The 113,292-nt window shown below is 72.2% G+C and carries 105 protein-coding genes and 1 pseudogene (1 of these 106 cut by a window edge); 82 read left to right on the forward strand and 24 right to left on the reverse strand.

From position 1 onward, the window contains the following. Both ACF089_RS11160 and ACF089_RS11165 read right to left on the reverse strand, forming a co-directional pair. On the reverse strand, positions 1-1,248 hold a 1,248-nt coding region (locus tag ACF089_RS11160), incomplete at its 3' end, for an RNA repair domain-containing protein (protein WP_392024892.1). Then, on the reverse strand, positions 1,235-2,974 hold the full coding sequence (locus ACF089_RS11165; protein ID WP_392024895.1) for an RNA ligase family protein: 1,740 nt from the start codon (positions 2,972-2,974) through the stop codon (positions 1,235-1,237). The genes ACF089_RS11160 and ACF089_RS11165, both read right to left, overlap by 14 nt. 218 nt (positions 2,975-3,192) lie before the next feature. Between ACF089_RS11165 and ACF089_RS11170 the strand changes: the two genes are divergently transcribed. From ACF089_RS11170 to ACF089_RS11185, 4 genes are all read left to right on the forward strand, one after another. After that, on the forward strand, positions 3,193-3,630 hold the full coding sequence (locus tag ACF089_RS11170) for a hypothetical protein (RefSeq protein ID WP_392024897.1): 438 nt from the start codon (positions 3,193-3,195) through the stop codon (positions 3,628-3,630). 61 nt (positions 3,631-3,691) lie between these two features. Further along, positions 3,692-5,131 carry a hypothetical protein gene (locus ACF089_RS11175; protein ID WP_392024900.1) on the forward strand — a complete coding sequence of 480 codons (1,440 nt, stop codon included), beginning with the start codon at positions 3,692-3,694 and terminating at the stop codon, positions 5,129-5,131. A gap of 5 nt (positions 5,132-5,136) precedes the next feature. Beyond that, positions 5,137-5,652, forward strand: a complete 516-nt coding sequence (locus ACF089_RS11180; RefSeq protein WP_392025699.1) for a hypothetical protein — start codon at positions 5,137-5,139, stop codon at positions 5,650-5,652. A 520-nt stretch (positions 5,653-6,172) separates the two neighbouring features. Continuing rightward, positions 6,173-6,577 carry a type II toxin-antitoxin system PemK/MazF family toxin gene (locus ACF089_RS11185; RefSeq protein ID WP_392024901.1) on the forward strand — a complete coding sequence of 135 codons (405 nt, stop codon included), beginning with the start codon at positions 6,173-6,175 and terminating at the stop codon, positions 6,575-6,577. Positions 6,578-6,658: 81 nt separating this feature from the next. Here ACF089_RS11185 and ACF089_RS11190 read toward each other — a convergent pair whose 3' ends face one another. Beyond that, the gene (locus ACF089_RS11190; protein ID WP_392024903.1) at positions 6,659-7,525 is read right to left on the reverse strand and encodes a helix-turn-helix domain-containing protein; all 867 of its coding nucleotides are present in this window, start codon (positions 7,523-7,525) and stop codon (positions 6,659-6,661) included. Between the two features lie 746 nt (positions 7,526-8,271). Between ACF089_RS11190 and ACF089_RS11195 the strand changes: the two genes are divergently transcribed. The 34 genes from ACF089_RS11195 (at position 8,272) to truA (ending at position 27,792) form a co-directional block, all read left to right on the forward strand. Continuing rightward, positions 8,272-8,562: an alpha/beta hydrolase gene (locus tag ACF089_RS11195; RefSeq protein WP_392025701.1), complete on the forward strand. Its 291-nt coding sequence runs from the start codon at positions 8,272-8,274 to the stop codon at positions 8,560-8,562. A gap of 67 nt (positions 8,563-8,629) precedes the next feature. After that, positions 8,630-9,088 carry a hypothetical protein gene (locus tag ACF089_RS11200; RefSeq protein ID WP_392024905.1) on the forward strand — a complete coding sequence of 153 codons (459 nt, stop codon included), beginning with the start codon at positions 8,630-8,632 and terminating at the stop codon, positions 9,086-9,088. A 101-nt stretch (positions 9,089-9,189) separates the two neighbouring features. Continuing rightward, entirely contained in the window at positions 9,190-9,720 is a 531-nt protein-coding gene (locus tag ACF089_RS11205; protein ID WP_392024907.1) for a hypothetical protein, read from the forward strand. Between the two features lie 509 nt (positions 9,721-10,229). Beyond that, positions 10,230-10,538 (forward strand): 30S ribosomal protein S10, encoded by a 309-nt coding sequence (gene rpsJ, locus ACF089_RS11210; RefSeq protein ID WP_003948644.1) that lies wholly within the window; start codon positions 10,230-10,232, stop codon positions 10,536-10,538. Positions 10,539-10,552: 14 nt separating this feature from the next. Further along, positions 10,553-11,197, forward strand: a complete 645-nt coding sequence (gene rplC / locus ACF089_RS11215; protein WP_351547860.1) for a 50S ribosomal protein L3 — start codon at positions 10,553-10,555, stop codon at positions 11,195-11,197. 5 nt (positions 11,198-11,202) lie between these two features. Next, on the forward strand, positions 11,203-11,853 hold the full coding sequence (gene rplD, locus ACF089_RS11220; protein WP_392024910.1) for a 50S ribosomal protein L4: 651 nt from the start codon (positions 11,203-11,205) through the stop codon (positions 11,851-11,853). Then, a complete protein-coding gene (gene rplW, locus ACF089_RS11225) occupies positions 11,853-12,173 on the forward strand; it encodes a 50S ribosomal protein L23 (protein ID WP_392024912.1) in 321 nt (106 codons plus the stop codon). Before rplD ends, rplW begins: the two co-directional genes overlap by 1 nt. 37 nt (positions 12,174-12,210) lie before the next feature. Then, positions 12,211-13,047: a 50S ribosomal protein L2 gene (gene rplB, locus ACF089_RS11230; RefSeq protein ID WP_392024914.1), complete on the forward strand. Its 837-nt coding sequence runs from the start codon at positions 12,211-12,213 to the stop codon at positions 13,045-13,047. A 12-nt stretch (positions 13,048-13,059) separates the two neighbouring features. After that, on the forward strand, positions 13,060-13,341 hold the full coding sequence (gene rpsS, locus ACF089_RS11235; RefSeq protein ID WP_030351437.1) for a 30S ribosomal protein S19: 282 nt from the start codon (positions 13,060-13,062) through the stop codon (positions 13,339-13,341). A 42-nt stretch (positions 13,342-13,383) separates the two neighbouring features. Next, positions 13,384-13,731 (forward strand): 50S ribosomal protein L22, encoded by a 348-nt coding sequence (gene rplV / locus ACF089_RS11240; RefSeq protein ID WP_351547911.1) that lies wholly within the window; start codon positions 13,384-13,386, stop codon positions 13,729-13,731. After that, the gene (gene rpsC, locus ACF089_RS11245; RefSeq protein ID WP_153486749.1) at positions 13,731-14,561 is read left to right on the forward strand and encodes a 30S ribosomal protein S3; all 831 of its coding nucleotides are present in this window, start codon (positions 13,731-13,733) and stop codon (positions 14,559-14,561) included. Before rplV ends, rpsC begins: the two co-directional genes overlap by 1 nt. A 5-nt stretch (positions 14,562-14,566) precedes the next feature. Continuing rightward, positions 14,567-14,986, forward strand: coding sequence for a 50S ribosomal protein L16 (gene rplP, locus ACF089_RS11250; protein ID WP_072485538.1), 420 nt, complete (start codon positions 14,567-14,569; stop codon positions 14,984-14,986). Beyond that, on the forward strand, positions 14,986-15,210 hold the full coding sequence (gene rpmC / locus ACF089_RS11255) for a 50S ribosomal protein L29 (RefSeq protein ID WP_323449566.1): 225 nt from the start codon (positions 14,986-14,988) through the stop codon (positions 15,208-15,210). The genes rplP and rpmC overlap by 1 nt, the downstream gene beginning before the upstream one ends. Then, complete coding sequence (rpsQ, locus tag ACF089_RS11260; RefSeq protein WP_392024919.1) at positions 15,210-15,497, forward strand: 30S ribosomal protein S17; 288 nt, start codon at positions 15,210-15,212, stop codon at positions 15,495-15,497. Before rpmC ends, rpsQ begins: the two co-directional genes overlap by 1 nt. 102 nt (positions 15,498-15,599) lie before the next feature. After that, entirely contained in the window at positions 15,600-15,968 is a 369-nt protein-coding gene (gene rplN / locus ACF089_RS11265; protein ID WP_003956455.1) for a 50S ribosomal protein L14, read from the forward strand. A gap of 2 nt (positions 15,969-15,970) precedes the next feature. Beyond that, a complete protein-coding gene (gene rplX / locus ACF089_RS11270; protein ID WP_392024922.1) occupies positions 15,971-16,294 on the forward strand; it encodes a 50S ribosomal protein L24 in 324 nt (107 codons plus the stop codon). After that, complete coding sequence (gene rplE, locus ACF089_RS11275) at positions 16,294-16,851, forward strand: 50S ribosomal protein L5 (protein WP_323449569.1); 558 nt, start codon at positions 16,294-16,296, stop codon at positions 16,849-16,851. Before rplX ends, rplE begins: the two co-directional genes overlap by 1 nt. Positions 16,852-16,854: 3 nt before the next feature. Next, positions 16,855-17,040, forward strand: coding sequence for a type Z 30S ribosomal protein S14 (locus ACF089_RS11280; RefSeq protein WP_003956452.1), 186 nt, complete (start codon positions 16,855-16,857; stop codon positions 17,038-17,040). A 261-nt stretch (positions 17,041-17,301) separates the two neighbouring features. After that, positions 17,302-17,700 carry a 30S ribosomal protein S8 gene (gene rpsH, locus ACF089_RS11285; protein WP_392024925.1) on the forward strand — a complete coding sequence of 133 codons (399 nt, stop codon included), beginning with the start codon at positions 17,302-17,304 and terminating at the stop codon, positions 17,698-17,700. A gap of 20 nt (positions 17,701-17,720) precedes the next feature. Next, positions 17,721-18,260, forward strand: coding sequence for a 50S ribosomal protein L6 (gene rplF, locus ACF089_RS11290; protein ID WP_392024927.1), 540 nt, complete (start codon positions 17,721-17,723; stop codon positions 18,258-18,260). 3 nt (positions 18,261-18,263) lie between these two features. Further along, the gene (rplR, locus tag ACF089_RS11295; protein WP_392024930.1) at positions 18,264-18,647 is read left to right on the forward strand and encodes a 50S ribosomal protein L18; all 384 of its coding nucleotides are present in this window, start codon (positions 18,264-18,266) and stop codon (positions 18,645-18,647) included. Positions 18,648-18,693: 46 nt separating this feature from the next. Next, entirely contained in the window at positions 18,694-19,299 is a 606-nt protein-coding gene (gene rpsE, locus ACF089_RS11300; protein ID WP_005313527.1) for a 30S ribosomal protein S5, read from the forward strand. Then, positions 19,299-19,481: a 50S ribosomal protein L30 gene (gene rpmD, locus ACF089_RS11305; protein WP_005313525.1), complete on the forward strand. Its 183-nt coding sequence runs from the start codon at positions 19,299-19,301 to the stop codon at positions 19,479-19,481. The genes rpsE and rpmD overlap by 1 nt, the downstream gene beginning before the upstream one ends. 1 nt (position 19,482) lies before the next feature. Beyond that, complete coding sequence (gene rplO, locus ACF089_RS11310; protein ID WP_392024932.1) at positions 19,483-19,938, forward strand: 50S ribosomal protein L15; 456 nt, start codon at positions 19,483-19,485, stop codon at positions 19,936-19,938. A gap of 257 nt (positions 19,939-20,195) precedes the next feature. Next, the gene (gene secY / locus ACF089_RS11315; RefSeq protein WP_392024934.1) at positions 20,196-21,515 is read left to right on the forward strand and encodes a preprotein translocase subunit SecY; all 1,320 of its coding nucleotides are present in this window, start codon (positions 20,196-20,198) and stop codon (positions 21,513-21,515) included. After that, entirely contained in the window at positions 21,515-22,174 is a 660-nt protein-coding gene (locus tag ACF089_RS11320; protein ID WP_392024936.1) for an adenylate kinase, read from the forward strand. The genes secY and ACF089_RS11320 overlap by 1 nt, the downstream gene beginning before the upstream one ends. Before the next feature lie 167 nt (positions 22,175-22,341). Next, on the forward strand, positions 22,342-23,178 hold the full coding sequence (gene map / locus ACF089_RS11325) for a type I methionyl aminopeptidase (RefSeq protein WP_392024939.1): 837 nt from the start codon (positions 22,342-22,344) through the stop codon (positions 23,176-23,178). 269 nt (positions 23,179-23,447) lie between these two features. Next, positions 23,448-23,669, forward strand: a complete 222-nt coding sequence (gene infA / locus ACF089_RS11330) for a translation initiation factor IF-1 (protein WP_003956442.1) — start codon at positions 23,448-23,450, stop codon at positions 23,667-23,669. A 63-nt stretch (positions 23,670-23,732) separates the two neighbouring features. Further along, positions 23,733-23,846, forward strand: coding sequence for a 50S ribosomal protein L36 (gene rpmJ / locus ACF089_RS11335; protein WP_003956441.1), 114 nt, complete (start codon positions 23,733-23,735; stop codon positions 23,844-23,846). Between the two features lie 195 nt (positions 23,847-24,041). Then, positions 24,042-24,422 carry a 30S ribosomal protein S13 gene (rpsM, locus tag ACF089_RS11340; RefSeq protein ID WP_190121688.1) on the forward strand — a complete coding sequence of 127 codons (381 nt, stop codon included), beginning with the start codon at positions 24,042-24,044 and terminating at the stop codon, positions 24,420-24,422. 100 nt (positions 24,423-24,522) lie between these two features. Further along, on the forward strand, positions 24,523-24,927 hold the full coding sequence (rpsK, locus tag ACF089_RS11345; RefSeq protein WP_003956432.1) for a 30S ribosomal protein S11: 405 nt from the start codon (positions 24,523-24,525) through the stop codon (positions 24,925-24,927). A 125-nt stretch (positions 24,928-25,052) separates the two neighbouring features. Then, positions 25,053-26,075: a DNA-directed RNA polymerase subunit alpha gene (locus tag ACF089_RS11350; protein WP_003956430.1), complete on the forward strand. Its 1,023-nt coding sequence runs from the start codon at positions 25,053-25,055 to the stop codon at positions 26,073-26,075. A 194-nt stretch (positions 26,076-26,269) separates the two neighbouring features. Further along, positions 26,270-26,773 (forward strand): 50S ribosomal protein L17, encoded by a 504-nt coding sequence (rplQ, locus tag ACF089_RS11355; RefSeq protein WP_392024944.1) that lies wholly within the window; start codon positions 26,270-26,272, stop codon positions 26,771-26,773. A 149-nt stretch (positions 26,774-26,922) separates the two neighbouring features. Then, positions 26,923-27,792, forward strand: coding sequence for a tRNA pseudouridine(38-40) synthase TruA (truA, locus tag ACF089_RS11360; protein WP_392024946.1), 870 nt, complete (start codon positions 26,923-26,925; stop codon positions 27,790-27,792). Here the strand turns inward: truA and ACF089_RS11365 are convergent. Continuing rightward, positions 27,763-28,785, reverse strand: a complete 1,023-nt coding sequence (locus tag ACF089_RS11365; protein ID WP_392024949.1) for a hypothetical protein — start codon at positions 28,783-28,785, stop codon at positions 27,763-27,765. The two genes, truA and ACF089_RS11365, sit on opposite strands and share 30 nt — an antisense overlap. Positions 28,786-28,840: 55 nt before the next feature. On the opposite strand from ACF089_RS11365, the gene ACF089_RS11370 reads away from it, so the two are divergent. From ACF089_RS11370 to glmM, 4 genes are all read left to right on the forward strand, one after another. Further along, positions 28,841-30,463, forward strand: coding sequence for an ABC-F family ATP-binding cassette domain-containing protein (locus ACF089_RS11370; protein ID WP_392024951.1), 1,623 nt, complete (start codon positions 28,841-28,843; stop codon positions 30,461-30,463). 312 nt (positions 30,464-30,775) lie between these two features. After that, entirely contained in the window at positions 30,776-31,219 is a 444-nt protein-coding gene (gene rplM, locus ACF089_RS11375; RefSeq protein WP_351547811.1) for a 50S ribosomal protein L13, read from the forward strand. 41 nt (positions 31,220-31,260) lie between these two features. Next, positions 31,261-31,788 (forward strand): 30S ribosomal protein S9, encoded by a 528-nt coding sequence (rpsI, locus tag ACF089_RS11380; RefSeq protein ID WP_392024953.1) that lies wholly within the window; start codon positions 31,261-31,263, stop codon positions 31,786-31,788. Positions 31,789-31,992: 204 nt separating this feature from the next. Then, positions 31,993-33,351 (forward strand): phosphoglucosamine mutase, encoded by a 1,359-nt coding sequence (glmM, locus tag ACF089_RS11385; protein ID WP_392024955.1) that lies wholly within the window; start codon positions 31,993-31,995, stop codon positions 33,349-33,351. A 655-nt stretch (positions 33,352-34,006) separates the two neighbouring features. Here the strand turns inward: glmM and ACF089_RS11390 are convergent. Then, positions 34,007-34,906, reverse strand: a pseudogene (locus ACF089_RS11390) (DUF389 domain-containing protein); the annotation flags it as partial. Between the two features lie 14 nt (positions 34,907-34,920). Further along, complete coding sequence (gene coaA, locus ACF089_RS11395; RefSeq protein WP_392024957.1) at positions 34,921-35,991, reverse strand: type I pantothenate kinase; 1,071 nt, start codon at positions 35,989-35,991, stop codon at positions 34,921-34,923. A gap of 71 nt (positions 35,992-36,062) precedes the next feature. Here coaA and glmS point away from each other — a divergent pair, with 71 nt between their 5' ends. Continuing rightward, a complete protein-coding gene (gene glmS, locus ACF089_RS11400) occupies positions 36,063-37,910 on the forward strand; it encodes a glutamine--fructose-6-phosphate transaminase (isomerizing) (protein ID WP_392024959.1) in 1,848 nt (615 codons plus the stop codon). Between the two features lie 4 nt (positions 37,911-37,914). Further along, positions 37,915-38,283, forward strand: coding sequence for a holo-ACP synthase (locus tag ACF089_RS11405; protein WP_392024962.1), 369 nt, complete (start codon positions 37,915-37,917; stop codon positions 38,281-38,283). Positions 38,284-39,087: 804 nt separating this feature from the next. Here the strand turns inward: ACF089_RS11405 and ACF089_RS11410 are convergent. Both ACF089_RS11410 and ACF089_RS11415 read right to left on the reverse strand, forming a co-directional pair. Next, positions 39,088-41,220 carry an endoglucanase gene (locus ACF089_RS11410; protein WP_392024964.1) on the reverse strand — a complete coding sequence of 711 codons (2,133 nt, stop codon included), beginning with the start codon at positions 41,218-41,220 and terminating at the stop codon, positions 39,088-39,090. A 45-nt stretch (positions 41,221-41,265) separates the two neighbouring features. Continuing rightward, positions 41,266-41,838 carry a hypothetical protein gene (locus tag ACF089_RS11415; protein ID WP_392024966.1) on the reverse strand — a complete coding sequence of 191 codons (573 nt, stop codon included), beginning with the start codon at positions 41,836-41,838 and terminating at the stop codon, positions 41,266-41,268. Positions 41,839-42,855: 1,017 nt separating this feature from the next. Here ACF089_RS11415 and ACF089_RS11420 point away from each other — a divergent pair. The 5 genes from ACF089_RS11420 (at position 42,856) to ACF089_RS11440 (ending at position 47,939) form a co-directional block, all read left to right on the forward strand. Continuing rightward, positions 42,856-44,298, forward strand: coding sequence for an NAD(P)H-hydrate dehydratase (locus ACF089_RS11420; protein WP_392024969.1), 1,443 nt, complete (start codon positions 42,856-42,858; stop codon positions 44,296-44,298). A gap of 127 nt (positions 44,299-44,425) precedes the next feature. Beyond that, positions 44,426-45,580, forward strand: coding sequence for an alanine racemase (gene alr / locus ACF089_RS11425; protein WP_392024971.1), 1,155 nt, complete (start codon positions 44,426-44,428; stop codon positions 45,578-45,580). A 57-nt stretch (positions 45,581-45,637) separates the two neighbouring features. Beyond that, positions 45,638-46,864 carry an alpha/beta fold hydrolase gene (locus ACF089_RS11430; protein ID WP_392024973.1) on the forward strand — a complete coding sequence of 409 codons (1,227 nt, stop codon included), beginning with the start codon at positions 45,638-45,640 and terminating at the stop codon, positions 46,862-46,864. Continuing rightward, positions 46,836-47,345, forward strand: coding sequence for a tRNA (adenosine(37)-N6)-threonylcarbamoyltransferase complex ATPase subunit type 1 TsaE (tsaE, locus tag ACF089_RS11435; RefSeq protein WP_392024977.1), 510 nt, complete (start codon positions 46,836-46,838; stop codon positions 47,343-47,345). The genes ACF089_RS11430 and tsaE overlap by 29 nt, the downstream gene beginning before the upstream one ends. A 246-nt stretch (positions 47,346-47,591) precedes the next feature. Then, entirely contained in the window at positions 47,592-47,939 is a 348-nt protein-coding gene (locus ACF089_RS11440; protein WP_392024979.1) for a hypothetical protein, read from the forward strand. 123 nt (positions 47,940-48,062) lie between these two features. On the opposite strand, the gene ACF089_RS11445 is transcribed toward ACF089_RS11440, so the two are convergent. Further along, positions 48,063-48,620, reverse strand: coding sequence for a hypothetical protein (locus tag ACF089_RS11445; protein ID WP_392024981.1), 558 nt, complete (start codon positions 48,618-48,620; stop codon positions 48,063-48,065). A 115-nt stretch (positions 48,621-48,735) separates the two neighbouring features. Between ACF089_RS11445 and tsaB the strand changes: the two genes are divergently transcribed. The 4 genes from tsaB to ACF089_RS11465 are packed head-to-tail and all read left to right on the forward strand — an operon-like array spanning position 48,736 to position 51,270. After that, positions 48,736-49,389 (forward strand): tRNA (adenosine(37)-N6)-threonylcarbamoyltransferase complex dimerization subunit type 1 TsaB, encoded by a 654-nt coding sequence (tsaB, locus tag ACF089_RS11450; protein WP_392024984.1) that lies wholly within the window; start codon positions 48,736-48,738, stop codon positions 49,387-49,389. A 29-nt stretch (positions 49,390-49,418) separates the two neighbouring features. Beyond that, on the forward strand, positions 49,419-49,871 hold the full coding sequence (rimI, locus tag ACF089_RS11455) for a ribosomal protein S18-alanine N-acetyltransferase (protein WP_392025703.1): 453 nt from the start codon (positions 49,419-49,421) through the stop codon (positions 49,869-49,871). Further along, the gene (gene tsaD, locus ACF089_RS11460) at positions 49,868-50,989 is read left to right on the forward strand and encodes a tRNA (adenosine(37)-N6)-threonylcarbamoyltransferase complex transferase subunit TsaD (protein ID WP_392025705.1); all 1,122 of its coding nucleotides are present in this window, start codon (positions 49,868-49,870) and stop codon (positions 50,987-50,989) included. Before rimI ends, tsaD begins: the two co-directional genes overlap by 4 nt. Further along, positions 50,986-51,270 carry a hypothetical protein gene (locus ACF089_RS11465; RefSeq protein ID WP_392024987.1) on the forward strand — a complete coding sequence of 95 codons (285 nt, stop codon included), beginning with the start codon at positions 50,986-50,988 and terminating at the stop codon, positions 51,268-51,270. Before tsaD ends, ACF089_RS11465 begins: the two co-directional genes overlap by 4 nt. 113 nt (positions 51,271-51,383) lie before the next feature. Here ACF089_RS11465 and ACF089_RS11470 read toward each other — a convergent pair whose 3' ends face one another. Continuing rightward, the gene (locus ACF089_RS11470) at positions 51,384-52,073 is read right to left on the reverse strand and encodes a TetR/AcrR family transcriptional regulator (RefSeq protein WP_392024988.1); all 690 of its coding nucleotides are present in this window, start codon (positions 52,071-52,073) and stop codon (positions 51,384-51,386) included. A gap of 122 nt (positions 52,074-52,195) precedes the next feature. Between ACF089_RS11470 and ACF089_RS11475 the strand changes: the two genes are divergently transcribed. From ACF089_RS11475 to ACF089_RS11485, 3 genes are read left to right on the forward strand one after another with little or no spacing between them, the layout of a single operon-like run. Then, complete coding sequence (locus ACF089_RS11475; RefSeq protein ID WP_392024990.1) at positions 52,196-53,674, forward strand: MFS transporter; 1,479 nt, start codon at positions 52,196-52,198, stop codon at positions 53,672-53,674. 49 nt (positions 53,675-53,723) lie between these two features. Beyond that, entirely contained in the window at positions 53,724-54,080 is a 357-nt protein-coding gene (locus ACF089_RS11480) for a YciI family protein (RefSeq protein WP_392024993.1), read from the forward strand. Positions 54,081-54,127: 47 nt separating this feature from the next. Continuing rightward, entirely contained in the window at positions 54,128-55,375 is a 1,248-nt protein-coding gene (locus ACF089_RS11485; protein ID WP_392024995.1) for an RNA polymerase sigma factor, read from the forward strand. Between the two features lie 106 nt (positions 55,376-55,481). On the opposite strand, the gene ACF089_RS11490 is transcribed toward ACF089_RS11485, so the two are convergent. Beyond that, on the reverse strand, positions 55,482-56,666 hold the full coding sequence (locus tag ACF089_RS11490) for a methyltransferase domain-containing protein (RefSeq protein WP_392024997.1): 1,185 nt from the start codon (positions 56,664-56,666) through the stop codon (positions 55,482-55,484). A gap of 140 nt (positions 56,667-56,806) precedes the next feature. On the opposite strand from ACF089_RS11490, the gene ACF089_RS11495 reads away from it, so the two are divergent. The 3 genes from ACF089_RS11495 (at position 56,807) to groL (ending at position 60,115) form a co-directional block, all read left to right on the forward strand. Next, on the forward strand, positions 56,807-57,739 hold the full coding sequence (locus ACF089_RS11495) for a polysaccharide deacetylase family protein (protein WP_392025001.1): 933 nt from the start codon (positions 56,807-56,809) through the stop codon (positions 57,737-57,739). A gap of 311 nt (positions 57,740-58,050) precedes the next feature. Further along, entirely contained in the window at positions 58,051-58,359 is a 309-nt protein-coding gene (gene groES / locus ACF089_RS11500) for a co-chaperone GroES (protein WP_323371856.1), read from the forward strand. A 133-nt stretch (positions 58,360-58,492) separates the two neighbouring features. Next, positions 58,493-60,115 (forward strand): chaperonin GroEL, encoded by a 1,623-nt coding sequence (groL, locus tag ACF089_RS11505; RefSeq protein ID WP_392025004.1) that lies wholly within the window; start codon positions 58,493-58,495, stop codon positions 60,113-60,115. A gap of 476 nt (positions 60,116-60,591) precedes the next feature. Here groL and ACF089_RS11510 read toward each other — a convergent pair whose 3' ends face one another. From ACF089_RS11510 to ACF089_RS11520, 3 genes are all read right to left on the reverse strand, one after another. Continuing rightward, complete coding sequence (locus ACF089_RS11510; RefSeq protein WP_392025707.1) at positions 60,592-61,578, reverse strand: hydroxyacid dehydrogenase; 987 nt, start codon at positions 61,576-61,578, stop codon at positions 60,592-60,594. A gap of 47 nt (positions 61,579-61,625) precedes the next feature. Next, on the reverse strand, positions 61,626-62,399 hold the full coding sequence (locus tag ACF089_RS11515; RefSeq protein ID WP_392025006.1) for an SDR family NAD(P)-dependent oxidoreductase: 774 nt from the start codon (positions 62,397-62,399) through the stop codon (positions 61,626-61,628). Positions 62,400-62,569: 170 nt separating this feature from the next. Continuing rightward, positions 62,570-63,232: an MOSC domain-containing protein gene (locus ACF089_RS11520; RefSeq protein WP_392025009.1), complete on the reverse strand. Its 663-nt coding sequence runs from the start codon at positions 63,230-63,232 to the stop codon at positions 62,570-62,572. Positions 63,233-63,312: 80 nt separating this feature from the next. Between ACF089_RS11520 and ACF089_RS11525 the strand changes: the two genes are divergently transcribed. Next, positions 63,313-64,212 carry a LysR family transcriptional regulator gene (locus ACF089_RS11525; protein ID WP_392025011.1) on the forward strand — a complete coding sequence of 300 codons (900 nt, stop codon included), beginning with the start codon at positions 63,313-63,315 and terminating at the stop codon, positions 64,210-64,212. Between the two features lie 267 nt (positions 64,213-64,479). On the opposite strand, the gene ACF089_RS11530 is transcribed toward ACF089_RS11525, so the two are convergent. Continuing rightward, complete coding sequence (locus ACF089_RS11530) at positions 64,480-64,803, reverse strand: WhiB family transcriptional regulator (RefSeq protein WP_392025012.1); 324 nt, start codon at positions 64,801-64,803, stop codon at positions 64,480-64,482. 435 nt (positions 64,804-65,238) lie between these two features. Between ACF089_RS11530 and ACF089_RS11535 the strand changes: the two genes are divergently transcribed. The 4 genes from ACF089_RS11535 (at position 65,239) to ACF089_RS11550 (ending at position 69,766) form a co-directional block, all read left to right on the forward strand. Further along, the gene (locus ACF089_RS11535) at positions 65,239-65,850 is read left to right on the forward strand and encodes a response regulator transcription factor (RefSeq protein ID WP_003948568.1); all 612 of its coding nucleotides are present in this window, start codon (positions 65,239-65,241) and stop codon (positions 65,848-65,850) included. Positions 65,851-66,103: 253 nt separating this feature from the next. Further along, positions 66,104-66,679 carry a sigma-70 family RNA polymerase sigma factor gene (locus ACF089_RS11540; protein WP_392025014.1) on the forward strand — a complete coding sequence of 192 codons (576 nt, stop codon included), beginning with the start codon at positions 66,104-66,106 and terminating at the stop codon, positions 66,677-66,679. A 343-nt stretch (positions 66,680-67,022) separates the two neighbouring features. Continuing rightward, positions 67,023-68,525, forward strand: a complete 1,503-nt coding sequence (gene guaB, locus ACF089_RS11545; RefSeq protein WP_392025016.1) for an IMP dehydrogenase — start codon at positions 67,023-67,025, stop codon at positions 68,523-68,525. A gap of 116 nt (positions 68,526-68,641) precedes the next feature. After that, positions 68,642-69,766, forward strand: a complete 1,125-nt coding sequence (locus ACF089_RS11550) for a GuaB3 family IMP dehydrogenase-related protein (RefSeq protein ID WP_392025018.1) — start codon at positions 68,642-68,644, stop codon at positions 69,764-69,766. A gap of 165 nt (positions 69,767-69,931) precedes the next feature. Here ACF089_RS11550 and ACF089_RS11555 read toward each other — a convergent pair whose 3' ends face one another. Continuing rightward, complete coding sequence (locus ACF089_RS11555; protein WP_392025020.1) at positions 69,932-71,173, reverse strand: nucleotide sugar dehydrogenase; 1,242 nt, start codon at positions 71,171-71,173, stop codon at positions 69,932-69,934. A gap of 303 nt (positions 71,174-71,476) precedes the next feature. Here ACF089_RS11555 and ACF089_RS11560 point away from each other — a divergent pair, with 303 nt between their 5' ends. The 7 genes from ACF089_RS11560 to ACF089_RS11590 all read left to right on the forward strand — a co-directional run bounded on the left by ACF089_RS11560 (position 71,477) and on the right by ACF089_RS11590 (position 86,771). Continuing rightward, positions 71,477-73,183 (forward strand): glycerol-3-phosphate dehydrogenase/oxidase, encoded by a 1,707-nt coding sequence (locus ACF089_RS11560; protein WP_392025022.1) that lies wholly within the window; start codon positions 71,477-71,479, stop codon positions 73,181-73,183. Between the two features lie 550 nt (positions 73,184-73,733). Beyond that, on the forward strand, positions 73,734-76,190 hold the full coding sequence (locus tag ACF089_RS11565; protein WP_392025024.1) for a protein kinase: 2,457 nt from the start codon (positions 73,734-73,736) through the stop codon (positions 76,188-76,190). A gap of 160 nt (positions 76,191-76,350) precedes the next feature. After that, positions 76,351-79,293 carry a protein kinase gene (locus ACF089_RS11570; protein ID WP_392025027.1) on the forward strand — a complete coding sequence of 981 codons (2,943 nt, stop codon included), beginning with the start codon at positions 76,351-76,353 and terminating at the stop codon, positions 79,291-79,293. Between the two features lie 207 nt (positions 79,294-79,500). Further along, complete coding sequence (locus tag ACF089_RS11575) at positions 79,501-81,192, forward strand: protein kinase (RefSeq protein ID WP_392025029.1); 1,692 nt, start codon at positions 79,501-79,503, stop codon at positions 81,190-81,192. Positions 81,193-81,274: 82 nt separating this feature from the next. Then, positions 81,275-83,092, forward strand: coding sequence for a serine/threonine-protein kinase (locus ACF089_RS11580; RefSeq protein ID WP_392025032.1), 1,818 nt, complete (start codon positions 81,275-81,277; stop codon positions 83,090-83,092). A gap of 141 nt (positions 83,093-83,233) precedes the next feature. Continuing rightward, entirely contained in the window at positions 83,234-84,856 is a 1,623-nt protein-coding gene (locus ACF089_RS11585) for a succinic semialdehyde dehydrogenase (RefSeq protein ID WP_392025035.1), read from the forward strand. Positions 84,857-84,899: 43 nt separating this feature from the next. Then, positions 84,900-86,771, forward strand: a complete 1,872-nt coding sequence (locus ACF089_RS11590; protein WP_392025037.1) for a GMC oxidoreductase — start codon at positions 84,900-84,902, stop codon at positions 86,769-86,771. Positions 86,772-86,913: 142 nt separating this feature from the next. Here the strand turns inward: ACF089_RS11590 and ACF089_RS11595 are convergent, their stop codons facing one another. Together ACF089_RS11595 and ACF089_RS11600 are read right to left on the reverse strand one after the other, a co-directional pair. Next, complete coding sequence (locus tag ACF089_RS11595; protein WP_392025039.1) at positions 86,914-88,005, reverse strand: LPXTG cell wall anchor domain-containing protein; 1,092 nt, start codon at positions 88,003-88,005, stop codon at positions 86,914-86,916. Between the two features lie 760 nt (positions 88,006-88,765). Next, on the reverse strand, positions 88,766-89,206 hold the full coding sequence (locus tag ACF089_RS11600) for a chorismate mutase (RefSeq protein ID WP_392025041.1): 441 nt from the start codon (positions 89,204-89,206) through the stop codon (positions 88,766-88,768). Positions 89,207-89,509: 303 nt separating this feature from the next. Here ACF089_RS11600 and guaA point away from each other — a divergent pair, with 303 nt between their 5' ends. Both guaA and ACF089_RS11610 read left to right on the forward strand, forming a co-directional pair. After that, complete coding sequence (guaA, locus tag ACF089_RS11605; RefSeq protein WP_392025044.1) at positions 89,510-91,096, forward strand: glutamine-hydrolyzing GMP synthase; 1,587 nt, start codon at positions 89,510-89,512, stop codon at positions 91,094-91,096. Positions 91,097-91,619: 523 nt separating this feature from the next. Continuing rightward, positions 91,620-92,147, forward strand: a complete 528-nt coding sequence (locus tag ACF089_RS11610; protein ID WP_392025047.1) for a DoxX family protein — start codon at positions 91,620-91,622, stop codon at positions 92,145-92,147. A 219-nt stretch (positions 92,148-92,366) separates the two neighbouring features. On the opposite strand, the gene ACF089_RS11615 is transcribed toward ACF089_RS11610, so the two are convergent. After that, positions 92,367-93,677, reverse strand: a complete 1,311-nt coding sequence (locus tag ACF089_RS11615; RefSeq protein WP_392025050.1) for a PspC domain-containing protein — start codon at positions 93,675-93,677, stop codon at positions 92,367-92,369. 153 nt (positions 93,678-93,830) lie between these two features. Here ACF089_RS11615 and ACF089_RS11620 point away from each other — a divergent pair, with 153 nt between their 5' ends. The 3 genes from ACF089_RS11620 to ACF089_RS11630 all read left to right on the forward strand — a co-directional run bounded on the left by ACF089_RS11620 (position 93,831) and on the right by ACF089_RS11630 (position 96,332). Continuing rightward, complete coding sequence (locus ACF089_RS11620) at positions 93,831-95,129, forward strand: PspC domain-containing protein (RefSeq protein WP_392025053.1); 1,299 nt, start codon at positions 93,831-93,833, stop codon at positions 95,127-95,129. Then, on the forward strand, positions 95,126-95,818 hold the full coding sequence (locus tag ACF089_RS11625; RefSeq protein ID WP_392025056.1) for a LuxR C-terminal-related transcriptional regulator: 693 nt from the start codon (positions 95,126-95,128) through the stop codon (positions 95,816-95,818). The genes ACF089_RS11620 and ACF089_RS11625 overlap by 4 nt, the downstream gene beginning before the upstream one ends. 265 nt (positions 95,819-96,083) lie before the next feature. Beyond that, positions 96,084-96,332, forward strand: a complete 249-nt coding sequence (locus ACF089_RS11630; protein WP_392025060.1) for a DUF397 domain-containing protein — start codon at positions 96,084-96,086, stop codon at positions 96,330-96,332. Positions 96,333-96,506: 174 nt separating this feature from the next. Here the strand turns inward: ACF089_RS11630 and ACF089_RS11635 are convergent, their stop codons facing one another. Further along, positions 96,507-97,544, reverse strand: a complete 1,038-nt coding sequence (locus tag ACF089_RS11635; protein WP_392025063.1) for an NlpC/P60 family protein — start codon at positions 97,542-97,544, stop codon at positions 96,507-96,509. A gap of 254 nt (positions 97,545-97,798) precedes the next feature. Between ACF089_RS11635 and ACF089_RS11640 the strand changes: the two genes are divergently transcribed. Together ACF089_RS11640 and pcrA are read left to right on the forward strand one after the other, a co-directional pair. Beyond that, positions 97,799-98,152 carry a hypothetical protein gene (locus tag ACF089_RS11640; RefSeq protein ID WP_392025066.1) on the forward strand — a complete coding sequence of 118 codons (354 nt, stop codon included), beginning with the start codon at positions 97,799-97,801 and terminating at the stop codon, positions 98,150-98,152. A 139-nt stretch (positions 98,153-98,291) separates the two neighbouring features. Continuing rightward, entirely contained in the window at positions 98,292-100,754 is a 2,463-nt protein-coding gene (gene pcrA / locus ACF089_RS11645; protein WP_392025068.1) for a DNA helicase PcrA, read from the forward strand. Between the two features lie 154 nt (positions 100,755-100,908). Here pcrA and ACF089_RS11650 read toward each other — a convergent pair whose 3' ends face one another. Both ACF089_RS11650 and ACF089_RS11655 read right to left on the reverse strand, forming a co-directional pair. Then, positions 100,909-102,492: a M23 family metallopeptidase gene (locus tag ACF089_RS11650; protein ID WP_392025071.1), complete on the reverse strand. Its 1,584-nt coding sequence runs from the start codon at positions 102,490-102,492 to the stop codon at positions 100,909-100,911. Positions 102,493-102,695: 203 nt separating this feature from the next. Then, the gene (locus tag ACF089_RS11655) at positions 102,696-103,703 is read right to left on the reverse strand and encodes an esterase/lipase family protein (protein ID WP_392025073.1); all 1,008 of its coding nucleotides are present in this window, start codon (positions 103,701-103,703) and stop codon (positions 102,696-102,698) included. A gap of 360 nt (positions 103,704-104,063) precedes the next feature. Here ACF089_RS11655 and ACF089_RS11660 point away from each other — a divergent pair, with 360 nt between their 5' ends. After that, positions 104,064-104,477 (forward strand): cobalamin B12-binding domain-containing protein, encoded by a 414-nt coding sequence (locus ACF089_RS11660; protein ID WP_392025076.1) that lies wholly within the window; start codon positions 104,064-104,066, stop codon positions 104,475-104,477. A 185-nt stretch (positions 104,478-104,662) separates the two neighbouring features. Here the strand turns inward: ACF089_RS11660 and ACF089_RS11665 are convergent, their stop codons facing one another. Together ACF089_RS11665 and ACF089_RS11670 are read right to left on the reverse strand one after the other, a co-directional pair. Then, positions 104,663-106,312 (reverse strand): DUF5691 domain-containing protein, encoded by a 1,650-nt coding sequence (locus tag ACF089_RS11665; RefSeq protein ID WP_392025079.1) that lies wholly within the window; start codon positions 106,310-106,312, stop codon positions 104,663-104,665. Positions 106,313-106,618: 306 nt separating this feature from the next. Continuing rightward, positions 106,619-107,998 carry an SWIM zinc finger family protein gene (locus ACF089_RS11670; RefSeq protein WP_392025082.1) on the reverse strand — a complete coding sequence of 460 codons (1,380 nt, stop codon included), beginning with the start codon at positions 107,996-107,998 and terminating at the stop codon, positions 106,619-106,621. Between the two features lie 118 nt (positions 107,999-108,116). Between ACF089_RS11670 and ACF089_RS11675 the strand changes: the two genes are divergently transcribed. The 3 genes in view from ACF089_RS11675 to ACF089_RS11685 are tightly spaced (each overlapping or abutting the next) and all read left to right on the forward strand, a layout consistent with a single transcriptional unit that may run on beyond the window. Further along, the gene (locus ACF089_RS11675; protein WP_392025084.1) at positions 108,117-109,232 is read left to right on the forward strand and encodes an AAA family ATPase; all 1,116 of its coding nucleotides are present in this window, start codon (positions 108,117-108,119) and stop codon (positions 109,230-109,232) included. Next, entirely contained in the window at positions 109,229-112,504 is a 3,276-nt protein-coding gene (locus tag ACF089_RS11680) for a DUF5682 family protein (RefSeq protein ID WP_392025086.1), read from the forward strand. The genes ACF089_RS11675 and ACF089_RS11680 overlap by 4 nt, the downstream gene beginning before the upstream one ends. Then, positions 112,501-113,292: the 5' portion of a vWA domain-containing protein gene (locus ACF089_RS11685; RefSeq protein WP_392025088.1), read on the forward strand. It continues 549 nt past the right edge of the window; only the first 792 of its 1,341 coding nucleotides appear in the window; its start codon is at positions 112,501-112,503; its stop codon lies off the right edge, out of view. The genes ACF089_RS11680 and ACF089_RS11685 overlap by 4 nt, the downstream gene beginning before the upstream one ends.

Consider the following 113,292-nt stretch of genomic DNA (forward strand, 5'->3'; position numbering starts at 1 on the left):
CTCCGCCCCGGTGTCCCGCGCGACCACCCGCGCGCCCTCCGCCCCGGTGTCCCGCGCGCCCGCCCCGGCGTCCCGAGCCCCGCCCGCCCGCGCGCCCTCCGCCCCGGTGTCCCGCGCGACCACCCGCGCGCCCTCCGCCCCGGTGTCCCGCGCGCCCGCCCCGGCGTCCCGAGCCCCGCCCGCCCGCGCGCCTCCCGCCCCGGCATCGGGCGCGCCCGTCAGCTCCACCTCCACCCCGTAGTGGTCCGAGATGAACTCGCCCTCGCCCCTCAGCACCGCCCGCAGGGCCACCGGCCCCCGCAGCAGCACCCGGTCGATCCGCCCCGGCTCCCCGGTCAGCGACCCCAACGCGGCGAGCGGATTGGCCGACGGGTCGAAGGTCGGCCGGTCGTCCCCGGGCCCATGGACGCGGATCCACGCGTCGTCGAGATCCAGCGTCCGCTGCGGACGGTCCGTCGCGTCGTTGAAGTCGCCCATCAGCACGACATCCCCCGGCACGCCCGCCAGCCCCTCCGTCAGCCGGGCCAGCTGCTTCTCGCGCGACGCGGGCCCCTCCGCCGAGTGATCGCTCGTCAGATGCGTCGTCGCGACCGTCAGCGGCCCGTGCCCGGTCTCCACCACCATCGCCAGCACGGCCTTGTGCGGACCGAACGCATGCCGCCCGACCTCCCGCACCGGCGCCCTGCTGAGCAGCAGGAGTCCGTACTCGGCCACCTCCCGGGTGCCCGGGGACAGCGTGTACGTGTCATGGATCCACGGCTGCGCCCGCACCATGGCGAGCAGCTCCGGCTCCACCTCCTGGAGGGCGATCACATCGGCGTCGGCCTCCCGCAGCGCCGCCAGCAGCAGGGGCCGGCGCCGGGCGGTGTCGATGTGCTCACTGCCGTACCGGTCCCACAGCGTGTTCCAGGTCAGCACCCGGATCGGGCCTCCGTCCGGCGTCCGTCCGGCCGGTCCGTCGAAGGCCAGCGGCTCGAAGAACGGAGCCCGCAGCCGGCGCGGATCCCGGGCCAGCCCGGCGCCGGTGGAGCCGATCAGATCGGCCCCCGACGCCCGGTCCCAGACCAGCTCGCCGTCCGCCTCGATGAACAGCACCCGGTGCCAGGGGATCTCCCCGCCCGGTACGAACGAGGTCAGCGGCATCCGCTTGACCCCGGCGCCGCGCCGGTTCACCCCCATCACGAACCGCGCCGGATCGAACCGCGCGTCCCACCGCACCCGGTGGAAGATCTCCTCACTCGTCCGCACTGTCCGCGCCCCCGCCCATTCCGTGCTCTGTCCCGGTCGCTGTCCCCGCGTCCGGGACTTCTGTCCCATGGTCCGTGTCCGGGTCCGTGTCCTCGACGGCCCCATCCGACCCGATGTACCAGGTCCGGTGCGCCTCACCGGGATACGGCGGGGAGAACCGGCCCAGCTGCGCGCGCAGCACCCGCTCCGGCACCGGGTGCGCCCGCCCCGCGTTGCGCCGTACCGCCTCGTCCTCGTCCACCAGCACCACCGCGTGCGTGATCAGCGCGTTCCGCCGCCGGGCCACGGCGTGCACCAGCGATCGCTGACGCCGGTTGAGCGAGGTCGCGTCCCACACCACCGTGCCGCCCCCGGCCGCCTCGGCCAGGGCCGCGTCCAGCCGGCCCAGCCCGGCCCGCAGAATCCCGCCGTTGTCGCGCTGGTCGCCGCGGTCCCCGGCCGCCGCCCTCAGCTCGTCCAGCGACACCTGCCGTGCCGCCGGGAGGGTCCGGGCGAAGGTGCTCTTCCCGCTGCCCGAGACCCCGACCAGCTGCACCAGCCGGGGGTACGCCCCCGAGCGCCACCGCCAGGTCGCCGCCCCGGCCTCGTCCGCGCCGCCGATCCGGCCCTCGGCGTACGCCTGCCGGGCCTCCGCCCGGCACCGGTCGGCCGCCTCCGGGTCCAGACCGCCGAACGGCAGCGGCCCCAGCGGCCGGATCTCCTCCGCGTGCAGCGCCGACCACTCGGTCCGCTCCCGCTCCTCGGCCGTGGCCGCCGAGGTCCGGGCGACGGCGTGCAGTACGTCCAGATCGGCCGCGTACGACATCCGTATCAGCCCGGCCCGCCGCTCCTCGTCCGGATAGGGCCCGTGCACCCCGTCCACCAGTCCCACCAGATCGGCGACTCGCCGCGCGAGCCGCATCCCCAGCGCCCCGCGCAGCCGGGCGGGCAGCGTGGACCGGCGCCGCCCGTGCAGCCCCGAGGCCAGTACGCCGGCGAGGCGCGCGTCCCCGAGCCGGCCGTCGCCCTCGTACCGCTCGGCGGCGGGGGACACGGTCAGCCCGAGCGCCGCCGACAGCTGTCCGGCGTCGGCCGCCGCCCCGGACCGTACGGCCCACAGCGCGGCCCGCGCCCCGAGCCTGTTCTCCACCACCGCCGAGTGCATCCAGTGCGTATCCGTCCGCACATGGCCGGCCCGCACCCACTTCGCGACCCGGTCGCCGAACTCCCGCTGCCCGAAACCGGCGGCCGTGCGGACCACGTACCCCTCCTGCCGGGCGAGGTCGAGCCTCAGCCGCCGCAGGGCCCGTTCGTCGTAGACCCCGCGCCAGAGCACCCGCGGCGACGGGACGCCCAGCCCGCGCAGCACACGGACGGTCCGGTCCCAGTCCAGGCAGCGCCCGTCGGCGTCCCAGACGGAGAATCCGTAGAAGTGCGCGTCGAGATCGCCGTACGGGAGTGAGTGGCGGGCGTACACGTTCTCGCCGCACACCCGCCACCCGGCGGGTATGGCGTGCCCGATGCGCGCCTGGAGCGCCTTCACCCAGGTCCGCGAGGGGTGATGGGCCGAGTCCAGCGAACGGGCGTGCAGACCGTCCGCGTACAGCGTCGTGTTCTCCCCGTCGAGCTTCTCGGTCACGACGACCTCGCGCCCGACGAGCCCGCCGGCGTTCCCGGCGCGCACATCGTCCGCTGCCGCGCCCGGCGACCAGGGGAGATGGGGGGTACGCGGATAGTGCGTGCGCATGGTGACTCGACCCCCGGTGGTGATGATGTGCCGGGTCACTCTACGGACGAAGAGCGGGCCGATCGATCGAATTGTCCGCGCGGCACGCACCGTCCCCTGTGCCTCCCCGGCCCCGGCTCGCTGGTATTCGGACATCCTTCCCGGTCCGCAGCGGGCCGGTCCGCCGTCGCCGGTAGCGTCCGACGGGCTTGAACGCGAACGGGGAGGAGCAGGCGCGTATGGCATGGGACGAGTGGGCGCGGATCAAGGCCGACACGAGCGGCCGGCAGGACGTGCGGACCCGGCTGAACCAGCTCGCACCGGACGGCGGGGGCGGGGGCGCGGCCCCCGATCTGGCGTCGAGTCCGCGGGAGAAGAAGGCGGCGGCGAGGGCGATCAACGACCATCTGGAGCCCGGTGTCCGGAGGGACGGCGGGCTCACGGCGGAGACCATGGGCGCGGCCGCGAAGGAGCTGGGGGCCAGGGACGGTTCCGGTTGGGACGCCGCCGGCGCTCTCAAGAAGGCCCAGAAGACCTGGGAGGCGCAGGTCGCCTCGCTGCTCAGCGGCCTGGCCACCGAGAAGGGGCTGCTGAGCGCCACCGCCGTGGCCCTGGGCGACACGGACGCCGGAGTCGGCGTCCACGTGGCCCGGCAGTCCCGGATAGCCGGTCTGTGACCGGCGAAACCGCCTCGCTCGACGGCTCCATGGGGGATGCGTGCCGACATACCACGAAGTGATGAGCACCGATCTGTCCGCGCTCACCGCGGCCGCAGGCAAGTGGGAGGAGATGGCGGGCCGGTTCAAGGCGCTGGAGGAGAGGTACGAGCGCGAGGTCCACGGGATCACGCTCGACCGGGTCTGGGCCGGGCTGAGCGCCCGGGCCGCCAACGACAGATTCACCGTGACGCTCAAGGAGTTCCGGGGCGCCCGACAGGAGGCCAAGGCGGTCGCCGCCGTCCTGCGCGACGCCCACGCCCAGCTCGCCGACCTCCAGCGCCGGGTGGAGACCGCCCGCGCCGGCGCCGTCGAGGCCGGTATGCGCGTCTCCGACCAGGGCGTCGTCTCCTACGACACCGAGCGCCTCACCCAGGCCGAGCGCACGGCCTATGTCCACGACGGCAACTACCAGCGGGACGTCCGCGCCGCCGCGGCCGAATGGTCCGCCCACATCCGCCGCGCCGTCTACTCCGTCTCCGTCGCCGACGACGGCCTCCGTGTCCTCCTCGAAGCCGCCGTCCGCGACTCCGACCCCTTCGACGGCACCCTGAACGGCTTCAACCGCGAGGCCGCCGACAGCCCCTACCCCTCCCTGGAGGCCGCGGGCAGGGCGGCCGGCATGCCCGAGGACAGAAAACGGATTCCGGAGTGGTGGCGCAGCCTGGACCCGGTCACCCGGGGAGTGCTGCTTCAGGAGCGGGGGGATGAGCTGCGGGCCGCGGGAATCATGGACCCGACTCTGAAATGGACGCCCCCCGACGAAGGGTCGGGAGCCTTCGGCGTGGAGAGGCCGACGCCGAGGGATGTGTGGCTGCACGCGCGTGCATTGGGGATCGCGACCGCTGGGGATGTTGCAGGGCAGGTAGGGGCATCGCGGAATATGCTGCACTACCTCGATGGCACAGGGGAGCCCTTGGATCTCGATGTGGATCGAATTCTTCATGAGGATGAAAAATTTCGGTTGCAAGTCAACGAGTTGCATCTGATGTCTCACCAGGAGTCCTGGCGCAAAGATGCGTTGGATCAGTTCCAAAAAGCTGGAGGTGACAGGACCGTGGTCATCCCGGTGGAGAGCAAGAAAGAAGATCGAACCTTTCGGGGAGGCGAGTGGTTTCATGCAGTCGGATCCCATTCGCAGAACGTATCCGGTCTGGTCTCTGTGAGTCCTGGCGAGAATGGAAAACCTAAAGTTTCGCTCGAATACCAGGTCAATGTCTGGGACCGTTACAACTGGGATGTGGGGAAGTCTACGAAACTTCCCGGAGGTCTCGATATTCGAGACGAAGATATGGGGCGCTTGCATAGAACGGGCATCGCTCAGGAATTTGACATGCGCGGCAGTAGTTCCTTCTACGTCCACGACCTCGATGCCTCCGCACCTTCTGCCCTCATGCCGCGGGATCCGGGACGGGAGGGGACCCGGGCGGATGTGTCCCGCGGTGAGGAGGAGAATCGGTGAAGCATATGCGGCACGCGTGGGAACGATATGCGGTGCGTGTTTTTGTCGCCAGCTTCGCGGTGCTGCTGCTCGCCGGCTGTTCGTCCGCTGACGGGAAGCGAGAAGTCCGCAGAGATTCTTTTCCCTACTGGGAGAAAGACGCGGGAGCCTCGCAGGCTGTCGAATTCATGCGCGTTCAGGTGCCGAAGGGGGCGGTGGAGGTGAAAGGCGCGGTGCGGGTGCAGCCTCAGGAGCGGGTCTATCTGCTGTCGTTCCTCACTGAGGAGAAGGCTGCGGAAGCGGTGGCTGACGATCTTCGGTCGGATTATCCCCTGAAGGTCACGAACGTCTCGTCCTCTCTGAGCGACGATGGTTTCGCGCATCTCGATCTGGTCCTGCCCCATGAGATCCGGGATGTGCGGTCGACGAGTGTCTGCCCTCCGTGCGTCGGAGACAAGCGGCGACGGCACGTCCAAGGTATTGAGATCCATATCGAGGACCGCGCCGACGGTCGCGCACGTGTCTATCTGACCGCTTACTGAGACGGGTGTATCTGAGGGCGTTGTGACGCGCCGGACGGCGCAGGCGGGGTTATGAGGCACGCGACCGGTTTCTCCGTGTCGGCGACTTCTGCGGGCAGATCCCCCGGCCGGGGCTGGTAGGCCGCGAGCAGTTCATCCCGCAGATGCTCCACCGCGTAGGCCGGCACGTCGTCGCGGACCTGGTCGGCGTCCCACGTGGCCCGCCCGAGCAGGTGCCGCATGCCGTCCGGGGCGCTCTCTTCGGCCCGCTCTCAGATGGTCCAGCAGTCTTTGCGCGGCGGGTCCGACAGCAGCCCGAGCGCCCGATCCGACGTCGGGGCTCGGCCCGTGCGAACCGGTCCGTGATCCGGGCCATCAGGCCCGTGAACGCCTCCTGCCGGCGGGCAGGGCTACGCTGTGACCTGCGGTCATCGCATGATCTTCAGTCTTCACACACCGATGATCAACGGTGGCCGCGCCCGTCTCCACAGCGCGTCGGGGTCGCGCCGCGTCTGCCTGCCGTCATGTGTCTGGAGGACCTGTGCAGCGTGGCGAAGTCTGGTGGGTCCAGTTCGACGAGCGGAGGCTGGTCGTCCTGCTGTCGGGAGACGACACGTCCGGGATCCGGGTGATGCAGGTCGTCGCTCCGGCGGGCGTCGACCTCAGCGGTCTGGGCATCGAAGTGACGGTCGGCACCGGTGAAGGACTGCCGTTCGAAGGCGTGTTGCGGCTCGCGTTCCCGCGTCCGGGCTTCACGCCGTGCACGTGGCTGACGACTGTGTCCCGGGACGACCTGATGGAGCGGGCGGCCGTCCTGTCCTCCGTGAAGCTCGGCGAGATCGACGACGCCCTCCGACTCGCCGAACAAGCGCAGGAGCGGACCCCGGCCACGACCGCGAAGCTCAGCGAGATAGGGGATGCCCTCCGGCTCGGTGAACTCGGGTAGACGGAGAAGGGGCCGACGCCCGCGACGGCGTGGGCGCTCCCGGGCGAGATGCTCGACGCCGGCCGCCTCTCACCACCGAGATCACGATCTACGGCCGGAGTGCTGGGACGCGAGAGCGGTGGTTCGACAGCCGCCGCATGTGCCGGGCTCGGGGGCGCGGAAGGCGCGGTCGCAGAGGTCGCAGTTCTGGAGGGGGTGCCGCTCGGTGAGGGGGCGGAAGGGGGGTGGGGGTGGGAGCTGGGCGGTGAGGCGGTGGGCGAGGAGGGCGGAGGGGCGGTGGAGGGGGGTCGGGGGGAGGTTGGCCGTGAGGGCGTGGTGGACGGCGGCGGGGGTGGTGTCGCGCTCCAGCCAGGCGGCGACGCCGGGGGCCAGCTGGGCGGCGTCCCGCGCGGAGAGCAGCAGTCGTGGGTCGGTGCGGTGCAGGCAGGCGAGGAGGTCGGCGGCCTGTTGGAGCAGCGCGGGGGCGGGGAAGCCGGGCCGGGGTACGAGGAGAGGGGCGGGCTCCCGGCGGGCCGGCCGCTGGGGCTCGGCCGGCGGCGGGCGGGTGCCGGGGGCTTCCCGTCGCGCCGGCCGTCCCGGCTGGTTGCAGGAGACGGTGCGGGTGACGATCCGCCCGTCGGGGATCCGCTCGCGCGTGCGCCGCAGATAGCCGAAGGCCTCCAGCTCGCGCAGGGCGGCGGAGATACGGCTCGCGCCCTCGGTGAAGCGGGCGGCGAGGGACTTGATGTCGACCCGGGCCCCGGTCGGCAGGGACTGGATGTGCACGGCCAGACCGATCGCCAGCAGGGACAGCTCGGGGTGCTGGGCGAGGTGGTTGCCGATGACCGTGAAGCGGCTGGTGTGCCGGGAGTTGGCGTGAGTGACGCCGTACGAGTGGTGTGGGCGTCGCGTGTCGCGGGTAACGCCGGACGGGGGATGCGCGGGCGCGCTAGGCTGTTGGGTATCCAACGGGAAGGTCCTTGCTTCCTCGATGGTCAGGCCCTCGCACTGGGATTGCAGTCCCGGCGGGGGCCGACGCATGTCTGCGATCAGGTTGCGCCGCGAGCCTAGGGCACTCAACCCCGCTCATTGCCAGCTCAGTCGAGCATGTTCACCCGTGCGGGTGAGGCCGCGGTGGTGGGCGGTAAAGGTGGGGTTTGGCGAGGTTCTTTCCTCCCGTTTTCCCTTCCGAAGGAGACCGCCCGCGCCACCGGAACCCGCCCGCCCGTGCTTCGGTCGCGGGGCCCGACGTGCCCCGCGACGGCGGTGGGCTTCGTGAGCCTGGCGATCGTCGCCGCCTATGGACACCTATAGAGGGTGCGGCTCGGTTGGCGGCCGAGCCACGTGTTCCGCCGGCCGAGTTGGCGATGTTCACCCATGCGAGTGATGGCCCTCGGAAGGCGCAGAGACGAGATCCCCGCTCCCTCCCGAACAGCCCCGCGTCACCGGAGCCCCGCCCGCCCCGTCCCACGACCCGCTTCAGCCCCGGCTCGCTTGTATTCGGACATCCTTACCGGTCCGTAGCGGGCCGGTCCGCCGTCGCCGGTAGCGTCCGACGGGCTTGAACGTGAACGGGGAGGAGAAGGCGCGTATGGCAGGGGACGAGTACGAGCGCCTCACTCACTCGCTCAAGGACATGCAGAGCATCGAGGGCCGGTCCAACGCGACCGGGACAGAGGGGCTGCCCGAGGCGTATCTGCTCGGCTTCAGCGCCGATCGTCAAGGACGCCCCCTTCAGCCACTACGCGAACGACGGGGCACCGGCCTTCAACCAGTTCCTCAACGGCCTCGACGCCTCCCGAGCCGTCGATACCCCGAGCCACACCACCGCCATCGGCCACTCGTACGGCTCGACCCTCATCGGATCGGCAGCCCGGCAGGGAGATCTCAACACGGACGACGTGATCTTCGCGGGGAGCCCGGGCGTCCGGGTGGGCATCGCCAGTCTGCTGAACCAGGCCCAGGTGGTGGCGGGACAACACAGGAACGTGGAACTTGAAGATTAAGAAGATCAAGCAGTGGGCTGTGGCTCTCCCGCTCGCCTTCGCTCTCGCCTCGATCACAGGATGCGATATGGACTCGGACAACCCGGTGCCCTCGTCGGGAGTGAAGCGCATAGACGCTGCTACGAAAGACACGAAGCAGATCTCCAGCGAAATCCTGGACCTCATCGGAATCAAGGGGGAGACGTCCGAGGGAGGCCCCAGGGTCAGCGAATGCGGTGACGGCAAGGATCGCGAGACCTACTACCAGATGCGGCACCCCTGGAGCCTCACGCCGCCCTCGGGCGATCAGCTCGCGGGCGTCATGGAGCGGCTCAAGAAGAAGCTGCCCCAGCAGGGCTGGAAGATCGTCCACTACGAGCGGGACTCCAGCCCGAACAAGAACCTGCGCCTGACCGGCGACAACGACGAGCGGAAGTTCAGCGTCAGCGTCGTCCATCTGGCGAAGAACGAGCGCCCGCAACTCACCGTGACCGTGGTCTCCGGCTGCTACCAGGTGCCGGAGGGCCAGCGGGTCGACCGCTACTGAACGCGCCCGAAGCCGCCCCCGCCCCGCCCGGACTCGTACCCCGCTGTATGTGATCAACGGCCGATACGGATGGATGAAGAGTGAGCAGGAAGCCTCGGTCCGTGACCGCAGTGCTCGCGGTGGCTCTGCTCTTGGGAGGGTGCTCGCAGGTGGACGGGAACAAGGGGGGCGACGGGGCCGGGGCGGGCTCCGAGGGGGTTCCCGTTCGCTCCGAGGCCGCGGTGAAGCAACGGGTCGCGCGGGCGTCCGGTCAGATCCTCGACGTCATCGGGCTGAAGGACAGGGCGAAGGCCAAGGACTCGATGCCGGTTCCCCTCGGCTGCTCCGATCACCCGGAGGGCTCCGGGGTGCAGCGCGTCAATCACCTCTGGAGCCTGTGGGGGCCCACGGAGGCCGAGCTGGAGGGGGCCATGGACCGGCTGAAGGAGAAGCTCCCCGCAAGCGGCTGGAGCATCGCCGGGGAGGGGCTGGACGACAGCCGTGCGAAGTCGCCGCGGATCGTCGCGGAATCCGATGACGGCCAGGTCGCCGCCGACCTCCGGCTGCGTATCGCGGCGCCCGGCGGGAAGCACGGATCCGCGATCGAGGTGAGCGTCGCCACGAAGTGCTTCCGCGCCGGGCCGGCCGGCTGATCGCCCCGGCCCGGGACGCGGCCGCGCGACTGCGTTCCGTAACCGATCGGGGCCTCGGGTCGGTCCCGGAGGCGCCCGGGCCCGTGCCCCAGCGTCCCCCGCGCGTAGCCCTCGGTGAGCTGGGGTACTCTCTACGGCTCGATTGGCCAGGTCCGTGCCCCGTGTGGCAGACTGTCGGGGTTGCTCGGTTGAGTGCCGATGCTGCGCGCCTCCCGCCGGGAGGACCGGAAGCGAGTCCCACAGTACTCGTCGCTCCATCTGCCCCAGGGCAGCGCTGGGGCGGACGTACGGGAATCTTCCGGGAAGTGTCAGCGGGGTACCGGCCAGGCACTCGGTGGGAGCTCTTCCCTCGATGCGCGGGCCAGGGCCCGCACCCCCTTGGTTGGGAAATCCTTCGGGATTTCTGCGTAGAGGGAGTGCGACACGCCCGACCGCGTGGGTCGGACAAGAGTGCGGTACTCACCGAGTTCCAGAGCGTTTCCACAAACAGACAGGACTACGAAGTAGCCATGGCGGGACAGAAGATCCGCATCCGGCTCAAGGCCTACGACCACGAGGTCATCGACTCTTCGGCGAAGAAGATCGTCGAGACGGTGACTCGCACTGGTGCGTCGGTCGCAGGCCCGGTGCCGCTGCCCACTGAGAAGAACGTGTACTGCGTCATCAAGTCGCCGCACAAGTACAAGGACTCGCGCGAGCACTTCGAGATGCGCACGCACAAGCGCCTGATCGACATCCTCGACCCGACGCCCAAGACCGTTGACTCGCTGATGCGCCTGGACCTTCCGGCCGGCGTTGACATCGAGATCAAGCTCTGAGAGGCACGGAAGAGATGGCAAAGCAGATCAAGGGCGTCCTGGGCGAGAAGCTCGGCATGACCCAGGTCTGGGACGAGAACAACCGTGTCGTCCCGGTCACTGTCGTCAAGGCTGGGCCCTGCGTCGTTACCCAGGTCCGTACGAATGACTCCGACGGCTACGAGTCGGTCCAGATCGCCTTCGGCGAGATCGACCCTCGCAAGGTGAACAAGCCCCTCAAGGGCCACTTCGCCAAGGCCGACGTGACCCCCCGCCGCCACCTGGTGGAGCTCCGCACCTCCGACGCCAGCGAGTACACGCTCGGCCAGGAGATCACTGCCGAGGTGTTCGAGTCCGGCGTCAAGGTCGACGTCACGGGCAAGAGCAAGGGCAAGGGCTTCGCCGGTGTCATGAAGCGTCACAACTTCAAGGGCCTCGGCGCCGGTCACGGCACCCAGCGCAAGCACCGCTCTCCCGGCTCCATCGGTGGCTGTGCCACCCCGGGCCGTGTGTTCAAGGGTCTCCGCATGGCGGGCCGTATGGGCAACGAGCGGGTCACCACCCAGAACCTGACCGTTCACGCCGTTGACGCGGAGAAGGGCCTGCTGCTCATCAAGGGCGCGGTTCCCGGTCCCAACGGCGGCCTGGTCCTGGTCCGCACTGCGGCCAAGGGGGCCTGAGGACTATGAGCACCATTGACATTCTGTCGCCCGCGGGCGACAAGACCGGGACCGTTGAGCTCCCGGCCGAGATCTTCGACGCCAAGGTCAGCATCCCGCTGATCCACCAGGTCGTCGTCGCGCAGCTGGCCGCCGCCCGTCAGGGCACGCACAAGGTCAAGACGCGTGGCGAGGTCCGTGGTGGTGGCAAGAAGCCTTACCGCCAGAAGGGCACCGGCCGCGCCCGTCAGGGTTCGACCCGCGCCCCGCAGTTCGCCGGCGGTGGCGTTGTCCACGGCCCCGTGCCGCGTGACTACTCGCAGCGGACCCCGAAGAAGATGAAGGCCGCCGCCCTGCGCGGTGCCCTCACCGACCGGGCCCGCAACTCGCGCATCCACGTCGTCACCGGCGTGGTCGAGGACGGCATCTCCACCAAGTCCGTCCGGACGCTGATCGGCAAGATCTCGGAGCGCAAGAACACGCTCCTGATCGTCGAGCGCTCCGACGAGGCCGCGTGGCTGTCCGCCCGCAACCTGCCCCAGGTGCACATCCTGGAGCCGGGCCAGCTGAACACGTACGACGTGATCCGCTCCGAGGACGTGGTCTTCACTCAGGCCGCCTTCGAGACCTTCGTGTCTGGCCCCCAGGCCAACGAGACCGAAGGGAGCGACGCCTGATGTCCGAGGCGACCGTTACCACCAAGACCTTCACGGACCCGCACGACATCCTCGTCAAGCCGGTTGTTTCCGAGAAGAGCTACGCGCTGCTCGACGAGAACAAGTACACGTTCGTCGTGGACCCGCGTGCCAACAAGACCCAGATCAAGCAGGCCGTGGAAGCGGTCTTCTCGGTCAAGGTCACCGGGGTCAACACGATCAACCGGCAGGGCAAGCGCAAGCGCACCCGCACCGGTTTCGGCAAGCGCGCCAACACCAAGCGCGCCATCGTGACCCTTGCCGAGGGCAACCGTATCGACATCTTCGGCCAGGTCTCCTAACGGAGACCTCGGTCCGATATCGGACGAGGACTGAGAAATGGGTATCCGCAAGTACAAGCCGACGACTCCGGGCCGTCGTGGCTCCAGCGTCGCCGACTTCGTCGAGATCACGCGGTCCACGCCGGAGAAGTCGCTGGTCCGCCCTCTGCACAGCAAGGGTGGCCGTAACAACACCGGTCGTGTGACCGTCCGCCACCAGGGTGGTGGCCACAAGCGCGCCTACCGTGTGATCGACTTCCGTCGTCACGACAAGGACGGCGTGCCGGCGAAGGTCGCGCACATCGAGTACGACCCCAACCGCACCGCGCGCATCGCGCTGCTGCACTACGCGGACGGCGAGAAGCGTTACATCGTCGCCCCGCGTGGACTGTCGCAGGGTGACCGCGTGGAGAACGGTCCTGGGGCCGACATCAAGCCCGGCAACAACCTGGCGCTTCGCAACATCCCGGTCGGTACGACCATCCACGCCATCGAGCTGCGGCCCGGCGGCGGCGCGAAGTTCGCCCGTTCCGCGGGCACCTCCGTGCAGCTGCTGGCGAAGGAGGGCACCATGGCCCACCTTCGTATGCCGTCCGGAGAGATCCGGCTGGTCGACGCCCGCTGCCGCGCCACCATCGGCGAGGTCGGCAACGCCGAGCAGTCGAACATCAACTGGGGCAAGGCCGGCCGTCTGCGCTGGAAGGGCGTTCGCCCGACCGTCCGCGGTGTCGCGATGAACCCGGTTGACCACCCGCACGGTGGTGGTGAGGGCAAGACCTCCGGTGGTCGCCACCCGGTCAGCCCGTGGGGTCAGAAGGAGGGTCGTACTCGTTCTCCCAAGAAGGCGAGCAACAAGTACATCGTCCGCCGCCGCAAGACGAACAAGAAGCGCTAGGAGCGGGTTTAGATGCCGCGCAGTCTCAAGAAGGGGCCCTTCGTCGACGACCACCTGATCAAGAAGGTGGACGTACAGAACGAAGCAGGCACCAAGAACGTCATCAAGACCTGGTCCCGTCGCTCGATGATCGTCCCGGCCATGCTGGGCCACACGATCGCGGTGCACAACGGCAAGATCCATGTCCCGGTGTTCGTCACCGAGTCGATGGTCGGCCACAAGCTCGGCGAGTTCTCGCCGACGCGCACCTTCCGCGGCCACGTCAAGGACGACCGGAAGTCGAAGCGCCGCTAAGGCGGGGTGTGACCGATCATGACAGACACTGAAGGGACAACCATGGAAGCCAGGGCCCAGGCGCGGTACATCCGCGTCACGCCCATGAAGGCCCGCCGCGTGGTGGACCTCATCCGTGGCATGGATGCCACGGAGGCTCAGGCGGTCCTGCGTTTCGCCCCGCAGGCCGCGAGCGTGCCGGTGGGCAAGGTGCTGGACAGCGCCATTGCCAACGCCGCGCACAACTACGACCACAGTGACGCCAATTCGCTGTTCATCAGCGAGGCGTACGTGGATGAGGGTCCGACCCTGAAGCGGTTCCGGCCGCGCGCCCAGGGTCGCGCCTACCGGATCCGTAAGCGGACCAGCCACATCACCGTGGTCGTCAGCAGCAAGGAAGGAACCCGGTAATGGGCCAGAAGGTTAACCCGCATGGGTTCCGGCTCGGTATCACCACGGACTTCAAGTCCCGCTGGTACGCCGACAAGCTGTACAAGGACTACGTCAAGGAAGACGTCGCCATCCGCAGGATGCTGACGTCCGGCATGGAGCGCGCCGGCATCTCGAAGGTTGAGATCGAGCGCACCCGTGACCGTGTCCGCGTGGACATCCACACCGCTCGTCCGGGCATTGTCATCGGTCGCCGCGGCGCCGAGGCCGACAAGATCCGCGGCAAGCTGGAGAAGCTGACCGGCAAGCAGGTCCAGCTGAACATCCTCGAGGTCAAGAACCCCGAGGTGGACGCTCAGCTGGTGGCCCAGGCCGTCGCCGAGCAGCTGTCCTCCCGTGTCTCCTTCCGTCGCGCCATGCGTAAGAGCATGCAGTCGGCGATGAAGGCGGGCGCCAAGGGCATCAAGATCCAGTGCGGTGGCCGTCTCGGCGGCGCCGAGATGTCCCGCTCGGAGTTCTACCGCGAGGGCCGTGTGCCGCTGCACACGCTCCGCGCGAACGTCGAGTACGGCTTCTTCGAGGCCAAGACGACCTTCGGCCGTATCGGCGTGAAGGTCTGGATCTACAAGGGCGACGTCAAGAACATCGCCGAGGTCCGCGCCGAGAACGCCGCCGCCCGCGCCGGCAACCGTCCGGCCCGTGGTGGTTCCGACCGCCCGGCCGGCCGTGGTGGCCGCGGTGGCGAGCGTGGCGGTCGCGGTCGTAAGCCGCAGCAGAACGCCGCTGCCGAGGCCCCCAAGGCCGACGCCGCTGCCGCTGCTCCGGCTGAGAGCACCGGAACGGAGGCCTGACCGACATGCTGATCCCCCGTAGGGTCAAGCACCGCAAGCAGCACCACCCCAAGCGCAGCGGTATGTCCAAGGGTGGTACGCAGGTTGCGTTCGGCGAGTACGGCATTCAGGCCCTCACTCCGGCGTACGTGACCAACCGCCAGATCGAGGCGGCTCGTATCGCGATGACCCGCCACATCAAGCGTGGCGGCAAGGTCTGGATCAACATCTACCCGGACCGTCCGCTGACGAAGAAGCCCGCCGAGACCCGCATGGGTTCCGGTAAGGGTTCCCCTGAGTGGTGGATCGCGAACGTCAAGCCCGGTCGGGTGATGTTCGAGCTGTCCTACCCGAACGAGAAGATTGCTCGTGAGGCGCTCACCCGCGCTGCTCACAAGCTTCCGATGAAGTGCCGCATCGTTCGGCGCGAGGCAGGTGAGGCGTGATGTCGGCCGGAACCAAGGCGTCCGAGCTGCGCGAGCTGGGCAGCGAGGAGCTTGTTGACAAGCTCCGCGAGGCCAAGGAAGAGCTGTTCAACCTCCGCTTCCAGGCGGCGACCGGGCAGCTCGAGAACCACGGCCGGCTGAAGGCCGTCCGCAAGGACATCGCCCGGATCTACACCCTGATGCGCGAGCGCGAGCTGGGCATCGAGACGGTGGAGAGCGCCTGATGAGCGAGAGCAATGTGACTGAAGAGAACACCGCAGCACGCGGTTTCCGTAAGACCCGTGAGGGTCTGGTCGTCAGCGACAAGATGGACAAGACCGTCGTCGTCGCTGTCGAGGACCGTGTGAAGCACGCGCTGTACGGCAAGGTCATCCGCCGTACGAACAAGCTCAAGGCGCACGACGAGCAGAACGCCGCGGGCGTCGGCGACCGTGTCCTCCTCATGGAGACCCGGCCGCTGTCCGCCACGAAGCGCTGGCGCGTCGTCGAGATCCTCGAGAAGGCCAAGTAATCACCTGAGGGGTTTCCCTCAGGTCAGTTCCGCCAGGCTCGGTGAGGGGTCCCGGCAACGGGCCCCCTCGCCGGGAACCGGCAGACAAATCAGGAGATAGACGTGATCCAGCAGGAGTCGCGACTGCGTGTCGCCGACAACACTGGTGCCAAGGAGATCCTTTGCATCCGTGTTCTCGGTGGCTCGGGTCGCCGCTACGCGGGCATCGGTGACGTCATCGTCGCCACCGTCAAGGACGCGATCCCCGGTGGCAACGTGAAGAAGGGTGACGTCGTCAAGGCGGTCATCGTTCGCACCGTCAAGGAGCGCCGCCGCCAGGACGGCTCGTACATCCGCTTCGACGAGAACGCCGCCGTCATTCTGAAGAACGACGGCGACCCTCGCGGCACCCGTATCTTCGGCCCCGTGGGCCGTGAGCTGCGCGAGAAGAAGTTCATGAAGATCATCTCGCTCGCGCCGGAGGTGCTGTAAGCATGAAGATCAAGAAGGGCGACCTGGTTCAGGTCATCACCGGTAAGGACAAGGGCAAGCAGGGCAAGGTCATTCAGGCCATGCCCCGTGAGGACCGCGTCCTGGTCGAGGGTGTCAACCGGGTCAAGAAGCACACCAAGGCCGGCCAGACCGCTCGTGGTTCGCAGACCGGCGGGATCATCACCACCGAGGCCCCCATCCACGTGAGCAATGTTCAGCTCGTCGTGGAGAAGGACGGCAACAAGGTCGTGACCCGTGTCGGTTACCGCTTCGACGACGAGGGCAACAAGATCCGCGTTGCCAAGCGGACGGGTGAGGACATCTGATGGCTACCACCACCACTCCGCGTCTCAAGACGAAGTACCGCGAGGAAATCAAGGGCAAGCTGCTTGAGGAGTTCTCGTACGAGAACGTCATGCAGGTTCCCGGCCTCGTCAAGATCGTGGTCAACATGGGTGTGGGCGACGCCGCCCGCGACTCCAAGCTGATCGACGGCGCCATCAAGGACCTCACCACGATCACCGGTCAGAAGCCGGCCGTGACCAAGGCCCGTAAGTCCATCGCGCAGTTCAAGCTGCGTGAGGGTCAGCCGATCGGCGCCCACGTCACTCTCCGTGGCGACCGCATGTGGGAGTTCCTGGACCGCACCCTGTCGCTCGCGCTTCCGCGCATCCGCGACTTCCGTGGTCTGTCCCCCAAGCAGTTCGACGGCCGTGGCAACTACACCTTCGGTCTCACGGAGCAGGTCATGTTCCACGAGATCGACCAGGACAAGATCGACCGCGTCCGGGGTATGGACATCACCGTGGTCACCACGGCGACCAATGACGCCGAGGGCCGCGCGCTCCTCCGTCACCTCGGCTTCCCGTTCAAGGAGGCGTGAGCCGTGGCGAAGAAGGCTCTCATTGCCAAGGCCGCCCGCAAGCCCAAGTTCGGCGTGCGTGCCTACACGCGCTGCCAGCGTTGCGGTCGTCCCCACTCCGTGTACCGCAAGTTCGGCCTCTGCCGCGTGTGCCTTCGTGAGATGGCTCACCGTGGCGAGCTGCCGGGCGTGACCAAGAGCTCCTGGTAGTCCTTCCGGCCCGTCGTCCGGACACCGCCCCCCAGGGGCGTCATCCGGACGGCAGCGTTGGACTGGATCACTGGAGTCTCTCGGTAAGCAGAGGGTTGGCGGAGGCCCCGCTCTCCATGGCTTAGGCTGGGAGGGTTGGGCGTCCGCCGCCCGTACGACTTACTACGCCGTAGGTCCCCGCGCCGCACCCGTCCCGCCCCTGTGTGGGGAGAGGGATGGCGCATACAGGAAACCCCGGCGAGAGAGGCCGAAGGCCAATTCATGACCATGACTGATCCCATCGCAGACATGCTGACGCGTCTGCGTAACGCGAACTCGGCTTACCACGACGCCGTCGTGATGCCGCACAGCAAGATCAAGTCGCACATCGCGGAGATCCTCCAGCAGGAGGGCTTCATCACGGGCTGGAAGGTCGAGGACGCCGAGGTCGGCAAGAACCTCGTCCTGGAGCTCAAGTTCGGCCCGAACCGTGAGCGCTCCATCGCGGGCATCAAGCGGATCTCGAAGCCGGGTCTCCGTGTGTACGCGAAGTCCACCAACCTGCCCAAGGTTCTGGGCGGCCTCGGCGTGGCGATCATCTCCACGTCGCACGGCCTCCTGACCGGCCAGCAGGCTCAGAAGAAGGGCGTGGGTGGGGAAGTCCTCGCCTACGTCTGGTAGTCGGGAACGGAGGAAAAGCAATGTCGCGTATCGGCAAGCTCCCCATCCAGGTTCCCGCCGGTGTGGACGTCACCATCGATGGCCGTACGGTCGCGGTGAAGGGCCCCAAGGGTTCCCTCACGCACACCGTCGCCGCGCCGATCGAGATCGTTAAGGGTGAGGACGGCGTGCTCAGCGTCACCCGCCCGAACGACGAGCGTCAGAACAAGGCCCTTCACGGCCTGTCCCGCACGCTGGTGGCGAACATGATCACCGGTGTGACCCAGGGGTACACCAAGGCGCTCGAGATCAGCGGTGTCGGTTACCGCGTCGCCGCGAAGGGCTCCAACCTGGAGTTCCAGCTCGGTTACAGCCACTCGATCCTGGTGGAGGCGCCCGAGGGCATCTCCTTCAAGGTCGAGTCGCCGACCAAGTTCTCGGTCGAGGGCATCGACAAGCAGAAGGTCGGCGAGGTCGCCGCGAACATCCGCAAGCTGCGGAAGCCTGACCCGTACAAGGCCAAGGGCGTCAAGTACGCGGGCGAGGTCATCCGCCGCAAGGTCGGAAAGGCGGGTAAGTAAGCCATGGCATACGGTGTCAAGATTGCTAAGGGCGACGCGTACAAGCGCGCTGCCATCAAGCGACGCCACATCCGCGTCCGCAAGAACGTCTCCGGTACTCCGGAGCGTCCTCGCCTGGTCGTGACGCGTTCCAACCGCAACATCGTGGCCCAGGTCATCGACGACATCGCGGGCCACACGCTCGCGTCGGCGTCGACCCTGGACGTCTCGATCCGCGGTGGCGAGGGCGACAAGAGCGCCCAGGCCAAGCAGGTCGGTGCCCTGGTCGCTGAGCGCGCCAAGGCCGCCGGCGTCGAGGCCGTCGTGTTCGACCGTGGTGGCAACAGGTACGCCGGGCGCATTGCCGCTCTGGCTGACGCCGCCCGCGAAGCCGGGCTGAAGTTCTAAGCCCCGGTTCCGGGACTAACGGACGTAACAGAGAGAGGTAAATCCAATGGCTGGACCCCAGCGCCGCGGAAGCGGTGCCGGTGGCGGCGAGCGGCGGGACCGGAAGGGCCGTGACGGCGGCGCAGCTGCCGCCGAGAAGACCGCGTACGTTGAGCGCGTTGTCGCGATCAACCGCGTCGCCAAGGTTGTGAAGGGTGGTCGTCGCTTCAGCTTCACCGCGCTGGTCGTGGTGGGCGATGGTGACGGCACCGTCGGTGTCGGTTACGGCAAGGCCAAGGAGGTGCCGGCCGCCATCGCCAAGGGTGTTGAGGAGGCCAAGAAGCACTTCTTCAAGGTCCCCCGTATCCAGGGCACCATCCCGCACCCCATCCAGGGCGAGAAGGCTGCGGGCGTCGTCCTGCTGAAGCCCGCTTCCCCCGGTACCGGTGTTATCGCCGGTGGCCCGGTGCGCGCCGTTCTGGAGTGCGCCGGCGTCCACGACATCCTGTCGAAGTCGCTCGGCTCCGACAACGCGATCAACATCGTGCACGCGACCGTGGCGGCCCTCAAGGGCCTGCAGCGTCCCGAGGAGATCGCGGCTCGCCGTGGTCTGCCCCTCGAGGACGTCGCCCCCGCGGCTCTGCTGCGTGCACGTGCGGGAGCGGGTGCGTAATGGCCCGCCTCAAGATCACGCAGACGAAGTCGTACATCGGCAGCAAGCAGAACCACCGCGACACGCTGCGTTCGCTGGGCCTCAAGCGGCTCAACGACGTGGTTGTCAAGGAGGACCGCCCCGAGTTCCGCGGAATGGTGCACACCGTCCGCCACCTCGTGACGGTTGAGGAGGTCGACTGACATGGCGGAGAACAACCCGCTGAGGGTCCACAACCTCCGTCCTGCCCCGGGCGCCAAGACCGCCAAGACCCGTGTGGGTCGTGGTGAGGCGTCCAAGGGTAAGACCGCTGGTCGTGGAACCAAGGGCACCAAGGCCCGTTACCAGGTTCCGGAGCGCTTCGAGGGCGGGCAGATGCCCCTCCACATGCGTCTCCCGAAGCTCAAGGGCTTCAAGAACCCGTTCCGTACCGAGTACCAGGTCGTCAACCTGGAGAAGCTCGCTTCGCTCTACCCCGAGGGTGGCGAAGTCACGGTGGCCGGTCTGGTCGCCAAGGGTGCGGTTCGTAAGAACAGCCTCGTCAAGGTCCTGGGCCAGGGCGAGATCTCCGTGGCGCTGACGGTGACGGTTGACGCCGTTTCCGGCTCCGCCAAGGAGAAGATCACCGCCGCCGGCGGTAGCGTCACCGAGCTCGTCTGAGACCAGTTCAGTGGCTGAAAGCTGAAACATCCGACCGGGGATGCCCTCTCAAATGGGGCATCCCCGGTTGGTCGTTCCAAGGGGGGCACTGTCGCCGGTAAGGTGGCGTGCACTGTTGCTGTAAAGATGCGGGGGCTCTGCCCTCGTGCCCGTATGGTCCGCTTCCGCAGGGGCTGTATGGGATTGCCTGATTCGTATTCGTCGATCCTCAAGACCGTCACCTCTGACGCAGTAGCGCGGGGGTCGCAGGAGGCACCGTGCTCACCGCGTTCGCCCGGGCGTTCAAGACGCCCGACCTGCGCAAGAAGCTGCTCTTCACGCTCGGCATCATCGTGCTGTACCGGATCGGGTCGCACATCCCGGTCCCCGGCATCGATTACCAGAACGTACAGATCTGTGTCAAACAGGCTTCAGAGAGCAACAACAGCCTGTTCGGCCTGGTGAATATGTTCAGTGGCGGCGCGCTGCTGCAGATCACCATCTTCGCGCTGGGCATCATGCCGTACATCACGGCGAGCATCATCCTGCAGCTGCTGACCGTGGTCATTCCGCGGCTGGAGGCCCTCAAGAAGGAGGGCCAGTCCGGTACCGCGAAGATTACGCAGTACACCCGATATCTCACGGTCGCTCTCGCGGTGCTGCAAGGCACCGGCCTGGTCGCCACGGCTCGCAGCGGCGCGTTGTTCAGTGGCTGTCAGGTCGCCAATCAGATCGTGCCGGACCGATCCATCTACACCACCATCGTCATGGTCGTCACCATGACCGCGGGCACCGCCGCCACCATGTGGCTCGGTGAGCTGATCACCGACCGCGGCATCGGCAACGGCATGTCGATCCTGATGTTCATCTCGATCGCGGCCGGCTTCCCGGGCGCGCTGTGGGCCATCAAGGAGAGCGGCAAGCTCGCTCAGGGCTGGATCGAATTCGGCACCGTCATCCTGATCGGCTTTGTGATGGTGGGCCTGGTCGTCTTTGTGGAACAGGCCCAGCGGCGCATTCCGGTTCAGTACGCCAAGCGCATGATCGGCCGCCGCTCCTACGGCGGCACTTCCACGTACATCCCGCTCAAGGTGAACCAGGCCGGTGTCATCCCGGTCATCTTCGCCTCGTCGCTGCTGTACATCCCGGCGCTCGTGGCGCAGTTCTCCAGCGGCACCTCCGGGTGGAAGACGTTCATCGAGTCGTACTTCGTCAAGGGTGACCACCCCTACTACATCACCGCGTACTTCTTCCTGATCGTGTTCTTCGCGTTCTTCTACGTGGCTATCTCGTTCAACCCCGAGGAAGTCGCGGACAACATGAAGAAGTATGGTGGCTTCATCCCGGGAATCCGGGCTGGTCGACCTACTGCCGAGTATCTGAGCTATGTGCTCAACAGGATCACTTGGCCGGGCTCGCTGTACCTGGGTCTGATTGCTCTTGTCCCGACGATGGCGTTGGCAGGCTTCGGAGGCGCGAACCAGAACTTCCCGTTCGGCGGGACGAGCATCCTCATCATCGTGGGTGTGGGTCTGGAGACCGTGAAGCAGATCGAGAGCCAGCTCCAGCAGCGCAATTACGAAGGGTTCCTCCGCTGATGCGAATCGTCCTCGTCGGGCCTCCTGGTGCCGGCAAGGGAACGCAGGCTGCGTACCTTGCCGAGAACCTGTCGATCCCGCACATCTCAACGGGCGACCTCTTCCGCGCCAATATCAGCAAAGGCACCGACCTCGGTCGGAAGGCCAAGTCCTACATGGACGCGGGAGAGCTGGTGCCCGATGAGGTCACCATCGGCATGGCCAAGGACCGGATGGAGCAGCCGGACGCCGGGAACGGCTTCCTGCTCGACGGCTTCCCGCGCAACGTCTCGCAGGCCGAGGCGCTGGACGCGATGCTGAAGTCCGAGGGCATGACGCTGGACGCGGTGCTGGACCTCGAGGTCCCCGAGGACGAGGTCGTGAAGCGGATCGCGGGCCGTCGCATCTGCCGCAACGACTCGAGCCATGTCTTCCACGTGACCTACTCGCCGCCGAAGCAGGACGGTGTCTGCGACACCTGCGGCGGCGATCTGTATCAGCGCGACGACGACTCCGAGGGCACGGTGCGGAAGCGTCTTGAGGTCTACCACACCCAGACCGAGCCGATCATCGACTACTACCGGGGCCAGGGCCTCGTGGTGACGATCTCGGCCCTGGGCAAGGTCACCGATGTGACCCGGCGCGCGATGGACGCGCTGAAGAAGCCCGAGACGGCCTGACGGCAGGCGTTACCCGACAGTACGGCCGCGGTGCCCCGAGGGGTGTCGCGGCCGTACTGTTGAGCGGTGTCCCAGGGCATCGGCCCATAATTGAGCGACCACAGCGGAGCGCCACCGCCTCCGCGAAGGCGGCGGCGATGAGTCCGCGCGGAGGGTGAGGCAAGGCCATGGTGCAGATCAAGACCCCGGAGCAGATCGCGAAGATGCGCGAGGCGGGGCTGGTCGTCGCGGCGATCCACGCAGCGACCCGCGCGGCCGCCGTGCCCGGCGCCACCACCAAGGACCTCGACGAGATCGCCCGCAAGGTGATCGCCGATCACGGCGCGAAGTCGAACTTCCTCGGGTACGGCGGATTCCCCGCGACGATCTGCACCTCGGTCAACGAGATCGTCGTCCACGGCATCCCGGACGAGAAGACCGTCCTCAAGGACGGCGACATCCTCTCCGTCGACGCCGGCGCGATCATCGACGGCTGGCACGGCGACGCGGCCTTCACCGTCTTCGTGGGCGAGGGCCACGCTCCGGAGCTGATCGAGCTGTCCCGGGTGACCGAGCAGTCGATGTGGGCCGGGATCGCCGCGATGAAGCCGGGCAACCGGCTGGTGGACGTCTCCCGCGCCATCGAGACCTACATCCGCCGCCAGCCGAAGCCCGGCGGCGGCCGGTACGGGATCATCGAGGACTACGGCGGCCACGGCATCGGCACCGAGATGCACATGGACCCGCATCTGCTGAACTATGTCGCCCGCAAGCGCGGCAAGGGCCCCAAGCTGGTGCCCGGCTTCTGTCTGGCGATCGAGCCCATGGTCTCGCTCGGCACCCCGCAGACCGAGGTGCTCGCCGACGACTGGACCGTGATCACCACGGACGGCACCTGGTCCTCGCACTGGGAGCACTCGGTGGCGGTCACCGAGGAGGGCCCGCTGGTGCTCACCGCGCCGGACTGCGGCCGCGCCAAGCTCGCGGAGCTGGGCATCACCGCCGCCCCCGACCCGCTGGGCTGAGCCCGTCCGGGGCCCGCGCGGGCCCGCCGGACCGCACCGCGCGCCGGCCTCGGCGCGCCGGCGGATCCCGCCCCGTCCCGATCCGCCCGGTCCGAAGTCGGACCGGGCCTTTCGGGTTCCGGGGCGTAAGGATCTTCCCGGGTGGGCAATCATCCAGGATTAGTCATTTCGAATGGGCTGACGTAGACTGATGCGTCGGCTCTCGTGTACCCGTGTGTCTGCACACGGCGGCGGGAGTCGATCAAGGTAGCCGATTCGAAGGGCGAAGCGTGGCCAAGAAGCAAGGTGCCATCGAGATCGAGGGCACCGTGATCGAGTCCCTCCCGAACGCGATGTTCAAGGTGGAGCTTCAGAACGGTCACAAGGTCCTCGCGCACATCTCCGGCAAGATGCGGATGCACTACATCCGAATCCTTCCGGACGACAGGGTCGTGGTGGAGCTGTCTCCGTACGACCTGACGCGTGGCCGGATCGTCTACCGGTACAAGTAGATCTTGTCGCGCCCTTCCCGGTTCCGGGGCGGGTGTCGGCACTGACCCGGAGAACCTCACCCCATGAAGGTCAAGCCGAGCGTCAAGAAGATCTGCGACAAGTGCAAGGTGATCCGCCGTCACGGCCGGGTCATGGTCATCTGCGACAACCTGCGCCACAAGCAGCGCCAGGGCTGACGCACGCCGACCTGCACCATCGCAGTTCTTCGCGCGACGCGAGCAATTCGTACATACGCAGAACCCGCCCAGCCCGAAAGGGCCGGCGACACCTCCGGCGGGGGCCGGGGACCCGGACGTACCACTCCACAGCAGTGGGGTCGGCGGTCGGGATCCGGTTCTGTGGAAGACCCCCAGAAACACAGGAGCCGTTGAATGGCACGCGTTTCCGGTGTCGACATCCCGCGTGAAAAGCGCGTGGAGATCGCACTCACCTACGTCTTCGGTATCGGGCGCACCCGGTCCAAGGAGATCCTCGCCACGACCGGCGTGAACCCGAACACCCGCGTTCGCGACCTGGCCGAAGAGGACCTGGTCAAGATCCGCGAGTACGTGGACGCCAACCTCCGCACCGAGGGCGACCTCCGTCGTGAGATCCAGGCCGACATCCGCCGCAAGGTCGAGATCGGCTGCTACCAGGGTCTGCGTCACCGTCGCGGCCTGCCGGTCCACGGCCAGCGCACCAGCACGAACGCTCGTACCCGCAAGGGCCCGCGTCGCGCCATCGCCGGCAAGAAGAAGCCGGGCAAGAAGTAGTCCTCAGCGGACGCTGCGGAACGCCGGAGGGCGACCTCCGGGCCCCGCACAGCCAAGCGGTCTTCGCTGTAGGACCGACCACCTCCCGTAGGAGATATAGATGCCCCCCAAGGGTCGTCAGGGCGCTGCCAAGAAGGTGCGCCGCAAGGAAAAGAAGAACGTCGCTCACGGCCACGCGCACATCAAGAGCACGTTCAACAACACCATCGTCTCGATCACGGACCCGTCCGGCAACGTGATCTCCTGGGCCTCCGCCGGCCACGTCGGCTTCAAGGGCTCGCGCAAGTCCACCCCCTTCGCCGCGCAGATGGCCGCCGAGTCGGCCGCCCGCCGCGCGCAGGAGCACGGCATGCGCAAGGTCGACGTCTTCGTCAAGGGTCCCGGCTCCGGCCGTGAGACCGCGATCCGCTCCCTCCAGGCCACCGGCCTCGAGGTCGGCTCGATCCAGGACGTCACCCCCACCCCGCACAACGGCTGCCGTCCGCCCAAGCGTCGTCGCGTCTGACGCTCGCTTGAGCCGAGTGGCTGTGGTTACGGGCGGTACGGCTCCTTCGGGTCGTGCCGCCCGTACCCTTGTAAGACATCCGTCGGGCGTCAAATAGCGGGCGCCCACGACTGAAGGATTTCCCCATGCTGATCGCTCAGCGTCCCTCGCTGACCGAAGAGGTCGTCGACGAGTACCGCTCCCGGTTCGTGATCGAGCCCCTGGAGCCGGGCTTCGGCTACACCCTCGGCAACTCCCTCCGCCGTACGCTCCTCTCCTCGATCCCGGGTGCGGCGGTCACGTCCATCCGCATCGACGGCGTCCTGCACGAGTTCACCACCGTGCCGGGTGTCAAGGAGGACGTCACCGACCTGATCCTCAACATCAAGCAGCTGGTCGTCTCCTCGGAGCACGACGAGCCGGTCGTGATGTACCTGCGCAAGCAGGGCCCGGGTCTGGTCACCGCCGCCGACATCGCGCCCCCGGCCGGCGTCGAGGTGCACAACCCCGACCTGGTCCTCGCCACGCTGAACGGCAAGGGCAAGCTGGAGATGGAGCTGACCGTCGAGCGCGGTCGCGGCTATGTCTCCGCCGTCCAGAACAAGCAGGTGGGCCAGGAGATCGGCCGGATCCCGGTCGACTCCATCTACTCCCCGGTGCTCAAGGTCACGTACAAGGTCGAGGCGACCCGTGTCGAGCAGCGCACCGACTTCGACAAGCTGATCGTCGACGTCGAGACCAAGCAGGCGATGCGCCCGCGCGACGCCATGGCGTCCGCCGGAAAGACCCTGGTCGAGCTGTTCGGTCTCGCCCGCGAGCTGAACATCGACGCCGAGGGCATCGACATGGGCCCGTCCCCCACGGACGCCGCCCTCGCCGCCGATCTCGCGCTGCCGATCGAGGAGCTGGAGCTGACGGTCCGCTCCTACAACTGCCTCAAGCGTGAGGGCATCCACTCCGTGGGCGAGCTGGTCGCGCGCTCCGAGGCGGACCTGCTGGACATCCGCAACTTCGGCGCCAAGTCGATCGACGAGGTCAAGGCGAAGCTGGCGGGCATGGGCCTGGCGCTCAAGGACAGCCCCCCCGGATTCGACCCGACCGCCGCCGCCGACGCCTTCGGCGCCGACGACGACGCGGACGCCGGTTTCGTGGAGACCGAGCAGTACTGATCCTCCTCCGGCGGGGCCCGCGGATTCGCTCCGCGGGCCCGGCCCGAGTTCTCGACCGCCGGACGGGCCCTTTCCCGGGCCCTCCGCCGGAGCGCCGGGCCTCACCGCCCGGCCGGACTTCCCCGAGGCAGCCGCCCCGGGGGAACTGACACCGGTACCTGACACGGCCGGTGCAGCACACAAGGAGAAACACCATGCCGAAGCCCGCCAAGGGCGCCCGTCTGGGCGGCAGCGCCGCGCACGAGCGTCTGCTCCTCGCGAACCTCGCGAAGCAGCTGTTCGAGCACGGCCGCATCACCACGACCGAGGCCAAGGCCCGCCGCCTGCGTCCGGTCGCCGAGCGCCTGATCACCAAGGCGAAGAAGGGCGACATCCACAACCGTCGCCTGGTGCTGCAGACGATCACGGACAAGGGCATCGTGCACGCGCTCTTCACCGAGATCGCTCCGCGGTACGCCGAGCGCCCGGGTGGCTACACCCGTATCACCAAGGTGGGCAACCGCCGCGGTGACAACGCGAAGATGGCCGTGATCGAGCTCGTCGAGGGCGAGATCGCGAAGAAGGCCACGGTCGACGAGGCCGAGGCCGCCACCAAGCGCGCGGTGAAGGAGGACGCCCTCAAGAAGGAGTCCGCCGAGACCGAGACCGTCGAGGACGCCAAGCCGGCCGAGGCCGCCGCGGAGTCCAAGGACGCCTGATCCGGGCTCCCCGCGAGAGCGGGGACGCTCCGGACGGCCGAGCCGCCCCTCGCCGGGCGGCCGCGCGTCCTGGCGATCGGTGAACGGGCCCGTTCCCCTCGGGGAGCGGGCCCGTTCCGCTGTCCCGGGGCTCTGAGAGGATCTGTTGCGTGAGTGATGACGTGGAGCCCGGCTCGGTCCGGGTGCGGCTGGATCTGTCGTACGACGGAAAGGACTTCTCCGGGTGGGCCAAGCAGGCCGGCGGCCGGCGCACCGTCCAGGGCGAGATCGAGGACGCGCTGCGGACCGTGACCCGGTCCTCCCGGACGTACGAGCTGACCGTGGCGGGCCGCACCGACGCCGGAGTGCACGCGCGCGGACAGGTGGCCCATGTGGATCTGCCCGCGGAGGTCTGGGCCGAGCACCGGGAGAAGCTGCTCAAACGGCTCTCCGGGCGGCTCTCGCGCGATGTGCGGATCTGGCGGGCCGCGGAGGCCCCCCAGGGGTTCAACGCGCGGTTCTCGGCGATCTGGCGGCGTTACGCCTACCGGGTGACCGATCACCCCGGGGGCGTCGACCCGCTGCTGCGCGGCCATGTGCTCTGGCACGACTGGCCGCTGGACGTCGACGCCATGAACGAGGCCTCGGCCCGGCTGACGGGCGAGCACGACTTCGCCGCGTACTGCAAGAAGCGCGAGGGCGCGACGACCATCCGCACCCTTCAGCGGCTCTCCTGGGAGCGGGACGCGTCCGGGATCGTCACCGCGACGGTGCGCGCCGACGCCTTCTGCCACAACATGGTGCGCTCGCTGGTCGGCGCCCTGCTCTTCGTCGGCGACGGGCACCGGCCGCCCGAGTGGCCCGCGAAGGTGCTGGCGGCGGGGGTGCGGGACTCGGCCGTGCATGTCGTCCGGCCGCACGGGCTGACCCTGGAGGAGGTCGGCTACCCCGCCGACGAGCTGCTGGCCGCCCGGAACCGGGAGGCCCGCAACAAGCGTTCGCTGCCCGCGTCAGCCGGCGGGATCGGCGACTGCTGCTGACGCCTGGGCGTTGCCCCGGCGCACGATCTGGCGGAAGGTGAACTCCGCCAGATCGTCGCCGACCTGGTACGCGGCGCGGTCGCCGGTGGTCACGGACTTGGCCGAGGTGTAGCCGGTCGCGGTGAAGTAGGCGTAGCGCCCGTAGGAGTTCGCGGTGTAGCGGCAGACCGGGCCGCCCTTGCAGAAGGTGGGGACGCCGGGGCTCATCAGCGGGGCGACGGTCTTGCCCCTGGTGGTCTTCGCGACCGCGCGGCGGGCCTCGCTCTCCTGGCCGAAGACCGCGACCCCGACGGTCACCGCGAGTCCCTCGCGGCTGTAGGTGACGCGGAAGACCTGGTCACAGCCGTTGTCGCGGAGGACCGCGCCGAGGCCGCCCTGGGTGGCGGGGGCGCAGTCGGCGGTGCGGGCGGTCGCGCCCTTGGCGTACGCCCGGCCGCCCATGGTGAGCTTCTTGCCCGGGAAGAGGGTGTCGGCGCTGAGCGGGGCGGTGTCCTTCCGCTCGCTGGAGATGAAGTCCTTCGGGTTCGGCGGGGCCGGCGGGGCGACGGAGGAGAAGGCGGGCTCGGGCCGGGTGGAGTCGCTGGGCAGCTCCTGGGGGCCGGGCAGTCCGCTCGCGGTGGCCGAGGGCGACTTCGCGTCGCCGTCCGCGTTCTTCTGGGAGGAGACGATCGCGGTCGCGACGAGACCGGCGACCGCTGCGGTGGCCAGCACTCCGCCGCCCACGGTGAGCCGGCGCCTGCGGCGGGCCCGGGACGCCGAGGCGTCGGCGAGCGCGGCCCAGTCCGGGGTCCCGTCCGGCGGCGGCGGTCCCTGCGCGCCGAAGGGATCCGCCGGGCCCTGCCGTGAGCCGTACGGGTCCTGCTGGGCGCCGTAGGGATCCTGCTGGGCGCTGTACGGGTCCTGCTGGGCGCCGTACGGGTCCTGCCGCGAGCCGTACGGATCCTGCTGCTGTCCGCCGGACCCCCACGGAGGTCCCCCCTGCCCAAAGCTCATGCCGCGCATCCTAAACCGGTTGGGCGGCACGGGTCCCGGGGGCGAGAATCGCGGTATGGGACATCTTGAGGCGGCACATCTGGAGTACTACCTTCCCGATGGGCGGGTGCTGCTCGGCGACGCTTCGTTCCGGGTGGGAGACGGCGCGGTGGTCGCCCTGGTCGGGGCCAACGGCGCGGGCAAGACCACCCTGCTGCGGCTGATCGCGGGGGAGCTGGAGCCGCACGGCGGCTCGGTGCGGGTCAGCGGCGGGCTGGGGGTGATGCGGCAGTTCATCGGCTCGGTGCGGGACGAGCGGACCGTACGGGATCTGCTGGTGTCGCTGGCCCAGCCCCGGGTGCGCGAGGCGGCGCTGGCGGTGGACGAGGCCGAGCGGCTGATCATGACGGTGGACGACGAGGCCGCGCAGATGCGGTACGCGCAGGCGCTCAGCGACTGGGCGGAGGCCCGGGGCTATGAGGCGGAGACCCTCTGGGACATGTGCACCACGGCCGCGCTGGGCGTCCCCTACGAGCGGGCCCAGTGGCGGGAGCTGCGGACGCTGAGCGGCGGCGAGCAGAAGCGGCTGGCGCTGGAGGCGCTGCTGCGGGGTCCGGAGGAGGTGCTGCTGCTGGACGAGCCGGACAACTATCTGGACGTGCCCGGCAAGCGCTGGCTGGAGGAGCGGCTGAAGGAGACCCGTAAGACGGTGCTCTTCGTCTCCCACGACCGGGAGCTGCTGGCGCGCACGGCGGAGAAGATCGTCAGCGTGGAGCCCAGCCCGGCCGGTTCGGACGTCTGGGTGCACGGCGGCGGATTCGGTACGTATCACGAGGCGCGCGCGGAGCGGTTCGCCCGGTTCGAGGAGCTGCGGCGGCGCTGGGACGAGAAGCGGGCCCAGCTCAAGCGGCTGGTGCTGGACATGCAGCAGTACGCGTCGCGCAGCGACGAGATGGCGTCGCGCTACCAGGCGGCGAAGACCCGCTTCCGGAAGTTCGAGGAGGCCGGGCCGCCGCCCGAGCCGCCGCGCAAGCAGGAGATCCGGATGCGACTGCGCGGCGGGCGCACCGGGGTGCGGGCGGTGACCTGTGAGCGGCTGGAGCTGACCGGGCTGATGAAACCGTTCGACCTGGAGGTCTTCTACGGCGAGCGGGTCGCGGTCCTCGGTTCGAACGGCTCGGGGAAGTCGCACTTCCTGCGGCTGCTGGCGGGGGAGGGGACGGTGGCGCACACCGGGGCGTGGAAGCTGGGCGCCCGCGTCGAGCCCGGCCATTTCGCGCAGACCCACGCCCATCCCGAGCTGCTGGGCCGCACGCTGGTGGACATCCTGTGGACCGAGCACGCCAAGGACCGGGGCGGGGCGATGTCGGTGCTGCGGCGGTACGAGCTGGAGGGCCAGGGCGACCAGAGCTTCGACAAGCTGTCGGGCGGGCAGCAGGCGCGCTTCCAGATCCTGCTGCTGGAGCTGCGGGGCACCACGGCGCTGCTGCTGGACGAGCCCACGGACAACTTGGACCTGGAGTCGGCGGAGGCGCTCCAGGAGGGGCTGGAGGCGTACGAGGGGACGGTGCTGGCGGTGACCCACGATCGCTGGTTCGCACGTACGTTCGATCGCTATCTCGTCTTCGGCTCCGACGGGGTGGTCAGGGAGACCCCGGAGCCGGTGTGGGACGAGCGGCGGGTCGACCGGGCCCGATAGATTTTCCGCCGTTCTCCGGCCGGTTCTCACGGGGCTCCGGGGGGTTGCGGGGCCCCCGGAGCGCCCCGCGTTTTGACCCGTCCGGCGGTGCGCGGGTAAGCTGCTGCTTCGTTATGCGTATTGGCTTGCTCTATCTCACGTGAGGGGCCCTTACGCCGGTCCACCGGCCGATGACCAGCGGCAAGCACCCGGGTTGCGTCCCCGTCGTGCTGCCAGCGCTGGTGTGATCGTCCGGCTGGCCTTGTCAGGACCCGCTCCCAGAGCCCTCGGGCTCAGGGAGACCCACTCACTGAAGAAGCGAAGGCTACGACCGTGCGTACGTACAGCCCCAAGCCCGGCGATGTCACGCGCCAGTGGCACATCATCGACGCGCAGGACATCGTCCTGGGCCGTCTGGCGACTACGGCAGCGAACCTCCTCCGGGGCAAGCACAAGCCGATCTACGCCCCCCACATGGACATGGGCGACTTCGTCATCATCATCAACGCCGAGAAGGTTCACCTCTCCGGCAACAAGAAGACCCAGAAGATGGCGTACCGCCACTCCGGCTACCCGGGCGGTCTGCGCTCCGTCCGCTACGACGAGCTGCTGGCCAAGAGCCCCGAGAAGGCCGTGGAGAAGGCCATCAAGGGCATGATCCCGAAGAACACCCTGGGCCGTCAGATGCTCTCGAAGCTGAAGGTCTACGCGGGCGAGAACCACCCGCACGCTGCTCAGCAGCCTGTACCGTTCGAGATCACCCAGGTCGCGCAGTAGTTCCGGCCATCCCCTAAGACGAAAAGAATCTGAGGAACATCGTGGCCGAGACCACCGCCGAAGCCCCCGTCGTCGAGGGCGAAGAGACCGAGACCTACGCCGAGGTCACCACCTTCGAGTCGGAGGCGCCCGTCGAGGGCGAGTACACCTCCGAGTCCCTCGCGTCCCGTTTCGGTGACCCGCAGCCGGCCGCCGGCCTGGGTCGTCGCAAGAACGCCATCGCCCGCGTCCGGATCGTCCCGGGCACCGGCAAGTGGAAGATCAACGGTCGCACCCTTGAGGACTACTTCCCCAACAAGGTGCACCAGCAGGAAGTCAACGAGCCCTTCAAGGTGCTCGAGCTCGACGACCGCTACGACGTCGTGGCCCGTATCTCGGGCGGCGGTGTCTCCGGTCAGGCCGGCGCGCTGCGCCTGGGTGTGGCCCGTGCGCTGAACGAGGCGGACGTGGACAACAACCGCGCCCCGCTGAAGAAGGCCGGCTTCCTGAGCCGCGACGACCGCGCGGTCGAGCGCAAGAAGGCCGGTCTGAAGAAGGCCCGTAAGGCCCCGCAGTACAGCAAGCGTTAATCGCCTGCTCGGTCTGCTTTTTCGTACGCCCCGGCAGCACTCCGTGCTGCCGGGGCGTACGTCTTTCCATACCCGGGTCCGTGATCACGCCCATTTACCACGGTCCGGAGCGCACATTCACCACCACCTCGGGCGTAGAACGGGCATAAAGCGTTCATAGGCTTGCTGTTTCGGAGCATCACGGACCAATTTCGGAGGACAGCTGTGGGACGACTCTTCGGCACGGACGGTGTGCGCGGTGTCGCCAACGCGGATCTGACGGCGGAGCTGGCGCTGGGCCTCTCGGTCGCCGCAGCGCATGTGCTCGCCGAGGCGGGAACCTTCGCGGGACACCGGCCGACCGCCGTGGTCGGACGCGATCCACGGGCGTCGGGAGAGTTTCTGGAGGCCGCCGTCGTGGCGGGCCTCGCGAGCGCCGGGGTGGATGTGCTCCGCGTCGGCGTGCTGCCCACTCCGGCGGTGGCGTATCTGACCGGTGTGCTCGACGCGGACTTCGGTGTGATGCTCTCCGCCAGCCACAACGCCATGCCGGACAACGGCATCAAGCTCCTCGCCCGCGGCGGGCACAAGCTCGCCGACGAGCTGGAGGAGCGGATCGAGGCGGTCTACGAGCAGCACCGGACCGGCGCTCCGTGGGACCGGCCGACCGGGGCGGGCGTCGGGCGGGTCACCGACTACGACGAGGGCTTCGAGAGGTACGTCGCCCATCTCGTCGCCGCCGTGCCCAACCGGCTCGACGGGCTGAAGATCGTCCTGGACGAGGCGCACGGCGCGGCGGCCAGGGTGTCGCCGGAGGCCTTCACCCGGGCCGGCGCCCAGGTCGTCACCATCGGCGCGGCCCCCGACGGGCTCAACATCAACGACGGCTGCGGCTCGACCCATCTGGGGCAGCTCAGGGCCGCGGTCGTCACCCACGGAGCCGACCTCGGCATCGCCCACGACGGCGACGCCGACCGCTGCCTCGCGGTGGACGGCTCCGGCGAGGAGGTCGACGGCGACCAGATCCTCGCCGTCCTGGCGCTGGCGATGCGCGAGGCCGGGACGCTCCGCGGGAACACCGTGGTCGGGACGGTCATGTCCAACCTCGGCTTCAAGATCGCGATGGAGCGCGAGGGGGTGGAGCTGGTGCAGACGGCCGTGGGCGACCGCTACGTCCTGGAGTCGATGAAGCGGGACGGGTACGCGCTCGGCGGGGAGCAGTCCGGGCATGTGATCATCCTCGATCACGCCACCACCGGGGACGGGACCCTCACCGGTCTGCTGCTGGCCGCGCGGGTCGCGTCGACCGGGCGCTCGCTGGCGGAGCTGGCCGGGGTGATGGAGCGGCTGCCCCAGGTGCTGATCAATGTGCCGGATGTCGACAAGTCGCGGGTGCGTACGTCGGCGGAGCTGGCGAACGCGGTGGCGGAGGCGGAGCGGGAGCTGGGGGCGACGGGGCGGGTGCTGTTGCGGCCGTCCGGGACGGAGCCGCTCGTACGGGTCATGGTCGAGGCGGCGGACATCGAGCAGGCCCGCTCTGTCGCGGAGCGCCTCGCCGACGCGGTCAAGTCCGCCCTCGGCTAGGCCGCGGGCCGCGTGGCGCCTGGCGCCGGGGGGTTTGCGCCTTTCGGCGCCGGGCGGGGTGGGGGTTGTGCGTTTCGGTGTGGGTGGGTGTCGGCCGCGGGTCGTTCTTGGCTCGGGTTCGTCCTCAATCGCCGGACGGGCTGGGTTTGCCGGCCGGGTCGGGATTGCTCGCCGGGGCGCGTTTGCTCGCCTGGTCGGGGTTGTTCGCCGGGTCGGGATCGTTCGCCGGACGGGCTGGATTCGTTCCCCTCGGCGGGCGTTTGATTTCCAGCCTCGCCGGTGCTTGGGGCGAGGGGAACAACTCAGCCTGTAGGCGTTTGGGGCGCGGGGAACAACTCAGCCTCGCCGGCGTTTGAGGCGCGGGGGGCGGGGCGGAGCCCCGGGGGTGGCCGTCTGGTCGGCTGCGGGGCCCTGTGGCCCGGGTTCGTCCTCAATCGCCGGACGGGCTGGGTTTGCTCGCCCGGTCGGGATTGCTCGCCGGGGCGCGTTCGCTCGCCGGGTCGGGATTGCTCGTCCGGTCGGGTTGGCGCGCCCGGTCGGGATCGTTCGGCGAGGTGGGATTGCTCGCCCGGTCGGGATTGCTCGCCGGGTCGGGATTGCTCGCCCGGTCGGGATTGTTCGGTGGGGTGGGGCGGAAGGGGCGGTGGGGGAGGGGGATTTTCTGGATGAGGAGGGTGAGGGTGCCCGCGAGCACGATGCCCAGGAGATTGAGCAGGAGCTGCTCCACCGACCCCACCGCCTGCCGGTACTCCCCGAAACTGAACGCCACCGCCGCGTTCGCCGCCGCCGGCACCGTCGTCACCGAGATCGCCACCCCCACCAGCGCCCCCGACTTCGCCGACGTCAGCGACAGCATCCCCGCCATCCCCGCCAGCGCCGACACCACGAGCGAGAACGCGTCCGGCTGGAAGATGAAGCTGGTGTTGGGCCGCGCCGCGTCCAGCATCGCCGTGTCGAACAGCTCCAGCCACGCCATCAGGAAACTGAAGCCCACGGTGATCAGCATCGCCGCCGCGAACCCCGCCACCACCGCGATCAGCGACCGCCGCACCAGCGCGGCGGACCGGCGCACCACCCCCGTACAGATCCCCGCGAGCGGCCCGAACTCCGGCCCCACCGCCATCGCGCCCACGATCAGGATCGGGTTGTCGAGCACCACGCCGCAGGCCGCGATCATCATCGCCAGCGAGAGGAAGGCCAGGTAGGTGACGGAGAGCGTCGACTCCTCGTGGGTCGCCTCCGTCAGCTGCTCCCAGAGCACGGCGTCCGCGCTCTCCCCGGGGGCCGCCCGCTCCGCCTTCTCGGCGTGCTCGGAGAGCGAGAGATCGATGTTCTCGACGGCGATCGACCCGCACTCGTCGATCCCGAGCGACCGCAGACCGCCGATCAGCTCGTCCCCGGCCTCCCGCGCCACATCGCACAGCACCAGATCGCCCCGCGGGTGCAGGGCCGCGCCGGGCACCACCGCCACATGGGTGGTGCCGACGGTCCGCTCCACCAGCCGCACCACCTCGGCGGTGCGGTCGGCCGGGGTGATCAGACGCAGATGGAGCACGGGCGGGAGTCCCCTCAGAGCTTGCGCAGCGACAGACGCTGGACCGTGTGGTCCGGGCCCTTGCGCAGCACCAGATTGGCACGTCCGCGGGTGGGAGCCACGTTCTCCAGAAGGTTCGGCCGGTTGATCGTCCGCCACATGGTGCGGGCGTACTCCAGGGCCTCCTCCTCGGAGACCTGGGTGTACTTGCGGAAGTACGAGAACGGATTCTGGAACGCCGTCTCGCGCAGCTTGCGGAACCGGCTCAGATACCAGCGCTCGATGTCCTCCGGCCGGGCGTCCACATAGACCGAGAAGTCGAAGTAGTCGGCGAGACCCATTCGGGTGCGTCCGTCGCTGCCCGGCTGCGCGGGCTGGAGGACGTTGAGCCCCTCCACGATCAGGATGTCGGGACGGCGGACGGTGAGCCGCTCGCCGGGGACGATGTCGTAGATCAGATGGGAATAGACCGGTGCGGTGACCTCGTCCCGGCCCGCCTTGATGTCGGCGACGAAACGGGTCAGCGCCCGCCGGTCGTACGACTCGGGGAAGCCCTTCCGCGACATCAGCCCGCGGTTCCGCAGCTCCTTCATCGGATAGAGGAAGCCGTCGGTGGTGACCAGCTCCACCCGGGGGTGCTCGGGCCAGCGGGCGAGCAGGGCCTGGAGGATGCGGGCGACGGTGGACTTGCCCACCGCGACCGAACCGGCGATCCCTATGACGAAGGGCGTGCCGCGCTGCTCGCCCTGCCCGCGGCCCGCGTCCCCGAGGAAGGTGTTCAGCGCGCCGCGCAGCTCGCCGGTGGCCTGGACATAGAGATTGAGCAGCCGGGAGAGCGGCAGATAGACGTCCCGCACCTCGTCCAGGTCGATGACGTCGCCCAGCCCGCGCAGCCGCTCGACCTCCTCGGCGCTGAGCGGCAGCGGGGTCTTGTCCCGCAGGGCGCTCCACTCCGCGCGCGTGAGGTCGACGTACGGCGTCGGCCCGTGCTCGGCGCGGCGGTGGGCGCCGGAGGACGTGCCCGGCGATCCGTTCGGCGGCGTGCCCGGCGACGCGCTCGGCGGTGTGCCCGGTGTGCTCTGTGCTGGCGAAGAGATCACCCTCATATTGTCGGGGGTGCGCGCGTCCCTCGGGTGGTGTGCTCGGTCACGCGGGGGAGCCGCCGTAGGCTGCCGACATGTGCGGAATCGTGGGTTACGTCGGCGGTCGGTCGGCGCTCGACGTGGTGGTCGCGGGGCTGCGGCGGCTGGAGTACCGGGGCTACGACTCCGCCGGCGCGGCGGTCCTCTCCGACGGCGGGCTGGCCGCCGCGCGGAAGGCGGGCAAGCTCGTCCATCTGGAGAAGGAGCTGAAGGACCGGCCGCTGCCCGACGGGTCCGCCGGCATCGGCCACACCCGGTGGGCCACCCACGGCGCGCCGAACGACGCCAACGCGCATCCGCATCTGGACAACGCCGGGCGGGTCGCCGTCGTCCACAACGGCATCATCGAGAACTTCGCCCCGCTGCGCGCGGAGCTGGCCGGCCGCGGACACACGCTCGGGTCCGAGACGGACACCGAGGTCGTCGCGCATCTGCTGGCCGAGTCCTTCTCCTCGTGCGGGGATCTGGCGGAGGCGATGCGACAGGTCTGCCGACGGCTGGAGGGCGCGTTCACGCTGGTCGCGGTGCACGCGGACGAGCCGGACGTGGTGGTCGGGGCGCGCCGGAACTCCCCGCTGGTGGTGGGCGTCGGGGAGGGCGAGTCCTTTCTCGCCTCGGACGTGGCCGCCTTCATCGCCCACACCCGGTCCGCGCTGGAGCTGGGCCAGGACCAGGTGGTGGAGCTGCGCCGGGACGGGGTGACCGTCACCGGCTTCGACGGGGCTCCGGCCGAGGTACGGGCGTACCACGTGGACTGGGACGCCTCGGCCGCGGAGAAGGGGGGTTACGACTGCTTCATGCTCAAGGAGATCGCCGAGCAGCCGAGGGCCGTCGCCGACACCCTGCTCGGCCGGATCGACGGCGCGGGGGCGCTGGTCCTCGACGAGCTGCGGATCCCGGCCGCCGTGCTGAAGGAGACCGCGAAGGTCGTGATCGTCGCCTGCGGGACGGCCTTCCACGCGGGGCTGGTCGCGAAGTACGCCGTCGAGCACTGGGCCAGGATCCCGTGCGAGGTGGAGCCGGCCAGCGAGTTCCGCTACCGGGACCCCATCCTGGACGACCGCACGCTGGTGATCGCGATCTCCCAGTCCGGCGAGACGATGGACACCCTGATGGCGCTGCGCCACGCCCGTGAGCAGGGCGCGCGGGTGCTGGCCGTCTGCAACACCAACGGGTCGACGATCCCGCGCGAGTCGGACGCGGTGCTCTACACGCACGCCGGTCCCGAGGTGGCCGTGGCGTCCACCAAGGCCTTTCTGACGCAGCTGGTGGCCTGTTACCTGGTGGCGCTGTATCTGGGGCGGGCGCGCGGGACGCTGCGGGACGAGGAGGTCCGCGCCGTCGTCGGCGAGCTGGCCGCCGTGCCGGGCGCGATCGAACGGGTGCTGGCGGCCATGGATCCCGTACGGGAGCTGGCGCGCTCGCTGTCCGGCGCGGGCGCGGTGCTCTTCCTGGGGCGGCATGTGGGGTATCCGGTGGCGCTGGAGGGGGCGCTGAAGCTGAAGGAGCTGGCGTACACGCACGCGGAGGGGTTCGCGGCGGGGGAGCTGAAGCACGGGCCGATCGCGCTGATCGAGGAGGGCCTGCCGGTGGTGGTCGTGATGCCGTCGCCCGGGCGGAGCCCGGTGCTGCACGACAAACTGGTCTCCAACATCCAGGAGATCCGCGCGCGCGGGGCCCGGACGGTCGTGCTCGCGGAGGAGGGGGATGATGCGGTGGCGGCGTACGCGGACCTGCTGATCCGGGTGCCGGCCGTGCCGGCGCTGCTGCAGCCCCTGGTGGCGACGGTGCCTCTGCAGGTCTTCGCCTGTGAGATGGCGACCGTGCGGGGGCACGATGTCGACCGGCCGAGGAATCTGGCGAAATCTGTGACGGTGGAGTGAGCGGATGATCATTGGGGTGGGGATCGATGTCGCGGAGATCGACCGGTTCGCCGCGTCCCTGAGGCGTACGCCCGGGATGGCGGCGCGGCTCTTCCTGGAGCGGGAGCTGCTGCTGCCCAGCGGAGAGCGGCGCGGGCCGGCCTCGCTGGCGGCGCGGTTCGCCGCGAAGGAGGCGCTGGCGAAGGCGCTCGGCGCGCCGGCCGGGCTGCACTGGACTGACGCCGAGGTCTACGTCGAGGACAACGGCCGCCCGCGGCTGCGGGTGTACGGGACGGTCGCGGCGCGCGCGGAACAGCTGGGGGTGCGTTCCTGGCACCTCTCGTTGAGCCATGACGCGGGGGTGGCCTCGGCGGTGGTGATCGCCGAGGGGTGAGCCCCCCTCGGCGGGAGGCGACCCGGGCGGCCCGGGGTCCTGACCCGGCAGGCAAATCCAGCCTGTCCGGCGTTTGAGGACGGACCTTGGGTGCGGGGGCGTGAGGCCGGTCGGGTGGCCGTTCTCGGGGCTCCGCCCCGAACCCCGCGCCTCAATCGCCGGCGGGGCTGGGTTCTTTCAAGCCCGTCCGGCGTTTGAGGACGGACCCGGGGCACAGGGGCCTGAGGCCGAACAGGCGGCCGTTCTCGGGGCTCTGCCCCGAACCCCGCGCCTCAATCGCCGGCGGGGCTGGTTTTCCCCATTCCGCCCGGCGTGGCAGGGGCACTGGCTCGTCGGTCGAGCGATGCCGACCCGGCAGGCAAACCCAGCCTGTCCGGCGTTTGAGGACGGACCTGGGGCGCGGGGGCGTGAGGCCGGCCGGGTGGCCGTTCTCGGGGCTCTGCCCCGAATCCCGCGCCTCGATTGCCGGCGGGGCTGGAAATTGAGCGCCCGGCGTGGCAGGGGCACTGGCTCGTCCGGCGAGCGATGCCGACCTGGCAGGCAAATCCAGCCTGTCCGGCGTTTGAGGACGGACCTTGGGTGCGGGGGCGTGAGGCTGAGCAGGCGGCCGTTCTCGGGGCTCTGCCCCGAACCCCGCGCCTCGATTGCCGGCGGGGCTGGGTTCTTTCAAGCCTGTCCGGCGATTGAGGACGGACCAGGGGCGCGGGGGCCCGAAGCAGGACAGGTGGTCGGATGGCGGGGGCCCCGCCGCCCTCCCGGCCGATGAGAGGGAGGGGGGCGGGGCCGGTCTTGGGGTGGGTGGGGTCAGGGGGATGTCATTCGGCGGCGCAGGGCCAGGGCGGCCGCGCCGAGGGCGGTGAGGGCCGCCGCGGCGAGGGCGAACGGGAGCACGGTCGCGCCGGTGGAGGCGAGCTTGCCGTCTCCGCCGTGGGCGGAGCCCCCGCCGGTCCCTCCGCCGCCCGCGGTTCCGCCGGAGGCCGAGCCTCCGGAGCCCGAGGAGTCGCCCGAGCCTCCCGAGTTCGAGCTTCCGGAGCTTCCGGAGTCGCCCGAGCCCCCGGCGGATCCTTCGCCTCCGCCGGAGTCGCCCCCGTCGGAGTCGCCGCCCCCGGAGCCGTCCGGCCCGGGATCCGGGTCGTTCGGCGACGGTGAGGGCGACGGGTCGGGATCGGGGTCGGGGGCCGCTGTCACGGACACCTCCGCCCCTGTTGAGCGGGTGCTGCCGACGGGGTTGGAGAACACCGCGCGGTAGCGGTTTCCGTCGTGCTCCACGGTGGCGCGGAAGGAGAACTCCGGGCCGTAGGAGTCCGCTATCGGCTGCCAGCTCCTGCCCTCGTCGGTGCTGACCTCCCAGGTCGCGCTCGGCTCCGGCGTCCCCTCGCCGGCGGCCTTGAGCACCGCCTGCTTCCCGGCCCGGACGGTGACCGCCTTCGGCTCGGCGGTCACGCCCGGCGAGACCTGGCGCTGGGTCTGGACGACCTTGCCCGTGCCGTTGGAGACGGTGAAGAGGGTGTGGTTCTTCGCGTCCAGGGCCAGTCCGGTCGGCCTCTTGCCGGTCTCCAGCACCTGGAGGACCTTGTGCCGCGCCGGGTCCACGACGGCGACCGTGCCGCCGGTGAACTGGGCGGCGTAGAGCGTGCCGGTGCCGGAGTCGTACGCCAGGGACTGCGGGTTCCCGCTCACCGTCACCGAGCCGGTGACCTTGTGGCTCTCCAGGTCCACGATCGAGACGGAGTTGACGCCCATGTTGGCGACGTATCCGGTGCCGGTCTCGGAGTCGACGGCCACGCCCTGGCTGCCCATGCCGGTGGTGCCGAGGCTGAGGCTGCCGGTGAGTCTGCCGGTGGCCCCGTCGATCCCGTCGAGGTTGTTGGTGAGGACGCTGTCCCCCTGGGCGCGGCCGACGTACACCGCGTAGCCGATGTGCCGCTTGGTGTCCACGGCGAGATCGGCCGCCGTGAAGGCGAGCGCGGCGGGTTCGCCGACCGCCTTCCAGCCCTTGGCGTCCTTGGTGTCGTACACGGTCACCGTGGGTTCGTCGCGGTTCTTGTTGGCGACGTAGAGCCGGTCGGCGGCCGGGTCCATGGCCAGCCGGCCGACGCTCTCCTTCACCACGGGCGTCCGATTGTCGATGATCTTGCCAGTTTTGGTGTGGTACGTCGCCACGCGGTCGTCGAGGCCGAGATGGAGCGCGCCGGACCCCGCGTCGAGCGCCATCGACTGCGCGACGCCGGGCAGTTCGACCGGGTCGCCGACCGGCGCGCCGGTGAGGGTGTCGTAGACGCTCAGCCGTCCTTCGGGGGCGGTGCCCGTGCCGCTGACGTAGACCCGACCGGCGGCGGGATCCACCGCCGCGCTCACCACGCCGCCCGAGGTCGGCGCGTACTGCCGCACCTCGGTGTGGCGGACCGTGCCCGGAGGGGTCTCGGGGGTGGGCGGGGAGCCCTTGCCGAAGGTGATCGGGACGATCACGTCCTGTTTCCGGTCGGAGATGTCCGTGTGGTCGGCGCGGGTGACGATCGCGCAGGACTCCTTGGCGCAGTCGGCGTTGCTGTCCTTGATCTTGACCGTCAGATCGAAGGTGAAGCCGCCCTTGCCGTCCTTGACGGTGAAGGGGCGGACGAGGTCCTTGGCGTAGTCCGGCGGGTTGTTGGAGATCCAGATGGAGGAGCCCGATCCGCCGGTCAGGTCCATGCCGCCCAGGCAGGGGCTCGGCGGTTCGCCGGGTTTCTTCGGGATCACGCAGACGGCGAGGTAGACGCCCTGGGCGGGGTCGTAGCCGGAGCCGGTCACGGTGACCCGCTGGCCCGCCGGGTCGATGTCCTTGACGGCGGAGACGGTCAGCTTCTGGCCGGTGGGGCCCGTGGCCTCGCCGGGGTCGGCCGCCCGCGCCGGGCCCGCGGCGGTCAGGCCCGCCACGAGCAGCAGCGCGGCGGCCATGACCCGCCGTCCTCGTATGGATCTCTTGGCACGTGGAAGCATGATTTAGGAGAAGGTCACCGGAACGTAGACGTCGTACTTGCGGTCATTGCTGTCGAAGTGGTCGGCGCGGGTGACGACGGCGCAGGTGACGCCGGACTGGCCGCAGGTGACGGTCGCGCTGATCTTCGCCTTGACGTGGATGTTCACGTTGAAGCTGCCGGTGCCGCCCGCGCCGTTGGTGTAGGGGGAGGAGTTGTTCGGGGACATCCAGTACCACTGGTTGTTGATCCAGTGCGAGGCGCCGGTGGAGCCGGCCTCGTCCTGGCCGCCCAGACACGGGGTGGGCTTGCTGTTCCAGGTGGACTGGTTGTTGACGTCGACTCCGGCCGGTATCGCGCAGAGGCCGACGTAGATGCCCTGGGACTGGTTGTAGCCGCTGCCGACCACGTTCACATTGGCGCCGGAGGCCGGAGCCGTGGAGGGCGCGGTGACCGAGAGGGTGTAGGGCGTACCGCCGTCGTTGATCGTGCGGTTCACGGTGGCCGCGGAGGCGGAGGAGGCCAGGCCCAGGGTGAGGGCGGCCGCTCCGATGACGGCGACGGCGGCGCGGGACGCGGTGCGGGCGGCAGAGCGCATGGAAAGGACACCTTTCGGAGTGCGGGCACACAACCTGTGACCGCTTAGGTAAGGCAAACCTAAGTTCCACTTGAGGGTTCGTCAAGACTCCGGCGACGGCGGTCCGCACGGGCAACTCCTCCCCTGACCGGCGCGATTGCCTCGCCGGCGGGCTTGGGGGTACGGGGTCCGGTCCGCGCCGCACCCGGCGGCGCCCGGGCCCCGGGGGGTGGCCGCTCCGCGCGGGGGTGGTGGGGTGCTCGGCTTCGGGGTGCGGGTGCGTGTCGCGCTCGGCGGCGTCCTGCCCCGGGATGGCTGCTCCGTGCTCGGTGGTGCCCGGGCCCGGGTGTGGCCGCTTCGAGCCCGGTGGTGTCCGGGCCTCGGGGTGGCCGCGCTGTGCTCGGCGGCGTCGGGGCTCAGGGGGTGGTTGCTCCGTGCTCGGAGGTGTCCGGGACTCGGATGTGGCCGCTTCGCGCGCGGTGGTGTCCGGGCCCCCCCCCGGGGGTCGCTGCTCCGCGCGGGGGTGGTGGGTGCTCGGCTTCGGGGTGCGGATTCGTGCCGCGCTCGGCGGCGTCCTGCCCCGGGATGGCTGCTCCGTGCTCGGTGGCACCCGGGCCCTCGGGGGTGGCCGCTTCGAGCCCGGCGGCGGCCGTGCCTCGGGGGGTGGCCGCTCGGCGCGGGGCGGTGGGGTGCCCGGCTTTGGGGGTACGGGGACATCCCGCGCTCGGCTGGGCGGCCGGGGTGCTCGGTGCCGGGCGCGGTGGGCATACGGCGTGGTGCGGTGTGGTGCGGTGCTGCGGGCGACCCGGCCCGGTCCGCCCGCCCGTCGGGGAACGGCGAGCGGCGGGTGGCCCCGCCGCCCGACCGAGCGCGGCACCGTTGGGGGCGGCAGCCGGCGGGCGGCCCGGCCGGAGCCGCCCACCGGGCGGCCGTCGGGAAGGTGACGTCCCGATCCGCCTCGCCCCCCCCGGCCCGTGCCCGCCCGCCTCGGGCGGCCTGTTCGGCGCGGAGGGGCGGGGGCTGGGGCAGACTCGGGGTATGCGAATCGCTTATCGCGTGGAGACCGTCAGGGCCGCCGAGGCTGAGCTGATGGCCCGGCTGCCGGAGGACGCGCTGATGCGGCGCGCGGCGGCCGGGCTCGCCGCCGTCTGCGCCGATCTGCTCGGCCGGGTGTACGGGGCCAGGGTCGTCCTGCTCGTCGGCGCCGGGGCCAACGGCGGGGACGCGCTGTACGCGGGCGCCGCGCTCGCCCGGCGGGGCGCGGGGGTGGGCGCGGTGCTGCTCGCACCGGACCGCGCCCACCCCGCCGGGCTCGCCGCCCTCCTCCGGGCGGGCGGCCGGATCGCGGAGGATCCCTTCGCGGTGCTCGCGCCGGCCGATCTCGTCCTCGACGGCATCACCGGCATCGGGGGCCGGGGCGGACTCCGCCCCGACGCGATCCCTATCGCCCGCGCGGCGCGCGGCTCCGACGCGGTCGTCGTCGCCGTCGACCTCCCCAGCGGGGTCGACGCCGACACCGGCGAGGTGCGCGGCGAGGCCCTGCGCGCGGACGCCACCGTCACCTTCGGGACCCACAAGGCGGCGCTGTTGATCGACCCCGCGCGCGAGTACGCCGGGACCGTACGGCTGGTGGACATCGGCCTCGAACCCGTGCTGCCCTCGGTGCCGGAGCTGGAGTCGCCGCAACACCACGATGTGGCGCGGCTGTTGCCCGAGCCGGCCGGGGAGAGCGACAAGTACCGGCGCGGCGTGGTCGGCGTCGTCGCCGGATCCGAGCGCTACCCGGGCGCGGCGGTCCTCGCGGTCGCGGGAGCGCTGCGCGGGGGCGCGGGCGCGGTGCGGTACGTCGGTCACGCGGCCGACGCGGTCGTCGCCCGCTTCCCGGAGACCCTGGTGCACGCGGGCCCGCCCGCGAAGGCGGGCCGGGTCCAGGCGTGGGTGGTCGGCCCGGGGCTCGGCGAGGACGACGACGCGGTGCGCGAGGTGCTCGCGTCCGACGTACCGGTGCTGGTCGACGCGGACGGGCTGCGTCCGCTGGACCCGGCGGCCGTGCGCGCCCGGTCCGCGCCGACCCTGCTCACCCCGCACGCCGGGGAGGCCGCCGCGCTGCTCGGCGTCGCCCGGGAGGAGGTGGAGGCCGCGCGGCTGGCGTCCGTACGCGAACTGGCCGCGCGCTACGGGGCGACGGCGCTCCTCAAGGGCTCCACCACGCTGATCGCCGGACCCGACGCCCGCACCCCGGTCCGGGTGAACCCGATGGGCACCCCCTGGCTCGCGACCGCCGGCAGCGGCGACGTCCTCTCGGGCCTCGCGGGCTCCCTCCTCGCCGCGGGCCTCCCGCCGCTCGACGCCGCGACCGCCGCGGCCTATCTCCACGGCCTCGCCGCCCGTCACGCCTCGGCGCGGGGCGTGCCGATCACCTCGTACGAGGTGGCCGACTCCCTCGCGGCGGCCTGGCGGGACGTCCGGTCCGCCCGCTGAACCGCCCCCGCCGCACTCGTGCCCCGGGGTCCCGGGGGAGCCGTCCGCGAGCAGGCGCGCAGGAGCCCGCGGCGGGTGCGGGACCTGTCGCGGGGGCCCGGCGCGGCGCTCTGCGAGAATTGGCGCGATGACCCAGACACCGCCGCCCAGCCGAGTCCGTGCCGAGATCGATCTCGACGCCCTGCGAGCCAATGTGCGCTCGCTGCGCGCCCGCGCGCCCCGCGCCGCCCTGATGGCCGTCGTGAAGTCGGACGCGTACGGGCACGGCGCGGTGCCGTGCGCCCGGGCGGCGATCGAGGCCGGGGCCGCCTGGGTGGGCACGGCCACGCCCCAGGAGGCGCTCGCGCTGCGGGCCGCCGGGATCCCGGGGCGGATCATGTGCTGGCTGTGGGCCCCCGGCGACCCGTGGCGGGAGGGCGTCGAGGCCGATCTCGACATGTCCGTCAGCGGAATGTGGGCGCTCGCCGAGGTCACCGCCGCCGCCCGGGAGGCCGGCCGCCCCGCCCGTATCCAGCTCAAGGCCGACACCGGCCTCGGCCGCAACGGCTGCCCGCCCGCCGACTGGCCCGAGCTGGTCGCCGCCGCGCTCGCCGCCCAGGCCCGGGGCGAGGCCGTCGTCACCGGCCTCTGGTCCCACTTCGCCTGCGCCGACGAGCCGGGCCACCCCTCCATCGCCCGCCAGCTCGCCGCCTTCCGCGAGATGGTCGCGTACGCCGAGGGGGAGGGGCTCGACCCCGAGGTCCGCCACATGGCCAACTCCCCGGCGACGCTCACCCTCCCCGAGGCGCACTTCGACCTCGTCCGCACCGGCATCGCGATCTACGGAATCTCGCCCAGCCCCGAACTCGGCACCCACCGGGAGCTGGGCCTGCGGCCCGTCATGACGCTCGCCGCCTCCGTGGCCCTGGTCAAGCAGGTCCCGGCCGGGCACGGCGTCAGCTACGGCCACCACTACATCACCGCCGAGGAGACCACCCTCGGCCTGATCCCCGCCGGTTACGGGGACGGCGTCCCCCGGCACGCCTCCGGCCGGGGCCCCGTCATGATCGGCGGCGAGTGGCACCGGGCCGCCGGACGCATCGCGATGGACCAGTTCGTCGTCGATCTCGGCGGGCAGAAGGTCCAGGAGGGCGCGGAGGCGCTGCTCTTCGGCCCCGGCACCCGGGGCGAGCCCACCGCGCAGGACTGGGCGGACGCCGCCGGCACGATCGCGTACGAGATCGTCACCCGCATCGGCTCCCGCGTCCCGCGCGTCCATCTGCACGAGGCCTGCGCCGGCTGAGCCCACGGCGGAGGCGGACCGGGACCGGCGAGGCACGACGGCGAGGAGAGCTGCACGGTGAGCGAGACCAGCACGGGGGAGGCCGCGGCCGCGGTGGCGAGCGCCGCCGCGACGGGGAACTGGCGGCGCGCGGGCATCGCGGGCGCGGCGATCGGCGTGATCGCGGCGGGCGCGGCCGCCGGAGTCGCCGTCGAGCGGCTCACGGTCAGCCGCTCCATCCGCAAGAAGGCCCGGCTCGCCCTCGATGTCTCGGGACCGTACGGCGCCCTGCGCGGCGCCCCCGGCCGGGCGCTCGCCGAGGACGGCACCCGGCTCTACTACGAGATCGACGAGGTCGACCCCGAGGCGGGCGCGCCCCGCCGCCGCCGGCTCTTCGGCCGCCGGGACCCCGCCCCCGTCACCGTCGTCTTCAGCCACGGCTACTGCCTCAACCAGGACTCCTGGCACTTCCAGCGCGCCGCCCTGCGCGGACTGGTCCGCACCGTCCACTGGGACCAGCGCAGCCACGGCCGCTCGGCCCGCGGCGCCGCCCAGACCGGCCCCGACCGGACGCCCGTCTCCATCGACGACCTCGGCCGCGATCTGCGGGCCGTCATCGAGGCGGCGGCCCCCGAGGGCCCGCTGGTGCTGGTCGGGCACTCCATGGGCGGGATGACGATGATGGCGCTGGCCGGACAGTTCCCCGAGCTGATCCGGGACCGGGTCGTCGGCGTCGCCCTCGTCGGCACGTCGAGCGGCCGGCTCCGCGAGGTCGACTACGGGCTCCCGGTCGCCGGGGTCAACGCGGTGCGCCGGGTCCTCCCCGGGGTGCTGAGGCTCCTCGGCTCGCAGTCCGAGCTGGTGGAGCGGGGCCGCCGCGCCACCGCCGACCTCTTCGCGGGACTCATCAAGCGGTACTCCTTCTCCTCGAAGGAGGTGGACCCGGCGGTGGTCCGGTTCGCCGAGCGGATGATCGAGAGCACCCCCATCGACGTGGTCGCCGAGTTCTACCCGGCCTTCGACGAGCACGACAAGACGGCCGATCTGACCGCCTTCGGCGACGCGCCGGTGCTGGTGCTGGCCGGGGACCGGGACCTGGTCACGCCCAGCGCGCACAGCGAGGTCATCGCCGATCTGCTGCCCGGCGCCGAGCTGGTGATCGTGCCGGACGCCGGGCATCTGGTGATGCTGGAGCACCCGGAGGCGGTCACCGACCGGCTGGCGGATCTGCTCGCCCGGGTCGGGGCCGTACCGTCAGCCGCTAACGTTGGCCCGTATGGAAGCACCGCACAGCCCGGCGGCTGAGACGTCCGCCGCCCATCTCGCCGTCGACTCCGCCGCACAGATGCTGGAGCTGGGACGGCGGCTCGCGAAACTGCTGCGCCCCGGCGATCTGGTGATGCTCACCGGTGAGCTGGGCGCGGGCAAGACCACGCTGACCCGGGGCCTCGGAGAGGGCCTCGGCGTGCGCGGCGCGGTCACCTCGCCGACCTTCGTCATCGCCCGGGTCCATCCCTCGCTCGTCGGCGGGCCCGCCCTGGTCCATGTGGACGCCTATCGGCTCGGGGGCGGACTGGACGAGATGGAGGACCTCGATCTCGACGTCTCGCTGCCGGATTCGGTGGTGGTCGTGGAGTGGGGCGACGGCAAGGTGGAGGAGCTGTCCGACGGGCGGCTGCATGTGGTGATCCACCGCGTGGTCGGCGACACGGACGACGACCGCCGCCAGGTCGCCCTGACGGGGTACGGCGCACGCTGGGCGGACGTGGATCTCTCGGGAGCCTGAACTCCGAGCCGGGCCGCGTGACCTGGGTGGACGCGGGCGGACGCGGGCGGACGCGGGTGGACCCGGGCGGACCCGGGAGACACGGGCGGCGAAGGGCCTGTGACACGTGGTGAGGGCCGTCATGCCGAATATTCCGACAACATGTCGGGAAAATGTTGTGCGGGCCGTGCCCGGTGTGTTCACATGGTACGGAGACAAGGTTAGGTCTGCCTAACCAAGCCTGCCCCCGCAATCCAGGAGGCAACCATGTCGGCGCCCGAGCGCGATTCCCAGCCATGGCGTCGGCGGCCGCCCGCCGAGCCGTCGCAGCCGTCCGTCCTGACCGTCCCCGTGAAGCCCGCCGCCGCGCAGGGCGTGCCCGGCGATCCTTCCGGGCTCTCCGTGCCGTCGAAGCCCTCGTCGGCGGCTTCCGGCCCGGCCGGGCCTTTCAGGTCCTCCGGGCTCTCGATGAGCGCCCTGCTCGCGTCCTGCGCCGCCGCCCGCGCGGTGTCCACCCCGCCGAGCCCCCCGGCGGCCCCCGCCGCGCGCCCGCTGCCCAGGGCCGAGTCCGCCAGGCCCCCGTCCCCCTCCTCCGAGGGGCGCGACGCCGCGTAGAAGAGCGGGCCGGGACCCGTCGGAACGTCCCGTCGGGCCTTGGCCGGTTCACGCGTACGGGCGTATTCGCGGGGCGCGCCGGACGGGCCGGCGCCGGGCCGCCCGCGGTGCGGGGCCGTCCGCCTACGGGACCACGACCACCTTGGTGCCGATCGTGGCGAACCGCCACATCGAGTCGCCGTCCGCCCGCATCATCCGGACGCCGCCCGTGCGCTTCTCCGGGTCCGGCTCCGCCATCGAGCCGTTCACCGCGGCGCTGAAGCCGATCGACACATCGTCCGTGCTCGCGAACCGCACCACATGCTCGATCGCGACCCCGTCCGAGCCGGAGACCTGCCCCGACCGCGAGGTCACCGCGTACGAACCGGGCTTCGGATTCACCGTCGACGGCATGACCTGGAAGGTGCGGCCGACCTTCTTCCGCCCGGTCACCAGCCACACCCGCCGGTCGGACAGGCCGTAGACGACCCGGGTGCCCGAGCCGGTGTCCGAGGGCAGCGCGAGCGGGTTCCTCGGCTTCTGCTCGGGGCTCTTCGCGGAGGGCGCCGCGCTCGGCGACGAGCCCCGGGGCGCGCCGAGGGCGCCGGGGACGCTCGCCGAGGCCTGGTAGGCGAGGAAACAGACGGCGGCCAGCGCGGCCGCCGTGAGCCCGGCCACCAGTCCCGAACTGCTCCGTGCCACCGCGTCCCGCCTTTCGCAGTCTTTTGAATGTTTATGTCTCCGGCCGACCGTAGCAGCAGGCGTCCGCCGGACCGGGGCGCGACAGCGTCCCGCGCGGGAGCCGTAGGCTGTTTGCGTGCTCTTGCTCGCCGTGGATACCGCCACTCCCGCCGTCACCGCCGCTCTTCACGACGGTTCCTCCGTCGTCGCCGAAACCAGCCGGGTGGACGCGCGCCGCCACGGCGAACTGCTGCTGCCCGCCGTCGACCGGGTCCTCGCCGAGGCCGGGGTGAAGCTGGACTCCGTCACCGCCGTGGTGACCGGCGTCGGCCCCGGCCCGTACACCGGGCTGCGCGTCGGCCTGGTGACGGCCGCGTCCTTCGGCTCCGCCCTGGGCGTGCCGGTGTACGGCCTCTGCACGCTGGACGGGCTCGCCCACGCCTCCGGTCTCCAGGAGCCCTTCGTGGTCGCGACGGACGCCCGCCGCAAGGAGGTCTACTGGGCGCGCTACACCTCCGCGCGCGAGCGCGTCGGCGAGCCCGCCGTGGACCGCCCGGCCGAGATCGCCGACGAGGTCGCCGGGCTGCCGGCCGTCGGTGCGGGCGCGCTGCTCTATCCCGAGACCTTCCCCGACGCCCGCGCGCCCGAGCACGTCTCCGCCGCCTCGCTGGCCTCGCTGGCCGTCGCCAAGCTGGCCGCGGGGGAGGAGTTCCTGCCCCCGCTGCCGCTCTATCTGCGCAGGCCGGACGCCCAGGTGCCGAAGAACTACAAGGTGGTCACGCCGAAGTGAGCACCGCCCCGGACCCCGTGCTGCGCGAGATGCGCTGGTGGGACCTGGAGCCCGTGCTCGACCTCGAACACGCGCTCTTCCCCGAGGACGCCTGGTCGGCCGGGATGTTCTGGTCCGAGCTGGCCCACGCCCGCGGACCGCGCGCCACCCGCCGCTATGTCGTCGCCGAGACCGACGGGAAGATCGTCGGATACGGCGGCCTCGCGGCGGCCGGCGGGCTCGGCGACGTCCAGACGATCGCCGTCTCCCGCGAACAGTGGGGCACGGGCCTCGGCGCCCGGCTCCTCACCGATCTGCTCCGCCACGCCACCGCCTTCGAGTGCGACGAGGTCCTGCTCGAAGTGCGGGTGGACAACATCAGGGCCCAGAAGCTGTACGAGCGCTTCGGTTTTGAGCCCATTGGATTCCGCCGGGGCTACTACCAGCCCGGCAATGTCGACGCGCTCGTCATGCGGCTCCATGTGCAAGGGAATGTTTACTGATGGCTGACGAACCGCTGGTACTCGGTATCGAGACCTCCTGCGACGAGACCGGTGTCGGCATCGTGCGCGGCACGACCCTGCTCGCCGACGCGGTGGCCTCCAGCGTGGACACCCACGCGCGCTTCGGCGGAGTGGTCCCCGAGATCGCCTCCCGGGCGCATCTGGAGGCGATGGTCCCGACGATCGAGCGCGCGCTGAAGGAGGCGGGAATCGCCGCCCGCGACCTCGACGGCATCGCGGTCACGGCCGGCCCCGGCCTCGCGGGCGCGCTGCTGGTGGGCGTGTCGGCGGCCAAGGCGTACGCGTACGCCCTCGGCAAGCCGCTCTACGGGGTGAATCATCTGGCCTCGCACATCTGCGTCGACCAGCTGGAGCACGGCAAGCTGCCCGAGCCCACGATGGCGCTGCTGGTCTCCGGCGGTCACTCCTCGCTGCTGCTCGCCCCCGACATCACCAGCGATGTGCGCCCGCTGGGCTCGACCATCGACGACGCGGCGGGCGAGGCGTTCGACAAGATCGCCCGGGTGCTCGACCTCGGCTTCCCCGGCGGTCCGGTGATCGACCGGCTGGCCCGGGAGGGCGACCCGGCTGCGATCGCGTTCCCGCGCGGGCTGAGCGGCTCGCGGGATCCGGCGTACGACTTCTCCTTCTCCGGGCTCAAGACCTCGGTCGCCCGCTGGATCGAGGCCAAGCGCGCCTCGGGCGAGGAGGTGCCGGTGCGGGACGTGGCCGCGTCCTTCCAGGAGGCCGTGGTCGATGTGCTGACCCGCAAGGCGGTACGGGCCTGTGTGGACGAGGGCGTCGACCATCTGATGATCGGCGGCGGGGTGGCGGCCAACTCGCGGCTGCGGGCGCTCGCCCAGGAGCGCTGCGAGCGGGCGGGCATCCGGCTGCGGGTGCCCCGGCCCGGGCTCTGCACGGACAACGGCGCGATGGTGGCCGCGCTGGGCGCGGAGATGGTGGCGCGGAACCGGCCCCCGTCGGATCTGGAGCTGTCCGCGGACTCCTCGCTCCCGGTGACGGATCCCCATGTCCCGGGAGCCCACGCGCACGCGCACTCCCACAGCCATGACCACGATCATGTGCACGAGATCAGCAAGGACAACCTCTACTCATGACCGGTACCGGCGTCGTCACCCTGATGTGGGAGGCCCGGGCCGTCCGGGGCCGGGGCGCGGAGCTGCTGGAGTGGGCCCGCGCCCAGCGGACGGCCCGGGAGCCGCTGCGCCGGGAGACCTTCCGCGCCGCCCAGGACCGGGTGCTGGTGATGACCTGGTGGGACGGCGCGGCGGGGACGGCGGGCGGCGCGGACGGGCCGCCCGAGCTGCCGGAGCCCCCGGCGGATCTGATCACCCGGGCGGTGCACCGCTGGCGGTTCGAGTCCCTCGGCACGGACTGACGGCTGCCGACCGGGCCCGCGACCGGACCGGCCCCGGGCCGACCGCGCCTGTGGACCGACCCGGCGTGTGACCGGTCGGGTCCGCGGGCCGAGCGGCTCCGCCCGGTCCTGGCTCAGCCGCCGCCCGGGCCGCCCGGCGCCCCGGCCCGGCCCAGCAGCCCGTCCACGACCGCCGTCAGCTGCTCCTCGACGTCGTAGCGCTGGAGTTCGTCCCAGCGGGGGGCCAGCGCGGTCAGCCGCGGCAGCTCGGCCCGGTCCTCCTCGGTGAGCGTCGCGGGGAAGTGCCGGGGGCGGTCCGGCTCCCGCGCGCGCCGCTCGCGGGCCGCCCGGAAGACCAGGTCCCCGTAGACGAAGTGCCAGATCGTGCGGTACGCGGCCACCGCCTGCGCCTCGCTCAGCCCGCACGCCATCGCGCTGTCGAGGATCTCCTCGGCGATCCACAGCGCCTGCCTGTCGGTGAGATCGCCGAGCGCCAGCACCTTCAGCACCCACGGCACCCGGCTCAGCACCTCGTGCATGTGCAGCGAGACCGTCACCAGCCTCGCCCGGGGATCCTCCGGCAGCTCGGGCCGGGGGAAGGCGGCGGAGACCCCGGCGAGGGTGAGCAGCAGCAGCTCGTCCTTGTCCCGGACATGGTGATAGAGCGCCATCGGCGTACTGCCGACCTCCTTGGCCACCCGCCGCATGGACACGGCGTCCACACCCTCCTCCTCGATGATCCGGCGCGCGGCGGCGACGATCGTCTCCGGATCCAGCCTGCGCGGACGTCCGGCGCTTCGCTTCTTCTTCGCTCCCTCGACCACTCGCGCATTCTCCCGCGCGGCCGTCCCCCAGGGCGCTCCGCCGTCCGGCCGCCCCTTTTTCTATACGCGTATAGTAATCTCGCCGCGTCAAGGGGCCGAAGGGATCTGCCGAAGAAGGAGACATGACGAACAACCAAGCACGAACGGCGCGTTGGGTGCTCACAGCGGTGCTCACCGTGCAATTCACGGTGGCGCTGGACATGTCCGTGGTCAATGTGGCGCTGCCCGACATGCGCGACGACCTCGGCTTCACATCCGACGGCCTGCAATGGGTCGTGGGCGCCTACGCGCTCACCTTCGGCGGGCTGCTGATGCTCGGCGGCCGGCTCACCGACCTCGTCGGCAGCCGCCGCGTCCTGGCCGCCGGACTCGCCGTCTTCGGACTGGCGAGCCTCGTCGGCGGACTCGTCCAGTCGCCCGGCGCGCTGATCGCCGCCCGCGCCGTCCAGGGCGTCGGCGCGGCCGCCCTCGCCCCCGTCGCCTTCACCCTGATCACCGTCACCTACCCCGCCGGACCCGCCCGCTCCAGAGCGCTCGGCATATGGGGCATGGCCGGCGCGGCCGGCGGCGCCGTCGGAGTGCTGGCCGGCGGCCTCCTCACCGACGCGGCCGGCTGGCGGGCCGTGATGCTGGTCAATGTCCCCATCGTCCTCTTCGCCCTCGTCGCGACCGCCCGCGCCGGACTCCCCGCCGGCCCGGACCGGTCCGCCGCACCGCGCCTGGACGCCGCCGGAGCGCTGCTCGTCACCGCGGGCATGTCCCTGCTCGTCCTCGGCGTCGTCCGCACCGAGAGCCTGCCCTGGGGCTCGGCCCAGACCCTGCTCACGCTCGGCGCGGCGGCCCTGCTGCTCACCGCGTTCGTCGTGGTGGAGACCCGTACCCGCCAACCCCTGCTGCGCGTCGGACTGCTCGGCGTACGGCCCGTCCTCGGCGCGAATCTCTTCTCGCTGCTCCTCAGCTCCGGCCAGTTCGCCGCCTTCTACTTCTGCTCGCTCTACATGCAGCAGGTGCTCGGCTACGGGGCCACCGCGACCGGCATGGCGTTCCTGCCCTTCTGCGCCGGGGTGGTGGCCGGCTCGCTGATCGCCGCCAGGGCGGTCGCCGTCGTCGGCGTCCGCGCGCTCCTGTCGCTGGGCGGGGCGCTCGGGGCCGCGGGGCTCGCCGGATTCGCCCTCACCGCCACCCCCGACGGAAGCTTCGCCTCCGCCATTCTGTGGCCCTCGCTCCTCGGCAGCGTCGGCATCGGCCTCAGCTTCGTACCGCTGGGCACGGCCGCGACCACGGACGTCGCCCCCGCCGAGACGGGCATGGCCTCCGGGCTGCTCAACAGCTCCCGCCAGATAGGCGGCTCGCTGGGGCTGGCCGTCCTGGTCACGGCGGCCGCCGCGGTCACCGGATCGCGCACCGGCCCGGCCGCGCTCGCGGAGGGATACCGCGCGGCGTACTGGGTCTGCGCCGGGCTGCTGCTGGTGGCGTCCCTGGCGGCCCTGGCGCTGGTGCCGCGCCGGACCGGCGCGGCACCGGTGGCCGTCCCGGTGACTTCCGCGAAGAATTCCGGTGCGGGTGTCGATTCCGCCCTGCCCCGTTCGACACAGGGGTGAGAGGCGGGAAAACGGTCCCGCGCTCAGGGAACGCATCCGAGGAGTCACCATGCCCCGCTATCTGACGCTGATCCGCGTCGACGAGCGCAATGTCCCCGCCCAGGGCGTCAGCGAGCAGCTGATGCGGCGGATGGGCGAGCTGATCGAGGAGATGACCCGGGCGGGAGTCATGCTGGAGACCGCCGGGCTCGCCCCGACGTCCGAGGGCGTCCGCCTCACCTGGTCCGGGGGAAGGGTCAGCCACACCGACGGCCCCTTCACCGAGTCCAAGGAGGCCGTCGGCGGATACGCCGTCGTCCGGGCCCGCGACCGGGCCGAGGCGCTCGAATGGACCGAACGCTTCCTCCGGGTCCACGAGGACTACTGGACGGTCACCGCCGAGGTCCGCGAGATCGCCGAGGGCTGAGGCCCGGCACGTTTGCCCGTACGCCGCGAGGCTGTTCTGATGGGCCGGTGACGGCAGCGAGCGCGGTGGAGACCGTATTCAGGATCGAGTCGGCGCGGATCATCGCCGGTGTCACCCGGATCGTACGAGACGTGGGCATCGCCGAGGAGATCGCGCAGGACGCTCTGGTCGCCGCGCTGGAGCAGTGGCCGGAGTCGGGCGTTCCGCGGAATCCGGGCGCCTGGCTCATGGCCACCGCCAAGCACCGCGCGATCGACCTCGTACGGCGCAAGGAGACCTACGCCCGCAAGCTCGCGGAGGTCGGGCGGACCCTGGAGGACGTGCCGCCGCCCGAGCCCGCGGGCGCCGACGACATCGACGACGATCTGCTGCGGCTGATCTTCACCGCCTGCCATCCGGTGCTCTCCACGGACGCCCGGATCGCGCTCACCCTCAGACTCCTCGGCGGACTCACCACCGAGGAGATCGCCCGCGCGTATCTGGCGGCCGAGTCCACGGTCGCCCAGCGCATCGTCCGCGCCAAACGCTCCCTCGCCCGGGCCGGCGTCCCCTTCGAGGTGCCCTACGGCCCCGACCGGGCCGCGCGCCTGGACTCCGTGCTCGAAGTCGTCTACCTGATCTTCAACGAGGGCTACTCGGCGACCGCGGGCGACGACTGGCTGCGCCCGGCGCTCTGCGAGGACGCGCTCCGGCTCGCGCGGGTGCTGGCCGGGCTGATGCCCGGGGAGCCGGAGGCGCACGGGCTGGCCGGGCTGCTGGAGCTCCAGACCTCGCGGATCCCCGCCCGGACCGGCCCCGACGGCCGCCCGGTGCTCCTCGCCGACCAGAACCGCACCCGCTGGAACCAGCTCTTCATCGGCCGGGGCTTCGCCGCCCTCGCCCGCGCCGCCGAGACGGGCGGCCCGCCGGGCCCGTACGTCCTCCAGGCGGCGATCGCCGCCTGTCACGCCCGGGCGATCCGCTACGAGGACACCGACTGGCGCTCCATCGCCGCGCTCTACGGGCAGCTGGTGGCGAAGGTCCCCTCCCCGGTGGTGGAGCTGAACAAGGCGGTCGCCGTCTCCATGGCGGACGGGCCGCGCGCCGGTCTCCAGCTGGTGGACGCCCTCGCGGACGAGCCCGCGCTGAAGGCGTACCACCTGCTGCCCAGCGTCCGCGGCGATCTCCTGGCCCGCCTCGGCCGCACCGCCGAGGCCCGTGACGAATTCCGCCGCGCGGCCGGTCTGACCCGCAACGAACGCGAGCGCGAACTCCTGCTGGCCCGCGCCGAGGCCCCGGCGGGGCCCGCGGACTGACGGGCCGTCCGGGGCCTGCGGGCTGACGGGTCGACGGGCCGTCCGGGGCCTGCGGGGCCTCCGGGTCCTGCGGGTCGACGGACCGTCCACGGTCCTTCGGGCGCGGTCAGCCGGCCGGGTGGCCGATCAGCATCGAGGGCGCGCCCGCGACCCGGGTCAGGAAGACCGTCGCCGCGTTCGGCCCCTGCGGCTTCACCTTGCGGCGCAGCTCCTCCGGCTCCACCGCCGAGCCGCGCTTCTTCACCGTCAGGGAGCCGACGCCGCGCTCCCGGAGCAGCGCCTTGAGCCGCTTCAGATGGAAGGGGAGCACATCGGTGATCTCGTAGGCGGTGGCGAAGGGCGTGTCCGGCCGCCGCTCGTCCGAGGTGATGTACGCGATCGTCTCGTCGATCAGCCCGCCGTTCAGCTCCTCGGCGACCTCGGCGACCAGATGCGCGCGGACGACCGCGCCGTCCGGCTCGTACAGATAGCGGCCGACCGGGCGGACCGGCGGATTCGGCAGCCCGCGGCCGGTGAGCGAGCGCGGGCCCGGCAGCAGGGTCGCGGTCACCCCGCTTCCGGCGGCCGCGCCGGCCGCGCGGGCCCCGCGCCAGAGCACCGCCTCCTTCACATCGCCCCCGTCCGAGATCCACTCCGCGTCGAAGTCCTCGGGCACCAGCTCGTGCGGCACCCCCGGAGCGATCTTCAGAGCGGCGTACGGGCGGGACCTGGCCGCGCCGATCGCCCAGGACAGCGGCGGGGAGTACGCCTCCGGGTCGAAGACCCTGCCCCGGCCACCCCGGCGCGCGGGGTCCACGAAGACCGCGTCGTACGCCGAGGCGTCGACCTCCGTGACATCGGCGCGGCGCACCTCGATCAGCTCCGCGAGACCGAGGGCCGCCGCGTTGGCGCGCGCCACGGAGGCGGTCAGCGGATCGCGGTCCACGGCCAGCACCCGGATCCCGGCCCGGGCGAGCGCGACCGCGTCGCCGCCGACGCCGCAGCAGAGGTCCGCGACCGAGCCCACGCCGAGCGCGGCGAACCGCCCGGCCCGGTACGCGGCGACGGAGGCGCGGGTCGCCTGCTCGACGCCGTTCGGGGTGAAGTACATCCGGTACGCGTCCTCCGCGCCGAACTTCGCCGCCGCGCGCTGCCGCAGCCGGGCCTGGCCGAGGGCGGCCGAGACCAGCTCGGCCGGGTGTTCGCGGCGCAGCCGGGTGGCGATCGCCAGCTCCCGCGCGGGGTCGAAGTCGCGGAGCGCGGCGAGCAGGGCCTGGCCCTCGTCGGTGAGGAGCGGGGAGAGGTCGTTCACCTGGACATTGTGGGCCAAGTGTCGGGGGCGGTGTGGGCCGGCCGGGGGACGGTCGGCCCGCGCCGGAGGTGTCGGCCGGGCCCGGGGGGTCCGTGCTGACAGGATCCAGCGCCATGCAGCTAAGCAGACAAAACGGAAACATGATGGAGAAACGTCTCACCTCGCCCCGGCGCTGCGGGGTCGCCGCCGCCCTGCTGATCGCCCTGCTCGGCTCGGCGTGCGCGGCCGAGAAGCCCGGCGAGAAGGGCGACGGCGCGCACCGCGAGGCCGCCGCCGCGGGCGGGGAGGGGAAGAAGGCCGCCCCGGCGGGCCCCGGCGGCTCCCCGGCCCAGCGCGCCGAGGACGTCAAGCGCTCCCAGGTGCTGCGCGCCGCCGCGGCCCGCAAATGGGGCCTCGATCACACCCCGCTGGCCGCGCCCCCGCCGCCCGCCGTCAAGCCCGCGATCACCACCCGCGACGGCTTCGAGGTGGCGGGCGGCGAGTATCTGCCGCAGGTCTTCACCACCGTGCCGGTGACCGAGCGGGTCGTCTTCCTGACGATCGACGACGGCACGGAGAAGGACCCCGACCTGCTGCGGATGATGTCCGATCTCCAGATCCCGTACAGCGCCTTCCTCAGCGACTACGTGATCAACGACGACTACGGGTACTTCCGCGAGATGCGCGACCGGGGCGTCGCCCTCCACAACCACACCCTGAACCACCGCTACATGCCCGGCCTCTCCTACAGCGCCCAGAAGCGCGAGATCTGCGGCCAGCAGTCCAGACTCGCCCGGCTGTACGGGAAGCGCCCCCCGCTCTTCCGGCCGCCGTACGGCAACTACAACCAGGACACCCTGCGCGCCGCCAAGGAGTGCGGCGTCAAGGCGGTGCCGCTCTGGGCCGCCGAGGCGTTCCCCGACCGTATGGAGTGGCGCGAGTGGGACCGGGACCTGCACCCGGGCGACATCATCCTCACCCACTTCCGGGGCACGGAGGACTGGGAGGGGACGATGCCCGACATGATCCGGCAGGTGATGAAGACGGTCACGGAGAAGGGGTACGCGGTGGCCAGGCTGGAGGACTACGTCTAGCGGGCCTGCGCGCCGCCCGGGGGCCGGGGCCCTCGCGGCTCCCGGGTCCGCGCGGCCGGGCGCTCCCTCGGCGGGCCTGCGCGCCGCCCGGGTCCGGCGGCCTGCGCTCCCTCGCGATCACGCCATCAGGGGCACTGTATTGGCACTCCGCTTGACCGAGTGCTAATCGCGGTCATAGTCTCGGCTCTGGCACTCCCCACCGGAGAGTGCCAATAAGGCGACGGGCAGATCCGGCACCCGCGACGACGGATCCACCTGGTCGCCACCCCAGACAGTCAAACCCCGAGATCTCCGAAGGGGGAGGTCGGACCGTGACGACCACCAGCTCCAAGGTTGCCATCAAGCCGCTCGAGGACCGCATTGTGGTCCAGCCGCTCGACGCCGAGCAGACCACGGCCTCTGGCCTGGTCATCCCGGACACCGCGAAGGAGAAGCCCCAGGAGGGCGTCGTCCTCGCCGTGGGCCCGGGTCGCTTCGAGAACGGCGAGCGCCTGCCGCTCGACGTCCAGACCGGCGACGTCGTCCTGTACAGCAAGTACGGCGGCACCGAGGTGAAGTACAACGGCGAGGAGTACCTCGTCCTCTCGGCCCGCGACGTGCTCGCGATCATCGAGAAGTAGGTCGGATTACCGGGGCTCGCCCCGGAGTCTCCGTACCCCGTTTGTTTTTTGAACCGCGCCCCTGGCCCCCGCTGACAGTCATATCCGGGCGCTGGGGGCGCAGTTCGTATCACGAAGAGGACTGAAACGCTCCATGGCGAAGATCCTGAAGTTCGACGAGGACGCCCGTCGCGCCCTCGAGCGCGGCGTCAACAAGCTTGCCGACACCGTGAAGGTGACGATCGGCCCCAAGGGCCGCAACGTCGTCATCGACAAGAAGTTCGGCGCCCCCACCATCACCAACGACGGCGTCACGATCGCGCGCGAGGTCGAGCTCGACGACGCGTACGAGAACCTCGGCGCCCAGCTGGTGAAGGAGGTGGCCACCAAGACCAACGACATCGCTGGTGACGGCACCACCACCGCCACCGTGCTGGCCCAGGCGCTGGTCCGCGAGGGCCTGCGCAACGTCGCCGCCGGCGCCTCCCCCTCTTCCCTGAAGAAGGGCATCGACGCCGCCGTCAAGGCCGTGTCCGAGGAGCTGCTCGCGACCGCCCGTCCCATCGAGGACAAGGCCGACATCGCCGCCGTCGCCGCGCTCTCCGCGCAGGACCAGCAGGTCGGCGAGCTGGTCGGCGAGGCCATGGACAAGGTGGGCAAGGACGGTGTCATCACCGTCGAGGAGTCCAACACCTTCGGCCTGGAGCTCGACTTCACCGAGGGCATGGCCTTCGACAAGGGCTACCTGTCCCCGTACATGGTCACCGACCAGGAGCGTATGGAGGCCGTCCTCGACGACCCGTACATCCTGATCAACCAGGGCAAGATCTCCTCCATCCAGGACCTGCTCCCGCTGCTGGAGAAGGTCATCGCGGCGGGCGGCTCCAAGCCGCTGCTGATCATCGCCGAGGATGTCGAGGGCGAGGCGCTCTCCACCCTGGTGGTCAACAAGATCCGCGGCACGTTCAACGCCGTGGCCGTCAAGGCCCCCGGCTTCGGCGACCGCCGCAAGGCGATGCTCCAGGACATGGCCGTCCTCACCGGCGCCACCGTCATCGCCGAGGAGGTCGGCCTCAAGCTCGACCAGGCCGGTCTGGACGTGCTGGGCTCCGCCCGCCGCGTGACCATCACCAAGGACGACACCACCATCGTCGACGGTGGCGGCAAGTCCGAGGACATCGCGGGCCGCGTCGCGCAGATCAAGGCCGAGATCGAGTCCACCGACTCCGACTGGGACCGTGAGAAGCTCCAGGAGCGTCTCGCGAAGCTGGCCGGCGGTGTCTGCGTGATCCGTGTCGGCGCCGCCACCGAGGTGGAGCTGAAGGAGAAGAAGCACCGTCTGGAGGACGCCATCTCCGCGACCCGCGCCGCGGTCGAGGAGGGCATCGTCTCCGGTGGCGGTTCCGCTCTGGTCCACGCCGTCAAGGTGCTCGAGGACAACCTCGGCAAGGAGGGCGACGAGGCCACCGGTGTCGCCGTCGTCCGCCGCGCCGCCGTCGAGCCGCTGCGCTGGATCGCGGAGAACGCCGGCCTGGAGGGCTACGTCATCGTCTCCAAGGTCGCCGAGCTGGACAAGGGCCAGGGCTACAACGCGGCCACCGGCGAGTACGGCGACCTGGTGAAGGCCGGCGTCATCGACCCGGTCAAGGTCACCCGCTCCGCCCTGGAGAACGCCGCCTCCATCGCGTCCCTGCTCCTCACGACCGAGACCCTCGTCGTCGAGAAGCCCGCCGAGGAAGAGGCCGACGCCGGGCACGGCCACGGCCACTCCCACTGACGCACCCCACCGCACCGCGGTAACCCCCGCCGGGCCCGGCACCCCCACCAGGGGGCGCCGGGCCCGTCGGCGTTCCGCGCCCCCGCGGCCGGCCACCCGGTGGTGCTCGGGTCCCTGTGCCCCGGATCCGTCCTCAATCGCCGGACGGGCTGGGTTTGCCGTCTCTCGGGCTGTGGTTGCGTGGCTGCGCATTTCAGCCTCGCCGGCGTTTGAGGCGGGGGGTTCGGGGCGGGGTCCTGGGGCGGGTTGGACTTGTGTGTCTGGTGCGGGGGGCTGTGGGAATTTCAGCCTCGCCGGCGTTTGAGGCGCGGGGTTCGGGGCGGAGCCCTGGGGGTGGCCGCCTGGTGGTGCTCGGGCCCCTGTCCCCCGGGGTCCGTCCTCAATCGCCGGACGGGCTGGGTTTGCCGTCTCTCGGGCTGTGGTTGCGTGGCTGCGCATTTCAGCCTCGCCGGCGTTTGAGGCGCGGGGCCTCGGGGTCAGGCCTCGCGGGTGAGGGAGTCGGCGTGGACGGGCTCGGAGAACGGCGCCCCGTCCCCGTACCGCTCCAGCTCATCCAGCGCCACCCCCGCCATACGGTGCAGCTCATTCCCGAGCGACCCGGCCACATGCGGCGTCAGCAGCACATTCGGCAGCCCGTACAGCGGCGACCCCGCCCCCGGCACCTCCGGCTCCGTCACGTCGAGCACCGCGTCGAGCCGCCCCGACACCAGCTCCGGCAGGAGCGCCTCCTCGTCCACCAGCGAACCGCGCGCGGTGTTGATCAGCGTCGTCCCGTCCGCCATCAGCGCCAGCCGGCGCCCGTCGATCAGATGCCGGGTCTCCGGCAGCTGCGGGGCGTGGACCGAGACGACGTCACTGCGCGCGCAGAGCGCGTCCAAGCCGGACGACTCCACCCCCAGCGCCCGTGCCCCGGCCTCCGACACATAGGGGTCGTACAGCAGAACCCGCAGGTCGAAAGGGTTCAGCAGCTCGATCACGCGCCGCCCGATCCGGGACGCCCCGACGATCCCCACCGTACGGCCGTAGTTGCCCGCGTCCCCCAGCTCCCGCCCCCAGTCGTGCGCGGCGCGCAGCTCCGCGTACCGCCGCGCCGAGCGGAGCACTCGCTTCCCGGAGAAGAGGATCGCGGCGAGGGTGTACTCGGCGACGGGCAGCGCGTTGACGGACGCGGCGGAGGACACGGCGAGCCCGCGCTCCCAGCAGGCGTCGGTGATGTGGTGCTTGACGGACCCGGCCGCGTGCACGACCGCGCGCAGCCGGGGAGCGGCGGCGAGCACCCCGGCGGTGAGCGGGGGAGCGCCCCAGCAGGTCAGCAGCACCTCGGCGCGGCCGAGCGCGGCCCGTACGGCGGGGGTGGGGTCGGCCAGTTCGTGCGCGACGAGCCCGGGGTCGGTCCGGGCGAGCGCGGTGAGCCGCTCCCGGTGGCGCGCGGTGAACAGCCGTTCGGCGATCCCCGGGCCCATGGCGAGCAGCACCTCGGGCCGGCGGCGGCCCGTGCCCCCGCCCCCGGTCACCGCGGGCCGTACTTGCGGCCGGTCTTGGAGCTGATCCCGCCGAGGACGCCCCGGGGCGCGAGCTTCACCAGCCCCATCAGCGCCTTGTACCTGGGGTCGGGGATCGAGACCGCCCGGCCGCGCGCCAGATCGGTCAGCGCGGCCGACACCAGCTTGTCGGCGTCCAGCCACATCCACCCCGGGATGTTCTCGGTGCCCATCCCGGCCCGCTGGTGGAACTCGGTGCGGACGAATCCGGGGCAGAGCGCCATCAGCCGTACGCCCGTCCCGGCCAGGTCCCGGGCCGCGCCCTGGGTGAACTGGACCACCCACGACTTGGACGCGCCATAGGTCCCCCGGGGGACGAAGGCGGCGACCGAGGCCACATTGACCACGGCCCCCCGGCGCCGCTCGCGCATGCTCGCGGCCGCGGCCGAGGTGAGCCGCAGCACCGCCTCGCAGTGCACCTTCAGCATGGTCAGCTCATCGGCCATGGACACTTCCAGGAAGCGTCCCTTGTTGCCGAACCCGGCGTTGTTGACGAGCAGGTCCACCGGCGCGCGGCGGTCGGACAGCCGCTTCTCGACCGCCGTGATCCCGTCCTCCGTCGACAGATCGGCGGTCAGCACCTCGGCCTCGATGCCGTGCCGGTCGTGCAACTCGGTGGCCTGCTCCTGCAGTCTGGCGGTGTCGCGGGCCACCAGCACCAGGTTGTGCCCCTCGGAGGCGAGCCGTCGCGCGAACGCGGCGCCGATGCCCGCGGTCGCTCCCGTGATCAGTGCAGTCGTCATAGGCGGCACGTTAGTGCCCCGCCGCCGGGCGGGGCACCCTCGGGGGCGCGGGCTTCGCCGCACGTCACCGGGCACGTCGCCGAACCCGCACCGGGCACGACGCCGGCACGGCACCGGGCACGTCGCCGGGCGTCGCACCGGGTACGACGCCCGGCGCGTCCCCGGGCGCGTCAGCGGAGGGCGCCCCGCTCGACGTACGCCCGCGCGGTGGCCAGCAGTTCGGGGTGGAGCGCGTCGCCGGCCGCGAGCACCTCCGGCAGCAGGGCGCGCTCCAGGGTCGCGGCCCGGAAGGCCATGCTCACCGTCACGTCGTGGGCGGGCCGGTGGACGATCTCGATCGGATCGCCCGCCCGGATCTCGCCCGGTTCGAGGACCCGCAGATACGCGCCGGTCCCGGCGTGCCGGGTGAAGCGCCGTACCCAGCCCTTCTCGCCGAGCCAGTCGGCGAAGGTGCGGCAGGGGACGCGTCCGGCGGTCGCCTGGAGGACCAGCCGGTCGCCGATCCGCCAGCACTCGCCCACCAGGGCGTTGTTCACATCGAGACCGCTGGTGGTGAGGTTCTCGCCGAAGGCTCCGTTGGGGAGCGCGCGGCCCAGTTCGCGCTCCCAGAAGTCCAGATCCTCGCGGGCGAAGGCGTACACCGCCTGATCGCTCCCGCCGTGGTGGCGGAGATCCCCGATGTCGTCCCCGGCGACTCCGCTCGCCCCCACGCCCTTGGGGCCCGGGTCGCTCACCAGGACGGGGCCGTCGGAGGGCCGTTTGTCGATCGCGGTGGGGACGTCGCTGTACTCCACGGTCCTGGTGCGGCCCGTGTTCACGGTCAGAAGCTGCATTCGGCCACGGTAGACGCCCGGACATCAAACGATCTAGCGAATAATTGTCGATTGACCCAAGGGGTGCTTATAGTGAAATGGTGATCGAGGCCCGTCATCTCCGAGTCCTGCGCGCGGTGGCCGCCACCGGCTCCTTCTCCGCCGCCGCCCGCACCCTGGGCTGCACACAGCCCGCCGTCAGCCAGCAGATGAAGGCCCTGGAGACCTCCGCGGGCACCCCCCTGCTGGTCCGCGCGGGCCGGGAGATGCGGCTGACCCAGGCGGGTGAGGTGCTGGTGCGCCACGCCTCCGGCATCCTCGCCGGGCTCACCGCAGCGGAGGAGGAGATCGCCGCCATCGCCGGGCTGCGGGCGGGCCGGGTCCGGCTGGTCTCCTTCCCCAGCGGCAGCTCCACCCTGGTGCCCACCGCCCTGGCCGCGCTCCGGGCCGCCCACCCCGGCACCCAGGTCTCGCTGGTCGACGCGGAGCCGCCGCGCTCCGTGGAGATGCTGCGGGAGGGCGACTGCGACATCGCGCTCGCCTTCCGCTACGGCGGCGCGGCCGAGCGGGGGGCGGAGTGGGACGACCTGATCGTCCGGCCGCTGCTCACCGACCGGCTGGTGGGCCTGGTCCCGGAGGGGCACCGGCTCGCGGACGCGGGCGCGGTCGCCATCGGGGACCTCGCCGAGGATCCCTGGATCGCGGGCTGTCCGCGCTGCCGCCGTCAGCTGGTCGAGGTCTGCGAGGAGGCCGGTTTCACCCCGCGCATCGACTTCGCGACCGACGACTACCCGGCGGTGATCGGCCTGGTCGGCGCGGGTCTGGGGGTCGCGGTGCTGCCGGAGCTGGCGCTGGAGTCGGTACGTCCCAAGGGGGCGCGCGCGATCACGGTCGACCCGCCGGTGGTCCGGGAGATCGTGGCGCTGACCCTGCCGGACCTCTCCCAGGTGCCGGCCGTCGCGGCCACCCTGGATCAGCTGGCCCTGGCCGCCTCCCGCTGACGCCCTGCCCGGCGCGCCGGGTCCGGGCCGTGGGTCGTGGGCCGTGCCGCCGGTCCGGGCGCACACGCGGCGCCGGAGGCGGTACGGGCGTTCCCCGGCGCGCGGGTCGTGCCCGGGGCGGTCCGCCGTCCGGGAGCGCTCGCGGGCGTCCCGTACCGCAGGCTGTACCGCGCCGTGGCGCGAGCCGTGCCCGTGCCCGTCCACTGCCCGAGCCGTGGGCCCAAGACCAGCAGGAACGTTTCTGCGCAGAAGTGGCGAGGCGGAGCCTCAGCCCTGGCCGGATCCCGTCGAACTCGCCGCCGGGATCAGCCGGTGTCGCGCGCGTCCCATCAGCTCCTCGCGCTCGTCCTCCGTCAGACCGCCCCACACTCCGTAGGGCTCCCGCACCGCCAGTGCGTGCGCGGCGCACTCCGCGCGGACCGGGCACCTCATGCACACCTCTTTCGCCGAGTTCTCGCGCGCGCTGCGCGCCGCGCCCCGTTCCCCCTCGGGATGAAAGAAGAGCGAGCTGTCCACCCCGCGGCAGGCCGCGAGGAGCTGCCAGTCCCACAGGTCGGCGTTGGGTCCGGGAAGGCGGGAGAAATCTGCCATAGCGCTTGCCCCTTGAAACGGTGCTGAGCGGATTCGGTCAGGTCGCGTCGCGGGAGCGGGGGACGCGAGCGGCGTCCGGCGCCCACACGCTGCCCCACGACCGTACATCTACTGTGTTAGTAGATGTAAATATGACTCATTGCGAATCTAGCCACAGACACCGCTAAAAGTGAAGAAAATCAGCTAAATGGTGCATCCGGTACAAAAGAAGAACCGTTCCCCCGCGGCGCTCGCCGCCGTACCGGCCTCCTCGCGTGAAGTGCTGAAGAGTGCGGCCCGGGCCGTAACTCTTTCGAGTGACCATCGTTGGTAGTGCGGAGGCGGTTGAAGGAACAAGCGCTCGGGCACATGTCCGAGAGCGTTCAACCGCACAGGTGAAGAAACGTACCCAGCCTGGAGGCTCAAGGTGACGCGCATCAGCTGCGGAGGGCGGCCATGACATCCGTCCTCGTCTGCGACGACTCCCCGCTTGCCCGAGAGGCGCTCCGCCGCGCGGTCGCGACCGTGCCCGGCGTCGAGCGCGTGACGACCGCGGCCAACGGCGAGGAAGTCCTCCGCCGCTGGGGCGCCGACCGCTCGGATCTGATTCTGATGGATGTACGCATGCCCGGCCTGGGCGGTGTCGAGACCGTCCGCCGGCTGCTCTCCGCCGACCCCGGCGCCCGGATCATCATGCTCACCGTCGCCGAGGATCTCGACGGGGTGGCGCTCGCGGTCGCCGCGGGGGCCCGCGGCTATCTGCACAAGGACGCCTCCCGCGCCGAGCTGCGCGCGACGGTGACCCAGGCGCTCGCCGACCCGACCTGGCGGCTCGCCCCGCGGCGGCTGCGCTCGGCCGAGATGGGCGCCGCGCCCACGCTCACCGCGCGCGAGATCCAGGTGCTCGAAGGGATGAGCCACGGCCGCTCCAACGCGGAGATCGGCCGGGAGCTCTTCCTCTCCGAGGACACGGTCAAGACGCACGCCCGCCGCCTCTTCAAGAAGCTCGGGGCCTCGGACCGGGCGCACGCGGTGGCGCTCGGATTCCGCTGGGGCCTGGTGCGTTAGGTCCGTTCATGGGGTGCCCGGGGGGTGCGACGGACCCCGCCCGCCGTACGGTGGGCGGGGAGACGGGCGGCCGCGGGCATCCGTTTCCCTCGCGATGCCGCATCCTTGAGGTGTGGAGTTCCTCGGGGACGAGTCCGGCGAGCGGAAGGGGAGGGCGCAGGCAATGAGTTCCGGCGCACCTGCTCATAACGCTTCGGTGCACAACATGGGACACGGTGCCACGGATCAGCGGGCGCCGATGCACCATGGACCGATGCGTGACGACAACACCACGGTCATCGGTGCGCTCGTTCACCGGGCCGTCGACGGAGACGAGCAGGCCACGCACGATCTCCTCGCGCATGTCCACCCGCTCGCGCTGCGCTACTGCCGCACCCGGCTCAGCCGGCTGCCCGGTGACGCTCGCCACTTCGTGGAGGACCTCGCCCAGGAGGTCTGCGTCGCGGTGCTGATGGCCCTGCCGCGCTATCGGGACACCGGCAGACCCTTCGAGGCGTTCGTCTTCGCCATCGCCACGCACAAGGTCGCCGATCTCCAGCGGGCGGCCATGCGCCACCCGGGGTCGACGGCCGTGCCCTCCGACGAGATGCCCGAGCGCCCCGACGACTCGCTCGGGCCCGAGGAGCGCGCCCTGCTCAGCGACGACGCCGAGTGGGCGAAGAGGCTGCTGGCCAATCTCCCGGAGAACCAGCGGGAGCTGCTCGTGCTGCGGGTCGCCGTCGGTCTGACCGCCGAGGAGACGGGCCAGATGCTGGGCATGTCCCCGGGCGCGGTCCGGGTCGCGCAGCACCGGGCGCTCAGCAGACTCCGCGCGCTCGCCGAGCAGTGAGAAGGGCCCGTGCGGGCGGCCGGGCGCGGCTCGTACCGTCCGCCCGGTGAGGCGCGGGCGTGCTCGTACCGGCGGGTCGGTGAAGCCTGTACCTTCCGCCGGGCACTGCTCGTACCGCCGGGTCGGTGACCCGCACCGCCCGCCCGCTGAAACTCGTACCGCCCCCTCGGCGGGCGGTCCCGCCGGCCCGGTGAACCGTACGGATCCCGGGCCCGTTCCCCGTCCGTACGATGTGTGTATCACCACACAAAGCCGTCGGCCGGTCGTGATCGTGGAATGAGCGGGCGTCCGGGGCCGTTAGCATGGACATCCGCACCGATCAAGGCCATTTGGGGAAGGTGTCATGACCAACGTCGACGGAGTGCCCGAGAAATTCGCGACACTCGGGCTGACCTACGACGATGTGCTGCTGCTGCCGGGCTCCTCGGACATGGCTCCCGACCAGATCGACACCTCCTCGTACATCTCGAAGAACGTCCGGGTGAACATCCCGCTGCTCTCCGCGGCGATGGACAAGGTCACCGAGTCCCGGATGGCGATCGCCATGGCCCGTCAGGGCGGCGTGGGCGTGCTGCACCGCAATCTCTCCATCGCCGACCAGGCCAATCAGGTCGACCTGGTCAAGCGCTCCGAGTCCGGCATGGTCACCGACCCGATCACGGTGCACCCCGACGCGACCCTCGGCGAGGCCGACGAGCTGTGCGCGAAGTTCCGCATCAGCGGCGTCCCGGTCACCGACCGCGGCGGCAAGCTGCTCGGCATCGTCACCAACCGTGACATGGCCTTCGAGTCGGACCGGGGCCGTCAGGTCCGCGAGGTCATGACCCCGATGCCGCTGGTCACCGGCAAGGTCGGCATCTCCGGCGTCGACGCCATGGAGCTGCTGCGCCGTCACAAGATCGAGAAGCTTCCGCTGGTCGACGACGCGGGCGTCCTCAAGGGCCTGATCACGGTCAAGGACTTCGTCAAGGCCGAGAAGTACCCGAACGCAGCCAAGGACGGCAACGGCCGGCTGCTCGTCGGCGCGGCCGTCGGCGTCGCGGGCGACGCCTTCGAGCGCGCCCAGGCGCTGGTCGAGGCGGGCGTCGACTTCATCGTCGTCGACACCGCCCACGGCCACTCCCGGCTGGTCGGCGACATGGTCGCCAAGATCAAGTCGAATGCCTCGGGCGTCGACGTCATCGGCGGCAACATCGCCACCCGCGACGGCGCGCAGGCGCTGATCGACGCCGGTGTCGACGGCATCAAGGTCGGCGTCGGCCCCGGCTCCATCTGCACCACCCGCGTGGTCGCCGGCATCGGCGTCCCCCAGGTCACCGCGATCTACGAGGCTTCGCTCGCCGCCAAGGCGGCCGGCGTCCCGGTCATCGGCGACGGCGGCCTCCAGTACTCCGGCGACATCGCGAAGGCCCTGGTCGCGGGCGCCGACACGGTGATGCTCGGCTCGCTCCTCGCGGGCTGTGAGGAGTCCCCGGGCGAGCTGCTCTTCATCAACGGCAAGCAGTTCAAGTCCTACCGGGGCATGGGCTCGCTGGGCGCGATGCAGACCCGCGGCGAGCAGCGCTCCTTCTCCAAGGACCGCTACTTCCAGGAGGGCGTCGCCTCCGACGAGAAGCTGGTGCCCGAGGGCATCGAGGGCCAGGTGCCCTACCGGGGTCCGCTCTCCGCCGTCGTCCATCAGCTGGTGGGCGGTCTGCGCCAGTCGATGTTCTATGTCGGCGGGCGCACGGTCCCCGAGCTGCAGGACAACGGCCGGTTCGTCCGGATCACCTCGGCGGGGCTCAAGGAGAGCCACCCGCACGACATCCAGATGACCGTCGAAGCACCGAATTACAGCAGGAAGTAACAGCGGGAAGCAGTCGCCCTCGCCCGACAGGGGCGGTTCCGGTTCTCCGGATCCGCCCCTGTCGTATGCGTCGGGGATACTGGTAGGCGCAGACATAGAGGGAAAGGCCACACAAGGTGACTGAGATCGAGATCGGGCGCGGCAAGCGCGGTCGCAGGGCGTACGCGTTCGATGACATCGCCGTCGTACCGAGCCGGCGCACACGGGACCCGAAGGAGGTCTCGATCGCCTGGCAGATCGATGCCTACCGCTTTGACCTGCCCTTCCTGGCCGCTCCGATGGATTCCGTGGTCTCTCCGCAGACCGCGATCCGCATCGGCGAGCAGGGCGGCCTCGGCGTTCTGAACCTCGAGGGCCTCTGGACGCGGTACGAGGACCCGCAGCCGCTGCTGGACGAGATCGCCGAGATGTCGTCCGAGGCCGCGACCCGCCGCCTCCAGGAGATCTACGCGGCCCCGATCAAGGAAGAGCTGATCGGACAGCGGATCAAGGAGGTGCGGGACTCGGGCGTCGTGACGGCCGCCGCGCTCTCCCCGCAGCGGACCGCGCAGTTCTCCAAGGCCGTGGTCGACGCCGGGGTGGACATCTTCGTCATCCGCGGCACCACGGTCTCCGCCGAGCATGTCTCGGGAGCGGCCGAGCCGCTCAATCTGAAGCAGTTCATCTACGAGCTGGACGTTCCGGTGATCGTGGGCGGCTGCGCCACCTACACCGCGGCGCTCCACCTGATGCGCACCGGCGCGGCCGGCGTCCTCGTCGGCTTCGGCGGCGGGGCCGCGCACACCACCCGCAATGTGCTGGGCATCCAGGTGCCGATGGCGACGGCGGTCGCCGATGTGGCGGCGGCCCGCCGGGACTACATGGACGAGTCCGGCGGCCGGTATGTCCATGTCATCGCCGACGGCGGTGTGGGCTGGTCCGGAGATCTGCCGAAGGCGATCGCCTGCGGTGCGGACGCCGTGATGATCGGCTCCCCGCTGGCCCGTGCGACGGACGCGCCGGGTCGCGGCCGCCACTGGGGCATGGAGGCCGTCCACGAGGACGTGCCGCGCGGCAAGCTGGTCGACCTGGGCATCGTGGGCACCACCGAGGAGGTCCTCACCGGCCCCTCGCACACCCCCGACGGTTCGATGAACTTCTTCGGCGCGCTGCGTCGCGCGATGGCGACGACGGGTTACAGCGAGCTGAAGGAGTTCCAGCGGGTCGAGGTCACGGTCGCGGACTCCCAGCACAGCCGCTGACGGTCCGGCCGCGGCTCGCCGGGAGCGGGACACGCCCCCGGTCAGGGCGGCGGCGGTACGCACGGGAGGGGCCCGGCGCCATCACGGTGCCGGGCCCCTCCCGTCTGTCCGCCTCCGTGCGCCGGGGGCCGTCACGGCCGGTGGGCGAGCGGTGCCCGCGGGCCGTCACAGCCGGTGGGCCGCGCCCGCCGGAGTGGCCCCGCGGGTGTCCAGGAGGAGCTGGGCCTTCACGGCGAGCCCCTGGAGGTCGTAGGTGCGGTGATGCTGAAGGAGCACGGTCAGGTCCGCCGCGGCCGCCGCCTCGTAGAGGGAGTCCGCGCGGGGCACGGGCCGGTCGCGCACCCGCCAGTCGGGGACGTACGGATCGTGGTAGCTGACGGCCGCGCCGAGGTCCATCAGCCGGCGGGCGATCTCCTGGGCGGGGGAGCCCGCGAGATCGGCGAGGTCCGGTTTGTAGGTGGCGCCCAGCAGCAGCACCCGGGCTCCCCGGGCCGATTTCCCGTGCTCGTTCAGCAGGGTGGCGCAGCGCTGGATGACGTACTGCGGCATCCGCGCGTTGATCTCCTGGGCGAGGCCGACCATGCGCAGCGGATGACCGGGGGTGCGGCCGCTGTACGGGACGACTCCGGGGTCCAGCGGCACGCCGTGGCCGCCGACGCCGGGGCCGGGGCGGAAGGCCTGGAAGCCGTACGGCTTGGTCTCGGCGCAGCGGATGACGTCCCAGAGGTCGACGCCGAGGTCGTGGCAGAGCACGGCCATCTCATTGACCAGGGCGATGTTCACATGCCGGAAGTTGGTTTCCAGGACTTGGACCGTCTCGGCCTCGCGCAGTCCGCGGGCGCGGACGACCTTGTCGCTGAGCCGTCCGTAGAAGGCGGCGGCGGACTCGGTGCAGGCGGGGGTGAGGCCGCCGATGACCTTGGGAGTGTTGGTGTAGTCGTGGGTGCGGCTGCCGGGATCCACTCGGCCGGGGGAGTAGGCGAGGTGGAAGTCGCGGCCGGCCCGCAGTCCCGAGCCGTCCTCCAGGATCGGGCGGAGCACGGAGTCCGTGGTGCCGGGCTGGACGGCGGATTCGAGCAGCACGGTGGTGTGCGGGCGCAGCCGGGCGGCCAGGGCGCGGGCGGCGTCGGTGAGGGCGGTGAGGTCGAGGTTGCCGTCCGGGCCGAGGGGGGTGGGGGCGCAGATCGCGGCGGTGCGTACGCGGCCGAGTTCGGCCGGGTCGGTGACGGTCCTGAACCCCTGGGACAGCATGCGGCGGATGTCGGCGGGGGTGCGGCCGGCCGCCGGTTCGGTGAGATGCCGCGGGTCGGGGTCGTAGCCGATCGTCTCGATGCCTGCGGCCACGGCGGCCTGGGCGAGGGGCAGGCCGTGGTGACCGAGTCCGATGACGGCGAGGTCTGCGGGCATGCGTGGGCCGTCCTTCCCTTAGCCGGAGGGGAGCGTGGGCGCAAGCCCTGTGGGCGGAACGGGCGGGCGCAATGTCAGACTAGGCGTAAATATGACCGTTGTGCGGTATTGCGGGGGCGTGGCTGGCCGCGTCGTGTCCGGTCTTGTCCACAGGCGGTGGCTGAAGTGCGTGACTGCGGACAGAATCGATGGTGAGCCCGGTCGCCGGGTCCGCGGGTCGCGGGCCGGGGCCGCCGGGCCGGTACGGGAGTGCGGGCACGGAGCCCGGGCAGAGGTACACGGGGGCGACGGGAGGACAGCGCAGTGAAGACAGCGACACTGGGACCCGAAGAGCGCGCCCAGGCGCTCGCCGGCATGGCCGAGCGAGAGCTGGACGTGCTGGTCGTCGGCGCGGGAGTGGTCGGCGCGGGCACCGCGCTGGACGCGGTGACAAGAGGGCTCTCCACCGGACTGGTGGAGGCCCGGGACTGGGCATCGGGCACATCGAGCCGCTCCAGCAAGCTCATTCACGGCGGGCTGCGCTATCTGGAGATGCTGGACTTCGCGCTCGTCCGGGAGGCGCTCAAGGAGCGGGGGCTGCTGCTGGAGCGCCTCGCGCCGCACCTGGTGAAGCCCGTGCCCTTCCTCTATCCGCTGGAGCACAAGGGCTGGGAGCGGCTCTACGCCGGATCGGGCGTCGCGCTCTACGACGCGATGTCGGTCTCCTCCGGGCACGGCCGGGGTCTGCCCGTGCACCGCCATCTCTCCCGCCGGCAGGCGCTGCGGGTGGCGCCCTGTCTGAAGAAGGACTCCCTGGTCGGCGCGTTGCAGTACTACGACGCCCAGATGGACGACGCCCGCTATGTGACGATGCTGGTGCGCACCGCCGCGAGCTATGGGGCCAAGGTCGCCAGCCGGGCCCGGGTCGTCGGCTTTCTGCGCGAGGGCGAGCGCGTCGTCGGCGCCCGCGTCCAGGACGTCGAGGGCGGCGGGGAGTACGAGATCCGCGCCAAGCAGGTGGTCAACGCCACGGGCGTGTGGACGGACGACACCCAGGCGCTGATCGCGGAGCGCGGCCAGTTCCATGTGCGCGCCTCCAAGGGCATCCATCTCGTCGTCCCCAAGGACCGGATCCACTCCACGACCGGGCTGATCCTGCGCACCGAGAAGTCCGTGCTCTTCGTCATCCCCTGGGGACGGCACTGGATCGTCGGCACCACCGACACCGACTGGGATCTCGACAAGGCGCACCCGGCGGCCTCCAGCGCCGATATCGACTATCTGCTGGAGCACGTCAATTCGGTCCTGGCCGTGCCGCTGACCCGGGACGACGTCCAGGGGGTCTATGCCGGGCTGAGGCCGCTGCTCGCCGGGGAGTCGGACGCCACCAGCAAGCTCTCCCGCGAGCACACCGTGGCCCATCCCGTGCCGGGACTCGTGGTCGTCGCGGGCGGCAAGTACACCACCTACCGGGTGATGGCCAAGGACGCCGTGGACGAGGCGGTGCACGGACTGGACCAGCGGGTCGCCGCCTGTGTCACGGAGAATGTGCCCCTGACCGGCGCCGAGGGATACACCGCCCTGTGGAACGCCCGGGCGAGGATCGCCGCCCGCACCGGCCTCCATGTGGTCCGGGTCGAGCATCTGCTCAACCGGTACGGCTCGTTGACCGAGGAGGTGCTCGACCTCATCGCCGAGGACCCGACCCTCGGCGAGCCGCTCGGCGGGGCGGACGACTATCTGCGCGCCGAGGTCGTCTACGCGGCCTCGCACGAGGGAGCCCGGCATCTGGACGATGTGCTGACCCGGCGCACCCGGATCTCGATCGAGACCTTCGACCGGGGGACCCGCAGCGCCCGCGAGTGCGCGGAGCTGATGGCCCCCGTCCTGGGCTGGGAGAAGGCCCAGATCGAGAAGGAAGTGGAGCACTACGAGAAGCGGGTTCAGGCGGAACGGGAGTCGCAGCGGCAGCCCGACGATCTGACGGCGGACGCCGCACGGCTCGGGGCGCCGGACATCGTCCCGCTCTGACGGCCCGCAGGTCCCATGGGCGCTGGTCCTGTCCACGGGCCGGCCCGGGGTCCACGGTCCGGCGGGGTGCACGGTGCGGCGGGGTGCGCGGTCCAGTCGGCCGGGGTCCACGGGCCGGCCGACCGGGGGCCACGGTCCGGTCCGGTCCGGGTCCATGGGCCGGCCCGGGGCGGGGTGCGCTCGGCGCGCCGTGTGCGCTCGGCCCTTGCCCGCTCGGCCCCGGTGCGGGCGGTGCGCGCGGTGCGCCGGCCGTGTGCGCCGGGCCGTCTCGCGCCCCTCGTCCGGCGGCGGATGACGTCCCGTCCGCTGCCGCACGGGCTGTGACGTACCGTCTGTGGTCCCGGCACGCCCGGAGCGCCGGGCGGTGAGCCTCGCCACGGAAAATGGCATGGTGGGGGTTTCAACCTGGGGAGTCCGCACCGGTGGTCGGCGGACCCGGGAGAGACGCCCGTCCCGGAGTGAGGGACAATGAACGCTCTGCCAAGGCGTGTTACCGCATCGCGCGGGAGCGGCAGGCGCGGGCGAAGACCACGGATCGCAGAGGGGACGCATGTCGGAGGCGGAGCAGTCGCGGAAACCCCAGCAGGACAGGTCCACCGGTTCCACGACGTCAAAACCGGACGAGTCCGGCGAAGCGGCAGGGCGACCCGCGGGGGACGCGGGCGCCGACGCGCCGGGCGAGGGAACGGCGGCGTTCCCGGCTGCGCGGACCGGCTCCCGGTCCGGGGCGGGGTCCGGAGCGGCTGACGCCGATACAGACGCGCCGCGCACGGGCGGGGTTGAGTCCGGCGACAAGGTCGCGGACGACAAGCCCGGCGACAAGCCCGGCGACGCGATCGGCGACAAGCCCGGCGACGCCGGCGCGCTCCCCGGTTCGCTGCCCCGCCAGGCGAACGGCAGAGAGACCGCGGCCGCGGGGGCCGGGCAGCGGGAGACCGCGACGCCCGCGCCGTCCCCGGCTGCGGACGGAAGCGCGCCGGGCCGGGGCGGCCCGGCGGCGGGACGGTCCTCCGGCGCCGGACGGGACCGGACCCCGGCGCGCGGCGCCGAACGGCCCGCCCCCTCCGGCCGGTCCGCCGCCCCCTCCCAGGGAAGGTCGCGCCCCTCCGGCCGCGGCGACTCCGAAGGACGGCTGCTCTCCGGGCGGTACCGGCTCGACGGCGTGCTCGGCCGAGGCGGCATGGGCACGGTGTGGCGGGCGGTGGACGAGACCCTCAGCCGCACCGTCGCCGTGAAGGAACTCCGCTTCCCGACCAGCATCGACGAGGAGGAGAAGCGCCGCCTCATCACTCGCACCCTGCGCGAGGCCAAGGCGATCGCCCGGATCCGCAACAACAGCGCGGTGACCGTCTACGACGTGGTGGACGAGGACGACCGCCCCTGGATCGTGATGGAGCTGGTCGAGGGCAAGTCCCTCGCCGAAGTCATCCGCGAGGACGGCACCCTGACGCCCCACCGGGCGGCCGAGGTCGGGCTCGCCATCCTCGACGTGCTGCGCTCGGCGCACCGCGAGGGAATCCTGCACCGCGACGTGAAGCCGTCCAATGTGCTGATCGCCGACGACGGCCGGGTGGTGCTCACCGACTTCGGCATCGCCCAGGTCGAGGGCGACCCGTCGATCACCTCCACCGGAATGCTGGTCGGCGCGCCGTCGTACATATCGCCGGAGCGGGCGCGCGGCCACCGCCCCGGACCCGCCGCCGACCTCTGGTCGCTCGGCGGACTGCTCTACGCGAGCGTGGAGGGCTGCCCGCCCTACGACAAGGGCTCCGCGATCGCGACGCTGACCGCGGTGATGACCGAGCAGCTCGACCCGCCGAAGAACGCGGGCCCGCTGGAGGAGGTCATCTACGGCCTGCTCGCCAAGGACCCCGAGCAGCGGCTCGACGACCGCGCGGCCCGTGCGCTGCTCACCAAGGTGCTGCTCGCGCCCACCAGCCCCGAGCCGCCGCAGGACGCCACCCGGGCGATGGTGCTGCCGCCGATCCCGCCGCCCGCCGCGCCGAAGACGAAGAACAAGATGGGCCCCGCGCCGGTCCGGAGCGCCGGAGCCGGAGTCCCGGGGGCGCTCGGGAGCCCCGGAGCCGCCCCGCAGGCCGCGTCGCGCCCGCCGATGCCCGGCGGCCCCGCCCAGCCGCCCGTCCAGCGGGCCGCGCGGACCCGCGCCCCGCTCACCGACGTGGTGCCCCGCCGCACCCTGGTGATCACCGCCGTCGTGCTGGTGCTCGCCATCGTGGCCACCGTGCTCTATCTGAACCTGGGCGACGACGACGGCAAGAACACGGGTACGGGCGAACCGGCCGCCTCGACCGGGGCGAAGACGCCGGGCGGCGACAGCACGTCCGGCGACAAGACGCCCGACGGCGAGACGGGCCAGTCCGCCGACACCGGCGCCGCGCCCGGCCCGGGCGACGAGCCGGACGACTCCCCGGAGACCTCCGGCGACGACGGGAAGGACGACGGCTCCGCGTCGTCCGGCTCCCCGTCGTCCGAGGACTCCAAGGACGAGTCCAAGGACGATCCCAAGGACGACTCCAAGGAGGACGCGCTCCCCGACGGGTACGACACCGTGTCCAACGGCCGGTTCCGCTTCGCCATGGCGATGCCCGGGGACTTCCGGATGACCGGCGTCGCGGGCCAGAACTCCGGCGGGATATTCAGCGCGAAGGGCGGCTTCCCCCGCGTCCAGGTCGACTTCAACGACAGCCCCCGCGACGACGCCGCGGCCGCCTGGAGCGCCGCCGTGGCCGGCACCCGCGCCCTGAGCGACGGCTACAAGCACCGGGGCATCAAGAAGGTCGAGTTCAACGGCTATCCGACCGTCGCGGACTGGGAGTTCGAGCGGAATCAGAAGGGCGAGCGAATACGCGTCCTGAACAGGGGTTTCAAGGTCGACGGCCGACGCGGCTACTCGATCATGGTCAGCTGCCCGGCGGGCGAGTGGAACAAGCCGGAGTGCCGGACGCTCCGTGAGACGGCGTTCGCCACGTTCGAGCCCAAAGGCTGAGCGAGGGCACGTATCGTGAGAGCCCGGAGACGGCCCGCGAGGCCAACGGCGCGCCCGCCGAGGGGAATCGGGGCCCGTGGCTCCGCACCGGTCCCGGGGACCTCGGCCCGGCCGGTGTGATCCGGCCGGTTGATGGGCAGCTCGGTTGAGGGGAGGCGACATGGACGAGTACGCGGGAAGGGTGCTGGCCGACCGCTACCGCCTGCCCCTGCCCCCGGCCGACGCGTACGAGCTGGTCGTGACCCGGGCCTTCGACACCTACAGCGGCCAGGAGGTGCTGGTCCGCCAAGTGCCGCTGCCGGAGATCGTCGAGGCCGAGGTGGTCGACGCCGACGGCATGTCCGGCCCCGTTCCGACCGGCCGGGGGCAGGGGCGCACCGCCGCCGCCCGGGGCCCCGCCGACCCGGCCGTGCAGCGCGCCGTCGAGGCCGCCCAGGCCGCCGCGCAGATTCCCGACCACCCCCGGCTGGACCAGGTCTTCGACGTCTTCGCGGAGGCCGGCTCGCTGTGGATAGTGAGCGAGCGCGTCGCCGCCCGCCCGCTCGCCGCCCTGCTGGCGGAGCAGCCGCTCACCCCGTATCGGGCCGCCGAGGTCGCCTCCGACGTACTGACCGCGCTGCTCATCCTGCACGCGCACGGCTGGACCCACCGGAACATCACCACCCGTACCGTGCTGGTCTGCGACGACGGCCGCATCGTGCTGACCGGCCTCGCCGCGGGCGCCGCCGAGGAGGCGCTCTGCGGCTACGCGCCGGTGCCCCAGGAACTCCCGGACGGATTCGCCGACGAGCTTCCGGCGTACGACGACGACGCCGAAGGCCCCGGCGGCCACCCGGAGCCCGGAGCGTACGGGGACGACGCCGACGACGCGGATCACGCCGACGAGGGCGCGTACGACGACGCGTACGAGGACCCCGACGGTCTGATACCGGGCGGCGGCGACGCGTACGACGCGGACGACGACGATCACGGCGACGAGCTGGGCATCTTCCGGAACGACCGGGACGACGCCGGGGACGACCGGGGCGGCTTCCGGGACGACCGGGACTTCCGGGACGGGGAGGCCGGGGCGCGGTCCCCGGAGCCCGGGCCCGTCCGGCCGTACGGCGGAACCTCCCGCGACGGCGGCGCGCCGGATCTCCGGGCCGCCCGGACCGGCGCGATCGCGGCCTACCGCGCGGGCGCGGGGGCGGCCCGGAGCGGCGAGGAGCAGCGCCCCGGCGGCGTTCCCGCGCAGGGCGGCCAGGACCCCGACTGGTGGGCGCGCAAGCCGGGAGAGCCCGCCCCGGGCCCCGCCCGCCACCCGGACCGCGATCCCGACGCCCACAACGACGACGCCTACAACGACGACGACGCTGCCGACGACGGGCACGGCGAACCCGACGACCGGGGCCACGGCCACGCCCGGCTCGCGGGCACCTGGCACGACTCCCCGTTCCCCGGCCGGGACGGCCCGCCGCCGCTCCCCGCCGGCGGCGGCTTCCTGCCCGCCGAGCCCCGGGCGCTCCCCGCCCCCCGGACGCCCCGGCCGCTCTCCGGCGGCGAGGGCCCGGGCCCCGGCGGACCCGCCCCCGCCACCGCCCCGTACCGGGAGAGCGACCCCTACGGCGTACGGCGGCCCGCCGCCGTCACCGGCCCGGCCGGCGACGACCGTGCCGCCCTCCCCGCGCGCCGCTCCGGCGGCGCGCCCGCGCCCGTCACCGCGTCCGCCGCCGCCGGCGGCTGGGACCGGGGCGGCGCGGGCCGGGAGGCGCTGCGCGCAGACGCCCGGCGGAAGCCCCTGCCCGACCCCGTCCCCGCGCCCGCACCGGGCCGCTGGGACGACGCCGTCACGGGCGACGACACCCCCGTCTACCGGGGCCCCGCCACCCCGCTCGCCGCCGAACGGGCCCGGCAGGCCAGGATCGCCGTCGTCGGCGCGGTCACCGAGCGCTGGGCCCCCGAACAGGCCGGCCCCGTCCACGAGAACTGGCAGCTGGCCGCCCCCGTCGGCCCCGCCACCGACCTCTGGGCGCTCGGCGCGCTGCTCTACCGCGCCGTCCAGGGCCACGCCCCCTACCCCGAGGAGAACGCCGCCGAGCTGGTCCAGCTCGTCTGCTCCGAGCCGCCCGCCTTCGCCGAGGAGTGCGGCCCGCTGCGCCCGGTGGTCGAATCCCTGCTCCGTCAGGACCCCACCGAGCGCCCCGACGTGGAGGAGCTGCGCGGCTGGCTCCGCTCGCTGGTCCGCTCGGCCCCCGAACCCGAGGCGGGCGTCGGCGTGGTGCCGCTGCCGCCGAGCGCCGCCGACGCCAGCAGGCTTCCCGTCGTACGCCGCAGGGGCGAGCTGGTGCGCCGCCGTCGCCGGGGCTCCGCCGAGGTCGTCCACGGCCGTCACCGCCACAAGAAGCCCCGGCCCGAGCGCCGCCCGCGCTCCCTGGGGCGCGTTCTGCTGCTGCTGATCCTGCTGCTCATGGCGGGCGCCATCGCCTACGCCATGATGTTCATGCCCAAGTCCGGCGACCAGGACGGCGCCCGGCCCCAGGGCGGGGCCGATCCCCGTCCGACGGCCTCGAAGAGCCCGGACCCCGAGCGCACCACGCCCGCGCCGCCGTCCCGTACCGAGTCGCCCGGCTCCCGCCAGCCGCAGACCTCCGCCCCGGCCGGGAATGTGCCCGAGGGATTCGCCCAGCGCGAGGACCCCGAGGGCTTCCGGACCGTCGTGGACAAGAGCTGGCAGCGCCGGCCCATCAACGACATCGGTCAGATCCGTTACAGCGACGGCGACTTCACCCTGATCGTCGTCCCCGGCCGGGACAGCACGGCGAGCGCCGGCGAGGATCCGCTGACCTATCAGAGCGAGCGCCAGCGCGAACTCCAGCCGTACCGCGACTCGTCCTGGGCCGAGGCCACCGGGCTGCGGCGGATACAGGTCGGCCAGCGGGTCATGGCCGAGGGCCAGTACAGCTGGCAGGACGCCAACGGCCGCCAGGTGTACGTCCGTAACCTGGTCATGGTCCTCGACGGCCGCTATCACATCGTCCAGGTGATCGGCCCGGACGAGCAGCGCGACAAGGTGACCGCGGCGTACCGGGCGGCCGCGGACTCCTACCGTCCGACGCGCTAGACCGCGCAGCCGACTCGTACCCTCCGACGCGCGGGACCGCCGCCGTACCGCACCCCCGGAAGCGTCGCCGAAAGCGCCGCCGCAAGCGTCGCCGGATCGCGTTCCCCGGCCCCGGCAGCGCATCTCGTCACGGCACTTGGGCCTGTCGAGGTTTCCGGCTGCCGACCCCGTTCCGTAATCTGTGGCCCCATGGAACGGGTGGGGAACGTGGACGATTCACAGAGCACGGGGCCGGGGCTGCTGCTCGCCGGGCGGTATCGGCTGGGCGAGAGCATCGGCAGCGGCGGCATGGGCAGGGTGTGGCGCGCGCACGACGAGGTGCTCCACCGTGTCGTGGCCATCAAGGAACTGACGGCGGGTATGTACGCCAACGACGCGGACCGGACGGTGCTTCAGGCCCGTACCCGCAAGGAGGCCCGGGCCGCGGCCCGGATCAGCCACCCGGGCGTGGTCACCGTCCACGATGTGCTCGACCACGACGCCCGCCCCTGGATCGTCATGCAGTACGTCGACGGCGACTCCCTCGCCGACGCCACCCGCGACGCCGGGCGAATATCCGTCGGCCGCGCCGCCCACATAGGGCTCCGGGTGCTGCGGGCGCTGGACGCCGCGCACGCCGCCGGGGTCCTCCACCGGGACGTCAAGCCCGCCAACGTCCTGCTCGGCCGGGACGGCCGGACGCTCATCACCGACTTCGGGATCGCCGCGATCGAGGGCGACTCGACGATCACCAGAACCGGCGAGATCGTCGGTTCCATCGACTACCTCGCCCCCGAGCGGGTGCGCGGCGCGGACCCCGGGCCCGCCTCCGACCTGTGGTCGCTCGGCGCGACGCTGTACACGGCGGTGGAGGGGGTGTCGCCGTTCCGGCGCTCCTCGCCGCTGTCGACCATGCGGGCCGTCGTGGACGACGAGCCGCGCCCGCCGGAGCACGCCGGTCCGCTCACCCCCGTGATCATGGCGCTGCTGCGCAAGGAGCCCGAGGAGCGCCCGTCGACGGCGGAGGCCGAGCGGATGCTCCGGGAGGTGGAGGAGAGCTGGACCCCGGCGCCGGTGGGCGTCGACCATGTGCCCACGGCCCCGCTGGTCCAGAACCGGACGTATCCGCCCGCCGACACCAGGCCGACGCTCCCGCCCGACGCGGGGCGCGCCGGCCGGCTGCGGAAGACGGCGATCGCCCTCGCCGTGACGGCCGTCGTGATCCTGGGCTCGGGGTACGCCGCCTACACCCAGCTCGGCGACGACGGGAAGAGCGGGGACGCCGCGAGCGGGCCGCCCTCCGCCGCGCCGTCGCCCGGCGCGGACTCCGGGGCGGGAGCGGACGGTACGAAGCCCGGGGCCACGCCGGAACGGGCCGGGCAGCGGTCCGCCGCGCCGTCGGACGGGACTGATTCCCAGGCCGGTGCGGGCGGCGACTCCCGGGCCGAGCCGGGCGGCGGCGAACGGGGGGTTCCCGAGGGCTGGCGCAGAGTGCAGGACCCGGCCGGCTTCAGTCTGGTCGTCCCCAAGGGCTGGTACCGCATGGCCGCCGGCGGGCAGATCGACTACACGCCCGACGGCGGCCGTCACCGCATCCGGATCGGCATCGACCCCGCGCCCGACTTCGACGACCCGTACGACCATCTGCTCGACCTGGAACAGGAGCTGGGCAAGCTGCCCGACTACACCCGGGTGACGCTCACCCCCAATGTCTACCGGGACCAGGAGAAGTCCGCGCTCTGGGAGTTCACCTGGACCGAGCGGCAGACCTTCCCCGGGCCCCGGCGGGCCATCGACCAGATGTACTTCGGGGACGACGGCACCGAGTACGCGCTCTACATGTCGGCCCCCGCGGAGAGCTGGGCGACCACGCGCGAGCAGTTCGACACGATGCTCCGCGGCTGGCGGCCCCCGCGGTGACCGCCGCCGCCCCGGTCACGGGTCGGCAACCGCCGTTCGCCGCCGGTGGCATTCGGCACCGGGTCTTCGCCAGGATGTGGGCATGACGAACAAGCGGGGACGCGCGAACGAGCCCACCAGCTATGAGCTCAGGCCGCCGGACGCCGCCCAGGAGCCGCCCGGGACGCCCGCCGGGGCCCCGGCCCCGCCCGCCGTACGCGCGCCGGTCTCCGCGCCCGCTCCGGCCCCGCCCGCCGTACGCGCGCCGGTCTCCGCGCCCGCCCCGGCTCCGGCCCCGCCCGCTCCGGCCCCGGTCTCCGTACCCGCTCCGGCACCGGCCTCCGTACCGCCCTCCGCCGGCGTACCCGCTCTCGCTGTCGGCGTACCCGCTCCCGCTGCCGCCGTCGGCCCGGCGCACGGCGTCGGGCGGCTCGTCGGCGGGCGCTATCGACTGGTCGGCAGGCTCGGGCACGGCGGCATGGGCACGGTCTGGCGGGCGCACGACGAGGTCGTCGACCGCGAGGTCGCCGTCAAGGAACCCCGGCTGCCGGACCATCTCGGCGCGGCCGAGCGCGACAAGGCGTATCTGCGGATGCGCCGCGAGGCGCGCGCCGCCGCCCGGATCGACCACCCCTCCGTCGTCACCATGCACGATGTGGTGATCGAGGACGGCAGGCCGTGGATCGTGATGGAGCTGGTGCGCGGGCAGTCCCTCGCCGACCGGCTCCAGGACGGCACCCTCGATGTGCGCGAGGCGTCCCGGATCGGCCTCGCCGTCCTCGGCGCGCTCTCGGCCGCCCATGACGCGGGCGTGCTCCACCGGGACGTCAAGCCCGACAACGTGCTGCTCGGCCGGGGCGACCGGGTCGTCCTGACCGACTTCGGCATAGCCCAGGTCGAGGGCGAGCAGGGCCTCACCGAGACCGGCGGCTTCGTCGGATCCCCCGAGTTCATCGCCCCGGAACGGGTCCTCGGCCGCCACCCCGGCCCCGAGTCCGACCTGTGGTCGCTCGGCGTGGTGCTGTACGCGGCGGTCGAGGGGATGTCCCCGTACCGCCGCTCCCACGCCCCGGCGACCCTGCAGGCCGTGCTCTCCGCCGAGCCCCAGACGCCCGCCCGGGGCTCGGGGGCGTTCGGCACGCTGGTGATGCGGCTGCTGCGCAAGGATCCGGCGGCGCGGCCCGGCGCGGGCGAGGTCCGGCAGATCCTGGAGCAGCTCTCCCTCCCGCCCCGGACCGTCCTCGACTCCACCCGCGCGCACCCCGGCGCCGACGGGGGAGCCGGGGCGGGCGGCGGTCCGCGATCCGCACTCCGGAGCCGCCGGGCGCGGTACGGGATCGGCGGCGGGGTGCTCGCGGCCGCCGCCGTCGCCGGGCTCCTCGCCCTGGATCCCTTCGGCGGCGACGGCGAGGGGATGCCCGCGGGCTGGGAGGTGCGCTCGGACCGCGAGGTGGTGTCCGCGAATCTCGCCGTGCCGTCGGAGTACCGCCGGGTCGAGGGCGACCAGGGCTCCAGCGTCAGCTACGAGGACCCCAGCGGGGTCTTCCAGATCTATCTGGAGCGGGTCGAGACCGCCGAGGAGGAGGACGAGCTGCCGCCGACCCGGGACGCCTGGCGCGCCCATTACGAGAAGGGCGGCGACAACGGCACCGAGATCGAGGACCAGAAGGTGACGATCACCGCCTCCAGCCAGCAGGGCCGTACGGCGTTCGACACCACCGTCGACCATGTGCCCTACAGCGCCCCGGGCGACGACCCGGTCCGCCACCGCTGGCAGGAGCGCGTCGTCGGCGAGGGCGAGGGCGCGGACCAGGTCTACTGGCGGCTGCGGGTCGCGGGCCCCGCCGAGGGATGGGCGGCGAAGGAGGGCGAAAAGCTGTTCGAGCGGATCGTCCGGCATCTGGAGATCCAGGATCTCTGACCGCCTCGCCCGTACTCCATTCGCCGACAACCCCCTGATCAGGGCTGATGTGCCAGCGATCGCTGGCGTGGTGGTGAGGGCCGGGTGAAAGCTGTTACCGACGGGTACCCAAAGCGTCGATCCCGGCATACGCTCGGCCCCATGACGGACTCGCACGCCCCCGCCGCCGCTGCCCCTGTCGGCGTCAACCCCGTAGCCGCCGCCCCGGCCGGCGCGCGCACCGCCGCCGACGTGGCCACCCCCGAGGTGGTCGCCCAGCTGGTGAGGGGAGTCGTCGGCTCCGGCCGCACCGCCAACCACACCCCCTTCACCGGCGCGAAACTGGCGGACCTGCCCGAGTCGACGCCCGAGGACGTGGCCGAGGCCTTCGCGCGCGCCCGCGCGGCCCGCGGCGCCTGGACCGCGACCCCGGTCCGCGCCCGCGCCGCCGTGCTGCTGCGCTTCCACGATCTGCTGCTCGAACGGCAGGCCGAGATCCTCGATCTGATCCAGCTGGAGACCGGCAAGGCCCGCCTCCACGCCCACGAGGAGGTGCAGGCCGTCGCCCTGGCCGCGCGCCACTACGGCCGCCGCGCCCCCGCGTATCTGCGCCCCCGCCGCCACGCGGGCGTCGTCCCGGTGCTCACCAGGACCACCGAACTGCGCCACCCGCGCGGGGTCGTCGGCCAGATTGCCCCCTGGAACTACCCGCTGGAGCTGTCCGTCGGCGACGCGCTCCCCGCGTTCGCCGCGGGCAACGCGGTGGTGATGAAGCCCGACACCGAGACCGCGCTCACCGCCCTGTGGGCCCGCGATCTGCTGGTCGAGGCGGGACTGCCCGCCGAGGTCTTCCAGATCGTGCTGGGCGAGGGGCCGGTCGTCGGCCCCGAGGTCGTCCGGCACGCCGACTACGTCTCCTTCACCGGCTCCACCCGCACCGGCCGCGAGGTCGCCCGGGGCGCGGCGGACCGGCTGGTGGGAGTCTCCCTCGAACTCGGCGGCAAGAACGCCATGCTCGTCCTCGCCGACGCCGATCTCGACCGGGCGGCGGCCGGCGCCGTCCGCGCCTGTTTCTCGTCGGCCGGACAGCTGTGCATCGCCGTCGAGCGGCTCTACGTCCACGAGTCCGTCGCCGACCGGTTCATCGAGCGCTTCGCGGAGCGGACGCGGGCCATGCGCCTCGGAAACTCCCTCTCGTACGGGGCCGACATGGGCTCGCTCGCCGGGGAACGGCAGCTGGAGACCGTCGTACGCCATGTGGACGAGGCCGTCGCCAAGGGCGCGACCGTCGTCGCCGGCGGGGTGGCCCGCCCCGACATCGGACCGCTGTTCTACGAGCCGACCATCCTCGACGGGGTCGAGCCGCCGATGGCCGTCTGCGAGGAGGAGACCTTCGGTCCGGTCGTCTCCCTCTACCGGTTCGCCGACGAGGACGAGGCCGTCGAGCGCGCCAACGCCACCGAGTACGGGCTGAACGCGAGCGTCTGGTCGCGCGACGGAAAGCGGGCCCGCGCCCTCGCCGCGCGGCTGCGCACCGGCACGGTGAACGTCAACGAGGCGTACGCGGCGGCGTACGGGAGCGTCCACTCGCCGATGGGCGGGATGAAGGATTCCGGCCTCGGTCGCCGGCACGGCTCGGAGGGCATCCTCAAGTACACCGAGGCGCAGACCGTCTCCCAGCAGCGATTGATGCCGCTCGCGCCCGCGTTCGGGATGGACGACGAGGCGTACGCGGCGCTCATGACCCGTTCCCTGAAGGCGATGAAGGCCCTGGGTCTGCGCTGAGCCCCTTCCGCGAAGGCCCCCGTTTTCTGTGGTGAGGAGAGCGATGTCCGCGGATCTGCCCGCCGACGGTCCTGGTCCTGGTCCCGGACCTGGACCTGGTCCCGGTCCGGATTCCGGTTCCGGTCCAGGTTCCGATTCCGGTTCCGATGAGGGCTACGACTACGACGTGATCGTCATCGGGTCGGGCTTCGGCGGCGCCGTCTCCGCGCTCCGGCTCACCGAGAAGGGCTACCGGGTCGGCGTCCTGGAGGCCGGCCGCCGCTTCACCCGCGAGACGCTGCCGAAGAACTCCTGGGACCTGCGGAACTTCCTGTGGGCCCCCGCGCTCGGGCTCTTCGGCATCCAGCGCATCCATCTGCTGGGCAAGGTCATGGTCCTGGCCGGCGCCGGGGTGGGCGGCGGCTCGCTGAACTACGCCAACACCCTCTACGTACCGCCGCCCGCGTTCTTCCGGGACCCGCAGTGGCGGGACATCACCGACTGGCAGCGGGAGCTGGCCCCGTACTACGACCAGGCACGGCGGATGCTCGGCGTCCGGATCAACCCGACGATGACCCCGTCCGACGTCCATCTGAAGGCGACCGCCCAGGCGATGGGGATCGGGGACACCTTCCACCGGGCCCCGGTGGGCGTGTTCTTCGGCGACGGGCAGGACGCCGACGGGTCGGTCGTGGCGGCCCCCGGGCAGCCCGCCGCCGATCCCTACTTCGGCGGCGCGGGCCCCTCCCGCACGGCGTGCACCGAGTGCGGCGAATGCATGACCGGCTGCCGCCACGGAGCGAAGAACACCCTCAACGAGAACTATCTCCACCTCGCCCAGCGGGCCGGCGCGGTGATCCACCCCATGACGACCGCCGTCACCCTCACCGAGGACTCCCGCGGCGGCTTCGCCGTCGGCACCCTGCCCAGCGACGACCGGCGCCGGGGCCGGGGACGCACCTTCCGGGCCGCCCGCGTCGTCGTCGCGGCCGGCACCTACGGCACCCAGACCCTCCTCCACCGCATGAAGGACACCGGTCTGCTGCCGCGGATCCCGGCCCGGCTGGGCGAGCTGACCCGGACCAACTCCGAGGCGCTCGTCGGCGCGCAGACCGACAGCCGGCGCTACCGGGCGCGGCACGGCGCCGCCCGGGTGGACTTCACCCGGGGCGTCGCGATCACCTCCTCGATCCACCCCGACGAGAACACCCACATCGAGCCGGTGCGCTACGGCAGGGGCTCCAACGCCATGGGCGGTCTGACCATCCTCCAGGTGCCGTACCGGACCCGGGCCCGGGTCGCGGGCTGGCTCGGGAACATGGCCCGGCACCCGGTGCGGGCGGCGCGGTCGCTCTCCGTCCGCCGCTGGTCGGAGCGGACCATCATCGGGCTGGTGATGCAGTCCCTGGACAACTCCCTGACGACGTACCGCAGACCGGCCGGGCCGGGCAAGGGGCTGCTCACCGCCCGGCAGGGCCACGGCGCGCCCAACCCCACGCAGATCGCGGCGGCCACCCGCGCCGCCTCCCTCCTCGCCGAGGAGATCAACGGCTTCCCGGGCTCCAACATCGGCGAGCTGATGGGCACTCCGCTCACCGCGCACTTCCTGGGCGGCTGCCCGATCGGCGCGTCGGCGGAGTCCGGGGTGATCGACCCGTACCACCGGCTCTACGGTCACCCCGGCGTCTCGGTGGTGGACGGGGCCGCGGTCACCGCGAATCCGGGCGTGAACCCCTCGCTGACCATCACCGCGCAGGCGGAGCGGGCGATGTCGCTGTGGCCGAACAAGGGCGAGCCCGACCCGCGCCCCGAACAGGGCGCGGAGTACCGTCCCCTCGCACCGGTCGAGCCGCTGCGGCCGGTCGTGCCGGAGGGCGCGTTCGGCGCGCTGCGGCTGCCGTTCCTGGGGATTCCCGAGGTCCCGCCCCGGAGTTGAGCGCGGACGCCGGGGCGGTCCTGGACGGGGTCTGGCAGGGGTTCTGCCGGAGGTTCTGGCGGGGGCCCTGGCGGGGGCCCTGGCGGGGGCTCTGTCGGGCCTGTTCGGGTCCGCCCCGGTGTCCGCCGTACGCCGGGACGGGTTACGCGGCGGCGTCGCCCCGGCGGCGCCTGAGGGCGAAGACGACCCCGGCTCCGGTGAGGACGGCGACGCCGCCGGCGACGCCGATCGCGGGCAGCGCGGAGTCGGAGCCCGTCGCCGCGAGGCTGCCGGTGACCTTCGACCCCGTACCGCTGCCGACCACGGGCTTCTGGGTCGGGACGGGGACCTTGCCGCCCTCTTGCGGTTCGGTGCCGTCGGTGTCGGCGCCCGCCTCGGCGATCCGGAAGCGGTAGGCGACCTCGCCGTCGCCCATGCAGTCGTCCTCGCCGTACCGGTACACCCCGGCGCCGAGCGCGAAGCCCGCGCCCGCCGGAGCGCCCGCCCGGACGTCGATCCGCAGCGGGAGGGACACCTCGTGGCCCGGCTTCAGCTCGTCGGACCAGCCCGCGAAGCCCACCGCCTCGCCGTCCGGCCCCCGCAGGTCCTGCCAGCCGCCCGACTCCTCGTCGAACGCCTGGAGCCGGACCTGACCCGAGGTGAACAGCTCGTCGCCCATCCGGTCGGCGGAGGCTCCGGCGTAGTAGGCCGCGGTGAGCAGGGTCTGTGACGAGGTGTTGCGGACGTCGAGGGTGAAGGAGCGCCAGCCGCTGCCCGCGGCGATCTCGCCCGGCAGGCCATTGATCGACATATCGACCTCGACCTCCGCGCACTCCTCGTGGAAGCCGTCGTCCTCGTCCGGGTCGTCGCTCCTCGTGGGAGCCGGGCTGCTCGTCGTGGGGCCTGAGTCGCCGCTCTTCCCTGGCGCGGGGGAACTCGGGGCCGGACCGCTCGACGTGGAGCCTCCGGGGGTCCGCGACTCGTTCACCGCGGGGCTCGACGCCCCGCCCGACGGGGTGCCGGCGGGCGTGCTCGCGCCGCCGCTCGGGTCGGCGCTCGTGCTCCGGCCCGGGTCCGGGCTCTCGCTCGTGCTCTCACTCTCGCTGGTGTCCGGCGCGGGGGACGAGGACACGGCCGCCGACTTCCCGTCCGCGGTCTCGCCCTCCACCGCGTGGGCGAAGGGCGCGGCGAGGAACGTGGCGGGAGCCAGAACGGCGGTCGCGGCGGCGACGGCCAGGGCGCGGCGGAGCTTCATACAGACCTCGGCGGTGTTCGGGCGCCGCGCGGGCTGTGCGGCGCCGGATTCTGCGGGGCCTCAGGGGCGGGAGTGCATGGTGAGGCCCTTGGTACGCATGGTTGACCCGCGTTCGACCAGAAGGGTTGTCCCGATCTGACGGAAAAGGGTGTGTGATCCACATCACATTCGAGACGCATGGGCAAGGGCCCCGCGGTGGTGTTCCGCGGGGCCCTCGGCGGTCGGCACCGACGGCGGGCTCCGCCGGTGCCGAGGGCGGCGCCGGGGGGTGCGCCGCAGGGGGAGAGGTCGTTACGTCGTCGGTGCGTCGGTGCGTCGGTGCGTCGGTGCGTCGGTGCGTCGGTGCTTAGGGCGCGCCGGACGCGTGGGACAGCGGGGAGGAGCGGGGGAGCCGGGTGCGCCGCGGGGAACGGGGGTGCGGTTCTTCGCGCATCGTGCGGGACGGCGTACGGCTCGCGCAACCATCCGGACCGGATCGCCGCCGACCGGGACGGGAACGCGACCCCGGCGGGCCGTCCGTTGGGCGGCCGGCCCCGGGCGTCCCCGGAACCGGCCGCTCGGGGTGACCGGGCTGCTGTCCCCTGCCGACCGGCCACACGCGCTGGTGCGAGGTCCCACGACGTGCCTGAGACACGTCACACGCTCCAGCGGTGCCACGCGTGGTTTCCTTCGAGGCCGCCCCTGGCTGGCACGGACACCGGGACCAACGAACCCCCGCCGCGTGCGGTCACGCTCCGTACGAGTGAGAGCGGACCCGAACTCAGATACGGCCCCGGCACAGCTCCAGCAGCGTCATCGCCAGCGCCGTCCCCGGCTTTCCGAGCGCCTCGCGGAAATGGCCGAGAACCTCCATCTCGCGGGCGAGGTTCACCCGCCGGCCGCCGGAGGCGATCCGCGCCTCCTGGATCACCGCGGACACCGCCATCCGCTCGTGGACGAGGCCGATGATCCGGTCGTCCAGCACATCGATCCGCTCGCGCGCCCCGGCGATCCGCCCGGCCGCCTCCTCGGTGCGGGCGCCGGTCCACTCGGTCCCCGTCCGCGCCGCCCCGGCGTCGGCCGGCGCCGGGACGTCCGGCGCCGGGACGTCCGGTGAGGGTGAGGGCGCCGGTGTCGCGTGGGGCGCGGTGGTCGGTGCGGGCGTCGCCGAAGTCCGCGGCGAAGTCGTCGGCGCGGCCGTTCGGGGGGATGTCGTCGTCATGACTGCGGGCTCCTGTGCCGTTCGGAGCCCCGGGCGCGGGACCCGGAAACGCGGAGCGCCCCGGGCCTGTCGGCCCGGGGCGCTCTGGAAAGTCTGCTCTTCAGCGGAGTGAGCAGCACGACCATGGCAGCCGGACGGGCCCGGTGCCATAGGTAAAGACGAAGGTCTGCTGCTCACGCATGCGGTCAGTATGGACCGGGGGAGCGCGCGGGGCCAAAGCCGGGCCCGGATGGTGAGACGGGGACGACCCTCCGCACCCCGGTAGAATCGGGAGAACCGAAACCCCCCGCCGGAAGGCCGCCAGTGTCCTCAGCGTCTCCCGCTGCCGCGCCCGATGTCGTACTCGTTGTCGACTTCGGCGCGCAGTACGCCCAGCTCATCGCCCGTCGCGTCCGTGAGGCCCGGGTCTACAGCGAGATCGTCCCGTCCTCCATGCCGGTGTCCGAGATGCTGGCCAAGAACCCCCGCGCGATCATCCTCTCCGGCGGTCCCTCCTCCGTCTACGCCGAGAACGCCCCCCGTCTGGACCGGGCGATCTTCGAGGCGGGCGTCCCCGTCTTCGGCATGTGCTACGGCTTCCAGCTGATGGCCACCACCCTCGGCGGCACCGTCGACAACTCGGGCGCGCGGGAGTACGGACGTACCCCCCTGCACGTCAGCAAGGTCGGCTCGACCCTCTTCGAGGGCACCCCGGCCGAGCAGCCGGTGTGGATGTCCCACGGCGACGCCTGCTCCGCCGCGCCCGAGGGCTTCACCGTCACCGCGTCCACGGACGTCGTGCCGGTCGCGGCCTTCGAGAACGACGAGAAGAAGCTCTACGGCGTGCAGTACCACCCCGAGGTGCTGCACTCCACCCACGGCCAGCAGGTCCTGGAGCACTTCCTCTACCGGGGCGCCGGCATCGAGCCGACCTGGACCACCGGGAACGTGATCGAGGAGCAGGTCGCGGCCATCCGCGAGCAGGTCGGCTCCAAGCGCGCCATCTGCGGTCTCTCCGGCGGGGTCGACTCCGCCGTCGCCGCCGCCCTGGTGCAGAAGGCCATCGGCTCCCAGCTCACCTGCGTCTATGTCGACCACGGTCTGATGCGCAAGGGCGAGACCGAGCAGGTCGAGAAGGACTTCGTCGCCGCCACGGGCGTTCAGCTCAAGGTCGTCGACGCCGAGGAGCGCTTCCTGGCCGCCCTCGCCGGGGTCTCCGACCCCGAGGAGAAGCGGAAGATCATCGGCCGCGAGTTCATCCGGGTCTTCGAGCAGGCGCAGGCCGAGATCGTCGCCGAGGGCGCCGCCGACGGCGAGGAAGTCGCCTTCCTCGTGCAGGGCACCCTCTACCCGGACGTCGTGGAGTCCGGCGGCGGCACCGGCACCGCCAACATCAAGTCCCACCACAATGTCGGCGGCCTCCCCGAGGACCTCGAATTCCAGCTGGTGGAGCCGCTGCGCCAGCTGTTCAAGGACGAGGTCCGGATGGTCGGCCAGGAGCTGGGCCTGCCGGACGAGATCGTCCAGCGCCAGCCCTTCCCCGGCCCCGGCCTCGGCATCCGCATCGTCGGCGACGTCACCCGCGAGCGGCTCGACCTGCTCCGCGAGGCGGACGCCATCGCCCGTGAGGAGCTGACGGCGGCCGGTCTCGACCGTGAGATCTGGCAGTGCCCGGTGGTCCTCCTCGCCGATGTGCGCAGCGTCGGCGTCCAGGGCGACGGCCGGACGTACGGGCACCCCATCGTGCTCCGTCCCGTCTCCTCCGAGGACGCCATGACGGCGGACTGGACCCGGATGCCGTACGACGTCCTGGCCCGGATCTCCACCCGCATCACCAACGAGGTCGCCGACGTCAACCGCGTCGTCCTCGACGTGACCAGCAAGCCGCCGGGCACCATCGAGTGGGAGTAATCCCCACCCGGCCCCCAGGCCCGCTCGCCGATGCCGTCGCTCACCTCCGTGAGCGGCGGCATCGCCGTCTCCGCACCCGGCCGCCGGCCATTCGCTCCGGCGAAACAGCCCCATCCGGCGGACAGCTCTCCGCCGATCGGCCCCGGGACCCGGCGGTCGCCCGGTAACGGCTCGACGCTCGCGGGGCCGCCCCGACCGGCCGCCCCGCCCGGCCGTCGGCCCCCGCAGTACCGGCCCGAAGGCCCGCCGGGTGCGCGCGAGCAGCGGTGAGCGGGCCCGCCGGCGGTGAGCGGCGGCGAGCGGCGGTGACCGAACCGTCGCCGAGCCGGGCGCGTGATTCTCCCCGCCCCCGGATACGTATCTTCACTCCGGGCGGAACGCGCGACGAGGCTCCACGGGACAGGAGAGACGGAGCGGCACGGCACGCGGACCACAGCCGGACGGATCGCGTTCGACGGACGGAACACGGCTCGACCGGTCATCGCTCGGACGGAACAGGGCTCGACGGAGAACAGGGAGAGCGATGACGTACACCCAGCGGGCGACGGCCGGGCGCACGGCCGCCGACGACGGACCGGGAGACGACGGCTGGAAGGCCCGGGCGAGCCATTTCGCCCTGCTGCCCCTGCGGATCTTCCTCGGCATCACCTTCGTCTACGCCGGGTTCGACAAACTCACCGACAGCCACTTCCTCGCCGCCGAGGGCATCGGCTCCCTCGGCGACCAGCTCCACGGCGTCCGTGACAGCTCCGCCGTGCCCGGCCTGATCGATCTCGCCCTCAACAGCCCCGAAGGCTTCGGCTACGCCATCGCCCTCGGCGAGGTGGCCGTCGGCCTCGGCACCCTCATCGGCCTCTTCGCCCGGATCGCCGCCCTCGGCGGCGCGCTGATCTCGCTGAGCCTGTGGCTCACCGTGAGCTGGCAGACCCAGCCCTACTACTACGGCAACGACCTCATCTATCTGATGGCCTGGCTGCCGCTGGTGCTCGCCGGGGCCCCGGTGCTCTCCGCCGACGCCCGTATCGCCGAACGGCGGCGGCGCACACCGTAGTGCGCGAAGCCCGCGGCGCCGGCCAGCACGAGCCCGGTCAGCACCACCGGGAACGCCGCATACCAGGGGGCGTCCCAGGCCCCGCCCGCGTCACCCGCGTAGAGCAGCGTGGTGGCGAGCGCCGAGATCCCCGCTATCAGCCGACCCGGCAGGAAGCCGTGCACGATCCCCCGGCCCTCCTTCCCCGGCGGCCGCCCCTGCCGCTCCGGCCCCCGATCCTCATGACCCGGCACGGGCCACCTCCACCTGTCCGAGGCCCACTTCGACGTTCAGCTCCAGCGTCCCCGACGGCTCGGCGCCCTTGGGCGCGGGCAGCATCGCCCGCTCCACCTGGTCGGGCGATATGTCGATGTCGTTCTTCCGCTCACCCGGCAGTCTGATGTCGCCGAGCCCCGCCTCGGCCCGCAGCCTCACCGAGGCGTCCTCGGGTATGAGGATCTTGAGCCGGCCGGCCCCGACCTCCGCCGTGGTGGAGACGGTCTTCCCGGCGGGGACCGAGAGCGCCGAGAGATCCAGGGTCGCCGCGCCCGTGCCCAGCTCGTACCGGGGCTGGAGCGCGGTCACCGACGGCGGCTTCCAGTCCGTCCGGGCCCATCGGGTGTCGATGTCCTTCGGCAGCGCCGCCGCGCCCGCCAGCAGCGCCGCCGTGAGCACCGTCATGAGCACCGTGCCGAGGCCCGTGCGCCCCAGCATCGAACTCACCGCCAGACCGAGCCCGAACACGCCCAGCGCGCACGCCAGACCGATCTGGAGACTCGTGCCCAGCGGACTGCCGTCCCAGCTCAGCCTGGTGCCGAGGAAGCCCGCGAGCAGGGCCAGCGAGAAGACCGTGCCGCCGATGCCGCGCGGACCGCCCGCACCCGCCGGGGCGGGCCGCCCCTTGCCCGGGGCGCCGGGCGACTCCAGCACCTCCTCGGGCCCCCACAGATACCCCGACGACGACGGCTCCGCGCCGACCTCCCTCACCGTCGGATGCCGCCACCACGAGGGGCTGTCCGGCGCGGGCGGCGCCTTGGTCTCGGGCGGCGCGTCCGGCGCCGCGTGCGCGGCGCTCTGATCCGCCGCCCCGCTCTCCGGAGCGGCCGTGCGCCGCCGGCGCGACCACACGGCCGCACCGGACATCGCCAGCACGAGCAGCGCCGCGAACGCGATCGTCCCGCTGTTGGACAGCATCGTCAGAAACAGACCGCACCCTATGAGCGCGAGGAACAGCGCCGTCAGCGCCGCTCCCTCGACCCGCCCCGAGAGCAGCCGCCGCGCCTCGTTCTCCCTCTCGTCCTCCACCGGGATCAGCAGCCAGGCGAAGCCGTAGACGATCAGGCCGACGCCGCCGGCGACCGAGAGCGCCCCCACCACGATCCGGAAGATCACCGGATCTATGTCGAAATACCGGCCGAGCCCGCCGCAGACCCCGCCCAGCACCTTCTGGCGGGAGGTGCGGCGCAGTGGCCGGGACTCGGGGGAGAGCCCCGGCTGCCCGTCGGCGGGTCCGTCCGGCGCCGCCCGGTGCGGAGTGGTCGGCTGAGTCATACGTCCATGGTGACGGCCCCGGGCCCCGGACGGCACCCGGGCCGACCCTGGCCCGTCCCTGATATCCGTACACGGATTCCCGCCCACCGATCAGGGTCGGTTTAAGGGTCGCCCCTGATACCGCCGCCCGGCCGCGCGTGTGACGATCGAGTCATGCCCGTCGCCACGCCCCGATCCGCCGCATCCCCGCGCGCTCCGGCGCCCGAGGACGTCCCGCTGCGCAAGCTCTACCGCAGCGCCGACGGCCGTCTCCTCGGCGGCGTGGCGCGCGGTCTCGCGGGCCATCTCGGCCTGCCCGTGATCTGGGTGCGGCTGGTCTTCCTCGGTCTCTTCATGGCCGACGGCCTCGGCGCGCTGCTGTACGCGGTGTTCTGGATCGTCGTCCCGCTCGGCGTCGGCGGGCGCACGCCCGAGCCGCGCTCCGTCTTCGAGGTCACCGGCGACGGCCGGCGCAGACTGCGCAAGCCCGACAAGGGCCAGCTCTTCGCCATGGTCGCGCTCCTCTTCGGGGCCGCGATCTTCATCAGCGATCTGGAGACCAGGAGCAGCGCCAATCGCTATGTCTGGCCGACGCTGCTCGTCGGAGCCGGAGTGGTGCTGGTGTGGCGGCAGGCGGACAATGCCCGCCGCGCCCGCTGGACCGAGGCCAACAGCCGCCGCCGCAGACTGTTCCAGCTCGGCCGGGGGCTCGCCGGAGTCGCCCTGGTCGGCCTCGGCCTGGCCGTCTTCATGGTGGTCCGCGGCTCGGCCGCCCAGCTCGGCAATGTGCTCACCGCCGCGATAGCCGTCATCGCCGGCATCGGTCTGCTCGCCGGCCCCTGGCTGGTGCGGATGACCCAGGACCTCTCCGAAGAGCGGACGATGCGCATCCGCGCCCAGGAGCGCGCCGAGGTCGCCGCCCATGTCCATGACTCCGTCCTCCACACCCTGACCCTGATACAGCGCAACGCCGACGATCCGGGCGAGGTCCGCCGCCTCGCCCGCGCCCAGGAACGCGAGCTGCGGAACTGGCTCTACCGCCCCGAGGGCACCGGCAAGGACGAGGCGGAGGAGCCCGACACCCTCGCCGAGGCGGTCAAGAAGGCGGCCGCCGAGGTCGAGGACAAGCACGGCGTCCCGCTGGAGGTCGTGGTCGTCGGGGACTGCCCCCTGGACGAGAAGCTGACCGCCCAGATGCAAGCCGCGCGCGAGGCGATGGTGAACGCGGCGAAGTACGGTGGCCAGGGCGGGGCGGTCCAGGTGTTCGCCGAGGTCGAGGGCCGTACGGTCTATGTGTCCGTCCGGGACCGGGGCCCCGGTTTTGACCTGGATTCCGTTCCGGACGACAGAATGGGCGTCAGAGAATCGATCATCGGCCGGATGCAGCGCCACGGCGGGACGGCCCGGCTCCGTCCGGCCCCCGGCGGGGGCACGGAAGTGGAGCTCGAGATGGAGAGGGCGGCGGACGAATGACGACCGAGGCAGCGAGCGAGGGCGTCGAGCGGCGGGTGCGCGTGGTGCTCGTCGACGACCACCGGATGTTCCGCACCGGTGTGCAGGCGGAGATCGGCGAGACCGACCGCACCGGAGTGGAAGTGGTCGGCGAGGCCGCCGACGTCGACCAGGCCATCACCGTGATCACGGCGACCCGCCCCGAGGTCGTCCTGCTCGACGTCCATCTCCCCGGCGGCGGCGGGGTGGAGGTGCTGCGCCGCTGCGCCTCCCTGATGGTGGCCTCGGAGGACCCCGTGCGCTTTCTCGCGCTGTCCGTCTCGGACGCGGCGGAGGACGTGATCGGAGTGATCCGCGGCGGTGCGCGCGGCTATGTCACCAAGACGATCACCGGAGTCGATCTGGTGGACTCGATCTTCCGGGTCCAGGAGGGCGACGCGGTCTTCTCGCCGAGGCTGGCCGGCTTCGTGCTGGACGCGTTCGCCTCCACGGACGCGCCCCCGGTCGACGAGGACCTGGACCGGCTCACCCAGCGCGAGCGCGAAGTGCTCAGGCTGATCGCCCGGGGCTACGCGTACAAGGAGATAGCCAAGCAGCTCTTCATCTCGGTGAAGACGGTGGAGTCGCATGTCTCCGCGGTGCTGCGCAAGCTCCAGCTCTCCAATCGGCACGAACTGACCCGGTGGGCCACGGCCCGTCGGCTGGTCTGACCGTCCGCCGCCGCCGGCACCTGCTCAAAGCGGCCAACTACGGCCGCGGAATACGGCCCTCGGCCCGACCCGGGCCACCGGAATCCATCCTTCAGTCGTCGCAGGTGACACCGGACGTCGACCGCTGACGGCGGCCTTCCGCCGCTGGCGCGCGGGGGTTTGAAGCCGGATCAATTCCTGGACACGCCCCTGTGTGGTGACCCACAGCCATGGCAGTATCGCCCTGAGCAGTCGGCCCAGTTCATCACGAGTTGGCGGAGGAACCGTGAGCGGCACGTCGGTGGGGTTCAGAACGAGCTACGGCGTCCCCGGGAATGGCGCAGGCGCCATAGCCGGTTACGTCTGGCGAAAGTCCAGCTACAGCGCCAGCGGCGCCGGACAGTGCGTCGAGGTCGCGGCCCGCCCCCGCACCATCCATGTCCGTGATTCCAAGAACACCCGCGGACCGGCGCTCGGGGTGGCTCCCCGGGCCTGGACCGCCTTCGTCGCCTACGCGGCGGAGCAGGCGGACTGACCGGGCGGCGCCGGGGCGGGCGCGGCCGGGCCGCGGCGGCGGTCCGGCGGGCGGCTCGGCGGCCCCGGCGGCTCGGTGACCCTGTGATCCGAGCGATCCCGGTGATCCAAGCGATCCCGGTGATCCGAGCGGTCCCGGCGGCCCAAGAGGTCCGAGCGGTCCGGCGGGCGGAGGTCACGCGGGACGGGCCGCGCCCGCGAACGGCATCTCGTCGATCGGGGCGATCCGGACGGGCGCGCCCGGCCGGGGCGCGTGGATCATCCGGCCCCCGCCGATGTAGAGCCCGACATGGCTGATGCCGGAGTAGAAGAAGACCAGGTCGCCGGGGGCGAGAGCGGATCGTGACACGCGCTGCCCGGCACTGATCTGGGTGTAGCTGGTCCGCGGCAGCGAGACCCCGGCGGCCCGCCACGCGGCCTGGGTCAGACCGGAGCAGTCATAGGCGTCCGGGCCCGTCGCGCCCCAGACATAGGGCTTCCCGAGCGCCCCATGGGCGTAGGCGACGGCCTGCGCGGCACGGGCGTTGGGCGCCGGGACCGAGGGGGCCGCGGCGGGCCGGGCGGTCTCCCCGCCGGAGGCGTACGCGGCGCGCTGTTCGGCGGTCAGCCGGCGCAGCAGCCGCTCAGCGGTGTTCAGCTTCTGCCGTACGGTCGCCTTGTGCCGGGCCAGCTCGTCACGGCGGTCCGCGAGGTCGGCCATGCGCTGACCGGCCTCCGTTCTGACCCGCTCGATCTCGGTCAGCTCCCGGCGCACCTCGGCGACCTGGGCGGCCTGCCGCTCGCCGGCCCGTTCGGCGATCGAGGCCCGTCGCAGAAAGCTGTCGGGGTCGGAGCTGAGCCCGAGCCGTACGGACGGATCCATGCCGCCCGACCGGTACTGGGCGGTGGCGATCGAACCGAGAGCGTTCCGGGCGCTGTTGAGGCGCTCCGTTCTGCGGGCCGCCTCGTCGCGCAGTCGCTCCAGGGACTCACGGGTCCTGGCGATCTGTTCGGTGGCCCCGTTGTACTTCTCGGTGGCCGCCTCCGCCTCCCGGTAGACCTGGTCCACCTGGGCCTTGATCTGGGCGGGGGTGCGCGCGGGCTCGGCGTGACCGGTGCCGCCGAGGGCGCCCGCGGTCGCCGCCCCGGCGAGCGCGAGGGATCCGGCGGTCCGGGCGGCGGGCCCCCGGAACGGATTCAGCCTGGGCTTCCGGTGCTTCCGATGTGCGGCCACGGGGGCGTCCACGTCCTTTCGCGCCGCCGGCGGCCTGGCGCCGGCGTCTCTCTCGGGTTCTGTCAGGACGCTAGACCGGGAGGTCACGGGGGCGGGGCGTAAGGATCGAATCTGGTCGAAGGTGGACGTGTCGGCCCGCATTCTGCGAGCGGGATGGCCACTGTGATCACCTTCTCCGTGCCACTGCGACCGATGTGGCGAATGAGGCTTACCTGACCTCAGCGGGTGATACAGGGGCGGTTAGGCTCCGGCCCATGGACATACTCATCAATGTCTTCGTCGCCCTGCACATCATCGGAATCGCCTCCCTGCTGGGCGGATTCCTCACCCAGATGAAGGCGATGGGGGCCGGTACGGCCCGCTTCACCCCGGCCATGCTGCACGGCGCGCTGACGATGCTGGTGACGGGCGTCGCACTGGTGGGGCTGAATCAGGCCGACGACCAGACCGTGAACAACATCAAGATCGGCATCAAGATGGCCGTGCTGGTGGTGATCCTCGGGCTGGTCTACGTCAAGCGGGACGAGGAGACGGTGGAGAAAGCGCTGTTCGGCGCGGTGGGCGGGCTGACGGTCGTCAACATCTTCATCGCGACGCTCTGGACCTGAGCCCGCCGGGCGGCCCCGCGCCTCCGGCCGTACGGTGACGGAACCGGCCCGTCCGGCTGCGCGGGGTGAGGGGCGGGACGGGCGCGGTCTCGCGATGAGGGGGCGAGTTGTCAGTGCGGCCGCCTAGACTCGGAGAGCGATGAGCAGCCTCTTTGACGACCAGTTCCTGGCGAGCCTCCAGACCACCCCGGAGGAGCCCCCGCCGCCGCCCGAGGACCACGAGGACCATGAGGGCCGGGCCCGGGAGGAGATTCCCGACGATCTCTTCCAGGGCGCCTTCGACGTCCCCCCGGCCCGCGACGCGTACCACCGCGACGGCGCCCCGAGGACCGTGGTGGACCCCGACGCCCTGCTCGACGGGCTGAACGATCAGCAGCGCGCCGCCGTCGTGCACACCGGGTCGCCGCTGCTCATCGTGGCCGGCGCGGGCTCCGGCAAGACCCGGGTGCTCACGCACCGGATCGCCCATCTGCTGGCGACCCGCAGCGTCCACCCCGGGCAGATACTGGCGATCACCTTCACCAACAAGGCCGCCGGCGAGATGAAGGAGCGGGTCGAGCAGCTGGTCGGCCCCCGCGCCAACGCCATGTGGGTCTCCACCTTCCACAGCGCCTGCGTCCGCATCCTGCGCCGCGAGTCCAAGAAGCTCGGCTTCACCTCGTCGTTCTCGATCTACGACGCGGCCGACTCCAAGCGTCTGATGGCGCTGGTCTGCCGGGATCTGGACCTCGACCCGAAGAAGTTCCCGCCGAAGGCGTTCACCGCCAAGGTCTCCAACCTCAAGAACGAGCTGATCGACGAGGAGACGTTCGCCGACTCGGCCGCCGACGGCTTCGAGAAGAGCCTCGCCGAGGCGTACCGGATGTACCAGTCGCGGCTGCGCGAGGCCAACGCCCTCGACTTCGACGACATCATCATGACCACCGTCCATCTGCTCCAGGCGTTCCCCGACGTCGCCGAGCACTACCGGCGCCGGTTCCGCCATGTCCTGGTGGACGAGTACCAGGACACCAATCACGCGCAGTACACCCTCGTGCGCGAGCTGGTGGGCACGGGGTACGAGGACCTGCCCCCCGCCGAGCTGTGCGTCGTCGGCGACGCCGACCAGTCGATCTACGCCTTCCGGGGCGCGACGATCCGCAACATCCTCCAGTTCGAGGAGGACTACCAGGACGCGACGACGATCCTCCTGGAGCAGAACTACCGCTCCACCCAGACGATCCTCTCCGCCGCCAACGCGGTCATCGAGCGCAATGAGAGCCGCCGCCCCAAGAATCTGTGGACCAACGCGGGTTCGGGTGCGCAGATCACCGGCTATGTCGCCGACACCGAGCACGACGAGGCGCAGTTCATCGCCGACGAGATCGACCGGCTCACCGACGCGGGCGACGCCCGGGCCGGCGACGTCGCCGTCTTCTACCGGACGAACGCGCAGTCCCGGGTCTTCGAGGAGATCTTCATCCGGGTGGGCCTGCCGTACAAGGTCGTCGGCGGGGTCCGGTTCTACGAGCGCAAGGAGGTCCGGGACGTCCTCGCGTATCTGCGGGTCCTGGCCAACCCCGAGGACAATGTGCCGATGCGCAGGATCCTCAATGTCCCCAAGCGGGGCATCGGGGAGCGCGCGGAGGCGATGATCGACGCGCTCGCGCTGCGGGAGAAGATCACCTTCCCGCAGGCGCTGCGGCGGGTCGACGAGGCGTACGGCATGGCGGCCCGCTCGGCCAACGCGGTCAAGCGTTTCAATGTGCTCATGGAGGAGCTGCGGACGATCGTGGACTCCGGCGCGGGTCCGGCGGTCGTCCTCGAAGCCGTGCTGGAGCGGACGGGCTATCTCGCCGAGCTTCAGGCCTCCACCGATCCGCAGGACGAGACCCGGATCGAGAATCTCCAGGAACTGGCCGCGGTCGCCCTGGAGTTCGAGCAGGATCGCGCCGAGGAGGAGGGCGCGGGCACGCTCGCGGAGTTCCTGGAGAAGGTCGCGCTGGTCGCCGACTCCGACCAGATCCCCGACGAGGACGAGGACGGGTCCGGCGTCATCACCCTGATGACCCTGCACACCGCCAAGGGACTCGAATTCCCCGTGGTGTTCCTGACGGGCATGGAGGACGGCGTCTTCCCGCACATGCGCGCCCTGGGACAGGCGAAGGAGCTGGAGGAGGAGCGGAGGCTGGCGTATGTCGGCATCACCCGCGCCCGCGAGCGGCTCTATCTGACCCGGGCGTCCATGCGGAGCGCGTGGGGGCAGCCTTCGTACAATCCGCCGTCGAGGTTCCTGGAGGAGATCCCGGTCCGGCATCTGGAGTGGAAGCGGACGGGCCCGATGGCGGCGCCCGCCGGGCCCACGTCCGGGCTGGGCTCGCGGCTCTCCACGTCCACCACCGCGCGCGCCTCGTCCTCCGGCTTCGCCACCCGGCGCGGCGGAGCGTCCGAGAAGCCGGTGGTCTCGCTGACGGTGGGGGACCGGGTCACCCACGACCAGTTCGGACTGGGGACCGTGGTGGAGGTCAGGGGGACGGGTTCGGACGCGCAGGCGACGATCGACTTCGGGGACGCCAAGCCGAAGCGGCTGCTGCTGAGGTACGCGCCGGTCGAGAAGCTCTGACACGGGCGGCGGCGCGGCCTCGCCGCGCCGCTCCCGCCGGTCCGGTGCCGCGTCCGGGCATACGCGTGTGCGGTGTGGATTGCCGTGCCGTGAGGGCGCGTGGTCCTGGAGGCCCGCCGCCGTGGGCAGCCCGGCGGGATCCGGGAGGCGGGGCCTAGGTCGGGTCGAGGCCCTTGCTGCGCAGCCACTGGAGCGGGTCGATCGTGGAGCCGCCCCCCGGCCGGACCTCGAAGTGGAGGTGCGGGCCGGTGGAGTTGCCGGAGTCTCCGGCGTATCCGATGACGTCGCCGGCCTTGACCGAGCCGGAGCGGATCTTGGCACTGCTCAGATGGCAGTACCAGGTCTCGGTGCCGTCCGGGGCGGTCAGGATGATCATGTTGCCGTAGGCGCTGTTGTACTGCGTACGGACGGTGCCGTCGCTCGCGGCCAGCACATTGGCGCCGTACGGCGTGGGGAAGTCGATGCCCGTGTGCAGGGCCATCCAGTTGACGCCGGACTCGCCGTAGTAGGTGCTCAGGCCCTTGCTCTCGACCGGTACGGAGAACTTGGGGCGCATCGCCTCGCGCCGCTCGGCCTCCGCCGCGCGCTTCTTCCGCTCGGCGTCCTGGCGCGCCTTGAGGTCGATGCGCTCCTGGGTGCGGGAGGCGCGGTCGCCGAAGTCGCGGGCCTCGGCGTCGAGTGCCGCGAGCTGGGTGTCCATCTTGTTGTTCGCGGCGGCCGTCTTGGCCGCGGTGGCGGCCACATCGGCGGCGGCCAGCTTGGTCTCGTCCTTCTTCTTGGTGTCGCCCCCGCCTCCGCCGAGGCCCCCGACGGAAGCGGCGGCGATGCCCGCGACGCCCATGACACAGGCGGAGGGGACGGCGATCGTGAAGAGGGCGGAACGCTTGGCGGGGGTGCGGCGGCGGCCGCGGCTTCCGCCGCCGCCCGAGCCGGAGCGCCGGACGGGGCGCGGAGTGACGGGGTCGACCGCGACGATGGGGTCGAGTTCCCGCTCGGAGTCGTACTGGTGATCGATGTCCGTCTCGGAGATCACCGGGAGGCTGGCCGTGTCGCCGATCCGCGGGGCCGGGGCGGAGTCGGACTCCGCCTCGCCGGGGCCGAGATCGATGACGTCGGCCGCCTCCTCGGCGTCGAAGCCGCCGTCATAAGGGGCCTCGTACACCGGAGTCGTATATCCGGAGGCGTCGGCGGCGAAGTCGTGGGAGAGTTCCTGGGCCTGCTCGGACACCGCTTCGGCGGTGAAGTCCGCGCCGTACTCGGGAAGGAACTCCTGTTCGGGCGCGAAGGGCTGCGGTACGACGCCTTCCGCGAGCGGGGCGGCCTCCGCGCCGACGCCCGTGTTCCAGGCGGTGGTGTCGTAGGAGCCGGTGTCGAAACCGGCGGCCGGCCACTGGTCGGCGGTGTCGTAGGCGAAGGCGGGGGCGGGCTCGAACTGGCCCGGCTGGGCGGGCTGGTTCCACGCGGTGGCGTCCCACTGGCCCGAGGTGTCGTACGCGACGGCGGTGTCCTGCGGCGCGAACTGCTGGACCTGCTCCTGCGCGGCGTAGGCGTCATAGCCGCCGACCGTCTGCTGTGCGCCGGTGTCCCACTGGGTGGCGTCGTACTGACCGCTGTGACCGGCGTCGTAGCCGCTGTCCTGACCTCCCGGCAGCGCACCGAAGAGCGGATCGGTGTCAAAGCTGCCGGTGGGGTAGTCGTCGTGGCCGACGTGCCCGGCGTGGGCGTGCTGGTCGTTCACCAACTTCTCTCTCGCCTCGGCAGCAGGACCTGGGTTCTGGGGCCATGGAACTGACCGGGTCTCCCAGAGGGGAACCAGTGGCCGCGACTGTACCCGGCGGTATGCGACGGCGACAATCTTCCTGAGGTTTTGAGGATTCAGGAAACGGGCATTCGACCGTCTTTCGCAGGGCTGCACACACACCTTTGGCTCTATGTTCGAAATTAGTTCGATCGCTCTGCCGTCGGGGGCACGATGGGAAGGACATCGGGAGCCGGGTCTGTCGAGTCATTTTTCTCCAGCGCCCGCCGGATGCCCGCCGCGACGGCGGGGTGGACCGGCATGGCGAGATGCCCGACCCCGCTGACCTGCACGTTCTCCGTGATGAGATCCGGGTGTTCGATACGCGCCGTCTCGATCGGGACCATCAGCTGGTCGAGATCGCTCCAGAAACTCACGAAACGCGTACGGCAGCCGGGGGCCGGTCCGCGCAACTCCTCGATGAGACCGGAGCCGGGGCGCATCTGGCGTACGACGGGGTGGGCGCTGGCCAGCGGCGCCACCGTCGTACCGGAATGCGGGGTGCCGAGTGTGACGAGGGTGCGCACCCGAAGGTCACCGCCGAGGCACTGAATGTAATAGCGGGCGATGAGCCCGCCCAGACTGTGCCCGACGATGTCGACCTCGCTCCGGCCGGTCCGGGCGCAGATCGCCTCGATCTGGGTGCCCAGCAGCGCGGCGGCCGCCCGGATGTCGGGCGTCAGCGGGGAGTGGTTGAGGCATTCGAGATGACGCCAGCCGTGCCGCGCGAGCGAGCGGCGGAGCAGGACGAAGACCGAGCGGTTGTCGACGAAGCCGTGGAGCAGGACGACCGGGGGGTGGTCCGCGCCGCCGGGAGGGCAGCCGAGCGGGGTGGGAGCGGTGGCTCCGGCGAGGGGATCCTCCGCCCCGGGCCCCTCGGAGGGGGCCGCGCCCGGGCGGACGGGGTGCTCGGCGGTGAGGCCGGTCGGATAGAGCAGCACATGCCCGGCGAGAATCGCCAGCTCAAGGGCGGTGGCACGGAGCAGGGCGGCGGGCGCGCGCAGATCGTGGACGCCGCGCAGCACACGGAAGGTCTCCGGATTCAGCGGATTCAGGCTCAGCGCGCCCAGACCGAGAAGGCCCAGGCCGATGGGGATCGGGCTCCGCGGCCGACAGGCGCCCAGCCTCCGGGGGAAGGACAGAACCTTCATGGGCCGACCTCCGTACGACACACGGCGGACTCCGTCGTCCTCCGCATGCCCTCATGGGGCCCCTTCAGCGCTGCCCGGATCTCCTGTCCGCGTCTGTCTCCGTGTCGGTCGTCGGTCTCCGTCGTCCACGGCAACGGCGCCGTGTCTCCGTGCCACCCGGCCGGCGGCGCGGGGAACGGCCTGAAGCGGCTCCCCTGCGGCGGATCCGCGCGGCTGACGCCGTCGCCGCGGATGCGTCGCATGGCGAACATGTCCCACTGTGTGATTTCCCCCTCGGCGTCGTCCGTGAAACGGCCCGGTGCGAGATGCTGGAGATAACGTTCGTTCACTTGCGGTGGAGCCGGGTCTGTGGAGGCAGTGATGGGTGTGACGGGACCGATCCGCGTTGTGGTGGCCAAGCCGGGACTTGACGGCCATGACCGGGGGGCGAAGGTGATCGCGCGGGCGCTGCGCGACGCGGGTATGGAGGTCATCTACACCGGGCTCCACCAGACGCCCGAGCAGATCGTGCACACGGCGATCCAGGAGGACGCCGACGCGATCGGTCTGTCGATTCTCTCGGGCGCGCACAACACGCTCTTCGCCAAGGTGATCGAGCTGCTGAGGGAACGTGAGGCGGAGGACATCAAGGTCTTCGGCGGGGGGATCATCCCCGAGGCGGACATCGCGCCGCTGAAGGAGCTGGGCGTGGCGGAGATCTTCACCCCGGGGGCGACGACGGGGGCGATCGTGGAATGGGTGAACGCGAACGTGCGCCAGCCGGCGGGGGCCTGAGGCCCCGGCCGGGCGCGCGTGGGCCGGTCCGGTGCGGCTGAGGGCCCGTTGGTGGGCGTGCTCGCGGGCAGGCGCTCGTGGCCGGTGGCCGGGCGGGTGACTGAGGCCGGGGACCGATGGCGACGGTCCGGGCCGCCGGCCCAGGGGCGGCGCAGGGGCGCGGCGCTCGGCGGCGAGGGCCTCGCTCATGGGCCGGACCCTTCGGCGCGGGCGGGATCGCCGTCCTGCGGGGCGGTCAGTTCGTGGTGCATGGCCGCGCGGAGGCGGAGGGTGGAGACGAGCCGCTGGAAGGCCTCGGACCAATAGCCCCCGGCGCCGGGGGCCGAGGACTCGGTCTCGTCCGGCGTCGCGGTCAGCAGGGCGAGCCGGCTCGCCTCCGCCGGGTCCAGACAGCGCTCCGCCAGCCCCATCACCCCGCTGAAGCTCCAGGGATAGCTTCCCGCGTCCCGGGCTATGTCGAGCGCGTCGACCACCGCGCGGCCCAGCGGCCCGGACCAGGGCACGGCGCAGACGCCCAGCAGCTGGAACGCCTCCGACAGGCCGTTCGCCGCGATGAAGTCCGCGACCCAGTCCGCCCGCTCCCGCTCCTCCACCGTCTCCAGCAGCCGCGCCCGCTCGGCGAGCGAGGAGGGGCCCGGGCCGGACTCCGGAGGGGCGCCGGGCGCGCCGAGCAGCGCCCGCGACCACTCCGCGTCGCGCTGGCGCACCGCGGCCCGGCACCACGCGGCGTGCAGCTCCTCGCGCCAGCCGTCCGTGACCGGGAGCGCGACGATCTCCCGCGCCGTACGCCCGCCGAAGCGGTCCGTCCAGACGGACAGCGGGGCCGCCGCCACCAGCTGTCCCAGCCACCAGGAGCGTGCGCCGCGGCCCGTGGGCGGGGTCGGCGACACCCCGTCGCGCTGCATGTCCGCGTCGCAGTCGTGCGGGGCTTCCACGGCCGCCGCGGGTCCGTCGCCGGTCAGGTCCGGGCCGACGCAGGACACGGCCCGCTCGGCCATCCGTCCGGCGAGGGCGGAGCGGGGCAGCGCCGAGAGCAGCTCGGCGGCCGTCGCCCGCACATTGCGGCTGCGGTCCGCCAGCGCCTGTTCCAGGAAGGGCTCGTCGGCCTCGGACAGCCCGGCCCGCAGGGAGTCCAGGAACATCAGCCGGTCCTCGGCCCGCTCCGTGGCCCAACTGCCCGACAGCAGCGCGAGCGCGCGGCCCGCGTCCCGCTCGCGGACCGATGTCAGCAGCGCGACCCGTTCGGCGAACAGCCCCTCCTCCCACAGCCGCTGGACCGCCTCCGCGTCGGCCGCCTCGGGCAGCCGCGCGCCGCCGCCCGACGTGCTCCGCAGCGCGAATCTCCACTCCGGGTTGAACCGCGCCAGCCACAGCCCCCGGGACCCGGCGAAGGCCAGTGCCTGCGGCCGCAGATCCGTACGCGCCCGGGCGGCGTCCAGCAGCGCGGGCAGCAGCGGCGGCGGAGGCCGGTAGCCGTGCTCATTGGCCGTGGCCAGCCACTGGGGCAGCAGCTCCGTCAGATCGGGGGCCGCGCCCCGGCGGCCTCCGGACGGCTGGGCCGAGCGGTCGGCCAGCAGCAGCGCGAGCCGCCGCCGGGCCGCCGCGGGGAGCGGCGGCCGGTCGTCCCGCGGCGCGGGCTCCGGCGGCGCGGCGGCGGGCGCGGGCACCAGGCCGGCCCTGCGGCGCACGGTCTGCACCGCCGCCGCGTCGAGCAGCGCGGCGGACGCCTCCTTCCCTCCGGTCAGGACCGCGCGCGGCGGCGTACGCCGATCGGTGCCGAGCAGGGCCGAGGTCACAAGCTCTTCCCACAGCGCGGTGTCGGCGGTGCTGGTCATGGCGTCCTCCGTACTTTCACAGCTCGGGACTTTCACGGCTCCGGACAGTCATGGCTTCGGACAGGCACGGGCGAGCGAACGGGGCAAGGGGGGGCAGGGAGACGGCGGGGCGGGCGGGACCGGGAGGGCGGCGGGACGGGAGGGGGACGCCGGTCCTTCGGCCCTGCGCGCGGCGAGGGCCCGGGACTCCCCCGGATCCGGGCCCCGGCTCGCACCCGCGCCCGGCCCGGGCCACGGCGGCAGTACGGGACCGTCCCCGGGCTGCCGGGGGACGGCGCGATCCACCGCCCGGTCCGGGCCAGCCGGTCAGACGAGCGCGACCGTCTCCGGGCTCTCCGCCGACCAGGCGGCCAGCGGCGTCACCCCCTGGTGGCCGCACTCGCCGAAGACGGTGACCGGGCCGCCGCCGGAGAGCGCCGCGAGCTTCCACAGCCCGGGGCGGGAGAGCGCGGCCCGGGCGATGGGCAGCGCCGACGATCCGTCCGCGTCCGCCAACTGCCAGCCGGCGCCCTCGGGGACGGGTATCACCTCCGTCAGCGTCACCGGCCAGGCGTCCAGCCAGGGATCGTCACACAGCGCCCGCCCGTACGCGTCGAGCGCGGCCGACACCGAACCGCCGGGAGGCGGAGCGCCGATCGGCACCGGCGACCCCACCCGGTCGCCCAGCTCCGCCCGCAGCCCGCCGCCGCCCCGATGGGGGACGAGCACGGCCTCCACCGCCGTCCCCACCGCGAGCGGCGACTGAGGGGCGCGGCCGGCGGCCCCGAAGGACAGCAGCAGCGCGGTGCGCCGCGACTCCCTCCCGTACACCCAGGTCCGGCGGGTGGTGAGCTTCCCGTCGGACACGTCGTACTGAGCGAGGACCAGCCATCGGTCGCTCACGGGCGGGCCGGCGGCGGGGGCGGTGAGGCCGACGCGTGTCCGCACCGTCGCGGCCAGCGGCTCGGGCAGCCGCTCGACGCCCAGCCAGGCCGTGTCCAGCAGATGGGTCATCGCGCACTCCTCCAGCAGCCGCACCGGCCAGCCCGGCCCCGAACCGGGGAGCGCCCCCAACTCCCGCACCCGCGCCGCCAGCCCCGGAGCCTGGGCGTCGACCATGCGGGCCGCCGTCTCCTCCCACAGCCCGTACCCCGACCGCTCGGCCGCCGCCAGCCCGCCGCGCAGCAGATCCGTCAGCCGCCGCTCCAGCTCCGTCGCCCCCGCCGTGATCCGCTCGGCGCGCCGCTCGGCCCTCCGCCGGGCCGCCTCGGGATCGGCCGTCGCCCCGGACCGCCCGCCGCCCCGGCCGGCCACCGCTCCCGCCGGCCGCTCCCCGCCGCCCCGCAGCCACTCCTCGGCCCACTCCGGCACGGGGCCCGCCCCCACGGCCCCGTCGTCCGCCGCCCACAGCAGCAACAGACCCAGCACGTGCTTGCACGGGAGCTTCCGGCTCGGACAACTGCATTGATACGAGGGGCCCGTGGTGTCCACCACCGTCCGATACGGCGTGCCGCCGCCGCCCTTGCACAGACCCCAGACCGCGCCCGCCCCGCTCGCGCCCGCGGCCGACCACGGGCCGGGCCCGCCGAGCCCCTCGCCCGCCGCGCGTGACCCGGCGTCAGAAGCCAGCGACAGCACCCGCTCCGCTGTCCAGCGAGCCTCGGACGCCGCAGGGTCCGCGGGCTCTCCCCCGCTCGATCGCAACATGCCCACGACGTTACGGGCCGGCACTGACAATCGGCTCTGACCTGCGAAGACGATCGATTGTCAGTGGCGTGGTGCAGGGTTGAACACACATCGGGTCGAGCGATCTGAAGGGGGATACATGACCGTGTCCAATTCCACCGCGGGCACCGGTGCCGAGGTTCTGCGGCCCCACGCCGAAGACGCTTTCGCGGATGAGCTGAAGGCGCTCGCGGAGGCCGACGACCGACCCCGCCCGGCCGGCTGGCGGCTCTCGCCGTGGGCCGTCTCCACCTATCTCCTCGGCGGTGTGCTGCCGGACGGCGGAAAGGTGATCACCCCCAAGTACGTGGGCCCGCGCCGGATCGTCGAGGTCGCCGTCACCACGCTCGCCACCGACCGGGCCCTGCTGCTGCTCGGCGTGCCCGGCACCGCCAAGACCTGGGTCTCCGAGCATCTCGCCGCCGCCGTCAGCGGGGACTCGACCCTGCTCGTCCAAGGCACCGCGGGCACGCCCGAAGAGGCGATCCGCTACGGATGGAACTACGCGCGGCTGCTCGCCCACGGCCCCAGCCAGGAGGCGCTGGTGCCCAGCCCCGTCCTGCGCGCCATGTCCGAGGGCATGACCGCGCGGGTCGAGGAGCTGACCCGCATCCCCGCCGATGTGCAGGACTCACTGATCACGATCCTCTCCGAGAAGACGCTCCCGGTCCCCGAGCTGGGGCAGGAGGTGCAGGCGGTCCGCGGGTTCAATCTCATCGCCACCGCCAATGACCGCGACCGCGGGGTCAATGAGCTGTCCAGCGCGCTCCGCCGCCGTTTCAACACCGTCGTACTGCCCCTGCCCGCGACGCCCGAGGCGGAGGTCGACATCGTCTCCCGCCGCGTCGACCAGCTCGGCCGCTCGCTCGATCTGCCCCCGGCCCCGGAGGGGCTGGAGGAGATCCGGCGCGTCGTCACCGTCTTCAGAGAGCTGCGGGACGGTGTGTCGGCCGACGGCCGCACCCGGCTCAAATCGCCCTCCGGCACCCTCTCCACGGCCGAGGCGATCTCCGTGGTCACGGGCGGTCTGGCGCTCGCCGCGCACTTCGGGGACGGAGTCCTGCGCCCCGGGGACGTGGCGGCCGGCATCCTCGGCGCGGTGGTGCGGGATCCGGCGGCCGACCGGGTCGCCTGGCAGGAGTATCTGGAGACCGTGGTCCGCGAGCGGGACGGCTGGCAGGACTTCTACCGCGCCTGCCGGGAGGTGAGCGTATGAGCGGCCCGCTGCTGCTCGGAGTGCGCCACCACGGCCCGGGATCGGCGCGGGCGGTGCGGGCCGCGCTGGAGGCCGCGGAGCCGGCGGCGGTCCTGATCGAGGGGCCGCCGGAGGGCGACGCGCTGCTCGCCCTGGCGGCCGACGAGCGGATGCGCCCGCCGGTCGCGCTGCTCGCCCACGCGGTGGACGATCCGGGCCGGGCGGCGTTCTGGCCGCTCGCCGAGTTCTCCCCTGAGTGGGTCGCGATCCGCTGGGCGCTGGCGCGCGGGGTGCCGGTGCGGTTCATCGACCTCCCGGCGGCGCATTCGCTCGCGGCGCCGGACGAGGAGCCCCCGGGGGAGACGGCTCCGCCGGGCGGCCGGGCCGCGAAGGGGCGGTATCCGGCGGGCCGGGGCGACGGGGCGGCGGCCGCCGTGTCCGGTCCCGCGGGATCGGCGCCCGATGGCGCGGCGGGCGCCGCGCTCGCTCACGCGCCGGGCCCGTCGGCCGGTTCCGCGCGGGGGCCCGTGTCCGGTCCTGCGGCAGGTCCCGGGTCGGAGGCCCTGTCCGGTCCCGTTCCGGACGCGGGGGCCGGGTGCGCTCCGGGGGCCGGGGCGGGGCGTTCCGCCGAGGGCGCGACGCCAGGGGGACGGACACCGGGCGGGGGCGGCGCCGGGGTGGGGCCTTTCGGGCCGGGTCCGTCGGCGGATGTCGTGCCGGACGCCGTGTCCGGGGTTACGGAGGCTTCCGGCGCGGGCCCTCGGGCGGCCGACGCCGGGGGCGGGTCGGCGGACCCCGAGTGGGACGCCGTTCCGGGCGGGGCCGCCGCCGGCTTCGAGGAGGACACCGGCTTCGAGGGGGACGCCGGGCCGGGCGGATCGACGCTCGGGCCCCGGGCGGGCCGGGCGCGGTCCGAAGGCGCGCCCCTCGGGGCGGAGAAGCGAATCGGAGCACGCGCGGGCGGCGGGCCCGCCCCGGGCGGGACGGTCGTCGACCCGGAGTGGGACGCCGTGCCGACGGCGGCCCGGGGGCGGGCGGGGGCGGATCCCGAGTGGGACGCTCTGCCGGGGACGCCGGGCCGGAGCCCGCGCCCGGCGAGCGGGGCCGGTCCCGGCCCCGGGGCGGAGCCGGTGAGCCGTACGGCCGGGGCGGCGATCGGACGGCCGGCGGGGGAGCGTCCGGCCCGTGACGTCCGGGTCGACCCGCTCGCCGCGCTCGCCGAGGCCGCCGGGCACGACGACCCCGAGCGCTGGTGGGAGGACGTCGTCGAACACCGCGGCGGCCCCGGCGGCGGTGATCCCCTCGCCCCCTTCGCCGCCCTCGCGGACGCCATGGACGAGCTGCGCGCGGTCCACGGCCACGGCGGACATGAGCGCGATCTCGTCCGGGAGGCCCATATGAGGCTCCGGCTGCGCTCCGCGCGCAAGGAGTTCGGGGACCGGGTCGCCGTCGTCTGCGGGGCCTGGCATATCCCCGCGCTCCGGCGGAAGACGACCGTCGCCGCCGACAAAGCCCTTCTCAAGGGGCTGCCCAAGGTCAGGACCGAGATCACCTGGGTGCCCTGGACCCACCGCAGGCTCGCCCGCCACAGCGGCTACGGCGCGGGGATCGACTCCCCGGGGTGGTACGCGCATCTCTTCCGGGCCCCCGACCGCCCCGTCGAGCGGTGGATGACCGAAGTCGCCGGTCTGCTCCGCGCCGAGGACCGGATCGTCTCCCCCGCCCATGTCATCGAGGCCGTCCGGCTCGCCGAGTCCCTCGCCGTCCTGCGCGGCCGCCCCCTCCCCGGACTCGCCGAGACCGTCGACGCCGTCCGGTCCGTGATGTGCGACGGCTCGGACGTCCCGCTCGACCTCGTCCGGGACCGGCTCATCGTCGGGGACGTCTTCGGCGAGGTCCCCGACGACGCCCCCGCCGTCCCCCTCCAGCGCGACCTCAACCGCTCCCAGCGCTCCCTCCGGCTCAAACCCGAGGCGCCGGAGCGCGAACTGGAACTGGATCTCCGCAAGGAGACCGACGCTGCCAGGAGCCGGCTGCTGCACCGGCTCCGGCTGCTCTCCGTCCACTGGGGCGTCCCCGTCGCCGGGCGGGGGAGCACCGGCACCTTCCGGGAGAGCTGGCGGCTGCGCTGGGAGCCCGAGCTGCACGTCAAGGTCGCCGAGGCCGGAGTCTGGGGCACCACGGTGCTCTCCGCCGCCGCTGCCGTGGCCGAGCACCGGGCCCTCACCGCCGCCGACCTCGCCGACGTCACCTCGCTCGCCGAGGAGTGTCTGCTCGCGGAGGTCGCCGACGCCCTCCCCGTGGTCATGCGCGCGCTCGCCGACCGTGCCGCGCTCGACACCGATGTGGGCCATCTCGCCCAGGCCCTGCCCGCCCTGGCCCGCTCCCTCCGGTACGGAGACGTGCGCGCCACCGACACGGCCGCCCTCGCCGAGGTCGCGGCCGGGCTCGCCGAGCGGATCTGCGTCGGACTGCCGCCCGCCTGCACCGGGCTCGACGCCGAGGGCGCCGACCGGATGCGGGGGCATCTCGACGCCGTCCACACCGCCGTGGCACTGCTCCCCGACGCCCGGAAGCCCGCCGAGCACTGGCGCTCGGTGCTGCACCGGCTCGCCGCCCGGGACACCGTGCCCGGGGTGATACGCGGCCGGTCGGCCCGGCTCCTCCTGGACGAGGGCCGGCTGGACGAGAGCGAGGCGGCGAGACATATGAGCCGCGCGCTCTCGGCCGGCACCCCGCCCGCCGAGGCCGCCGCCTGGATCGAGGGCTTCGTCGGAGGCTCGTCCGGCGGCGGAATGCTCCTGGTCCATGACGAGCGCCTGCTCGGACTCGTCGACGCCTGGCTGACCGGAGTGCCGGCGGACGCGTTCACCGATGTCCTGCCGCTGCTGCGCCGGACGTTCTCCGCCTATGACCCGGGCGTTCGCCGCACCCTGGGCGAGCTGGTCCGGCGTGGGACGGCCGGGCCCGGCGGCGGTCCGGCCCGGCCCGCCACCGCCGTCGTCCCCGGCTTCGGCCCCGGGCTGCACGAGGAGCGCGCCGACGCCGTACTGCCGGTGCTCCGACTCCTCCTCGGCATGGACGAGGCCGTCGACCGGGACACCGGGACCGGGGGCAGGAGCACCGAGACCGAAGCCATCGCCCCCGCCCCCGGCACCGACGCCTGGGGCGGCCACGGCAGCGGGACCGCCCACCGCACCACCGCCCACCGCACCGGCGGCACCGCCCACCACACCGGCGGCGACGGCGGCGGCGATGAAACGCACGGCGATTCGACGGGGGTACGAGCATGAGCCCGACGGCAGAGCGGACGGACCGGGCGGACCGGGTGAGCAGGCCAGACGCGACAGACCGCACGGACCCCTCGGACCCCACGGACCCCACGGAGAGCACGGAGGGCAGAAACCCCGCGGAGGGCACGGCCCCCACGCCCCCCGCCCGCCCGGCGGATCAGGACGAGCGGGTGCGGCGCTGGCGGCTCGTCCTGGGCGGGGGCCCGGCCGACGGCACCGGCCGCGCGCTCGGCGGCACGGACGCGGCCGTCGACGGAGCCCTCACCGCCCTCTACGGCCAGGGAGAGGGAGCCGGCCGAAAGCCCGGGGGCGCCGGGGCCGGGGGCGGCGGGGCCGCCGGCGGCCGGAGCCGGGGCGGCGGGCTCGGATCCTCCGCGCCGTCCGTCGCCCGCTGGCTCGGCGACATCCGCGCCTACTTCCCCACCTCCGTGGTCCAGATCATGCAGCGCGACGCCATCGACCGGCTCGGTCTGGCCACCCTGCTCCTGGAGCCGGAGATGCTGGAGGCGGTCGAGGCGGACGTCCATCTCGTCGGCACGCTCCTCTCCCTCCACCAGGCCATGCCCGAGACCACCAGGGAGACCGCCAGAGCCGTGGTGCGGAAGGTGGTGGAGGACCTGGAGAAGCGGATCGCCGCCCGCACCAGGTCCACGCTCACCGGCGCGCTCGACCGGTCCGCGAGGATCAGCCGCCCCCGCCACCGGGACATCGACTGGGACCGCACCGTCCGCGCCAATCTCAAGAACTATCTGCCCGAGTTCCGGACCGTCGTCCCCGAGCGGCTGGTC

This window comes from Streptomyces sp. NPDC014894, from assembly GCF_043080985.1.
Lineage (GTDB): Bacteria > Actinomycetota > Actinomycetes > Streptomycetales > Streptomycetaceae > Streptomyces.

Bases quoted from the DNA above. Each gene is read 5' to 3' on its own strand.
- rplP (WP_072485538.1), top strand. From the start codon at position 14,567: ATGCTGATCCCCCGTAGGGTCAAGCACCGCAAGCAGCACCACCCCAAG.
- ACF089_RS11670 (WP_392025082.1), bottom strand. From the start codon at position 107,998: ATGTTGCGATCGAGCGGGGGAGAGCCCGCGGACCCTGCGGCGTCCGAG.
- map (WP_392024939.1), top strand. From the start codon at position 22,342: ATGGTGCAGATCAAGACCCCGGAGCAGATCGCGAAGATGCGCGAGGCG.
- ACF089_RS11555 (WP_392025020.1), bottom strand. From the start codon at position 71,173: ATGCCCGCAGACCTCGCCGTCATCGGACTCGGTCACCACGGCCTGCCC.
- guaB (WP_392025016.1), top strand. From the start codon at position 67,023: ATGACCAACGTCGACGGAGTGCCCGAGAAATTCGCGACACTCGGGCTG.
- ACF089_RS11580 (WP_392025032.1), top strand. From the start codon at position 81,275: ATGACGAACAAGCGGGGACGCGCGAACGAGCCCACCAGCTATGAGCTC.
- ACF089_RS11350 (WP_003956430.1), top strand. From the start codon at position 25,053: ATGCTGATCGCTCAGCGTCCCTCGCTGACCGAAGAGGTCGTCGACGAG.
- coaA (WP_392024957.1), bottom strand. From the start codon at position 35,991: ATGAGGGTGATCTCTTCGCCAGCACAGAGCACACCGGGCACACCGCCG.
- ACF089_RS11655 (WP_392025073.1), bottom strand. From the start codon at position 103,703: ATGAAGGTTCTGTCCTTCCCCCGGAGGCTGGGCGCCTGTCGGCCGCGG.
- ACF089_RS11415 (WP_392024966.1), bottom strand. From the start codon at position 41,838: ATGCGCTCTGCCGCCCGCACCGCGTCCCGCGCCGCCGTCGCCGTCATC.
- rplE (WP_323449569.1), top strand. From the start codon at position 16,294: ATGGCTACCACCACCACTCCGCGTCTCAAGACGAAGTACCGCGAGGAA.
- rpsE (WP_005313527.1), top strand. From the start codon at position 18,694: ATGGCTGGACCCCAGCGCCGCGGAAGCGGTGCCGGTGGCGGCGAGCGG.
- rplB (WP_392024914.1), top strand. From the start codon at position 12,211: ATGGGTATCCGCAAGTACAAGCCGACGACTCCGGGCCGTCGTGGCTCC.
- rplW (WP_392024912.1), top strand. From the start codon at position 11,853: ATGTCCGAGGCGACCGTTACCACCAAGACCTTCACGGACCCGCACGAC.
- ACF089_RS11565 (WP_392025024.1), top strand. From the start codon at position 73,734: ATGTCGGAGGCGGAGCAGTCGCGGAAACCCCAGCAGGACAGGTCCACC.
- ACF089_RS11465 (WP_392024987.1), top strand. From the start codon at position 50,986: ATGACCGGTACCGGCGTCGTCACCCTGATGTGGGAGGCCCGGGCCGTC.
- ACF089_RS11480 (WP_392024993.1), top strand. From the start codon at position 53,724: ATGCCCCGCTATCTGACGCTGATCCGCGTCGACGAGCGCAATGTCCCC.
- ACF089_RS11200 (WP_392024905.1), top strand. From the start codon at position 8,630: ATGGACTCGGACAACCCGGTGCCCTCGTCGGGAGTGAAGCGCATAGAC.
- rplD (WP_392024910.1), top strand. From the start codon at position 11,203: ATGAGCACCATTGACATTCTGTCGCCCGCGGGCGACAAGACCGGGACC.
- ACF089_RS11475 (WP_392024990.1), top strand. From the start codon at position 52,196: ATGACGAACAACCAAGCACGAACGGCGCGTTGGGTGCTCACAGCGGTG.
- ACF089_RS11165 (WP_392024895.1), bottom strand. From the start codon at position 2,974: ATGCGCACGCACTATCCGCGTACCCCCCATCTCCCCTGGTCGCCGGGC.
- ACF089_RS11410 (WP_392024964.1), bottom strand. From the start codon at position 41,220: ATGGCCGCCGCGCTGCTGCTCGTGGCGGGCCTGACCGCCGCGGGCCCG.
- ACF089_RS11530 (WP_392025012.1), bottom strand. From the start codon at position 64,803: ATGGCAGATTTCTCCCGCCTTCCCGGACCCAACGCCGACCTGTGGGAC.
- ACF089_RS11320 (WP_392024936.1), top strand. From the start codon at position 21,515: ATGCGAATCGTCCTCGTCGGGCCTCCTGGTGCCGGCAAGGGAACGCAG.
- ACF089_RS11665 (WP_392025079.1), bottom strand. From the start codon at position 106,312: ATGACCAGCACCGCCGACACCGCGCTGTGGGAAGAGCTTGTGACCTCG.
- ACF089_RS11510 (WP_392025707.1), bottom strand. From the start codon at position 61,578: ATGGGCCCGGGGATCGCCGAACGGCTGTTCACCGCGCGCCACCGGGAG.
- rpsQ (WP_392024919.1), top strand. From the start codon at position 15,210: ATGAGCGAGAGCAATGTGACTGAAGAGAACACCGCAGCACGCGGTTTC.
- ACF089_RS11175 (WP_392024900.1), top strand. From the start codon at position 3,692: ATGAGCACCGATCTGTCCGCGCTCACCGCGGCCGCAGGCAAGTGGGAG.
- ACF089_RS11170 (WP_392024897.1), top strand. From the start codon at position 3,193: ATGGCATGGGACGAGTGGGCGCGGATCAAGGCCGACACGAGCGGCCGG.
- ACF089_RS11370 (WP_392024951.1), top strand. From the start codon at position 28,841: ATGGGACATCTTGAGGCGGCACATCTGGAGTACTACCTTCCCGATGGG.
- rimI (WP_392025703.1), top strand. From the start codon at position 49,419: ATGCGCTGGTGGGACCTGGAGCCCGTGCTCGACCTCGAACACGCGCTC.
- rpmJ (WP_003956441.1), top strand. From the start codon at position 23,733: ATGAAGGTCAAGCCGAGCGTCAAGAAGATCTGCGACAAGTGCAAGGTG.
- ACF089_RS11625 (WP_392025056.1), top strand. From the start codon at position 95,126: ATGACGACCGAGGCAGCGAGCGAGGGCGTCGAGCGGCGGGTGCGCGTG.
- ACF089_RS11610 (WP_392025047.1), top strand. From the start codon at position 91,620: ATGACGTACACCCAGCGGGCGACGGCCGGGCGCACGGCCGCCGACGAC.
- ACF089_RS11535 (WP_003948568.1), top strand. From the start codon at position 65,239: ATGACATCCGTCCTCGTCTGCGACGACTCCCCGCTTGCCCGAGAGGCG.
- ACF089_RS11515 (WP_392025006.1), bottom strand. From the start codon at position 62,399: ATGACGACTGCACTGATCACGGGAGCGACCGCGGGCATCGGCGCCGCG.
- rplO (WP_392024932.1), top strand. From the start codon at position 19,483: ATGGCGGAGAACAACCCGCTGAGGGTCCACAACCTCCGTCCTGCCCCG.
- ACF089_RS11585 (WP_392025035.1), top strand. From the start codon at position 83,234: ATGACGGACTCGCACGCCCCCGCCGCCGCTGCCCCTGTCGGCGTCAAC.
- ACF089_RS11405 (WP_392024962.1), top strand. From the start codon at position 37,915: ATGATCATTGGGGTGGGGATCGATGTCGCGGAGATCGACCGGTTCGCC.
- groL (WP_392025004.1), top strand. From the start codon at position 58,493: ATGGCGAAGATCCTGAAGTTCGACGAGGACGCCCGTCGCGCCCTCGAG.
- ACF089_RS11570 (WP_392025027.1), top strand. From the start codon at position 76,351: ATGGACGAGTACGCGGGAAGGGTGCTGGCCGACCGCTACCGCCTGCCC.
- rpsH (WP_392024925.1), top strand. From the start codon at position 17,302: ATGACCATGACTGATCCCATCGCAGACATGCTGACGCGTCTGCGTAAC.
- ACF089_RS11420 (WP_392024969.1), top strand. From the start codon at position 42,856: ATGCGAATCGCTTATCGCGTGGAGACCGTCAGGGCCGCCGAGGCTGAG.
- rpmD (WP_005313525.1), top strand. From the start codon at position 19,299: ATGGCCCGCCTCAAGATCACGCAGACGAAGTCGTACATCGGCAGCAAG.
- ACF089_RS11640 (WP_392025066.1), top strand. From the start codon at position 97,799: ATGGACATACTCATCAATGTCTTCGTCGCCCTGCACATCATCGGAATC.
- ACF089_RS11600 (WP_392025041.1), bottom strand. From the start codon at position 89,206: ATGACGACGACATCCCCCCGAACGGCCGCGCCGACGACTTCGCCGCGG.
- rplX (WP_392024922.1), top strand. From the start codon at position 15,971: ATGAAGATCAAGAAGGGCGACCTGGTTCAGGTCATCACCGGTAAGGAC.
- ACF089_RS11680 (WP_392025086.1), top strand. From the start codon at position 109,229: ATGAGCGGCCCGCTGCTGCTCGGAGTGCGCCACCACGGCCCGGGATCG.
- ACF089_RS11590 (WP_392025037.1), top strand. From the start codon at position 84,900: ATGTCCGCGGATCTGCCCGCCGACGGTCCTGGTCCTGGTCCCGGACCT.
- tsaE (WP_392024977.1), top strand. From the start codon at position 46,836: ATGGAAGCACCGCACAGCCCGGCGGCTGAGACGTCCGCCGCCCATCTC.
- rplR (WP_392024930.1), top strand. From the start codon at position 18,264: ATGGCATACGGTGTCAAGATTGCTAAGGGCGACGCGTACAAGCGCGCT.
- rpsC (WP_153486749.1), top strand. From the start codon at position 13,731: ATGGGCCAGAAGGTTAACCCGCATGGGTTCCGGCTCGGTATCACCACG.
- rpsS (WP_030351437.1), top strand. From the start codon at position 13,060: ATGCCGCGCAGTCTCAAGAAGGGGCCCTTCGTCGACGACCACCTGATC.
- rplV (WP_351547911.1), top strand. From the start codon at position 13,384: ATGGAAGCCAGGGCCCAGGCGCGGTACATCCGCGTCACGCCCATGAAG.
- rplQ (WP_392024944.1), top strand. From the start codon at position 26,270: ATGCCGAAGCCCGCCAAGGGCGCCCGTCTGGGCGGCAGCGCCGCGCAC.
- rpmC (WP_323449566.1), top strand. From the start codon at position 14,986: ATGTCGGCCGGAACCAAGGCGTCCGAGCTGCGCGAGCTGGGCAGCGAG.
- rpsM (WP_190121688.1), top strand. From the start codon at position 24,042: ATGGCACGCGTTTCCGGTGTCGACATCCCGCGTGAAAAGCGCGTGGAG.
- ACF089_RS11440 (WP_392024979.1), top strand. From the start codon at position 47,592: ATGTCGGCGCCCGAGCGCGATTCCCAGCCATGGCGTCGGCGGCCGCCC.
- ACF089_RS11660 (WP_392025076.1), top strand. From the start codon at position 104,064: ATGGGTGTGACGGGACCGATCCGCGTTGTGGTGGCCAAGCCGGGACTT.
- ACF089_RS11675 (WP_392025084.1), top strand. From the start codon at position 108,117: ATGACCGTGTCCAATTCCACCGCGGGCACCGGTGCCGAGGTTCTGCGG.
- alr (WP_392024971.1), top strand. From the start codon at position 44,426: ATGACCCAGACACCGCCGCCCAGCCGAGTCCGTGCCGAGATCGATCTC.
- ACF089_RS11540 (WP_392025014.1), top strand. From the start codon at position 66,104: ATGCGTGACGACAACACCACGGTCATCGGTGCGCTCGTTCACCGGGCC.
- rplC (WP_351547860.1), top strand. From the start codon at position 10,553: ATGGCAAAGCAGATCAAGGGCGTCCTGGGCGAGAAGCTCGGCATGACC.
- ACF089_RS11620 (WP_392025053.1), top strand. From the start codon at position 93,831: ATGCCCGTCGCCACGCCCCGATCCGCCGCATCCCCGCGCGCTCCGGCG.
- rplF (WP_392024927.1), top strand. From the start codon at position 17,721: ATGTCGCGTATCGGCAAGCTCCCCATCCAGGTTCCCGCCGGTGTGGAC.
- rpsK (WP_003956432.1), top strand. From the start codon at position 24,523: ATGCCCCCCAAGGGTCGTCAGGGCGCTGCCAAGAAGGTGCGCCGCAAG.
- ACF089_RS11365 (WP_392024949.1), bottom strand. From the start codon at position 28,785: ATGAGCTTTGGGCAGGGGGGACCTCCGTGGGGGTCCGGCGGACAGCAG.
- ACF089_RS11180 (WP_392025699.1), top strand. From the start codon at position 5,137: ATGCGGCACGCGTGGGAACGATATGCGGTGCGTGTTTTTGTCGCCAGC.
- pcrA (WP_392025068.1), top strand. From the start codon at position 98,292: ATGAGCAGCCTCTTTGACGACCAGTTCCTGGCGAGCCTCCAGACCACC.
- glmS (WP_392024959.1), top strand. From the start codon at position 36,063: ATGTGCGGAATCGTGGGTTACGTCGGCGGTCGGTCGGCGCTCGACGTG.
- ACF089_RS11520 (WP_392025009.1), bottom strand. From the start codon at position 63,232: ATGCAGCTTCTGACCGTGAACACGGGCCGCACCAGGACCGTGGAGTAC.
- ACF089_RS11615 (WP_392025050.1), bottom strand. From the start codon at position 93,677: ATGACTCAGCCGACCACTCCGCACCGGGCGGCGCCGGACGGACCCGCC.
- ACF089_RS11495 (WP_392025001.1), top strand. From the start codon at position 56,807: ATGATGGAGAAACGTCTCACCTCGCCCCGGCGCTGCGGGGTCGCCGCC.
- ACF089_RS11595 (WP_392025039.1), bottom strand. From the start codon at position 88,005: ATGAAGCTCCGCCGCGCCCTGGCCGTCGCCGCCGCGACCGCCGTTCTG.
- rpsJ (WP_003948644.1), top strand. From the start codon at position 10,230: ATGGCGGGACAGAAGATCCGCATCCGGCTCAAGGCCTACGACCACGAG.